General features: G+C 65.9%; 101 protein-coding genes, 1 other RNA gene, 1 pseudogene and 1 riboswitch (2 of these 104 only partly in view). Of the genes and pseudogenes, 42 read left to right on the plus strand and 61 right to left on the minus strand.

The features are described 5' to 3' along the window. From rsmH to rsmI, 4 genes are all read right to left on the minus strand, one after another. Positions 1 to 43: the 5' end (the start) of a 16S rRNA (cytosine(1402)-N(4))-methyltransferase RsmH gene (gene rsmH / locus APT59_RS17255; protein ID WP_059315976.1), read on the minus strand. 899 nt of this gene lie to the left of the window's left edge; 43 of the gene's 942 nt are visible here — the first part of the coding sequence; the start codon lies at positions 41 to 43; its stop codon lies off the left edge, out of view. A 2-nt stretch (positions 44 to 45) separates the two neighbouring features. Further along, on the minus strand, positions 46 to 501 hold the full coding sequence (mraZ, locus tag APT59_RS17260) for a division/cell wall cluster transcriptional repressor MraZ (protein ID WP_059315977.1): 456 nt from the start codon (positions 499 to 501) through the stop codon (positions 46 to 48). A 290-nt stretch (positions 502 to 791) separates the two neighbouring features. Further along, positions 792 to 1147, minus strand: an RNA gene (gene rnpB, locus APT59_RS17265) — RNase P RNA component class A. 62 nt (positions 1148 to 1209) lie between these two features. Further along, positions 1210 to 2055, minus strand: coding sequence for a 16S rRNA (cytidine(1402)-2'-O)-methyltransferase (gene rsmI / locus APT59_RS17270; protein ID WP_059315978.1), 846 nt, complete (start codon positions 2053 to 2055; stop codon positions 1210 to 1212). Between the two features lie 123 nt (positions 2056 to 2178). On the opposite strand from rsmI, the gene APT59_RS17275 reads away from it, so the two are divergent. From APT59_RS17275 to APT59_RS17290, 4 genes are read left to right on the plus strand one after another with little or no spacing between them, the layout of a single operon-like run. Next, complete coding sequence (locus tag APT59_RS17275) at positions 2179 to 3966, plus strand: penicillin-binding protein activator (RefSeq protein ID WP_059315979.1); 1788 nt, start codon at positions 2179 to 2181, stop codon at positions 3964 to 3966. Continuing rightward, positions 3963 to 4337, plus strand: a complete 375-nt coding sequence (locus APT59_RS17280; protein WP_059315980.1) for a YraN family protein — start codon at positions 3963 to 3965, stop codon at positions 4335 to 4337. The genes APT59_RS17275 and APT59_RS17280 overlap by 4 nt, the downstream gene beginning before the upstream one ends. A gap of 32 nt (positions 4338 to 4369) precedes the next feature. Next, the gene (locus tag APT59_RS17285) at positions 4370 to 4963 is read left to right on the plus strand and encodes a phosphoheptose isomerase (RefSeq protein WP_059315981.1); all 594 of its coding nucleotides are present in this window, start codon (positions 4370 to 4372) and stop codon (positions 4961 to 4963) included. Then, the gene (locus APT59_RS17290; RefSeq protein ID WP_059315982.1) at positions 4960 to 5532 is read left to right on the plus strand and encodes a BON domain-containing protein; all 573 of its coding nucleotides are present in this window, start codon (positions 4960 to 4962) and stop codon (positions 5530 to 5532) included. Before APT59_RS17285 ends, APT59_RS17290 begins: the two co-directional genes overlap by 4 nt. A 64-nt stretch (positions 5533 to 5596) precedes the next feature. On the opposite strand, the gene APT59_RS17295 is transcribed toward APT59_RS17290, so the two are convergent. After that, on the minus strand, positions 5597 to 5833 hold the full coding sequence (locus tag APT59_RS17295) for a DUF2171 domain-containing protein (protein ID WP_059315983.1): 237 nt from the start codon (positions 5831 to 5833) through the stop codon (positions 5597 to 5599). Between the two features lie 147 nt (positions 5834 to 5980). Between APT59_RS17295 and APT59_RS17300 the strand changes: the two genes are divergently transcribed. Continuing rightward, a complete protein-coding gene (locus tag APT59_RS17300; RefSeq protein ID WP_059315984.1) occupies positions 5981 to 6634 on the plus strand; it encodes a sulfite oxidase-like oxidoreductase in 654 nt (217 codons plus the stop codon). Positions 6635 to 6660: 26 nt separating this feature from the next. Here APT59_RS17300 and APT59_RS17305 read toward each other — a convergent pair whose 3' ends face one another. Both APT59_RS17305 and APT59_RS17310 read right to left on the minus strand, forming a co-directional pair. Beyond that, the gene (locus tag APT59_RS17305; protein WP_059315985.1) at positions 6661 to 7065 is read right to left on the minus strand and encodes a hypothetical protein; all 405 of its coding nucleotides are present in this window, start codon (positions 7063 to 7065) and stop codon (positions 6661 to 6663) included. Continuing rightward, positions 7062 to 8282, minus strand: coding sequence for an N-acetylmuramoyl-L-alanine amidase (locus tag APT59_RS17310; RefSeq protein WP_059315986.1), 1221 nt, complete (start codon positions 8280 to 8282; stop codon positions 7062 to 7064). Before APT59_RS17310 ends, APT59_RS17305 begins: the two co-directional genes overlap by 4 nt. A gap of 279 nt (positions 8283 to 8561) precedes the next feature. Here APT59_RS17310 and osmE point away from each other — a divergent pair, with 279 nt between their 5' ends. The 11 genes and pseudogenes from osmE to APT59_RS17360 all read left to right on the plus strand — a co-directional run bounded on the left by osmE (position 8562) and on the right by APT59_RS17360 (position 20236). Continuing rightward, a complete protein-coding gene (gene osmE / locus APT59_RS17315) occupies positions 8562 to 8900 on the plus strand; it encodes an osmotically-inducible lipoprotein OsmE (protein WP_059315987.1) in 339 nt (112 codons plus the stop codon). 194 nt (positions 8901 to 9094) lie between these two features. Continuing rightward, complete coding sequence (locus APT59_RS17320) at positions 9095 to 9616, plus strand: hypothetical protein (protein ID WP_059315988.1); 522 nt, start codon at positions 9095 to 9097, stop codon at positions 9614 to 9616. 228 nt (positions 9617 to 9844) lie between these two features. Beyond that, on the plus strand, positions 9845 to 11680 hold the full coding sequence (gene ilvD / locus APT59_RS17325) for a dihydroxy-acid dehydratase (RefSeq protein ID WP_059315989.1): 1836 nt from the start codon (positions 9845 to 9847) through the stop codon (positions 11678 to 11680). A gap of 453 nt (positions 11681 to 12133) precedes the next feature. After that, positions 12134 to 13327 (plus strand): maltoporin, encoded by a 1194-nt coding sequence (locus APT59_RS17330; RefSeq protein WP_231356057.1) that lies wholly within the window; start codon positions 12134 to 12136, stop codon positions 13325 to 13327. A 65-nt stretch (positions 13328 to 13392) separates the two neighbouring features. Next, the gene (locus APT59_RS17335; RefSeq protein ID WP_059315991.1) at positions 13393 to 14421 is read left to right on the plus strand and encodes a sugar ABC transporter substrate-binding protein; all 1029 of its coding nucleotides are present in this window, start codon (positions 13393 to 13395) and stop codon (positions 14419 to 14421) included. A gap of 103 nt (positions 14422 to 14524) precedes the next feature. After that, positions 14525 to 15607 (plus strand): ABC transporter permease, encoded by a 1083-nt coding sequence (locus APT59_RS17340; protein ID WP_059315992.1) that lies wholly within the window; start codon positions 14525 to 14527, stop codon positions 15605 to 15607. Continuing rightward, positions 15607 to 16374: an ATP-binding cassette domain-containing protein gene (locus APT59_RS17345; RefSeq protein ID WP_237140535.1), complete on the plus strand. Its 768-nt coding sequence runs from the start codon at positions 15607 to 15609 to the stop codon at positions 16372 to 16374. The genes APT59_RS17340 and APT59_RS17345 overlap by 1 nt, the downstream gene beginning before the upstream one ends. Positions 16375 to 16616: 242 nt before the next feature. Further along, positions 16617 to 17585, plus strand: a pseudogene (locus tag APT59_RS23000) (cache domain-containing protein); the annotation flags it as partial. A gap of 144 nt (positions 17586 to 17729) precedes the next feature. Next, a complete protein-coding gene (locus APT59_RS23005) occupies positions 17730 to 18443 on the plus strand; it encodes a methyl-accepting chemotaxis protein (protein ID WP_420480523.1) in 714 nt (237 codons plus the stop codon). 112 nt (positions 18444 to 18555) lie between these two features. Beyond that, positions 18556 to 19914, plus strand: a complete 1359-nt coding sequence (locus tag APT59_RS17355) for a nucleobase:cation symporter-2 family protein (RefSeq protein ID WP_059315995.1) — start codon at positions 18556 to 18558, stop codon at positions 19912 to 19914. A 121-nt stretch (positions 19915 to 20035) separates the two neighbouring features. Next, positions 20036 to 20236, plus strand: a complete 201-nt coding sequence (locus APT59_RS17360; RefSeq protein ID WP_059315996.1) for a hypothetical protein — start codon at positions 20036 to 20038, stop codon at positions 20234 to 20236. Here the strand turns inward: APT59_RS17360 and APT59_RS17365 are convergent. Then, a complete protein-coding gene (locus tag APT59_RS17365; protein ID WP_059315997.1) occupies positions 20233 to 20727 on the minus strand; it encodes a DUF523 domain-containing protein in 495 nt (164 codons plus the stop codon). The genes APT59_RS17360 and APT59_RS17365 overlap by 4 nt on opposite strands. Before the next feature lie 32 nt (positions 20728 to 20759). Beyond that, positions 20760 to 21392, minus strand: coding sequence for a 2OG-Fe(II) oxygenase (locus tag APT59_RS17370; protein WP_059315998.1), 633 nt, complete (start codon positions 21390 to 21392; stop codon positions 20760 to 20762). A 178-nt stretch (positions 21393 to 21570) separates the two neighbouring features. Between APT59_RS17370 and APT59_RS17375 the strand changes: the two genes are divergently transcribed. Next, positions 21571 to 22308, plus strand: a complete 738-nt coding sequence (locus tag APT59_RS17375) for a DUF2059 domain-containing protein (RefSeq protein ID WP_059315999.1) — start codon at positions 21571 to 21573, stop codon at positions 22306 to 22308. 6 nt (positions 22309 to 22314) lie between these two features. On the opposite strand, the gene APT59_RS17380 is transcribed toward APT59_RS17375, so the two are convergent. Further along, positions 22315 to 23253, minus strand: coding sequence for an alpha/beta hydrolase (locus tag APT59_RS17380; RefSeq protein ID WP_059316000.1), 939 nt, complete (start codon positions 23251 to 23253; stop codon positions 22315 to 22317). Positions 23254 to 23435: 182 nt separating this feature from the next. On the opposite strand from APT59_RS17380, the gene APT59_RS17385 reads away from it, so the two are divergent. From APT59_RS17385 to APT59_RS17400, 4 genes are read left to right on the plus strand one after another with little or no spacing between them, the layout of a single operon-like run. Then, positions 23436 to 23906 carry a MarR family transcriptional regulator gene (locus tag APT59_RS17385; RefSeq protein ID WP_059316001.1) on the plus strand — a complete coding sequence of 157 codons (471 nt, stop codon included), beginning with the start codon at positions 23436 to 23438 and terminating at the stop codon, positions 23904 to 23906. A 3-nt stretch (positions 23907 to 23909) separates the two neighbouring features. Continuing rightward, positions 23910 to 25364 carry an efflux transporter outer membrane subunit gene (locus APT59_RS17390; protein WP_059316002.1) on the plus strand — a complete coding sequence of 485 codons (1455 nt, stop codon included), beginning with the start codon at positions 23910 to 23912 and terminating at the stop codon, positions 25362 to 25364. 16 nt (positions 25365 to 25380) lie between these two features. Continuing rightward, positions 25381 to 26592, plus strand: coding sequence for an efflux RND transporter periplasmic adaptor subunit (locus APT59_RS17395; RefSeq protein WP_059316003.1), 1212 nt, complete (start codon positions 25381 to 25383; stop codon positions 26590 to 26592). Positions 26593 to 26643: 51 nt separating this feature from the next. Continuing rightward, positions 26644 to 28170, plus strand: a complete 1527-nt coding sequence (locus tag APT59_RS17400) for a DHA2 family efflux MFS transporter permease subunit (RefSeq protein WP_059316004.1) — start codon at positions 26644 to 26646, stop codon at positions 28168 to 28170. 97 nt (positions 28171 to 28267) lie between these two features. On the opposite strand, the gene APT59_RS17405 is transcribed toward APT59_RS17400, so the two are convergent. From APT59_RS17405 to APT59_RS17415, 3 genes are read right to left on the minus strand one after another with little or no spacing between them, the layout of a single operon-like run. Next, entirely contained in the window at positions 28268 to 28642 is a 375-nt protein-coding gene (locus tag APT59_RS17405) for a c-type cytochrome (protein ID WP_059316005.1), read from the minus strand. Further along, a complete protein-coding gene (mutM, locus tag APT59_RS17410; RefSeq protein WP_059316006.1) occupies positions 28639 to 29451 on the minus strand; it encodes a bifunctional DNA-formamidopyrimidine glycosylase/DNA-(apurinic or apyrimidinic site) lyase in 813 nt (270 codons plus the stop codon). Before mutM ends, APT59_RS17405 begins: the two co-directional genes overlap by 4 nt. A gap of 26 nt (positions 29452 to 29477) precedes the next feature. Next, positions 29478 to 30302, minus strand: a complete 825-nt coding sequence (locus APT59_RS17415; RefSeq protein WP_167348588.1) for an HDOD domain-containing protein — start codon at positions 30300 to 30302, stop codon at positions 29478 to 29480. 220 nt (positions 30303 to 30522) lie between these two features. Here APT59_RS17415 and APT59_RS17420 point away from each other — a divergent pair, with 220 nt between their 5' ends. After that, on the plus strand, positions 30523 to 31062 hold the full coding sequence (locus APT59_RS17420) for a type 1 glutamine amidotransferase domain-containing protein (RefSeq protein WP_059316008.1): 540 nt from the start codon (positions 30523 to 30525) through the stop codon (positions 31060 to 31062). Between the two features lie 302 nt (positions 31063 to 31364). Here APT59_RS17420 and APT59_RS17425 read toward each other — a convergent pair whose 3' ends face one another. The 8 genes from APT59_RS17425 to APT59_RS17460 all read right to left on the minus strand — a co-directional run bounded on the left by APT59_RS17425 (position 31365) and on the right by APT59_RS17460 (position 39841). Next, entirely contained in the window at positions 31365 to 31955 is a 591-nt protein-coding gene (locus APT59_RS17425; RefSeq protein ID WP_059316009.1) for an LON peptidase substrate-binding domain-containing protein, read from the minus strand. An 88-nt stretch (positions 31956 to 32043) separates the two neighbouring features. After that, the gene (locus APT59_RS17430) at positions 32044 to 32751 is read right to left on the minus strand and encodes a PqiC family protein (protein WP_059316010.1); all 708 of its coding nucleotides are present in this window, start codon (positions 32749 to 32751) and stop codon (positions 32044 to 32046) included. An 85-nt stretch (positions 32752 to 32836) separates the two neighbouring features. Then, positions 32837 to 35089 (minus strand): DNA topoisomerase IV subunit A, encoded by a 2253-nt coding sequence (parC, locus tag APT59_RS17435; RefSeq protein WP_059316011.1) that lies wholly within the window; start codon positions 35087 to 35089, stop codon positions 32837 to 32839. A 140-nt stretch (positions 35090 to 35229) separates the two neighbouring features. Further along, positions 35230 to 37128 (minus strand): DNA topoisomerase IV subunit B, encoded by a 1899-nt coding sequence (gene parE / locus APT59_RS17440; RefSeq protein ID WP_059316012.1) that lies wholly within the window; start codon positions 37126 to 37128, stop codon positions 35230 to 35232. Positions 37129 to 37135: 7 nt separating this feature from the next. Continuing rightward, on the minus strand, positions 37136 to 37747 hold the full coding sequence (locus tag APT59_RS17445) for a YqiA/YcfP family alpha/beta fold hydrolase (protein WP_217266000.1): 612 nt from the start codon (positions 37745 to 37747) through the stop codon (positions 37136 to 37138). A gap of 81 nt (positions 37748 to 37828) precedes the next feature. Further along, positions 37829 to 38635, minus strand: coding sequence for a 3',5'-cyclic-AMP phosphodiesterase (gene cpdA, locus APT59_RS17450; protein WP_059316014.1), 807 nt, complete (start codon positions 38633 to 38635; stop codon positions 37829 to 37831). A 139-nt stretch (positions 38636 to 38774) separates the two neighbouring features. Then, positions 38775 to 39230, minus strand: coding sequence for a DUF1249 domain-containing protein (locus APT59_RS17455; RefSeq protein ID WP_059316015.1), 456 nt, complete (start codon positions 39228 to 39230; stop codon positions 38775 to 38777). Continuing rightward, positions 39221 to 39841 (minus strand): NUDIX domain-containing protein, encoded by a 621-nt coding sequence (locus APT59_RS17460; RefSeq protein WP_059316016.1) that lies wholly within the window; start codon positions 39839 to 39841, stop codon positions 39221 to 39223. Before APT59_RS17460 ends, APT59_RS17455 begins: the two co-directional genes overlap by 10 nt. Positions 39842 to 40039: 198 nt before the next feature. Between APT59_RS17460 and APT59_RS17465 the strand changes: the two genes are divergently transcribed. Continuing rightward, positions 40040 to 40789, plus strand: coding sequence for an RsiV family protein (locus APT59_RS17465; RefSeq protein WP_059316017.1), 750 nt, complete (start codon positions 40040 to 40042; stop codon positions 40787 to 40789). Between the two features lie 299 nt (positions 40790 to 41088). On the opposite strand, the gene cytX is transcribed toward APT59_RS17465, so the two are convergent. After that, complete coding sequence (gene cytX / locus APT59_RS17470) at positions 41089 to 42351, minus strand: putative hydroxymethylpyrimidine transporter CytX (RefSeq protein ID WP_059316018.1); 1263 nt, start codon at positions 42349 to 42351, stop codon at positions 41089 to 41091. 446 nt (positions 42352 to 42797) lie between these two features. Then, positions 42798 to 44675, minus strand: a complete 1878-nt coding sequence (gene thiC, locus APT59_RS17475; protein WP_059316019.1) for a phosphomethylpyrimidine synthase ThiC — start codon at positions 44673 to 44675, stop codon at positions 42798 to 42800. Positions 44676 to 44777: 102 nt separating this feature from the next. Beyond that, a riboswitch (TPP riboswitch) is annotated at positions 44778 to 44904 on the minus strand. A 109-nt stretch (positions 44905 to 45013) separates the two neighbouring features. On the opposite strand from thiC, the gene APT59_RS17480 reads away from it, so the two are divergent. Then, positions 45014 to 46510, plus strand: coding sequence for a TolC family outer membrane protein (locus APT59_RS17480; protein WP_059316020.1), 1497 nt, complete (start codon positions 45014 to 45016; stop codon positions 46508 to 46510). Here the strand turns inward: APT59_RS17480 and waaA are convergent. Genes waaA through APT59_RS17495 form a run of 3 tightly spaced genes read right to left on the minus strand, consistent with a single transcriptional unit; the run spans position 46456 to position 50765 of the window. Next, positions 46456 to 47721, minus strand: a complete 1266-nt coding sequence (gene waaA / locus APT59_RS17485) for a lipid IV(A) 3-deoxy-D-manno-octulosonic acid transferase (RefSeq protein ID WP_059316021.1) — start codon at positions 47719 to 47721, stop codon at positions 46456 to 46458. The two genes, APT59_RS17480 and waaA, sit on opposite strands and share 55 nt — an antisense overlap. A 45-nt stretch (positions 47722 to 47766) precedes the next feature. After that, complete coding sequence (locus APT59_RS17490; RefSeq protein WP_059316022.1) at positions 47767 to 49551, minus strand: IlvD/Edd family dehydratase; 1785 nt, start codon at positions 49549 to 49551, stop codon at positions 47767 to 47769. Positions 49552 to 49583: 32 nt separating this feature from the next. Beyond that, on the minus strand, positions 49584 to 50765 hold the full coding sequence (locus tag APT59_RS17495; RefSeq protein ID WP_059316023.1) for a fumarylacetoacetate hydrolase family protein: 1182 nt from the start codon (positions 50763 to 50765) through the stop codon (positions 49584 to 49586). A gap of 108 nt (positions 50766 to 50873) precedes the next feature. Here APT59_RS17495 and APT59_RS17500 point away from each other — a divergent pair, with 108 nt between their 5' ends. Both APT59_RS17500 and APT59_RS17505 read left to right on the plus strand, forming a co-directional pair. Further along, complete coding sequence (locus APT59_RS17500) at positions 50874 to 51821, plus strand: LysR family transcriptional regulator (RefSeq protein WP_059316024.1); 948 nt, start codon at positions 50874 to 50876, stop codon at positions 51819 to 51821. A 166-nt stretch (positions 51822 to 51987) separates the two neighbouring features. Further along, positions 51988 to 53352, plus strand: a complete 1365-nt coding sequence (locus tag APT59_RS17505) for an MFS transporter (protein WP_059316025.1) — start codon at positions 51988 to 51990, stop codon at positions 53350 to 53352. Here the strand turns inward: APT59_RS17505 and APT59_RS17510 are convergent. Together APT59_RS17510 and APT59_RS17515 are read right to left on the minus strand one after the other, a co-directional pair. Next, the gene (locus APT59_RS17510; RefSeq protein ID WP_237140537.1) at positions 53349 to 54635 is read right to left on the minus strand and encodes an MFS transporter; all 1287 of its coding nucleotides are present in this window, start codon (positions 54633 to 54635) and stop codon (positions 53349 to 53351) included. The two genes, APT59_RS17505 and APT59_RS17510, sit on opposite strands and share 4 nt — an antisense overlap. 225 nt (positions 54636 to 54860) lie before the next feature. Next, positions 54861 to 55745 carry a LysR family transcriptional regulator gene (locus tag APT59_RS17515; RefSeq protein ID WP_059316026.1) on the minus strand — a complete coding sequence of 295 codons (885 nt, stop codon included), beginning with the start codon at positions 55743 to 55745 and terminating at the stop codon, positions 54861 to 54863. Between the two features lie 85 nt (positions 55746 to 55830). Here APT59_RS17515 and APT59_RS17520 point away from each other — a divergent pair, with 85 nt between their 5' ends. The 4 genes from APT59_RS17520 to APT59_RS17535 all read left to right on the plus strand — a co-directional run bounded on the left by APT59_RS17520 (position 55831) and on the right by APT59_RS17535 (position 59241). Beyond that, positions 55831 to 56163: a DMT family transporter gene (locus tag APT59_RS17520; protein WP_059316027.1), complete on the plus strand. Its 333-nt coding sequence runs from the start codon at positions 55831 to 55833 to the stop codon at positions 56161 to 56163. Positions 56164 to 56258: 95 nt separating this feature from the next. After that, positions 56259 to 57434 (plus strand): FAD-dependent oxidoreductase, encoded by a 1176-nt coding sequence (locus APT59_RS17525; protein ID WP_059316028.1) that lies wholly within the window; start codon positions 56259 to 56261, stop codon positions 57432 to 57434. Next, positions 57431 to 58246, plus strand: coding sequence for an aldo/keto reductase (locus tag APT59_RS17530; protein ID WP_059316029.1), 816 nt, complete (start codon positions 57431 to 57433; stop codon positions 58244 to 58246). The genes APT59_RS17525 and APT59_RS17530 overlap by 4 nt, the downstream gene beginning before the upstream one ends. A gap of 98 nt (positions 58247 to 58344) precedes the next feature. After that, on the plus strand, positions 58345 to 59241 hold the full coding sequence (locus APT59_RS17535; protein ID WP_059316030.1) for a hypothetical protein: 897 nt from the start codon (positions 58345 to 58347) through the stop codon (positions 59239 to 59241). A gap of 13 nt (positions 59242 to 59254) precedes the next feature. On the opposite strand, the gene APT59_RS17540 is transcribed toward APT59_RS17535, so the two are convergent. Next, positions 59255 to 59998 carry a TIGR00266 family protein gene (locus tag APT59_RS17540; protein ID WP_059316031.1) on the minus strand — a complete coding sequence of 248 codons (744 nt, stop codon included), beginning with the start codon at positions 59996 to 59998 and terminating at the stop codon, positions 59255 to 59257. A gap of 204 nt (positions 59999 to 60202) precedes the next feature. Between APT59_RS17540 and APT59_RS17545 the strand changes: the two genes are divergently transcribed. Beyond that, positions 60203 to 62560, plus strand: coding sequence for an FdhF/YdeP family oxidoreductase (locus APT59_RS17545; RefSeq protein ID WP_059316032.1), 2358 nt, complete (start codon positions 60203 to 60205; stop codon positions 62558 to 62560). A 303-nt stretch (positions 62561 to 62863) separates the two neighbouring features. Here APT59_RS17545 and APT59_RS17550 read toward each other — a convergent pair whose 3' ends face one another. The 7 genes from APT59_RS17550 to APT59_RS17580 form a co-directional block, all read right to left on the minus strand. Continuing rightward, the gene (locus APT59_RS17550) at positions 62864 to 63172 is read right to left on the minus strand and encodes a chaperone modulator CbpM (RefSeq protein ID WP_059316033.1); all 309 of its coding nucleotides are present in this window, start codon (positions 63170 to 63172) and stop codon (positions 62864 to 62866) included. Continuing rightward, a complete protein-coding gene (gene cbpA / locus APT59_RS17555; protein ID WP_059316034.1) occupies positions 63172 to 64116 on the minus strand; it encodes a curved DNA-binding protein in 945 nt (314 codons plus the stop codon). The genes APT59_RS17550 and cbpA overlap by 1 nt, the downstream gene beginning before the upstream one ends. A gap of 64 nt (positions 64117 to 64180) precedes the next feature. After that, positions 64181 to 65188, minus strand: coding sequence for a transporter (locus APT59_RS17560; RefSeq protein WP_059316035.1), 1008 nt, complete (start codon positions 65186 to 65188; stop codon positions 64181 to 64183). Positions 65189 to 65306: 118 nt separating this feature from the next. Further along, positions 65307 to 66809, minus strand: coding sequence for a lysine--tRNA ligase (gene lysS / locus APT59_RS17565; protein WP_059316036.1), 1503 nt, complete (start codon positions 66807 to 66809; stop codon positions 65307 to 65309). Positions 66810 to 66877: 68 nt separating this feature from the next. Next, positions 66878 to 67973 (minus strand): peptide chain release factor 2 gene (gene prfB / locus APT59_RS22475; RefSeq protein WP_156428971.1). Its coding sequence is split into 2 segments (ribosomal slippage): positions 66878 to 67900 and positions 67902 to 67973, totalling 1095 coding nucleotides; the frame shifts between segments, so codons are not numbered across the junction. Positions 67974 to 68072: 99 nt separating this feature from the next. Then, positions 68073 to 69695, minus strand: coding sequence for an MFS transporter (locus tag APT59_RS17575; RefSeq protein WP_059316037.1), 1623 nt, complete (start codon positions 69693 to 69695; stop codon positions 68073 to 68075). A gap of 109 nt (positions 69696 to 69804) precedes the next feature. Then, positions 69805 to 71478: a GMC family oxidoreductase gene (locus APT59_RS17580; protein WP_059316038.1), complete on the minus strand. Its 1674-nt coding sequence runs from the start codon at positions 71476 to 71478 to the stop codon at positions 69805 to 69807. A gap of 146 nt (positions 71479 to 71624) precedes the next feature. Here APT59_RS17580 and APT59_RS17585 point away from each other — a divergent pair, with 146 nt between their 5' ends. Then, positions 71625 to 72527, plus strand: a complete 903-nt coding sequence (locus APT59_RS17585; protein ID WP_059316039.1) for a LysR family transcriptional regulator — start codon at positions 71625 to 71627, stop codon at positions 72525 to 72527. A 3-nt stretch (positions 72528 to 72530) separates the two neighbouring features. Here APT59_RS17585 and APT59_RS17590 read toward each other — a convergent pair whose 3' ends face one another. Then, positions 72531 to 73232 (minus strand): tellurite resistance TerB family protein, encoded by a 702-nt coding sequence (locus APT59_RS17590; protein WP_059316040.1) that lies wholly within the window; start codon positions 73230 to 73232, stop codon positions 72531 to 72533. A 192-nt stretch (positions 73233 to 73424) separates the two neighbouring features. On the opposite strand from APT59_RS17590, the gene APT59_RS17595 reads away from it, so the two are divergent. Continuing rightward, complete coding sequence (locus APT59_RS17595; protein ID WP_059316041.1) at positions 73425 to 73895, plus strand: nuclear transport factor 2 family protein; 471 nt, start codon at positions 73425 to 73427, stop codon at positions 73893 to 73895. 37 nt (positions 73896 to 73932) lie between these two features. On the opposite strand, the gene APT59_RS17600 is transcribed toward APT59_RS17595, so the two are convergent. From APT59_RS17600 to ffh, 13 genes are all read right to left on the minus strand, one after another. After that, positions 73933 to 75036, minus strand: coding sequence for an NADH:flavin oxidoreductase/NADH oxidase (locus APT59_RS17600; RefSeq protein ID WP_059316042.1), 1104 nt, complete (start codon positions 75034 to 75036; stop codon positions 73933 to 73935). A 299-nt stretch (positions 75037 to 75335) separates the two neighbouring features. Next, positions 75336 to 77057, minus strand: a complete 1722-nt coding sequence (gene recJ, locus APT59_RS17605; RefSeq protein ID WP_059316043.1) for a single-stranded-DNA-specific exonuclease RecJ — start codon at positions 77055 to 77057, stop codon at positions 75336 to 75338. Next, on the minus strand, positions 77057 to 77596 hold the full coding sequence (locus APT59_RS17610) for a YaeQ family protein (RefSeq protein ID WP_059316044.1): 540 nt from the start codon (positions 77594 to 77596) through the stop codon (positions 77057 to 77059). Before APT59_RS17610 ends, recJ begins: the two co-directional genes overlap by 1 nt. 186 nt (positions 77597 to 77782) lie before the next feature. Then, the gene (gene thrC, locus APT59_RS17615; protein WP_059316045.1) at positions 77783 to 79192 is read right to left on the minus strand and encodes a threonine synthase; all 1410 of its coding nucleotides are present in this window, start codon (positions 79190 to 79192) and stop codon (positions 77783 to 77785) included. 46 nt (positions 79193 to 79238) lie between these two features. Beyond that, positions 79239 to 80543 carry a homoserine dehydrogenase gene (locus APT59_RS17620; protein WP_059316046.1) on the minus strand — a complete coding sequence of 435 codons (1305 nt, stop codon included), beginning with the start codon at positions 80541 to 80543 and terminating at the stop codon, positions 79239 to 79241. A gap of 107 nt (positions 80544 to 80650) precedes the next feature. Then, positions 80651 to 81376: a thioredoxin fold domain-containing protein gene (locus APT59_RS17625; protein ID WP_059316047.1), complete on the minus strand. Its 726-nt coding sequence runs from the start codon at positions 81374 to 81376 to the stop codon at positions 80651 to 80653. Between the two features lie 225 nt (positions 81377 to 81601). Continuing rightward, positions 81602 to 82492, minus strand: coding sequence for a site-specific tyrosine recombinase XerD (gene xerD, locus APT59_RS17630; RefSeq protein ID WP_017640793.1), 891 nt, complete (start codon positions 82490 to 82492; stop codon positions 81602 to 81604). Then, entirely contained in the window at positions 82489 to 82902 is a 414-nt protein-coding gene (locus APT59_RS17635; protein WP_059316048.1) for an acyl-CoA thioesterase, read from the minus strand. The genes xerD and APT59_RS17635 overlap by 4 nt, the downstream gene beginning before the upstream one ends. A gap of 65 nt (positions 82903 to 82967) precedes the next feature. Further along, positions 82968 to 83318, minus strand: a complete 351-nt coding sequence (gene rplS / locus APT59_RS17640) for a 50S ribosomal protein L19 (RefSeq protein WP_007160957.1) — start codon at positions 83316 to 83318, stop codon at positions 82968 to 82970. Positions 83319 to 83360: 42 nt separating this feature from the next. Further along, positions 83361 to 84098, minus strand: coding sequence for a tRNA (guanosine(37)-N1)-methyltransferase TrmD (gene trmD / locus APT59_RS17645; RefSeq protein WP_059316049.1), 738 nt, complete (start codon positions 84096 to 84098; stop codon positions 83361 to 83363). A gap of 3 nt (positions 84099 to 84101) precedes the next feature. Beyond that, positions 84102 to 84638 (minus strand): ribosome maturation factor RimM, encoded by a 537-nt coding sequence (gene rimM, locus APT59_RS17650; protein ID WP_059316050.1) that lies wholly within the window; start codon positions 84636 to 84638, stop codon positions 84102 to 84104. Positions 84639 to 84643: 5 nt separating this feature from the next. Further along, the gene (rpsP, locus tag APT59_RS17655) at positions 84644 to 84892 is read right to left on the minus strand and encodes a 30S ribosomal protein S16 (RefSeq protein WP_059316051.1); all 249 of its coding nucleotides are present in this window, start codon (positions 84890 to 84892) and stop codon (positions 84644 to 84646) included. Between the two features lie 249 nt (positions 84893 to 85141). Further along, positions 85142 to 86521, minus strand: a complete 1380-nt coding sequence (gene ffh / locus APT59_RS17660) for a signal recognition particle protein (RefSeq protein ID WP_059316052.1) — start codon at positions 86519 to 86521, stop codon at positions 85142 to 85144. A 419-nt stretch (positions 86522 to 86940) separates the two neighbouring features. On the opposite strand from ffh, the gene APT59_RS17665 reads away from it, so the two are divergent. Together APT59_RS17665 and APT59_RS17670 are read left to right on the plus strand one after the other, a co-directional pair. Further along, on the plus strand, positions 86941 to 87741 hold the full coding sequence (locus APT59_RS17665; protein ID WP_059316053.1) for a cytochrome C assembly family protein: 801 nt from the start codon (positions 86941 to 86943) through the stop codon (positions 87739 to 87741). Positions 87742 to 87929: 188 nt separating this feature from the next. Continuing rightward, positions 87930 to 89234, plus strand: a complete 1305-nt coding sequence (locus APT59_RS17670) for an MFS transporter (RefSeq protein WP_059316054.1) — start codon at positions 87930 to 87932, stop codon at positions 89232 to 89234. A gap of 58 nt (positions 89235 to 89292) precedes the next feature. On the opposite strand, the gene purT is transcribed toward APT59_RS17670, so the two are convergent. The 3 genes from purT to APT59_RS17685 form a co-directional block, all read right to left on the minus strand. After that, positions 89293 to 90474: a formate-dependent phosphoribosylglycinamide formyltransferase gene (gene purT / locus APT59_RS17675; RefSeq protein WP_059316055.1), complete on the minus strand. Its 1182-nt coding sequence runs from the start codon at positions 90472 to 90474 to the stop codon at positions 89293 to 89295. Between the two features lie 21 nt (positions 90475 to 90495). Further along, positions 90496 to 90693 carry a DUF1289 domain-containing protein gene (locus APT59_RS17680; protein ID WP_059316056.1) on the minus strand — a complete coding sequence of 66 codons (198 nt, stop codon included), beginning with the start codon at positions 90691 to 90693 and terminating at the stop codon, positions 90496 to 90498. A 77-nt stretch (positions 90694 to 90770) separates the two neighbouring features. Continuing rightward, the gene (locus APT59_RS17685) at positions 90771 to 91358 is read right to left on the minus strand and encodes a CoA pyrophosphatase (RefSeq protein ID WP_059316057.1); all 588 of its coding nucleotides are present in this window, start codon (positions 91356 to 91358) and stop codon (positions 90771 to 90773) included. 127 nt (positions 91359 to 91485) lie between these two features. Between APT59_RS17685 and APT59_RS17690 the strand changes: the two genes are divergently transcribed. Then, positions 91486 to 92040 (plus strand): NUDIX hydrolase, encoded by a 555-nt coding sequence (locus APT59_RS17690; protein ID WP_059316058.1) that lies wholly within the window; start codon positions 91486 to 91488, stop codon positions 92038 to 92040. Positions 92041 to 92063: 23 nt separating this feature from the next. Next, positions 92064 to 92600 carry a L,D-transpeptidase family protein gene (locus APT59_RS17695; RefSeq protein WP_059316059.1) on the plus strand — a complete coding sequence of 179 codons (537 nt, stop codon included), beginning with the start codon at positions 92064 to 92066 and terminating at the stop codon, positions 92598 to 92600. A 239-nt stretch (positions 92601 to 92839) separates the two neighbouring features. Here the strand turns inward: APT59_RS17695 and APT59_RS17700 are convergent, their stop codons facing one another. The 4 genes from APT59_RS17700 to APT59_RS17715 are packed head-to-tail and all read right to left on the minus strand — an operon-like array spanning position 92840 to position 96290. Continuing rightward, positions 92840 to 93994, minus strand: coding sequence for an ABC transporter ATP-binding protein (locus APT59_RS17700; RefSeq protein WP_059316060.1), 1155 nt, complete (start codon positions 93992 to 93994; stop codon positions 92840 to 92842). A 10-nt stretch (positions 93995 to 94004) separates the two neighbouring features. Next, positions 94005 to 94664, minus strand: coding sequence for an ABC transporter permease (locus APT59_RS17705; protein ID WP_059316061.1), 660 nt, complete (start codon positions 94662 to 94664; stop codon positions 94005 to 94007). Between the two features lie 3 nt (positions 94665 to 94667). Further along, complete coding sequence (locus APT59_RS17710; protein WP_059316062.1) at positions 94668 to 95570, minus strand: glycine betaine ABC transporter substrate-binding protein; 903 nt, start codon at positions 95568 to 95570, stop codon at positions 94668 to 94670. Between the two features lie 9 nt (positions 95571 to 95579). Next, positions 95580 to 96290, minus strand: a complete 711-nt coding sequence (locus APT59_RS17715) for an ABC transporter permease (protein WP_059316063.1) — start codon at positions 96288 to 96290, stop codon at positions 95580 to 95582. A 719-nt stretch (positions 96291 to 97009) separates the two neighbouring features. On the opposite strand from APT59_RS17715, the gene APT59_RS22485 reads away from it, so the two are divergent. From APT59_RS22485 to APT59_RS17730, 4 genes are all read left to right on the plus strand, one after another. Beyond that, the gene (locus APT59_RS22485) at positions 97010 to 97201 is read left to right on the plus strand and encodes a hypothetical protein (protein ID WP_156428972.1); all 192 of its coding nucleotides are present in this window, start codon (positions 97010 to 97012) and stop codon (positions 97199 to 97201) included. Positions 97202 to 97515: 314 nt separating this feature from the next. Continuing rightward, on the plus strand, positions 97516 to 98565 hold the full coding sequence (locus APT59_RS17720) for a glycoside hydrolase family 5 protein (protein ID WP_059316064.1): 1050 nt from the start codon (positions 97516 to 97518) through the stop codon (positions 98563 to 98565). A gap of 297 nt (positions 98566 to 98862) precedes the next feature. Continuing rightward, positions 98863 to 100038, plus strand: a complete 1176-nt coding sequence (locus APT59_RS17725; RefSeq protein ID WP_059316065.1) for an acyltransferase family protein — start codon at positions 98863 to 98865, stop codon at positions 100036 to 100038. Between the two features lie 96 nt (positions 100039 to 100134). Further along, positions 100135 to 101718 (plus strand): peptide chain release factor 3, encoded by a 1584-nt coding sequence (locus tag APT59_RS17730; protein WP_059316066.1) that lies wholly within the window; start codon positions 100135 to 100137, stop codon positions 101716 to 101718. A gap of 80 nt (positions 101719 to 101798) precedes the next feature. On the opposite strand, the gene rmuC is transcribed toward APT59_RS17730, so the two are convergent. The 4 genes from rmuC to recC all read right to left on the minus strand — a co-directional run bounded on the left by rmuC (position 101799) and on the right by recC (position 112602). Then, positions 101799 to 103364 (minus strand): DNA recombination protein RmuC, encoded by a 1566-nt coding sequence (gene rmuC / locus APT59_RS17735; RefSeq protein ID WP_059316067.1) that lies wholly within the window; start codon positions 103362 to 103364, stop codon positions 101799 to 101801. A 73-nt stretch (positions 103365 to 103437) separates the two neighbouring features. Beyond that, entirely contained in the window at positions 103438 to 105519 is a 2082-nt protein-coding gene (gene recD, locus APT59_RS17740; RefSeq protein WP_059316068.1) for an exodeoxyribonuclease V subunit alpha, read from the minus strand. Next, positions 105512 to 109174 (minus strand): exodeoxyribonuclease V subunit beta, encoded by a 3663-nt coding sequence (gene recB / locus APT59_RS17745; protein ID WP_059316069.1) that lies wholly within the window; start codon positions 109172 to 109174, stop codon positions 105512 to 105514. Before recB ends, recD begins: the two co-directional genes overlap by 8 nt. Then, the gene (recC, locus tag APT59_RS17750; protein WP_059316070.1) at positions 109171 to 112602 is read right to left on the minus strand and encodes an exodeoxyribonuclease V subunit gamma; all 3432 of its coding nucleotides are present in this window, start codon (positions 112600 to 112602) and stop codon (positions 109171 to 109173) included. The genes recB and recC overlap by 4 nt, the downstream gene beginning before the upstream one ends. 182 nt (positions 112603 to 112784) lie before the next feature. Between recC and APT59_RS17755 the strand changes: the two genes are divergently transcribed. Further along, positions 112785 to 113151: the 5' portion of a hypothetical protein gene (locus APT59_RS17755; RefSeq protein WP_059316071.1), read on the plus strand. Its footprint extends 131 nt past the window's final position; only the first 367 of its 498 coding nucleotides appear in the window; it begins with the start codon at positions 112785 to 112787; its stop codon lies beyond the right edge, outside the window.

Consider the following 113151-nt stretch of genomic DNA (forward strand, 5'->3'; position numbering starts at 1 on the left):
CCTCGTCCAGGAGAACGGAGACGTGGTGGAAGACTGGGTTCATGGTCACAGGATCAAATCGCGCATTTCATCCGGCATACCGCCGGGTTCCTTAATTGCCTGCAGATCCGCGTCGCACACGGCACTCCAGGCATCCTCATCCCATAACTGGAACTTGTTCAGCTGCCCAACCAGCATCACGCGCCGGTCGAGCTTGGCGTATTCACGCAGGCGCGGCGGTACCAGGAAGCGGCCACTGCCGTCGAGTTCCAGATCCACCGCATTGCCGATCAGCAAGCGCTGTAGGCGACGAGTCTCCTCCCGTAGCGAGGGCAACTGCCGCAGCTTGCTTTCGATGATTTCCCATTCAGGTAGCGGATAGACGCAAAGGCAGGGGTCGACAGCATCGATCGTCACGATGAGCTGGCCGGCACAACGCTCCAGCAGCTCGTCACGATACCGACTCGGCATCGCGGCGCGCCCCTTGGCGTCGAGACTGATGGCGTTCGCTCCCCGGAACAATTTCGCGTCCTCTAATAGGCTGTCCTTGCCATTAAATCCCACTTCGCCCCACTTCGTACCACCGGCCGCCACTATATTGAGGAGGGCCACTTTCAGTCAAGGTAAGCGAGGGGGTTCCCAGGCCGTGTGGGACGCGGATTTCAAGCAAATTGCACCTGGTCACGACCAAGACGGACGACATTGATTTCCGACAAACGGAAATGAAGTCAATTGATTGGCTCAATTGATTAAAGTGATTTGTGAAGAAGGGGGTCACAGACCCGGGCGCGGCGGCCCGAGAGGGAGGGGGGTGCGAGAGCCGACCTGTAAGCCGGGTTCTGTCGAGGACAGTCATTCCTCTGGGACAACCATCGCTGATTGCCTCTAGCGACCTACCCGAATCCAGCGCGGGCCACGCCTATGGATTCCTATTTGGTCTTGCTCCAGGTGGGGTTTACCTAGCCACGAACTGTTGCCAGCCGTGCGGTGCGCTCTTACCGCACCTTTTCACCCTTACCGGCGCTTGCGCGCTTAGGCGGTTATTTTCTGTGGCACTTTCCGTAGGCTCACGCCTCCCAGGCGTTACCTGGCACCTCGCCCTATGGAGCCCGGACTTTCCTCCCTCGCAACCCTTGCGGGTCACGACAGCGACTGCCCGGTCGGCTCTCGCGGCGCAAGGGTATAGAGACTGGTGCCGGATAACAAGGAAAGATGCCCACAAAATCCCGCTTACTCGGCCTTGCGTTCCAGCGCCAGCTGATAGAGCAGGTTCTTGCGCGCACCGGTGATTTGCGCTGCCAGGGCGGCAGCGCGCTTGACCGGTAGCTCGGCCAACAACAGATCCAGGATGCGCAGGGTCTCGGCATCGACTTCGGCGTCTTCCGGCGCCGTCCAGCCAGCCACCAGCAGCACGCACTCGCCACGCTGTTGATCCAGATCCGCGCGGATCCAGGCCTGCAGCTCCCCGGCGGGCAGGCCGCGCAAGGTCTCGAACGTCTTGGTCAGCTCGCGTCCGAGCACGACGTGGCGATCAGGTCCGAAGATGGTCACCAGGTCGGCCACGCAATCGTCGAGGCGATGGGGCGCCTCGTAGAAGATGAGCGTTCGCGGGTCCTCGCGCAACGCCGCCAGCCGCCCCTGACGACCCACCGCCTTGGCTGGCAGGAAGCCTTCGAAGCTGAAGCGATCCGAGGGCAGACCGGCCGCCGAGAGCGCGGCGATCAGGGCGCAGGCCCCGGGAATCGGCGAGACCCTGATCCCCTGGGCGCGCGCCGCCCGCACCAGGTGAAAGCCCGGGTCGGAGATCAGCGGCGTGCCCGCATCGGAAATCAGGGCGACGTCCTCCCCCGCCAGCAGCCGGGTGATGAAGCGCCCCCCCGCATCCCTTTCATTGTGATCGTGGCAGGCCGCAAGAGGCGTCTCGATGCCGAAATGGCGCAGCAGGCGCGCCGAATGACGGGTGTCTTCGGCGGCGATCAGGGCCACATCGCGCAGGACCTTGAGGGCGCGGGCGGTGATGTCGTCCAGGTTGCCAATGGGCGTGGCAACCACATAAAGAGTACCCGGCGAAATCATGATGAAACCTGACAGACTGGAAATAGCCCAACAGTGTACGCCGCTCTCGCCCTCGGCGTTCGCAGCGCCTGGGTGCTGTGAGACAATCGCCCCCTTTCCAGACAATTGCTCAGGAACCACCGCATGAAGTTCCGCCTGCGTCCGCTGCTCTGCGCCACCGCCTTCGCCCTGCTCGCCGCCTGTAGCAGCACGCCCACCACGAGCAGTCTCGGGGCGCTGCCTGAGCCCAGCCAGGCCAGCATCGAGCAACTGCTGAACCAGGCTGGCGCCAGCCAGTCCGAGCAGGCGAACCTGCTGCGCCTGACAGCGGCCGACAAAGCCTATGCCCAGCAGAACACCCGCGAAGCGCGCCAGATTCTGGGCTCCATCAATCTGGAAGGGCTCAAGCCGGCGCAGCAAATGTTCGCCCAGACCCTGCTGGCCCAACTCGACCTGCTCGACAAGCAGCCGGCCCAGGCCCTCAAGCGCTTCGACCATCCGAGCTTCGCGCAACTGGGCGAGCTGCCGGCGCAGCAGCAGATCCGCAGCGGCCTGACCAAGGCCGATGCCCAGGCCGCCAATGGCCAGCCGCTCGCCGCCGCCCAGGAACGCATTTTCATTGGCCCGCTGCTCGAAGGCGACGCGGCCCATGACAACCGCGAGCAGATCTGGCAACTGGTGACCAGTCTGCCGGATGCGCAACTGCGCCAGAGCGTCAAGGATGCCGACCTCAATGGCTGGTTGGCCCTGGCTGCCATTACCCGTGGCAACCTGGCGCTGGATCAGCAGCTCGCCGCCATCGAAGAATGGCAGAAACAGCATCCGAGCCATCCCGCCGCGCGACAGCTGCCTGACGACTTGGAGCGCCTGAAAACCCTAGCGCGCGAGCCGCTCAATCGGGTCGCCCTGCTGCTGCCCCTGCAGGGCCAACTCGCAGGTGTCTCTCGTGCGCTGCAGGACGGCTTCATGGCCGCCCGCTACGAAGCCTTGGCCGCCGGCCAGGCCGCGCCAACCGTGACCGTCTATGACAGCACCCAGATGGGCTCGCTGGACGCCTTCTACCGCCAGGCCCAGGCTGCCGGTATCCAGCTGGTGGTCGGTCCGCTGGAAAAGAATCTGGTCAAGCAGCTGAGCGACCGGCCGCAACTGCCGCTCAACACCCTGGCACTGAATTATGGTGACAGCCAGGGCGCCCAGCCGCCGCAACTCTTCCAGTTCGGCCTGGCCGCCGAGGACGAGGCTCGCGAAGCCGCGCGCCGTGCCTGGGCCGACGGCAAGCGCAGTGCCGGCGCCATGGTGCCCCAGGGCGAATGGGGTGCCCGCGTGCTAGCCGCCTTCCAGAACGAGTGGCAGCAACTCGGGGGTCGCCTGGTCGCCGCCGAACGTATCGGCCAGCCCGTGGAAATCGCCAATCGCATCACCAGCCTCCTGCAGATGCGCCAGGGCATGGATTTCATCTTCCTCGCCTCGACGCCGGCCCAGGCTCGCCAGATCAAGCCGATCCTGGTCTATCAGAACGCCCGCGATCTGCCGGTGTATGCCACCTCCAATCTCAACAGCGGGGTCAACGAGCCAGGCGCCAACCAGGACCTGAATGGCATCCTGTTCTGCGAAACCCCCTGGCTGCTCGATCCGAGCAATCCGCTACGCGCCAAGATCACTGCCCAGTGGCCCCAGGCCGGCAGCAGCATTGGTCGGCTCTATGCGATGGGCGCCGACGCCTACCTGCTGGCCCTGCATCTGCAGCAGCTCAAGGCGCTGCCCAACTCCGAATTGCCCGGCCTGTCCGGCAGCCTGAGCGTGGCGGCTGATCAGCGCGTGGTGCGCCACCTGCCCTGGGCGGAATTCCGCAACGGCGTGGCCCAGCCGCTGCCGGCCAACAATGCGCCGCTGCCGGCCACCAGCGTGCCGCCATCGCTCAGCACGCCGTGAAGCAGGCCCCGCACCTTCAGCGCGGTCAGCAAGGCGAAGACCGCGCCCTGCAGTTCCTGCAGACGCGCGGGCTGCGCCTGATCGCCCGCAACTGGCGCTGGCGCGGTGGTGAGCTCGATCTGGTCATGCTTGACGGCGATACAGTAGTATTCGTCGAGGTACGCGCCCGTCGGCACACCGCCTGGGGCGGCGCCGCGGAAAGCATAGATGCCCGCAAGCGGCAGCGACTGGTCAACAGCGCTGCCCTCTTTCTGCAATCCGAAGCGCGCTGGGCCAAGCGGCCCTGCCGTTTCGACGTGATCGCGATCGGCCCCGGGGCCGACGCATCCCCTCAGGCACTCGAATGGATCACTCAAGCCTTCGAGGCCTGAGGCCCTCCACTGCACAGGTCAAAGATAACGCGATGGACACCCACGCCCGCATCCAGAAACTCTTCCGGGACAGCATCGAAACCAAGCGTCAGGCCATGGAAGTCCTGATTCCTCATATCGATCTGGCCAGCCAAGTCATGGTTGCGGCCCTGCTCAACGAAGGCAAGATCCTCACCTGTGGCAACGGCGGATCCGCCGGCGATGCCCAGCATTTCTCCTCGGAACTGCTGAATCGCTTCGAGCGCGAGCGCCCCAGCCTGCCGGCCCTGGCCCTGACCACCGACAGCTCGACACTGACGTCCATCGCCAACGACTACAGCTACAACGAGGTGTTCTCCAAGCAGATCCGCGCTCTGGGTCAGCCTGGCGACATCCTCCTGGCCATCTCCACCAGCGGCAACTCGGCCAACGTGATCCAAGCGATCCAGGCCGCCCACGACCGCGAGATGACCGTGGTCGCCCTCACCGGCCGCGACGGCGGTGGCATGGCCTCCCTGCTGCTGCCCGAGGACGTCGAGATCCGCGTGCCCGCCAAGGTCACCGCCCGCATCCAGGAAGTGCACCTGCTGGTGATCCACTGCCTGTGCGACCAGATCGATCAGCAACTGTTTGGAAGCGAAGAATGAAAAAAGCTCCTCTGCTCGCCATCCTGGCGCTGTCCTTTGCCGTGGTCGGCTGCAGCAACGTGGTCACTGCCAGCCGCGACAAGCCCATCGACGACAACCGCGGCACCCGCACCCTGGGCAGCACAGTGGATGACGCCCTGATCGAGACCAAGGCCGCGGTCAACATCTCCAAGGCCAACTCCGACCTGGCCAGTTCGCACATCGTGGTGGTGAGCTACAACGGCGTGGTGCTGATCGCTGGCCAGACGCCGCGGGCCGACCTCAAGGCCCAGGCCGAACAGGCCGTACGCAGCGTGCAGCGGGTCAAGACGGTCCATAACGAGCTTCAGGTGACGGGCAACTCCTCGCTGCTGGCACGCAGCAACGACTCCTGGTTGACCACCCGCATCAAGGCCCAGATGTTCGCCGACGAGGACATCCCAGGCTCGCGCATCAAGGTGGTCACGGAAAACGGCATCGTCTATCTGCTGGGCCTGGTGACCCAGCAGGAAGCCAATCACGCCGTACAGCTGATCCAGAGCGTTTCGGGTGTCCAGCGCATCGTGAAGCTGTTCGAGTACATCAACTGATCGTATTCGCCGCCCAACAAAAAGCCCCGCATTGGCGGGGCTTTTTGTTGGGCGGTGGCTGGCGTCAGGCGGCCTGCCACTCACGCTCGGCTTCGTCGCGGGTCTTGCTCAGGCGTACCTGGCTGCCTTCCACGGACTGGACCCAGCTCAACGGAATGTAGTGATGCTTGCCATCGGCATCCTGATCGCGCTTGGTCAGCTTGATGCGATCGGCGCCTTCCATATGATCGACGGTGCCCACGTGCTGGCCGTCCGAACCGACAACTTCCGCATGCTCTTTGATCTGGGTTGCATCTACCATGGTGGTTCTCCGGCAGGTTAATAAAAAGGAGGCCGCTCTTTCAGCGCCTGCAGGATAGGAGGCATGAAGCGCCGTCTGGGTTCGCCCTCTGCCGACGAAAGGCCATCATCATGGTCACAGCCCCATGACCATCGAGAGGATTCGCCAATGAGCGATGAGCCAAGCAAGCTGACCCGCTCCAAGGAGCGCTGGGCACAGGAGGGGCGCTTCCTGACCGGGCAGAGCGCACGCCCGGAAAGCGAACGCCTGCCCCCCGGCCAGCATCGCGTCAGCAACTGGCCGGTTCTGGATCTGGGTGTACGGCCGGAGGTCAGCCACGAACGCTGGCAACTGGCGGTCACCGGGGCGGTCCGCAGGACGCTGCGCTGGAACTGGGATACCTTCGCGGCCCGAGCGACCACCCAGGCGGTCAGCGACATGCATTGCGTCACCACCTGGTCGCGCTACGACAATCGCTGGATCGGCCTACCGGTCAGCGAGCTGCTGGAAGAAGTGCAGCCACGGGAAGACGCCACCCATGTGCTGTTGCACAGCTACGACGGCTACATCACCAATCTGCCCCTGGCCGACTTCGCCGCGCCCGGCGCCATGCTGGTACACAGCTGGGAGGGCCAGCCCCTGACGGCCGAGCACGGCGGCCCGGTGCGGGCATTGATCCCGCACCTCTATCTGTGGAAAAGCGCCAAATGGCTCAGACGCATCGATTTCCGCGTGGGCGATACGCCTGGCTTCTGGGAAATGCGCGGCTACCATGACCGTGGCGACCCCTGGCAGGAGCAGCGCTACTCAGACGACAGCTGATGGCACCAGAGCCTTTGACCAGGTTCCTAGGGTGCCGCCGGGGCCAGTTGCAGCTCTACGGGTTCGCCGGGATTGAGGCTGCGGATCCGGAACTCGTCACGCTTGAGACTGAGGATTTCCGTGGGATAGGTGATGCCTTCCTCGATGAGGTTCAGGCCCTTCTCGGTCCGCGTCCAGCGCCCCAGGGAGGGCTGGCTGCTCGGTGAGGCCATCACCAGGGTGCCATCGCTGAGGAAGACGTACAGCATGCCGGGTTCGATGCTGTTGCTGGTCTTGATCTGCCAGACCTTGTTGACGAAGCTTTCCTGGGTGCTGCCTGTCTTGTCGCCACCGCCCTGGACATAGCCGATCAAGCCGGCCACCACGCACAGCGCTCCTATCACCAGCACCACTGCGCGCCAGTAACGACGCACCTTGTCTTGCAAACTCATGTCACTCCTTGGGTGTTCTTGAGACTGGCCAGGTAGGTGCCCAGCGGTGGGCGCTCCTGGAAGTAGCCATGCAGACCAGCAAAGATCGAATCGGCCAGCTGCTTCTGGTGACGGCTGTCGAGCAGCCGCCGGCAGTCGCGGTCATTGGAAATGAAGCCCGTCTCGACCAGGATCGAGGGGATGTCCGGTGATTTGAGCACGGCGAAGCCAGCCTGCTCCACCCGTTTCTGGTGCAGATTGGTGATGCTCGACAATTGCCCCAGCACCTTCTGGCCCAGGTCCAGACTCGACGAGATGGTGGCATTCATCGACATGTCCAGCAGCACCCCCGCGAGCATGGGGTCACGGCCCTTGAGGATCTCGTTGGCACCGATCAGGTCGACGTTGTTCTCGCTATCGGCCAGGAAGCGCGCCGTGGTCGAGGTCGCGCCACGCTCGGACAGGGCATAGACCGAGGCGCCATAGGCGGTACGCCGCGGTGCGGCATCGGCATGCACCGATACGAACATGTCGGCGTTGTAGCTGCGCGCCACCTCGACACGCTTGCGCAGCGGCACGAAGAAGTCGTCGTTGCGCACCAGCTTGGCCTTGAAGCCCTTCTGCAGATTGATCCGGCGCGCCAGATTCTGCGCCACGATCAGGGCGATGTCCTTTTCCCGATCACCGCGCGCACTCAGGGCGCCGGGGTCCTTGCCACCGTGCCCGGCATCGACCACGACCATGATGTCGCGCCCCGAGGCCAGGCCCCTGCCCCGCTTGACCTCCAGCGGCGGCTCGGCATCGACCGGCTTGCGCGCTGCCACGACCGGTGCCCCGGCACGCTTGAGATCGAGCACCAGGCGATTGGCCGCGCCCTCGCCGGGGCCGAGGACGAAGCTTTCTATCTCCACCGGATGGGCCAGCTCCAGCACCACCCGAGTGTCCTGGGGGCCATATTGAGCACTTCGGACGGCCCGCACGGGCGAACCTTTCAGCGCCAGGTGATTGAGTACCGCAGGCGCCTGGGTGTCGGCGAGATCGAGAATGATGCGATCCGGCGCGACCAGGGTGAAGGTCTTGTAATGCACCGGCCCGGTAAGATCGAAGACCAGGCGGAGCTTGTCGGCGTCCTGCCAGGCCCGGGCACCCTTGAGTTGCTGACGGGCGGCAAATGTCGGCAACCCGACAGGCAAGGTCATGCCAGCCAGGATCAGATTGAGCAGACGACGGCGATTCATGGAGTCCTCGCGAGAAACGAGAAACGGCTGGGAAGTTACAACATAACGCTAAAGATCGCCTGCCACCTGACGCCTGTCAACTGCCGTTTAGACAAAATATTCCTTAGAAAACCGTGGCATAGCGTTCGTTTGCAGAATCAGCTTTAGATACAGTCACTTGCCGTCGCCAAAGGGGCTGGCGTCAGAAAGGCAAAGCGCAAGAAGTGCGACGGAGAGCGAATTTATCGGCGCCGTCATCGTCGAAGTGTCAGGCACTTCCGCCTTTGAAGGGATCACACCATGAACAAGAAGATTGCAGTCGCGGCCGCCCTGCTGGCCGGCACCGTCCTGGCGGGCTGCTCCTCGGTAAAGAACACGGCCGACTACACCGTGGGTCGCGTGGAATTTCGCGAGCAGCCCCTGGTGAAACAGATTGAAAAGGGTATGCCCAAGGCTGACGTCCTGCGTATCGGTGGCACCCCGTCGAGCACCTACACCCGCAAGTATCGTCCGGGTACCTGCAACAACTATGTCCTCAACAAGGACGGCAAGGAGCAGGTCTATTCGATCGGCTTCGACAGCATGAACCGTGTTGACAGCAAGGACTTCGAGACCTGCGAAAGCGCCGACCGCGCCTGAGTGAGGGAGCTGACCGGCCAATCCGGCCGGGTGTCCTGAAGGGCGCTGGCGGCGTCTGATGGACAGGATGGGCGAGTGGCAGCACCATTGGCCCTCGCCATCCCCGACCGTTAGCGCCGACGTCATGCACTGCGGATCGACGCATGCTCGGCCAGCGCCGCCAGGCTCTACCCATCGTTCCAAGGAATTCAGGCATGTCCAGACGTCACCTCATACTCACAGCTGCGGTGCTTTCCCTGACTGGCTGCGGTGGCTATGACTACAGCTGCGATGCGGCCAAGACCGCCGAACTGGTTCGTCAGCAATACGCCCAGACCATCAACGAAATCTACGCGGACGACATCACCGCCGGGCAGCCCGCGCTGGAAGCTGGTCAGGTCTCGCTGGTCGACATCAAGACCCAGGAAGAGCCATCGGACAGTGGCGACGCAGGCTTCTATACCTGCAACGCGACCGTAGAAGCCACCTGGCCCAAGGCCGCCCTGGAGCGCCTGGCACCTGCTGCAGCCCAGTTGGCCAGCGTCGGTGCCATCCTCGAAAACGGTCATCTGCGCCACGCGCTTAGCTATGAGTCTTCCCTGGAAGGCAGCGAGAAGCAGCGCGTCGACATCACCCTGCCCGAGGCCGTGGAGTTGAGCCTGAAGACCCTGGCGGGCCAGGAGCCCATGGACGAATACCTGGAAGACGCCCCCGACGGCGAACAGGAAGCGCCCTGAGCCACCGGCGCCCGCGCTGCTGTGCAGCCCTGGCGCCCGCGTGTATGATCGACTTTCCCCTCGCCAGCATCCTCCGGCGGGTTCGTGAGCCCTGGTGCCCCTGTGGTGATCCCGCACGGCGTCGCCGCCCTCCGGCCCGGCATTCGTCACTCCGCGTTTGCACCGTGCCCCGCCTGCGCTCACGATGATCAGAACCGTGACCTAAAAGCCGCCTCGGAGAGACGCTTCATGCCTGACTATCGTTCGAAAACCTCTACCCAGGGCCGCAACATGGCTGGCGCCCGGGCGCTCTGGCGCGCCACCGGGATGAAGGATGAAGACTTCAAGAAGCCGATCATCGCCATCGCCAACTCCTTTACCCAGTTCGTACCCGGCCACGTGCACCTCAAGGACCTCGGCCAGCTGGTCGCTCGCGAGATCGAAAGGGCCGGCGGCGTGGCCAAGGAATTCAACACCATCGCCGTGGACGACGGCATCGCCATGGGCCACGACGGCATGCTCTATTCGCTGCCGAGCCGCGAGATAATCGCCGACGCCGTGGAATACATGGTCAACGCCCATTGCGCCGATGCGCTGGTATGCATCTCCAACTGCGACAAGATCACCCCCGGCATGCTGATGGCCGCCTTGCGCCTGAACATCCCGGTGGTGTTCGTCTCTGGCGGCCCCATGGAAGCCGGCAAGACCAAGCTGGCCAGCCACGGCCTGGACCTGGTGGATGCCATGGTCATCGCCGCCGACAGCTCGGCCAGCGACGAGAAGGTCGCCGAATACGAACGTAGCGCCTGCCCCACCTGTGGCAGCTGCTCGGGCATGTTCACTGCCAACTCCATGAACTGCCTGACCGAGGCCCTGGGCCTGGCCCTGCCGGGCAACGGCTCGACTCTGGCCACCCACGCCGATCGCAAGGAGCTGTTCCTCCAGGCTGGCCGCACCATCGTCGAGCTATGCCGCCGCTACTATCAGGAGAACGACGAGTCCGCCCTGCCGCGCAACATCGCCTCCTATGCGGCCTTCGAGAATGCCATGACCCTGGATATCGCCATGGGCGGCTCGACCAACACCATCCTGCACCTGCTGGCCGCTGCCCAGGAAGCCGAGGTGGACTTCGACCTGCGCAACATCGATGCCCTGTCGCGCAAGGTGCCGCAGCTGTGCAAGGTGGCGCCGAACATCCAGAAGTACCACATGGAAGACGTGCACCGTGCCGGTGGCATCTTCAGCATCCTGGGTGAACTGGCCCGTGGCGGCCTGCTCCACACCGACCTGCCCACGGTACACAGTCGCACGCTGGGCGAAGCCATCGAGAAGTGGGACATCACCCTGACCCAGGACGAGGCGGTGAAGACCTTTTTCCTTGCCGGTCCGGCGGGTATCCCGACCCAGGAAGCCTTCAGCCAGGCCACCCGCTGGGAAAGCCTGGACGATGACCGCGCCGAAGGCTGCATCCGCAGCGTCGAGCATGCCTACTCCCAGGAAGGCGGTCTGGCCGTGCTCTACGGCAACATCGCCCTGGATGGCTGTGTTGTGAAGACCGCCGGCGTGGACGAATCCATTCATGTGTTCGAAGGTAACGCCAAGGTGTTCGAGAGCCAGGACGCGGCGGTACGCGGCATCCTGGCCGACGAGGTCAAGGCCGGCGACATCGTCATCATCCGCTACGAGGGCCCCAAGGGCGGTCCGGGCATGCAGGAGATGCTCTACCCCACCAGCTACCTGAAGTCCAAGGGGCTGGGCAAGCAGTGCGCCCTGCTCACCGATGGCCGCTTCTCCGGTGGCACCTCGGGCCTGTCCATCGGCCATGCCTCGCCGGAAGCGGCTGCGGGCGGCGCCATCGGCCTGGTGCGCGACGGCGACAAGGTACTCATCGACATCCCCCAGCGCAGCATCAACCTGCTGGTGAGTGACGAAGAGCTCTCTCATCGCCGCATCGAGCAGGACAAGCAGGGCTGGAAACCGGTCCACCCCCGTACCCGCCGCGTCACCACGGCGCTCAAGGCCTATGCGCTGCTGGCCACCAGCGCCGACAAGGGCGGCGTGCGCGACAAGGCACTGCTGGGCTGACCGCTGTACCCGGGCGACGGCGCCTGCCGTCGCCCTTCCCTACTGATCCGCTCCTGTCTCTTCCTCTCCAGCCCCCGCCCTAGCTCCGCCTTCTCGCTGCACCTCCTGACCTTGCCGCAGCCACCTGCCACGACGCCCATTCCAGAGGGATTCACCGTTGCTTGGCTTGCTAATTTTGTAGAAGCGCAACCTGTGATTCAGCTCACACCTCGCGATTCGCGAGCCGCTAGGCCGTTGAGTGATCAAAGGCTACCCTCCGTCTGCCGCTGAATTGATTCAGCGATAAGTTTGTAGTCAGGTTGAGCCCCAATGGTCACACCTATGCTGATCTTCCGCTGGAGCACGGCGGGTCAGGTGTAGGCCAGGCACGCGTCACACAACAACAATAAACAGGGAACATAAATGAATAAGAAAAAGGCTATGCCCTTGGCCAGGGTTTCGGTCGCCTCCTTGATGAGCACCCTCCTGCTGATTCCTTCGGCACACGCCCTGGAAACCATCGGGTACTTCCGTACCGGGCTCGGCGATTCCTCCGGTTCCGACTCCATGCGCTGCTTCAAGCTGCAGGGCGCGCAGTCCAAGTACCGTCTGGGCAACGAGTGCGAACAGTACGGCGAACTGGCACTCAAGCAGGACGTCCTGACCCTCAACGACGGCTCGGCAGTCGGCGTATACGGCATGGGCAGCTTCTTTAACCGCTACGACCGCACCCCGACCTTCAACGGGGACAATGGCGAGATCCGTGCCGTCCAGGCCTATGCCTACTGGAACAACATCGCCGCGCTGAACGGCGGTAATCTCTGGGCCGGCCGCCGTTACTACAAGCGGAACGACATCCACATCTCCGACTTCTTCTACTGGAACCAGAGCGCCACCGGCGGCGGTATCGAGGACGTCAACATCGGCGGTCTCAAGTACAGCCTGGCCTTCTCGCGCAAGGACAACCAGAACCAGAAGGACTTCCAGAACCGCCTCGACTTCAACGTCGCCGGCTTCAACACCAATCCGAATGGCTCGCTGGAAATCGGCGTCAGCTATCTGGACAAGCCCACCAATCAGCCCAATGCCAACAGCGGTGTAGCGGTCACGCTGCAACACAAGCAGGCCAACTTCATGGGTTGGGGTGGTGTGAACACCTTTGCCGTGCAGCGCGGCCAGGGCCCGGGCACCGCCCTGGGCAGCACCGGCGATCCGACCCTGAGCAGCGCCGACGTCTCCTATCGCGTCGTCGACTTCTTCGACTGGCAGATCAGCCGCTACTGGGGTGGCCAGATCGCCGCGGTCTACCAGAAGGACGAACGTCCCAACGGCAATGACCTGCGCTGGACCTCGCTGGGTGGCCGCCTGGTGTACGGCATCACCGACCAGTTCAAGTTCTCCACCGAGCTGGGCCATGATCAGGTGCAGGCTCCCGGCGGCACCCGCAAGCTGACCAAGCTGACCCTGGCGCCCACCTGGTCGCCCAAGGGCCCGGAATTCAAGACCCGTCCGGAGTTCCGCCTGTTCTATACCTATGCGGCCTGGAACCGGGCAGCGCAGCAGGCAGCCGATGATTTCGACGCCGGCTCCGCGCTGTCGAGCACCGGTACCTTCGGCAACGACCTGCACGGCTCCAACATCGGCTTCCAGATCGAGCAGTGGTGGTAGCCATCCTCCGCCGCGACCGGCGTGCTGCCGGTCGCGTTCTCGTCCGCGAACCTGAGCGCACAACAATGAAAAGAACCGTCTCCCTTTCCGCCTTCACCGGCTGCCTGCTGGCCGCCGCCCTGGCCAGCGCCACCGCCCAGGCGGCCCCCGTGTCCGCCTGCCTCATCACCAAGACCGATACCAACCCCTTCTTCGTGAAGATGAAGGAAGGTGCCAGCGCCAAGGCCAAGGAGCTGGGCATGACGCTCAAGGCCTATGCCGGCAAGATCGATGGCGACAGCGAAAGCCAGGTGGCGGCCATCGAGACCTGCATCGCCGATGGCGCCAAGGGCATTCTCATCACCGCCTCGGACACCAAGGGTATCGTCCCCAATCTGCAAAAGGCCCGCGAGGCCGGTCTGCTGGTGATCGCCCTGGATACCCCCCTGGACCCGGTGAGCGCCGCCGACATGACCTTCGCCACCGACAACCTGCTGGCCGGCAAGCTGATCGGCCAGTGGGCTCGGGAGACCCTGGGCGACAAGGCCAAGGACGCCCGGGTGGCCTTTCTCGACCTGAACGCCTCCCAGCCCTCGGTGGACGTCCTGCGCGACCAGGGCTTCATGCTCGGCTTCGGCATAGATCCCAAGGATCAGAACCGCATCGGCGACGAGACCGACTCGCGCATCGTCGGCCACGACGTGACCAACGGCAACGAGGAAGGTGGGCGTGCAGCGATGGAAAATCTGCTGCAGAAGGATTCGACCATCAACGTGGTGCACACCATCAACGAACCGGCTGCGGCCGGTGCCTACGAGGCGCTCAAGGCCGTGGGTCGCGAGAAGGACGTGTTGATCGTCTCCATCGACGGCGGCTGCCCGGGCGTGCACAACGTGGCGGACGGCGTCATCGGCGCCACCTCTCAGCAATACCCGCTGCAGATGGCCGCGCTGGGCATCGAGGCGATCAAGACCTTTGCCGACACGGGCAAGAAGCCTACCGCCACCGAAGGCAAGAGCTTTGTCGACACCGGCGTGAAGCTGGTGACGGACAAGCCGGTACCCGGCATCCAGTCCATCGACAGCAAGACCGCCCTGCAGAAATGCTGGGGCTGATGCCAGTCGTCTAGCCTGAGCAGACCGGTCGCCCCGCCTGAGCGTTTTCGCCTCGGCGCGGGCGACCGACTCTCGGCTGCTTTCCCGCTATCAGGAGATTGCCATGAGCGATCCGACCTCGCCCTCCTCGTCCGGCCAGCCCTTCGAACAGGTGCTCAAGCACAGCGCCACGGAAGTCGCCTCCTTCGCCCGTGACGAGCGCAGCCCACTCGTCAAATTCCGTCACTTCCTGCATTCACGTCCTTCGGCGGTCTCGCTGCTGGTGCTGCTGTTGTCGCTGGGCATCTTCGGCGCCCTGCTGGGTGGCAAATTCTTTTCCGCCTTCGCCCTCACCCTGATCCTGCAACAGGTCGCCATCACCGGTATCGTGGGCGCGGCCCAGACCCTGGTGGTGATCACCGCCGGCATCGACCTTTCGGTAGGCGCCATCATGGTGCTGTCCTCGGTGGTCATGGGCCAGTTCACCTTTCGCTACGGCCTGCCGGTGGAGTTGTCGATCCTCTGCGGCCTGGTGGTGGGCACCCTGTGCGGCATGGCCAACGGCTGGCTGATCGCCCGCATCAAGCTGCCACCCTTCATCGTAACCCTGGGCATGTGGCAGATCGTGCTCGCGGCCAACTTCCTCTATTCGCGCAACGAGACCATCCGCGCCCAGGAAATCGGTGCGACGGCGCCCTTGCTGCAGGTGTTCGGTGACAACTTCCGCCTGGGCGGTGCCGTCTTCACCTATGGCGTGATCGCCCTGGTGGTGCTGGTCGCCCTGCTCTGGTACGTGCTCAATCACACCGCCTGGGGCCGGCATCTCTATGCGGTAGGCGACGATCCCGAGGCCGCGGCGCTGGCCGGAGTCAACGTCAGGCGCATGCTGATCACCGTGTACGGGCTGTCCGGACTCATCTGCGCCTTCGCCGGCTGGGTCCTGATCGGCCGCATCGGCTCGGTCTCGCCCACCGCCGGCCAGTTCGCCAACATCGAGTCCATCACCGCCGTGGTGATCGGCGGCATCTCGCTGTTCGGCGGGCGCGGCTCGATCCTCGGCATGCTGTTCGGCGCTCTCATCGTCGGCGTCTTCGCCCTGGGCCTGCGCCTGCTGGGTACCGACGTGCAATGGACCTATCTGCTGATCGGCACGCTCATCATCGCGGCCGTGGCTATCGACCAATGGATCAGAAAGGCGGCCAGCTGATGACTACCGAACCCCTGCTGATGGCGCGCGGCCTGGTTAAGCGCTATGGCCGCGTCACCGCCCTCGACCATGCCGACTTCGACCTGCTGCCCGGCGAGATCCTGGCGGTGATCGGCGACAACGGCGCCGGCAAGTCCTCGCTGATCAAGGCCATCTCCGGTGCCCTGCGCCCGGACGAGGGCGAGATCCGCTTCGAGGGCCAGCTAGTGCAGTTCGCCTCGCCCATCGCCGCGCGGCGTGCCGGCATCGAGACGGTCTACCAGAACCTGGCGCTGTCGCCGGCGCTGTCCATCGCCGACAACCTCTTTCTTGGACGTGAACTGCGCAAGCCGGGGCTGCTGGGCACCCTCTGCCGGACCCTGGACCGCAAGGAAATGGAGCGCATCGCCCGGGAAAAACTCTCCGAGCTAGGGTTGATGACCATCCAGAACATCAACCAGGCGGTGGAAACCCTTTCCGGTGGCCAGCGCCAGGGCGTGGCCGTGGCCCGGGCGGCGGCCTTCGGCTCCAAGGTCATCATCCTCGACGAGCCCACGGCCGCGCTGGGGGTGAAGGAGTCGCGCAAGGTGCTGGAGCTGATCCTCGATGTGCGGGCCCGCGGCATCGCCATCGTGCTGATCTCGCACAACATGCCCCATGTGTTCGAGATCGCCGACCGCATCCACATCCATCGACTGGGTCGCCGGCTGACGGTGATCGACCCGCGCGAGCACTCCATGGCCGATGCGGTGGCACTCATGACCGGTGCCCAGACGGTGGCCGCCTAGTCGACTTCGACTGACCAGGCACCCTCCCGGGTCTTCCAGCCGGCAGTCGCCCTGGAAGACCCGGAAGGGGCCGCCTACCCAGACGCGGATCGTCGCTTCTGCGACGAAAATCTGACCGAACGCTCAAGTTATCGCGTACCAGCACCGATAAAGCCTGAATAATTATTTCGGAGCTATACGCCGTGCCTGCCTTGTCGTTGAAACAGAAACTCTCGTTGTCTGCCACCGCGGCCGTGCTGGTGGTGGGTGTAGGTCTGACGACCATCAATTTCTTCAACACCCGTGCGGCCCTCGAAGCCTCCACGGTCGAACAGCTGAAGACCGTCAGCTTCGTCTTCAACGGCGGTGTCCGTCAGTGGTTCGACGGCAAGGCCGCCGCGTTGCGCGCCCTGGCGGCGGACACCCAGGAGACGAACCTTCCGGCCGGTCTCAATCAGGTCAAGCGCTCCGGCGGTTTCGACAACGTCTTCTACGCCCGCGGCGATGGCAGCCAGGTCAATGCCAACGGCGCCCAGTTACCGCCGGACAACAACGACCCGCGCAAATGGCTGTGGTACCAGCAGGCGATGCAGAATCCCGGCAAGGTGTTCTTCTCCATACCCACGGTGGCGGCGGCGACCAAGCAGAACGTGCTGTCCCTGGGCTGGGCGTTGCAATCCGGTGGCAACACCAGCGCCATCCTGGGTGCCGACGTCAGCATCAGCGACATCCTCGATCAGCTCAAGCGGGTGCAGCTGCCGGGTGCCGGCAGCGCCGTACTGGTCAACGGCCAGAACATTGTGCTGGGGCATGAAGACACCGCCCTGCTGGCCAAGCCGCTCACCGAGCTCTATCCCCAGCTCACCGCGGACACCCTCCAGCGGCTGGCCCAGGCGCCCGGTGAGCGCTATATCGAGACCAACGCCGGCCAGCGGCTCTATGCCGCGCCCATGAATCGCGACGGCGAGACCCTGGTGATGATCGTCGATAGCGGCGTGCTACTGGCACCGCTACAGCGGCAACTCTGGATCAGCATCGCCATCCTGGCCGTGGTGCTGGGTGGCTCGCTGGTGCTCATCAACCTGCTGTGCAGCTATCTGCTGCGGCCGCTGGGCGTGGTCTCGAACGGTCTGCAGGTAATCGCCGATGGCCAGGGCGACCTGACCCGGCGCATCGCCGTACAGAGTAACGATGAAGTCGGCGGCCTTGCCGGCCACTTCAACCAGTTCGTGGCCAGTCTGCACGGCTTGATCGGCGGCGTGCGCCAGCATGCCCAGAGCGTGGACGCCGAATCGCAAAAGGTCCTGCAGCGCAGCGCCGCGGCCACTCAGGAACTGGGGCGTCTGCAGCAGGAGATCACCCTGGTCGCCACCGCCGTGACCGAGATGTCTTCCGCGACCCAGGAGATCGCCCGCAACGCCGAGCAGACCGCCGAGGCCATCCGGCAGTCCTCCGACAGCACCACCCAGGGCCTGACCCTGGTGCAGACCAGCAAGCAGTCCATCAACAGCCTGGCCCAGGAAGTGGATGACGCCACCCGGGTGATCGGCGAGCTGGATCATCACTCGCAGGCCATCGCCAAGGTCCTCGACAGCATCCAGAGCATCGCCGAGCAGACCAACCTGCTGGCACTGAACGCGGCCATCGAAGCCGCCCGGGCCGGCGAGCATGGCCGTGGCTTCGCGGTGGTCGCCGACGAGGTGCGGACGTTGTCGCAGCGCACCCAGGCGTCGACGCGGGAGATCAACGAGACCATCGGCACGCTCCAGCAGATGACCCGCCAGGCGGTGCAGCGCATGGACAGCAGCATGGCCATCGCCGAACGCAGCGTCGCCGACGTGGAACGCGCCTCCAGCGCCCTGGAAGAGATCGCCCAGAGTGCCGGCATCATCGCCGAGATGTCTCTGCAGATCGCCACGGCGGCCGAGGAACAGACCTCGGTCACCGAGGAGATCACCCGCAACGTGATCACCATCAAGGGGCTTGGCGATACCCTGGCCAGTGGCGCCGAGGATTCGGAACGGCAATCGCGCTCTCTGCAGCATCATGCCGCCGACCTTAACCGCGACGTGGCGCGCTTCATCCTGTAAGGCACCCGGGACACCTGCGGGCGACCAGCCAACAGGTGTCCCCTAGCCGAAGATCCTGCGCTCCGGGGCGGGCATCCGGTAAGATCGGCGCTTTTTCCGCGACGACCCGCCCATGTCCCAGTCTCCTCGCTCCGAACTGCTCTATGGTCCCCAGGACCGACCTCGTCCGCTGCCCGCCTTGCTGGCCGCCATCCAGCACTTGCTGGCGATCATCGTGCCCATCGTCACCCCGGGACTGCTGATCTGTCAGGCCCTGGGCGTCTCGCCGCGCGACACCAACCTGATCGTTTCCATGTCGCTGGTGATCTCCGGCATCGCCACCTTCGTCCAGTGTCGGCGCTTCGGGCCATTCGGCGCCGGCCTGCTGATCGTCCAGGGCACCAGCTTCAACTTCGTCGGCCCACTGATCGCCGGTGGCGCCCTGATGGTCAAGAACGGTACCCCGGTGGAAGCCGTGATGGCGGCCATCTTCGGCGTGGTCATGGCGGGCTCCTTCGTCGAGATGGGCGTGTCGCGGGTGCTGCCCTTCGTCAAGCGCCTCATCACCCCGCTGGTGACCGGCATCGTGGTGCTGATGATCGGCCTGACCCTGATCAAGGTCGGCCTGATCAGCATGGGCGGCGGCTTCGCGGCCCTGGGCAACGGCACCTTCGCCAATGGCGAGAACCTGCTGCTGTCGGGCACCGTGCTGGCCACCATCGTGGTGCTCAATCGCATCCCGCTGCGCGGCCTGCGCAGCAGCGCCATCGTCGTCGCCCTGTTGCTGGGCTATGCCCTGGCGGCCTGGCTGGGACGCCTGAATTTCACCGGCATGCATGACGCCGCCTGGGTGCAGATTCCCCTGCCACTGCACTTCGGCCTGGGCTTTTCCTGGTCGCTGTTCGTGCCGCTGCTGGTGATCTACCTGGTGACCTCGCTGGAGGCCATCGGCGACATCACCGCCACCAGCAAGGTCTCGCGCGAACCGGTGGAAGGCCCGCTGTGGATGAGCCGGATCAAGGGCGGGGTGCTGGTCAACGGCGCCAACTCGCTGCTGGCCGGACTCTTCAACACCTTTCCCAGCTCGGTGTTCGCCCAGAACAACGGGGTGATCCAGCTGACCGGTATCGCCAGTCGCCATGTCGGGCTGTGGATCGCCGCCATCCTGGTGCTGCTGGGCCTGTTCCCGGCGGTGGCCGGGGTGATCCAGGCGGTGCCCGAGCCAGTGCTCGGGGGCGCGGCCATGGTGATGTTCGGCGCGGTCGCCGCCTCGGGGATCAACATTCTTGCCGGCGTCGAACTGGACCGCCGCGCGCTGCTGATCATCGCCGTATCCCTGGCGCTGGGCCTGGGCATATCCCAGGTGCCGGAATTCCTCGCCCATATGCCCGCCGGCCTGCGTGCGGTGCTGGAATCCGGCGTCGCCACCGGTGGCCTGTGCGCCCTGCTGATGAACTGGTTCCTGCCAGAAACGCCCAAGGCCGCCGACTAGATGGCCTTTTTCATCCGGGGGCTGAAGTTCCACGCAGGGGTGCCGATAGCCTGGGCAAGTCACCTGTGGACTCGCCGCGATCGTCGTTTCGACCGTGGGCGACCCACCCAGCAGAGCGCCCATGATCAGCCCGGATGTTCCTGTCGTTAAGGTACCGCTGCGCGAATATGCCGCCTTGGCGCGTGCCATGGGCGCCACCGTCTTTGCCCAGAACCTCGAGAAGCAGCCGGGCGAACTGGTCGGCTGGCGCTTTCCCAAGGGCTGCTTCGTGCAGAAGGCGCACTTCCAGATACTGCTGGGCCGCCAGCCGGAGACCCTCTAGCGAGGGTCTTCCTGGGCGGCCAGAAAACGCTGGGCCGCCGCCAGCTCGGTCTCGTTGAATACGGCGACACCCGCGCGTTTCAAGGCAGCTGCCGTGACGCCCTCACCTGCCACCCGGGTGCCGCTGAAGGTGCCATCGTAATTTTCCAGATTGCCGCAGGAAGGGCTGCGCGCCTTGAGCACGGCCAGGCGGATGCCATGACGCGCGACCAGTTCGAGCGCGGCCTCGGCGCCGGCAACGAACGCCGCGGTCACCTCCTCTCCCGTGTCGGTCACGACCGGCAGCCGGCCATCCAGCACGGCGCCACCCTGGCCGCCGGGGATCTCGGCGGGCGGACGCGGGGTGGGCAGCCCACCCGCCACTTCCGGACAGAGCGGCACGATGCGTCCCTCCTCCTGCCAGACGCCAAGCAGATCGAAGGGACCATGGGCGCCACCGTCGTAGCGCACCCGATGCCCCAGCAGGCAACGACTCACCAGTATCTTTTCCATGCGTCCCTCCTGGTCAGATGCCAGTCCACTGTCTAAGCCTGCAGCGGATTCTCGCCGCGGCGGCGGAACCAGCCAGTGAGCGACAGCCGTTCGCGAGTGGCCGGCAGGACCTCGTGGGGCAACTGGCCGGAAAGAAAGCAGACCAGACTGCCGCCCAGGGGCAGGACGTCCTGCTGACGCTCCTGGTCGAGATAGAGGCGTAGCTCACCGCCCTGCTCCGGCAGCCAGGCATCGTTGAGATAGAGCACCAGGGAGACCATGCGCCGGTCATCGTCGCGGAAGCGATCCAGATGCCGGGCATAGAAGGCGCCAGGCGGATAGAGGGCGAAGTGGCTCTCGTAGTCTTCCAGGCCCAGGAACAGGGTGCGATTGAAGGCTTCGCGCAAGGTGTCCATCAGGTGCAGATAGCGCTGCACGCCCGGATGGGCATCGTCCGGCTCCAGCCAGGCGATGTGATCGCCACGGACCCCTTCGCGGATCAGCGGGCTGTCGCCGCGACCGATGCCGGCGCGCTCCAGCTCGCCGCGGGCATGGCGCAACCGGCACTCGGCCGCCAGCTCGGCGGTGAGATCCAGGGGCAGGAAGATGCTCTGCCGCGACCAGCCATGCTCGGCGAGATCGTCGACGATACGTTGCAGCAGGGGATGCTCGGGGTGCAGAGCCATCACGAAAACCAGGCTAACCGGGCCACGCCGGCGGGATGCCGAGTGTAAGAGAAGTCGGCCGCGCCTGCGCGCCTCCCTCGACCAGGCGACGAATGCCCGGGGTGAGCGCCTCGACAGCCAGCCTGGGGTTGCCGACAATGGCGGACTTTTCGGCTCCGCGCCGCTGCCCGAGGTGTCCATGCGCGTTCTGTTCGCTTCCCTGCTTTTCGCCATCAGCCTGCCCGCCCTGGCCGACGATACGGTCAGTCTCTATCAGGCCGCGGGTTGGCCCGAGCAGCGCGGACACTTCCGCGATGCCCTGCAGGCCGCCCAGCAGCGCTATCAGAACAGTCTGCCGCCGGCGCTCTACCAGAGCCTGGTGGACAACAGCAACAAGCGCTATACCGCCGCGGCCATCGACCAGCGTGCCCTGGCCGCGCTACGTCAAAGCCTGCCTGCCGACGGCCCCGCGCTGCAGTTCTTCCAGTCGCCGGTAGGGCGCAAGGTGGTCGCCGCGGAAATCGCCGCCACGCGCAGCGATCAGCTGGCGAAGAATGCCAACGGCGTGCCCCAGGTGCAGGCCAGTCCTGCCCGTCGCGCCCACGCCAAGCGTCTGGCCAGCGCCCTGCCCGTGCGTGAAGCCGGCGCCGAGGTCAGCGTGGCCCTGGCCGGCCTGGCCGCCGACAGCCTGAGCTCGATGCTGCCTGGGCTGATGGGGCAGCAGCAGTCCGGCGGCATGATCGAGCAGCAGCGGCAGCGATTCATCCAGCAGATGAATGCCGGTGATTTGGAAAACACCCTGCTCTATGTCTACCGCCCCCTGAACGACAACGAACTCGGCCAGTTCGCCGACTTTGCCAGCTCGCCCAACGGCAGCGCCTACTACCGGGCCGCCGTGGCCGCGCTGCGCGCTGGCCTGGGTAGCGGCGGTCAGTAAGGCTGTTCAGGCGAGACGCTCGTCCAGCCAGCGGAAGTAGCGCTGGCGCAGGCTTGGCGTCTCGTTGACCAGATGATGCCGCGCCTCTGGCAGGCGCAGCACCTCGGGCCGGGCGAACTTGGCCTCCAGCACCCCCAGGTTGTGCCGCCAGTCGACGGTGAAGTCCTGCTCGCCCTGGATCACCAGGGGGCTACGGGTGCTGGCCGGCGCGCCTTCCAGTTGTGGAATCCAGCGCGCCAGGGCGCCTACCCACTGAGCCGGCAGTTCCCGCGGTTGCAAGGTGTCCTGCTGCAAGAAGTCAAGGAAGGCTGGATCGCCGGAATTCACCGAGAAGCGTCGTGGCAGGGCACGCACGAAGGGCTTTACCAGCCGATAGGTCCACAGCCCCTGGCGCCAGGCATGGGGCCTGATCAGTGGTGCCAGCAGCACCGTCTCGCCCAGCTCGGGCGCGGGATCGCCCCTCAGCAGATAGTCCAGCAGGATGGCGCCACCGGTGCTCTGGCCCAGCAGGTGCCAGGGTTGCGGCAACGCTAGACGCCGCGCCTCGGCGATCAGCGCGGCCAGGGCGACCTGGTATTCGGCGAAGTCGTTGATGCTGGCGCGGGCGCCGCTCGACAATCCATGCCCGGGCAAGTCGCAGGCCAGCACCGCCAGCTGCCGTGACAGGGCCCAGTCCACCACATGGCCATAGAGACCCATGTGATCGTAGTAGCCGTGCAGCATCAGCAGGCTGCCGCGTGGCTCAGGCGGCCACCAACCCTGGACCGCGAGCTGGTAGCTGCCCGCTGGCAGGGCGCCCAGCGCCACAGTGACTCCGGGGTGTACCAGGCTATCCGCCAGGCGGTAATGGGCGCGATAGCCCTGGTGGTCGGCATCCGCTGGCAGGTCGCGGCGCAGGGGCACCAAGGCCTGGCGCAGGCGGTCTAGATCGAAGTCAGGCGTCATGGGTCGGTTCAAACTGAAGTTGCCCCCATGATCGGCGTCCGGGCCGCTACAGGACAAGGGTCCGCCAAAGGACTTTTCCAATTGTTTCAAAATGCGCAACGCTCCCCTGCGCAAAGGTGTCTGAATATTTCACTGCCTAGGCAGTATTCTGGATGCGCTTGATTGCCTGGGCAGATACTGCAATGTCACATTTCGACCGAAGCAACTTTCCACTGCGCAACTCCGTAGGCCATTTGATCCACCTCGCGAACCAGTACAAGGATCGCGTGCTGGACAGCCACCTCGCGCCCTACGACATCACCGCTGCCCAGTTCAAGGTGCTGCTGCTGCTGGCCCGCGACCAGACCGACACCCCGGCCGAACTCAGCCGTTGCCTGTCGCTCGACAGCGGCGCCATGACCCGCATGCTCGATCGCCTGGAAGCCAAGGGCCTGCTGCGCCGCGTGCGTAGCCTGAGCGATCGTCGCCAGGTGCGGCTGGAGCTGACCGAACAGGGCCAAGCCCTGAGCAGTGAACTCATGCAGATCGGCGTGGATGCTCTCAATGACCTCACCCACTGCCTGGACCGCCAGGAGCTGGATGACCTCGAACGCCTGCTACGCCGACTGCTCGGCCCCTCCGGCCTGTTGCCGGCGCCCTCTGGAGACCTCTGATCCATGACCTTTCGCCTGCCATTGACCGCCCTCTGCGCCGCCCTGCTGCTGGCCGGCTGCGTGTCGTCCGAAGGGCTGAACACCCAGGGGCACGCCGTGGATCCGGCCACCCTCAAGGGCGACGCCACCTTTGCCGGCGATCGCCTCTCCCCTGTCCAGTGGCCGAGCGCCGACTGGTGGACGCGGCTGGGCGATCCGCAGCTCGACAACCTGATCCGCGAGGCCCTGCGTGACAGCCCCTCGCTGCAGGAAGCCGATGCGCGCAGCCGCCAGGCCGATGCCGCGGTGCTCGCCGCCGATGCCAATCGCTATCCACAGATCGACGCCAATGCGGGCGTGACCCGCTCGCGTCTGGCGCGGCCAGACGATCCGGTCGGCCAGGGTGACCGTTACAGCACCTTGCGCCAACTCAATGTGAGCGGCAGCTATAGCTTCGACCTCTGGGGTGGCCAGCGCGCCGCCTGGGAGGCCGCACTCGGCCGCGCCCGCGCCGGTGAAGTGGATCGCCAGGCCGCACGCCTGACACTGGCCGCCGATGTCAGCCGCGCCTACAACCAGCTGGGTCTGGCCTATGCCAATATGGACGTGGCCCAGCAGGACCTGGAGCGTACCCGTGGCATGCTCGACCTGGCCCAGCGCCGGGTGGACGCCGGCCTCGACAGCGACTACCAGCTGCAGCAGACCCAGAGCCTGGAAGCCAGCGCGGCGGCCTCCCATACCGCGGCTGAACAGCAGGTGCGCACGGCCCAGATCCGTCTCGCCGTGCTGTTGGGCAAGGGGCCAGACCGTGGCGCCGAGATTCCACGGCCCAAGCTGATCGCCCCCGCCGCGGTGAACCTGCCTGCCCAGTTGCCGGTCGAGCTGGCCGGGCGTCGTCCGGACCTGATCGCCGCCCGCTGGCGGGTGGAGGCCGCGAGCAAGGACATCGTCGCCAGCAAGACCAACTTCTATCCCAACCTGGACCTGACGGTGGCCGCCGGCAGCAAGGCCATCCTCGGCGACGCCTTGCTCGGCGGTCCGGCGCGCTTTTTCAACGTCGGCCCGGCGCTGTCGCTGCCGATCTTCGATGCCGGTCGTCGCCGCGCCGATCTCGCCAGCCGCGATGCCGACTATGACTTGGCCGTGGCCCAGTACAACCGGACCCTGGTGCAGGCACTGGGCGACATCGCCGACGCCATCACTCGCCAGCGCTCGCTGGACCAGCAGATCGTCGAGCAGCAACGGGCACGGGACATCGCCAAGAGCTCCTTCGACATCGCCATGCAGCGCTATGGCGCCGGCATCGGCAACTACATCGATGCCCTGACCGTGGAGCAGCAACTGCTGCAGACCGAACGTCAGCTGGCCAGCCTCCAGGCCGACCGCGTCGACAGCGGCGTGCTGCTGATGCAGGCCCTGGGTGGCGGCTTCCAACCGTCCAAACTGCCGCCGGCGCCCGCCGCCGCGGCCACACACTGATACCGAGAGCCCGACCATGGCCGATTCCGCCGCAACCCCCAACGACAATGCCCAGGAGCAGAAGCCGCAGCGCTCCGGCAAACGCAAATTCCTCCTGCTGCTCCTGCTGCTGGTGGTGATCCTGGCCGGCGTGGGTGTCTACTGCTACCACCTGTTCTATGGCCGCTTCCATGCCGATACCGACGATGCCTACGTCAACGGCAACCTGGTGCAGATCACGCCCCAGGTCGTTGGCACCGTGACCCGCATCGCCGTGGATGATGGCGACTACGTCCGCCAGGGCCAGCCGCTGGTGGAATTCGATCCCAGCGACACCGCCGTCGCCCAGCAGAGCGCCGAGGCCAACCTGGCCAAGACCGTGCGCCAGGTGCGCGGCCTGTACAGCAACGTCGACAGCTACAAGGCCCAGGTGGCCGCCCGGCGCGTCGAGGTCGAACGGGCCCGCGCCGACTACGCCCGCCGCCAGCAACTGGCCAAGGGCGGCGCCATCTCCAAGGAAGAACTGGCCCACGCCCGCGACACCCTGGTGTCGGCGCAGAGCTCCCTGACCTCCGCCCAGCAGCAACTGGACACCAACCAGGCACTGGTGGACGACACCGAGATCGCCTCGCACCCGGACGTCAAGGCCGCCGCCGCCCAGCTGCGCCAGGCCTACCTCAACCATGCCCGCAGCACCCTGGTGGCGCCGGTCAGCGGCTATGTCGCCAAGCGCTCGGTACAGGTCGGCAGCCGCGTGCAACCCGGCGCGGCCTTGATGGCCGTGGTGCCGCTGGACCAGATCTGGATCGATGCCAACTTCAAGGAAACCCAGCTCGCCGAGATGCGCATCGGCCAGCCGGTGGAGATCCACTCCGACCTCTATGGCGACGACGTGCGCTATCGCGGCGTGGTGGAAAGCCTGGGCGTGGGCACCGGCAGCGCCTTCTCGCTCCTGCCGGCGCAGAACGCCACCGGTAACTGGATCAAGATCGTCCAGCGACTGCCAGTGCGTATCCGCCTGGAAGGCGACAACCTGGACAAGCATCCGCTGCGCATCGGCCTGTCGACCGTCGTCGATGTCGACCTGCACGACCAGGACGGCGCCCGCCTGCCCACCACCACACCAAAGCAGCCGCGCTACAGCACCGACGTCTACGATCACCAGTTGGCCGATGCCGACCAGCTAATCCAACAGATCGTCCACAACAACGGTCCGGCGGCACGCGCCGCGGGCGTCGCCAAGCGCTGAGGCCCTGGAGGCTCGGTCATGAGCCTCCCCGCCCCCTTCTGGTAATCCGTCATGAGCGATAACGCCTTTCGCCCGGCGAGCCTGGTCCTCGCCACGGTGGGCCTTTCCCTGGCCACCTTCATGCAGGTGCTCGACACCACCATCGCCAACGTCGCCCTGACCACCATCTCCGGCAACCTCGGGGTAAGTTCGGAACAGGGCACCTGGGTCATCACCGCCTTCGCCGTGAGCAACGCCATCGCCCTGCCGCTGACTGGCTGGATGGCGCGCCGCTTCGGCGAGGTCAAGCTGTTCATGGCCGCCGTGGTGCTCTTCGTCATCACCTCCTTTCTCTGCGGCATCGCCACCTCGATGCCCGAGCTGGTGATCTTCCGCGCCATGCAGGGTTTCGTCGCCGGCCCGCTCTACCCCATGGCCCAGACCCTGCTGCTGGCGATCTTTCCGGCGGCCAAGCGGGGCATGGCCCTGGCGCTCCTGGCCATGGTGACGGTGGTGGCGCCCATCATCGGGCCCATCGCCGGCGGCTGGATCACCGACAACTACAGCTGGCCGTGGATCTTCTTCATCAACATCCCCATCGGCATCTTCGCCACCCTGGTGGTCTGGAGCCAGCTGGGCAAGAAACCGGAAAAACTGGTGCACCAGCCCATCGACTACGTCGGGCTGATCCTCCTGGTGCTGGGCGTGGGTGTGTTGCAGGTGGTGCTGGACAAGGGCAACGACCTGGACTGGTTCGAATCCAACCTGATCTGCCTCGGTGCGGCCTTTTCCGCCGTGGCGCTGACCGCCCTGGTGATCTGGGAGCTGACCGACAAGCATCCCATCGTCAACCTGCGGCTGTTCCGCTATCGCAACTTCAGCTTCGGCACCCTGGCGCTGGTGCTGGGCTATTCGGGCTTCTTCGGCATCAACCTGCTGCTGCCCCAGTGGTTGCAGACCCAGCTCGGCTACACCCCGGTGTGGGCGGGCCTGGCGGCAGCGCCCATCGGCATCCTGCCGGTGATCCTCTCACCGCTGGTGGGCAAGTTCGCGCACAAGACCGACCTGCGGCTGCTGGCCGGGGGCTCCTTCCTGGTGATCGGGGCGTCGTGCTTCATGCGCGCCACCTTCAACAACGAGGTGGACTATCGCCACATCGCCGAGGTACAGACCTTCATGGGCCTGGGCGTGGCGCTGTTCTTCATGCCCACCACCAGCATCCTGCTGTCCAGCCTCAAGCCGTCGGAGCTGGCGGACGGCGGCGGCCTGGCGACCTTTCTGCGGGTCCTGGGCGGCAGCTTCGCCTCCTCCCTGACCACCTGGCTCTGGCAGCGCCGCGCCATCCATCACCATGCCCAGCTGACCGAGGACGTCACCGCCTACAGCCCGGCCACCCAGCATTACCTGGACGCCCTCGGCGGTCCGTCGCAGCAGGCCTATGCCCAGCTGGACAAGGTGGTGGAGAGCCAGGCCTACATGCTCTCCACGGTGGACTACTTCACCCTGCTTGGCTGGATCTTCATGGGCCTGTTCCTGATCATCTGGCTGGCCAAGCCGCCGTTCGCGGCCAAGCCGGGCGCCGGTGGCGGCGATCACTGAGCAGCGGCCCTGGCTCTCGCGAGCCAGGGCCCCATGAGCCCTGAACGGTTTCGACGCAGTTTGCCCACCACCCAGCCGGTCGCCAGCCCGCTGACGATCAGGGTGCGCTGTGTTGGGTCTGCAGATAGTCGGCGATATCGCGCAGATCCTCGGCATCGCCGATGCCCCAGAACCTCATCTTGGTGCCCGGCACCTTCTGCTCGGGATCACGCAAGAAGGCCGCCAGGGCCTCGCGATCCCAGGCGAAGCCGGCCTGGCGCATGGCCTCGGAGTAGTGGTAGCCCGGGAGGCTACCGGCCTGGCGACCGAAGAGGTCGTTGAGCTGGGGACCGAAACCGGATTGAGCGCTCGGCCCTACCGAATGGCAGTTATGGCAGCGCCGCAGGAAGAGATTGCGGCCGTTATCGGCGTCGGCCCAGGCCAGTTCACTACCGAGCAATGCCAGCACGACCAGCCCAGCCAGGCCCTTCATCGCTGGCATTTCCGGCAATAGACGCTGGCGCGCTGGCCCAGGCGGATCTCCTGCAGGCCCGTCCCACAGACCTTGCAGAATTCGCCCTTGCGCCCGTAGACGAACAGCTCCTGCTTGAAATAGCCCGGCGCCCCGTCGCCCCCGATGAAGTCGCGCAGGGTGGTGCCGCCGCTCTCGATGGAACGCGCCAGCACCTTCTTGATCTCCTCGGCCAGGCGATCGTAGCGCGCTCGGGAAACGCTGCCGGCCGCCCGGCGGGGGTCGATGCCGGCGGCGAACAGCGCCTCGGCGGCGTAGATGTTGCCTACCCCCACCACCACGGCGTTGTCCATGATGAAGGGCTTGACCGCCATGCTGCGCCCACGTGACAGCTCGAACAGCCGACCGCCGTCGAAGGCCTCGGTCAGGGGCTCGGGCCCCAGTTTGCTGAGCAGCACATGGGCATGGGGATCCTGGGTCCAGAGCAGCGCACCGAAACGGCGCGGATCGGTGTAGCGCAACGACAGCCCGGACTCCAACTCGATGTCGACATGCTCGTGCTTGGCCGGTGGCTGATCCGCCGGCACCAGGCGCAGGCTGCCGGACATGCCCAGGTGGCCGATCAGGGTGCCGCTCTCGGCGCGAATCAGCAGATACTTGGCACGCCGCTCCACGGCCTCGATGCGCTGACCGGAGAGGCGCACGTCCAGGTCTTCGGGGACGGGCCAGCGTAGCCGACCATCGCGGACAATGACCCGGCGCACGCGTTGACCGACGACATGGGGCTCGATGCCCCGGCGAGTGGTTTCGACTTCAGGTAATTCGGGCATGGAGGTCCAGGACGATTGCAGGTGCCTTAGTAATTGATCCGGCCACTGCCCATTTCAAGGATCGTCTCCTTGAGCGACTCGAAGTCGTACTCGGACAGGCCGACGTGATCCAGCACCCGCGGCGCGATGGCCTGCCACTCGTGATCCTCGTCCTGGCCGCCCAGGGCGCGATAGCAGCGGCAGATGTGCTCGGCCATCTTCAGCAGCGCCAGCAGATTCTTGATCTGGATGTCGGTGGTCGAGTCCTCGTCGAAGACGGACTGGGCATTGTGATGGTTGGCGATGGCCTGGCCCACGTGCTCCGGCAGGCGCCAGGACCGCGAGATGAAATACCCCACCACGGCGTGGTTGGTGTTGAACATGCGGTTCTCCACGTCCACCACTCGTACCTGCTCGTTAACGCTGGCATAGGCCTCCTCCAGTACCGCCATGTAGCTGGGGAAACGCTTGAGCATCAACGGGATGCCGCAGTTGTGGAACAGACCCAGGGCATAGGCTTCGTCGGGGGTCGGATAGCCGGTCTTCTTGGCCAGGCTCAGGCAGGTCTCGGCTACATCCTGGGCGGTATCCCAGAAGCGGTTGAGAATGACGATGGTCTCGTCGGTGAGCTCCCCCTTGATCGACTGGGCGTTGATCAGGTTGATGACCGACTGGCTGCCCAGCAGATTGACCGCCCGCTGGATCGAGGTGATGCGATTGCTCAGGCCGAAGTACGGCGAGTTCACCAACTTGAGCAAGGCGCCCGACAGCCCCGGGTCCTGGCCGATCAGACGGGAAATGACCTTGAGATCCGGGCTGGGCATGAGCTGTTCGAGCTGCAAATCCACCATGATCTGTGGCTGCGGAGGAATGCTGATGCCTTGCAGAGCCTGACGGATCTGCTCCTCGGTCAGCTGAGGGGACGCTTGGGACATGGAGGCTACTCTGCGATGGATGTCGCAAATTTACTCTGCGCCGTCCGCCGATGCCATCGGGCGCGACGAAGGAACTTCAGGGGGGTAAAGCGAGACGGATTTAGGAGCGCTGGCAAAAGGCTAGCCCGACCGAATTCCAATCGAGGTATCCGCAACCATGGCTACATCCCTGAACGGCAAGAAAATCGCCATCCTGGTCACCGACGGCTTCGAGCAGGCCGAGCTCACCGGCCCAAAAGAGGCCTTGGAACAGGTAGGTGCCCAGACCCACATCATCTCCGCCGAGAGCGGCCAGGTGCAGGGCTGGGACGGCACCGAGCCGGCCGACAGCTTTCCGGTGGACCTTACCTTCGCTGAGGCCAATGCCGGTGACTATGACGCCGTGCTGTTGCCCGGGGGCGTGGTCAACGCCGACACCATCCGCATCGACACCCAGGCTCAGCAGCTGACCAAGCAGATCGCCGATGCCGGCAAGCCGGTGGCCGTCATCTGCCATGGCGCCTGGCTGCTGATCTCCGCCGGCCTGGTGCAGGGCAAGACCATGACCAGCTGGCCCTCGCTGACCGACGACCTCAAGAACGCTGGCGCCACCTGGCAGGACCAGGAGGTCATCGTCGACGGTCAACTGGTGAGCAGCCGCAAGCCAGACGACATTCCAGCCTTCAATCGCGAGTTCATCAAGCTGCTCGCAGGCTGATACCCGGGGAATGGCACTTTGATCTCATAAGACGGAACTATGGCAAAGTGCCAGAGTCTTATCGAGTGCCCCCAAAGCACTTTTAGCCCGCCCTGCCCGGCGGGCTTTCTTTTGCCCGCCGTTTGGCCTGGAAGCCTGGGTACGGCCGTGCGAGCCAGGTTTAGACCGCCCTACAAAACGCTAAAGAAACGAAGGGGACTCGCGCCCGCATTTACATCAGGTAACTGAGCAGTGTTCTGGGGCGGCCCAGGCTATTGAGCCGGGGCGTTTTCAACAGCGCAGCGGATCATGGACAGGCTTTCTCAGGCCTGGAAATCGTCCTGCAGATCCACCAGATGGCGTTCGATAGCGGCCAGGCGCTGGCCCTGATCGCTCATGCCCAGCCAATCCAGCTTGAGATGGGCCTCGAACGGCAACAGGTAGGCCAGCTGGCAGCCCAGCGCCTGACGGTCGGCGACCTGGCCGCCCATGTCCAGACTGGCCACCAGGGGATGCTGGGCCAAGGCCGCCAGCAGCGCCATCAGATCGGCGTCGGCATCGCGCAGCGGCTGGGGATCGGTTTCAGCCAGCCATTCCACCTCGCCCACCACCAGGTGATCGGCCTGTTCTTCCTGGCTCAACAGGCGAAAGCGCCGACCGCCTTCGATGCGAATGCCCAGGAGACCATTGCTCTGTTGCTGCCAGTCACGGATCAGCGCCTCGCAGCCAAAGGCACCCAGCCGATTCGGCGCGGCACCGGTCTCGCGGCCTTCGAGGATGGTTACCACGCCAAAGCTGCTGCCCTGCTTGAGGCAGCGGCCGAGCATGTCCAGATAGCGGGCTTCGAACAGTTGCAGATCGAGACGGCAACCGGGAAACAGGGTGGTGTTCAGCGGAAACAGGGGCAGCGTCATGAAACCTCCGAGGCCTGATGGTCCTGCTGGATAGAGCGTCGAGCGCCGTCGGCTGCTCCCGCGCGGCGACGCGCGGGGCCTTGCCGGCTCAGAAGCGGTAGACCTCGGCGCCGGTGCGAATCGGCACCACGGCTGGCAACGTTGGCCGGGCCTGGGCCTCTTCCACGAGTTTCTTCGGTTCCTTGCGTGCGACCTCGCTGTCGCGCCGACCACGCTGGGCGACCTTGGTGAGATCCGTGGCGAGACGCGCGGCCAGTTGCTGCAGCAACTCGCCTTGCGCCCGCACCTGGGCGGCACGATCACCGCCCTGACGCCCTTGCAGGTGTACCACCTCGGTGTCCAGCAGGCGCCCCTGGCCGTCACGTAGTTGCCAGCTGGCGTCCAGGGCAGCGGGAGCCTGGTCCCCGGCGTCGAGGCGGGTCACCACCAGCTCCACCCGGTATTGCGGATCGAAGCCCTCGGGCTGCTCGCCCACTACGACCCGACCGCTGTTCAGGCGGCTGGCGAGCTGGCGTTGCAGCAACTGGCGTACGTTGGCGTCAAGCGGACCGGCCCAGTGATCGCGAGTGGCCTTGAGGCTGCCGTCAGGCTGGCGCTCCAGCAGCACGTCACGCTGCAGGTAGTCGGCCAGTTGCAGGTTTTCGATCCACACCGCAAGGCCACGCGCGCTGTTCGCGGGCGTACGCGCGTTACCGCCGTCGAGTTGATAGTAGTGGCTGGGGCCAAGGCTGGCACAGCCGCCGAGGCCGGCCAGCAGGCTAACGAGCGCCAGCCTGGCGAGACACATCCGTTTCATCGAGGCTCTCTCTCGACGGGCGCCATGGCCCGGCGAGTCCTGGTCGAAAAAATCCGGCCTATGCTAGCGGCTGACCGCAGGCGGCTCAAGTTTCCACCTGCAGCGAGTCCACCCGCTGGAAGCCACGCGGCAGCTTGTTGCCTCGCCGCCCGCGCTCGGCACGGTAATGTTCCAGGTCGCTGCCCTTGAGGGTATAGGGCCGCTTGCCCGCCTGCAGGGTGAGGGACGCGCCGGCCGGGACCACGGCCAGATCGACTACGTATTCCTCACGCTTGGCCACCCGCTCGCCAGGGATGGAAATCAGCTTGTTGCCCTTGCCCTTGGCCAGCTGTGGCAGCTCGGTGATAGCGAATACCAGCAGGCGCCCCTCGTTGGTGACCACCGCGATGGAGGTGTCCTCCAGGGAGGCCACCGGCTTCGGAGACAGCACCTTGGCACCGTTGGGCAGGCTGATCAGCGCCTTGCCGGCCTTGTTCTTGGCCTGCAGGTCCTCGCCCTTGACCACGAAGCCGTAGCCGGCATCCGAGGCCAGTACATAGAGGCTGCTGTCGTCCGGCAGGAGCAGACACTCGAAGCTGGCCCCTGGCGGCGGCGTCAGGCGTCCGGTCAGGGGTTCGCCCTGACCCCGCGCCGACGGCAGGGAGTGAGCCGCGACCGAATAGCTGCGCCCGGTGGAGTCGATGAAGACGGCGAACTGATTGGAGCGGCCCAGGGCTGCCGCCTTGAAGCCGTCGCCGGCCTTGTAGGACAGCCCGGTCGGATCGACGTCATGGCCCTTGGCCTGGCGCACCCAGCCCTTCTCGGACAGCACCACGGTCACCGGCTCGGTGGGCATGAGTTCGGTTTCGGACAGGGCCTTGGCCTCGGCACGCACGACGATGGGCGAGCGACGAGCGTCGCCGTAGGTCTCGGCGTCCTTGATCAATTCGTCGCGGACCAGATTGCGCAGCTTCTTGTCGCTGCCCAGCAGGGTCTGCAGGCGCTTCTGCTCCTTGAGCAGCTCGGCCTGTTCGCCACGGATCTTCATCTCTTCCAGCCGCGCCAGCTGGCGCAGGCGGGTTTCGAGGATGTAGTCGGCCTGGTCCTCGGAGAGCTCGAAACGGGCCATCAATGCCTGCCTGGGATGCTCTTCGGTACGGATGATGTGGATCACCTCGTCCAGGTTGAGAAAGGCGATCAGCAGGCCGTCCAGCAGGTGCAGGCGGCGGTTGACCTTGTCCAGGCGGAACTGCAGGCGGCGACGCACCGTGCCGATGCGATAGATCAGCCACTCCTGGAGGATCTGCCGGAGGTCCTTGACCTGGGGCTTGCCGTCCAGGCCGATGACGTTGAGGTTGACCCGGTAGCTGGATTCAAGATCGGTGGTGGCGAACAGGTGCTGCATCAGTTCGTCGGCATCGATGCGGTTGGAGCGCGGCACGATGACGATGCGGGTCGGGTTCTCGTGGTCCGACTCGTCACGCAGGTCGGCCACCATGGGCAGCTTCTTGGCCTGCATCTGGGCGGCGATCTGCTCCAGCACCTTGGAACCGGAGACCTGGTGCGGCAGTGCGGTGATGACCACGTCGCCGTCTTCACGGCGGTAGACGGCACGCATGCGCACCGAGCCGCGCCCGGTCTCGTAGATTTTGCGCAGGTCGGCGGGTGGCGTGATGATCTCGGCTTCGGTGGGGAAGTCCGGACCCGGCACATGCTCGAGGAGTTCGGGAATCCCGGCGATGGGATCGTCCAGCAGGCGCACGCAGGCAGCCGCCACCTCACGCAGGTTGTGCGGCGGGATATCGGTGGCCATGCCCACGGCGATGCCGGTGGTGCCGTTGAGCAGCAGGTTGGGCAGGCGTGCCGGCAGCACCGCCGGTTCGTTCAGGGTGCCATCGAAGTTGGGCACCCAGTCCACGGTGCCCTGCCCCAGTTCATTGAGCAGCACCTCGGAATAGCGCGACAGCCGCGCCTCGGTATAGCGCATGGCGGCAAAGGACTTGGGATCGTCCGGCGCGCCCCAGTTGCCCTGGCCGTCCACCAGCGGATAGCGATAGGAGAACGGCTGGGCCATCAGCACCATGGCTTCGTAGCAGGCCGAGTCGCCATGGGGGTGGTACTTACCGAGCACGTCACCCACGGTACGGGCGGATTTCTTGTGCTTGGCGTCGGCATCCAGGCCCAGTTCGCTCATGGCATAGATGATGCGGCGCTGGACCGGCTTGAGACCGTCGCCGATGTGCGGCAGGGCGCGGTCCATGATGACGTACATGGAGTAGTTCAGGTACGCCTGCTCGGTGAAGTCGGCCAACGAACGGCGTTCGACGCCATCCAGGCTCAGGTCGAGGGGTGCACTCATGGGAGTCCTTTGGTGTTACGTCTTTGATCGGGGGGCCCGGTCCATCGCGGTCATGGACCGCTCCTACAGGCGCTCGATACACCTGTAGGAGCGGTCGCTGCGGCGAACCGCCATGACCGCGATAGGCGCAGCCAACATATTTAGAGCAGCACTTCGGCGCGATCGCCCTTGGATTCCAGCCAGCTCTTGCGGTCGCCGGACCTCTTCTTGGCCAGCAGCATGTCCATCATCTCGAGGGTGCCGGGCACGTCCTCGAGGGTCAGCTGCACCAGGCGGCGGGTGTTGGGATCCATGGTGGTCTCGCGCAGCTGCAGCGGATTCATCTCGCCGAGGCCCTTGAAGCGGGTGACCTGGGGCTTGCCGCGCTTCTTCTCCGCCGCCAGGCGATCGAGGACGCCGTCACGCTCGGCCTCGTCGAGGGCGTAATGGACCTCCTTGCCCAGGTCGATGCGGTACAGCGGCGGCATGGCTACATAGACATGGCCGGCGTCCACCAACGGGCGGAAGTGCTGCACGAACAGGGCGCACAGCAGGGTAGCGATGTGCAGGCCGTCGGAGTCGGCATCGGCGAGGATGCAGATCTTGCCGTATCTCAGTCCGCTCAGGTCGGCACTGCCGGGGTCGATGCCGATGGCCACGGCGATGTCGTGCACCTCCTGACTGCCCAGCACTTCGCTGCCGTCCACTTCCCAGGTGTTCAGGATCTTGCCGCGCAGCGGCATGATGGCCTGGAATTCCTTGCTGCGCGCCTGCTTGGCGCTGCCGCCGGCGGAGTCGCCCTCCACCAGGAACAGCTCGGATCTCATCGGATCCTGGCCGGCGCAGTCGGCCAGCTTGCCGGGCAGCGCCGGCCCTTGCGTGATCTTCTTGCGCTCGACCTTCTTGCCCGCCTTGAGGCGGCGGCCGGCGTTGTTGATGGCCAGCTCGGCGATCTGCTGACCCAGCTCGGGATGGGCATTGAGCCAGAGGCTGAACGCGTCCTTGACCACCCCGGCGACAAAGGCCGCCGCCTCGCGGGAGGACAGCCGCTCCTTGGTCTGGCCGGAGAATTGCGGCTCCTGCATCTTCATCGAGAGGACGAAGGCGATGCGCTCCCAGACATCTTCCGGAGCCAGTTTGAGGCCGCGCGGCAGCAGGTTGCGGAATTCGCAGAATTCCCGGATGGCATCCAGCAAACCCTGGCGCAGGCCATTCACATGGGTGCCGCCCTGGGCGGTGGGAATCAGGTTGACGTAGCTTTCCTGCACCGACTCGCCACCCTCGGGCAGCCAGAACAGTGCCCAGTCCACCGCTTCCCGAGCCGAAGCCAGGCTGCCGTGGAAAGGCACCTCCGGTAGCCGCAGGGCGTCGCCCACGGTATCCACCAGGTAGGATCTCAGGCCGTCCTCATAATGCCACTCGGTGCGTTCGCCACTGGCTTCGTCGTGGAAGCTTACGGCCAGGCCCGGGCAGAGTACTGCCTTGGCCTTGAGCACGTGCTTCAGGCGGCTGACGGAAAACTTGGGGGCATCGAAGTACTTGGGGTCCGGCCAGAAGTGCACGCTGGTACCGGTGTTTCTCTTGCCAACGCTACCGACCACGGCCAGTTCGCTGGCCTTGAAGCCGTCGGCGAAGGCCATGGCGTATTCGTTGCCCTCACGCTTGACGCGTACCTCGACACGGGTCGACAGGGCGTTCACCACGGAAATGCCTACACCGTGCAGGCCGCCGGAGAACTGGTAGTTCTTGTTGGAGAACTTGCCGCCGGCGTGCAGCTTGGTGAGGATCAGCTCGACACCGGAAACGCCCTCTTCCGGGTGAATGTCCACCGGCATGCCGCGACCGTCGTCGATCACTTCGAGGGAGTTGTCGGCGTGCAGGATCACCTGCACCTGGCGCGCGTGACCAGCCAGGGCCTCGTCCACGCTGTTGTCGATGACTTCCTGGGCCAGGTGGTTGGGCCGGGAGGTGTCGGTGTACATGCCAGGGCGCTTGCGCACCGGATCGAGTCCGGAGAGGACTTCGATGGCGTCGGCGTTATAGGCGTTCTGCGTGGCCATGGGGTCTCTATTCGAAGGTGTTGAAATCCAGCTCGCGCCAGAGCGCCGGGTCGAAGCCGGCCAGCTCGAGCAGCAGCGGCAGCTGGCGGTGGAAGCCCTGGAAGCCGTGGTCGCCACCCTGTTCGATGCGCAGGGTGCAGGCGCCGTAGTAGCGTTCGGCATCCCGGTAGTCGAGGGTCTCGTCACCGGTTTGCAGCCAGACGTGAAAGCGCCCGGGATCTGCCGGCGCTGCGACTTCCTGCGCGCTCAGGGCTTCGACGTGGGCCTCGGTGAGGGTCCAGGTCTCGCCGGTATGGTGATTGCGTTGGGGGCCGAGATAATGCTCCATGAAGCGCCAGGGCCGGACTGCCGGGTTGATCAGCACGGCCTTGAGCCCATGGCGCTCGGCCAGGACGGTGGCATAGTAGCCGCCCAGGGAGCTGCCGACCAGCAAGGGGGCGTCCAGCTCCGCCAGTTCGCGCTCCAACAGCGCGAAGGCAGCACCGGCATCGTTGGGCAGCGCCGGGGCGCGCAGGTGGTCCGCCAGGCCAAGGTGGGTCATGCAGGCAGTCAGCTGCCGGGCCTTCAAGGACGCGGGCGAGCTGTTGAAACCATGGATATAGAGGATCGACGGCATCAGGCCGCTCCTACTGGATAAAAATACAGGCAAAGAGTACCCGGTTTCGACCTCCGCGACCAAGGCAGCCGACCGGCGTCAGACCTAGTAGCCTGCCGCGCTGTGATCCACGGTGAAGGCATGCTGTTGCAGACGCGAGACACCGGTCTCCAGCTCGCCGTCGGGCAGCAGGCGCAACCAGCGATAGCCAGGGGCCTGGTCGCCCGCCTTGAACTCCTGGCTGCCCGGTTCGAATTGCAGGCCGGTGGACGGCGAGGCCAGCAGCCGCACGCCATTGCGCAGCTGATCGAATTCCTGGTGGATATGCCCCCAGAGCACCACCTTGACCTGTGGGTGACGATCCAGCACGGCAAACAGCTCGTCCGGCCGGTTCAGGCCCAGAGGTTCCATCCAGCCACAGCCTACCGGCACCGGGTGATGGTGCAGGCAGATCAGCGCCGGACGCTCGGGCGCCGCGCTCAAAGCCTCGTCCAGGGTAGCCAGCTGTGCCTGCTCCAGCTCGCCGAAGACGCAGCCGCGCACGGTGCTGTCGAGCAGGATGAGGCGCCAGGCACCAAGATCGGTGACGGTGTCCAGAAAATCGCGGTCGCCACAGGCCTTGGCCATGGGCGCGTTTTCGTCGTGATTGCCGGCCAGCCAGCGCATCGGCGCAGCGAGGGGTTCGGTCAGTTCGCAGAACCGCTGATAGGAGGCTACCGAGCCGTCCTGGGAGAGGTCACCGCTGGCCAGCAACAGATCGATGCGTGGCTGCTCCTGTACCACCTGAGCGACCACCTGTTGCAGGCTGGCTGCCGTGTCGATACCCAGCAACCGTCCATTGGCACGGGCAAACAGATGACTATCGGTCAGCTGGACAACGAGAGGAGCGTTGACACTATCCGGCAAACTCACCAAAGCCTCCTAGGCATAAGGGGACAACGAGCGCAGGCAGGGTGCAGAAAAGTTCCCGAGAACTTGCGTGCATGCTTCACATTTTCGCAGCTTGAACGGCGCGAGGGAAGCCGCAGCTGTCAGCGTTGCGCTCTGGTGCTCATCGCTGCAGGATCGGTTCAGCTTCATGGCCACAGGCCAGGCAGTGACTCAGCCATTCGCCGAGAAACAGATTGAGCTGGTTCTTTTCGTCAGGCTGATGCATCGCCTGGTTGGGATAGGGATAGCGCCCGAGCAGGTGCCGGGAGGCCCCCGCCGACACCACTTCCGCCATCCGCGCATCGTGATAGACCCGCACCTCCAGTTCAGGAACCGGCAGCCAGGGCAGCCCCAGCTCCTGGCGGACCCGCAGTGCCGTCGTGTAGGGACAGGCCTCGGTGACCTCCAGCGCGAGCACCCCCAGCGGGCGCTCGCCTTGTGACAGCATGACGCGACGCGAAACCATGGCTTCGCGCATCTTGGGCAGAAGCCGCATCAGCCGCACGTAGTTGGCCTCGCACGTGGCCTGCAGGCCCGGCAGGTCAACTCGATAGCGATCTCGCAGTTTCAGCCCCATAACCCCCGTACCTCGGCGCGATTGAGCGCCAACCATTGCAGGGCGATGATTGCCGCTGCGTTATTGATTCGACCGTCGCGAACCCCGGCCAGTGCCTCGTCCAGCGACCAGACATGGACGCGAATGTCCTCGCCCTCCTCCTCCAGACCATGGACGCCACCGGCGTCCGCGGTGCTGCAGCGACCTAGGTAGAGATAGACCTGTTCGTCACTGCCGCCGGGCGAGGGGAAGTAGGTGGAGATGGGCCAGAGCGATTGCAAGGTCAGCCCGGCTTCTTCCTCGGCTTCCCGATGAGCGACCGCCTCGACGGCCTCGCCCTGCTTGTCCACCAAGCCCGCCACCGGCTCAAGCAGCCAGGGATGAGCGGTCTTTTCCATGACGCCGACGCGAAACTGCTCGATCAGCACCACCTCGTCGCGCACCGCATCGTAGGGCAGCACGCAGACGGCATCCGGACGCACGAAGACCTCGCGCTCCAGTTCAGGGCCGAGGTCACCGGAGAACTGCCGGTGGCGCAGCCGGAAACGGGCCATGCGGTAGAAGCCCTGGAAGCAGATCTCGCGACTCAGGATCTCGACGGCAGGCACCTGGGATTCGTTGGCTTCGTTCATGGGCGCTCCAGCGCTGGTAAAAGGTCATCAGATCATCCTAGCGTGCCGCCTGCGCTCGTGCAGCCCCTGAGGAGACAAGTCGCGAAACGGGCAACAAGCCAGGAAACCTCTGCCCGGGCCTGGCAAACTTATGGGTCCAGACGGGTTCGAAAGCCGTCGCACTCCGCTTCAACGAAGGTTTCAACGACAAGGAATCCCATGCGTATCCGCCCGCTCCTCCTGCTCGCCGGCCTGCTGCTCGGTGGTTGCCAAAGCGTCTTCGGCCCCAACCTGGACAAACCGCTCACGCCCCGCCACCAGGCCTGGGAGCATCGCCCCGCCGGTTGCCAGGGCGAAGAATGCCCGCTGATCAACATCGACTACGTGGAATTCGGCGAACCGGCGCTGGACGCCCTGGTGCAGCGTCACCTGCTGGGCCTGGCACGGGCCGAGCCGGGGGCACCCATTCCCACTTCGCTCGCGAATTATGAGCGGGACTTCCTCAGCCAGGCCCAGCCACGCTGGAGCAGCTATCTGCAGGCCAAGGTGCGCGAACAGCATGACGGCCTGGTGATCATCGAGTTCTCCAGCTATCTGGCCAATGGCGGCGCCCATGGCCTGGCCGGGCGCGACTTCGTCACCTGGGATCGCCACCTCGATCGGCAGATCAGCCTGGGCGACATGCTGGTTCCCGGGCAGGAAGGCGAATTCTGGCGGCTGGCGCAGCTGTCACGCGAGGCCTGGATGGTCAGCAACGGCGTCGGCGATGCCGAGTTCCGCCAGCAATGGCCCTTCCTCAAGACCAACAACGTGGCCCTGGACTTCGGCGCCCTGACGCTCAAGTACGACATCGGCAGCATCGCGCCCTACGCCATGGGCCATCCGGAGCTGAAGATCCCCTATCCCAAGCTCAACGGCATCCTCAAGGGTGAGTATTTCCCGGGGCGGGGCAAGGCACGGCAGCCGTAAGTTTGGCGCGTGGAAAACGCTATACGGTTTTCCACCCTACTCGGTTTAAGGCTTGCCTGTAGGAGCGGCCCATGGCCGCGCCTTGACGAACGGGTGACCTGCGCCCAGGTTGATCGCGACCATGGTGGTCCGCCGATACGGAGCTCAGGGTGGATGACGGCACAGCTTCATCCACGCGCGCCGATCAACCTGGCCCCCACCCCAACCCTCCCCCGCATGCGGGGGAGGGAGTGATTCGGCATTCGGGATAAGCTTCCAGCGGAGGTTGGGCTGAGTGCAGCGAAGCCCAACCGCTCGGTTTACGTCCGCTTCAACCCCAACAGCGCCTGTGCGGTACCGGCCAACACGATGGCTGGCAGGGTCGCGCCCCAGGCCGGGAGCAGCGTTGGCAGCAGGTGGTAGACGGCCACGCCGAGGGCCCAGGCGACCAGGGACTCCAGGCGCAGTGCCCGCACCCGCTGCGGAGCCTTGCGGCGGCGCAGCAGGAAATGGTCCACCAGCACCACGCCGAACAGCGGCGCGAACACCGAGCCGATCAGCAGCAGGAAGTGCTCGTACTGCGCCAGGGGGACCAGCAGCGCCAGCAGGGTGCAGAGGATGCCGATGGCCAGGGTCAGCTGCCAGATCTTGACCTGGGCCAGGAACCCCGTCGCCACCGCTGCCGAATGATAGGCGGCAAAGGCGTTTTCCGACTCATCCAGCAGGATCAGCAGCAGTGGCAGCCCCAGGCCGGCCACGGCCAGGGCGCGCAGCAAGGCGTCGGCTTCACCACCGCTGGCGAAGGCCAGGGTGTAGGCGAAGCCCAGGCCCATCAGCCAGAGGTTGCCGCAGAAATAGCCCAGCATGACGCCCCGCCCGGCGCTGCGTCCGGTGCGGGCGAAACGGGTGTAGTCGGCGATCACCGGCAGCCAGGACAGCGGCATGGCCACCACCAGATCGAAGCCGAGGGCCTGGGTCAGGGAGCCATCGCCCGGGCGCTGCCAGAGCGCGGCCAGGTCGGCGCGCAGGAACAGGTCCAAGGTCAGCCATCCGCAGGCGCCCAGCAGCAGCCAGATACCCCAGCGGCTGAGGAAACGCCGCACGAAGGTCAGCGGACCGGCCACTGCCAGCGCCGTGGCCAGGGCGCCGAAGACCAGGGTCCAGAGCACCGGCGAGGCCCAGTCCTGCAGACCCCAGCTGCCCAGCAGCACGCTGGCCGCCTCGCGCATCACCACCAGTTCGAAGGCGCCCCAGCCGATCAGCTGGGTGATGTTGAGCACCGCCGGCAGCAGGGCACCGCGCTGGCCGAGGCTCTGGCCCAAGGCGGTCATGCCGGCCAGGCCGGTATCGCTGCCCACCAGGCCGGCGGCCGCCAGCAGCAGCACCCCGACCCCGGTGCCCAGCACCAGCACCAGCAGGCCGTCGGCCAGGCCGAGACCGGGTGCCAGCAGCGCGCCGGCCTGGGCCACCATGAGGCCGATGCCGAGGGAGAACCAGAGGGTGAAGAGGTCGCGCCCGCCAAGGATGCGACGGTCCGCCGGGACGGGGACGGTGGGGGTGTAGAGGCCGGGGGCCTGGGCCATGATAGGTCTCGTGAGCAAGGGGTTGAGGACGCCCAACGTCGTTGGGTGACGCTGGGCATTGTTGGGCTTCGCTGCGCTCAGCACCAACCTACGGAAACGGCGTGCTGGCCTGCAGACACAGGTTGGGCTGAGACGGCGTTATCGTCGAAGCCCAACGTTGCAGGGTGACCTGGACAACGTTGGGCTTCGCTACGCTCAGCGCCAACCTACGGTGGTTTGTTTGGAACCGTAGGTTGGGCTGAGACGGCTCTATCGTCGAAGCCCAACGTTGCAGGGTGACCTGGGCATCGTTGGGCTTCGCTACGCTCAGCGCCAACCTACGCAACCAGGGTGCTGGCCTGACAGACGTAGGTTGGGTTGAGACGGCTCTATCGTCGAAGCCCAACGGTACGAGGTCGACCTGGACAACGTTGGGCTTCGCTACGCTCAGCGCCAACCTACGGTTGTCAGACCTGCTTGTAGATCACCCCTCCTTCGTCCTTGAAGCGCGCCGCCTGTTCCTGGAAGCCGGCCTCGATGGCCTTCTGCTCGTCGGTCAGGCCGTTCTCCTTGGCGTAGTCGCGGACCTCCTGGGTGATCTTCATGGAGCAGAACTTGGGGCCGCACATGGAGCAGAAGTGCGCCACCTTGGCCGAGTCCTTGGGCAGGGTCTCGTCGTGGAAGGCACGCGCCGTGTCCGGGTCCAGGCCCAGGTTGAATTGGTCTTCCCAGCGAAATTCGAAGCGCGCCTTGCTTAGTGCGTTGTCGCGGATCTGGGCGCCGGGATGCCCCTTGGCCAGGTCCGCGGCATGGGCGGCGATCTTGTAGGTGATGATGCCGGTCTTGACGTCGTCCTTGTTGGGCAGGCCCAGGTGCTCCTTGGGCGTCACGTAGCAGAGCATGGCGCAGCCGAACCAGCCGATCATGGCGGCGCCGATGCCGCTGGTGATGTGGTCGTAGCCAGGGGCGATGTCGGTGGTCAGGGGGCCGAGGGTGTAGAACGGCGCCTCGTCGCAGCACTCCAGCTGCTTGTCCATGTTCTCCTTGATCAGCTGCATGGGCACGTGGCCCGGGCCTTCGATCATGGTCTGGACGTCGTGCTTCCAGGCGATCTTGGTCAGCTCGCCGAGGGTTTCCAGCTCGCCGAACTGGGCGGCGTCGTTGGCATCGGCGATGGAGCCCGGACGCAGGCCGTCACCCAGGGAGAAGCTCACGTCGTAGGCCTGCATGATCTCGCAGATGTCTTCGAAGTGGGTGTAGAGGAAGTTTTCCTTGTGATGCGCCAGGCACCACTTGGCCATGATGGAGCCGCCGCGGGAGACGATGCCGGTGACGCGCTTGGCGGTCAGGGGCACGTAGTGCAGGCGCACCCCGGCATGGATGGTGAAGTAGTCCACGCCCTGCTCCGCCTGCTCGATGAGGGTGTCGCGGAACAGCTCCCAGGTCAGTTCTTCGGCGACGCCATCGACCTTTTCCAGAGCCTGGTAGATGGGCACGGTACCGATGGGGACCGGCGAGTTGCGGATGATCCACTCGCGGGTCTCGTGGATGTGCTTGCCGGTGGACAGGTCCATCACGGTGTCGGCGCCCCAGCGGATGCCCCAGGTCAGCTTCTCGACCTCTTCCTCGATGGAAGAGCCCAGGGCGCTGTTGCCGATATTGCCGTTGATCTTCACCAGGAAGTTGCGGCCGATGATCATCGGCTCCAGCTCCAGGTGGTTGATGTTGGCCGGGATGATGGCGCGGCCGCGGGCCACCTCGTCGCGGACGAACTCCGGCGTGATCTCCTGGGGAATGCTGGCACCGAAGCTCTGGCCGCGGTGCTGGTTGCCGAGCAGGCCAGCGGCGCGGGCCTCCTGCAGCTTCATGTTCTCGCGGATGGCGATGTATTCCATCTCCGGCGTGACGATGCCCTGGCGGGCATAGTGCATCTGGGAGACGTTGCGCCCGGCCTTGGCTCGACGCGGCTGGCGCGCCAGGTCGAATCTCAGGGCGGTGAGACTCGGATCGGCGAGCCGCGCCTGGCCGAATTCGGAGGAGAGGCCGGCCAGCAGTTCGGTGTCACCGCGCTCTTCGATCCAGCGTGAACGCACGTCCGGCAGGCCCTTGCGCAGGTCGATGCGGGCGGCCGGGTCGGTGTAGGGACCGGAGGTGTCATAGACGAACACCGGGGCGTTCTTTTCACCGCCGAACGCGGTAGGGGTATCGGCGAGGGAGATTTCCCGCACCGGCACGCGAATGTCGGGACGCGAGCCAGTCAGATAGACCTTGCGCGAATTGGGCAACGGCTGGGTGGACTGGCGGTCGACGCGGGTAAAGTCGGTGACGTTGTTCTGCTTGTTCATCGAGGCTCTCCTGGTGGGCGCGTTGCCGAGGGAAGAACCTGGACGAAGGGGTGGGCACGCAGGAAGACGCAAGCCCGGACGGATGGCGACCACGGAGACGAATGCGGACGCCCTCTTGTTCCCTACGCAGGTTGACGCACCGCCATGCGGCGCGCCTAGCCTGATCAGGTTCAACGGGATCCGGGACTACCCGATCTCAGCGCCTCGTAGCGCACCCCGACAAGAACGCGGCCAGTGTAAACCCAGACTGGCAGAAACTTCGACCGCTATTTCCTCTCCTATGGCGGATTCGGACGAAGTCACTACACTGGCCCGGTCCCTCAAGGAAGGCTCCAAGAATGCGAAGATTCCTGCTGCTCGCGGCGCTCTGCACCACGGCCGGTCTGGCCCACGCCCAGGTGGCCGGCAATGGCCTGCTCGACGTCTACCGTGAGGCGCTGGACAACAACGCCGACCTCGCCGCCGAACGCGCCGGTCTCGGCGCCCAGCGCGAAGCGGTGCCCCAGGCACGGGCCGGCTTGCTGCCGCAACTCGGCCTTGGCGCCCAGTTCAACGACACCCACACCAGCCTGGAGCTGAAGGACAATCCCGCGTTGGGCGTCCAGGGTGGCCGCTACAGCAGCGATCGCAGCAGCCAGCTGATCCAGGCTACCCTCAGCCAGCCCCTGTTCCGTGCCGACCGCTGGTTCCAGCTCAAGGCCGCCCAGGCCGCCACCGAGCAGGCCGAGCTGCAGTTTTCCGCCGCCCAGCAGCAACTCATCCTGCAGACCGCCGAGGGCTATTTCAGCGCCCTGCGCGCCCAGGACGCCCTGGCCACCGCCCGTGCCGAGGAAAAGGCCTTGTACCGCCAGCTGGACCAGTCCCGCGAGCGCTACAAGGTCGGCCTGACCGACGACACCGACGTGCTCCAGGCCCAGGCCAGCTTCGACAATGCCCAGGCCAACCGCTCGCAGAGCGAGCAGCAGGTGGCGGACGCCTTCCAGGCCCTGACCCGTCTGACCGATCGTGACTACGGCAGCATCGCCGGCATTCGCCACGACCTGCCGATCCTGCCGCCGCAGCCCAACGATGCTCGCCAGTGGGTGGACACCGCCATGCGCCAGAATCTGCAGCTGCTGGCCGCCGGCCAGGGCGTGAACGCGGCGCAGGAAACCCTGCGCCAGCGTCGCGCCGGGCACCTGCCGACGGTGGATGCGGTGGCGCGCTACAGCCACAGCGACAACGATGCGGTGAATCTGCCCAACGCCGAGCAGCTGGCGCTGTTCGGCAGCCCGGTCAACAGCCGCAGCATCGGTATCCAGGTGGAGCTACCGCTGTACAGCGGCGGCGCCACCAGCTCCCAGGCGCGTCAGGCCTACCAGCAGCTGGACCGGAGCGAACAGCAGCAGGAAAGCCTGCGCCGCCAGGTGGTGCAGAACACCCGCAATGCCCATCGGGCGATCAACACCGACATCGAGCAGGTGCGGGCTCGACGGCTGTCCATCGCCTCCAGCCAGCGCGCCCTGAGAGCCACCGAGATCGCCTACCAGGTGGGCAGCCGCACCATCGTCGACGTGCTCGACGCCCAGCGGCTGCTGTACAACGCCGTGCGCCAGTACAACGATGCCCGCTACAACTACATCCTGGATACCCTGAGACTCAAGCAGGCGGCCGGCACCCTGGCGCCCAACGACCTGCTGGCGCTGTCGGGCTATCTCGACCCCCACTACGACCCGGACCGCGACTTCCTGCCGCCGGACCTGGCCAAGACCCGCGCCGACGTCCTGCCGGCGCGCTCGGCTCAGGGCGTGAGCAATTTATCCAGTCCGGAGAGCAGGCGCTCCAGCGCACCCTGATTGGCGGCCAACACCGCCAGACCCGCCTGCCGGCGCCGCTCGGCTTCCGCCGGTTCGGCCCACAGTCGGGCCACGGCGGCGGCGATGGCCGAGGCTTCCGCTACTGTTTCCAGGGCGCCGGCGTCGCGCAACTGGGCGACGATGTCGAGGAAGTTGAATACGTGCGGACCGCTGAGCACCGGCACGCCGAGAGCGGCCGGCTCGAGCGGGTTGTGCCCGCCGCGCTCGATCAGGCTGCCACCGACGAAGGCGACGTCGGCCAGGGCGTAGAGAAACAGCAACTCGCCCATGGTGTCGCCCAGCAGGACCTGGGTCTGCGGTTGCACCGCCTCCCCCGTCGAGCGCTGGATCACGCTGAAATCTTCGCGGCGCACCTCGGCCAGTACCTCGGGAAAGCGCTCGGGATGACGCGGCACCAGGATCAGCAGGGCATCGGGGCATGCGGCCAGCAGTTGGTGATGGGCCTGGAGCAGGATCTCGTCTTCACCGGCATGGGTGCTGGCGGCGATCCACACCGGGCGATGGCCCCAATCCTGGCGCAGGTCAGCCGCGCGGGCCGGCAGCTCGGGATCGATGCGCAGGTCGAACTTGATGGAACCGGTCACCGCGACCCGCTCGGCACGGGCACCGAGGGCCCGGAAGCGCTCGGCTTCCACCGGCGTCTGCACCGCGAGCCAGGCCAGTTCCGCCAGCATCGGCGCGGTCACCCCGCCCAGTTTTCCGTAGCCACGGGCGGAACGCTCGGACAGCCGGCCATTGGCCAGGGCGATGGGAACGTCGCGGCGCGCCGCCTGGTGGATGAGGTTGGGCCAGAGCTCGGTTTCCATCACCACCCCCAGACTCGGTCGCAGCCGGTCGAGGAAACGCCCGGCCAGGCAGGGCAGGTCGTAGGACAGATAGCAGTGATAGACCTCGTCACCGAACAGGGCGCGAATGCGCTCCGAGCCGGTGGGCGTCATGCAGGTCACGGTGATCGGCAGTTCGGGATGGCGTTGGCGCAGGGCGCGGATCACCGGCGCGGCGGCGATGCTCTCCCCCACCGACACCGCATGCACCCAGATGCCGCCGGGAGGTACCGCCGGTAGTCCCAGTGCCAGGCGCTCGCCGATACGTTGCCGATAGGCGGGAGCCCTGCGTCCGCGCCAGAGCAGGCGCAGCAGGATGAAGGGCAAGGCCAGGGTAAAGATCAGGCTATAGAGGGTACGGTTCATGGCGGCAGAGCTTAATGAAGCAAGGCCGCCAGTGCGAGCCCGATCCTAATGCGAATGCCGTGGCGTCCCGCCTTCGCGGGCGATCACCTTGAGGTGCAGGGTGGCCGGTTCCAGGCAGCCGCCGGTGGAGAGCTGGCCCACCAGTTGCCGATAGAGCTCCTGCCAGGGGGTTTGAGCCGGCGGCAGGTTGGGCGTCCATTCGGCGCGGCGGCGCTCCAGCTCGGCATCGTCGAGCAGCACATCGACGCTGCGGGCGTTGAGGTCCACACGCAGCCGGTCGTTGGTCTTGAGCAGGGCCAGGCCACCACCCACCGCCGCCTCCGGCGACATGTTGAGGATCGAGGGACTGGCCGAGGTACCGCTCTGACGACCGTCGCCCAGGCACGGCAGGGAGTCGATGCCCTTCTTGATCAGCGCCGCCGGGGGCGCCATGTTGACCACCTCGGCGCTGCCCGGATAGCCCACCGGACCGGCGCCGCGGATCACCAGGATACAGCGCTCGTCGATGTCCAGGGCCGGGTCGTCGATGCGCGCGTGATAGTCCTCGGGGCCTTCGAAGACGATGGCCCGCGCTTCGAAGCTGTTTTCCTTGCCCGGTTCAGCCAGGTAGGTCTGGCGAAAGGCCTCGCCCACCACCGACATCTTCATGATGGCGCTATCGAAGAAGTTGCCGCTGAGCACGATGAAGCCGGCGCGGTGCTTGAGCGGCGCCTCATAAGGCTGGATCACGGCCGGATCCGAACTGGCGGCCCCCTCGGCGATGGCACCGATGGTCTTGCCGGAAACGGTCAGGCAGTCGCCGTGCAGGCGACCGGCCTTGAGCAGTTCATGGAGCACCGCCGGCACGCCGCCGGCGCGGTGGAAGCCCTCACCCAGGTACTTGCCGGCCGGCATGCAGTTGGCCAGCAGCGGGATGTCCTCGCCCAGGCGCTGCCAGTCGTCCAGCGACAGTTCCACGCCCATGTGGCGGGCGATGGCGATCAGGTGCGGCGGGCAGTTGCTGGAAGCACCCAGGGCCGAAGCCACCACGATGGCGTTGTCGAAGGCCTCGCGGGTCATGATCTGCGAGGGGCGGACGTCGTCCAGCACCAGCTGGCAGATGCGCTTGCCGGTGGCATAGGCCATCTGGCCGCGTTCGCGATAAGGCGCGGGGATGCTGGCGCAACCCGGCAGCGACATGCCCAGGGTCTCGGCCAGGGCATTCATCGACAGGGCCGTGCCCATGGTGTTGCAGTGACCCACCGAGGGTGAGGCGGCGGTGGTCAGGGCCATGAAGCCCTCGTAGTCGATCTCGCCGGTTGCCAGCAGGTTGCGCGCGTGCCAGAGCACGGTACCCGAACCGATCAGCTCGCCTTTGAAATGGCCGTCCAGCATGGGGCCGCCGGACAGCACGATGGCCGGCAGGTCGGTGGTGGCCGCAGCCATCAGGCAGGCCGGGGTGGTCTTGTCGCAACCGGTGGTGAGCACCACGCCATCCAGGGGAAAGCCGTGCAGGATCTCCACCAGGCCGAGGTAGGCCAGGTTGCGATCCAGGGCCGCGGTGGGGCGCCGACTCTGTTCGGCGATGGGGTGCACCGGGAACTCCATGGGGATGCCGCCCGCGTCGCGGATACCGGCCTTGACCCGCTGGGCCAGTTCCAGGTGATGACGATTGCAGGGCGTGAGGTCGCTGCCGGTCTGGGCGATGCCGATGATGGGGCGGCCGGACTGGAGTTCGTCACGGGTCAGGCCGTAGTTCATGTAGCGCTCGACATAGAGCGCGGTCATGTCGGCGTGGGCAGGGTCATCGAACCATTGCTGGCTGCGCAGCGGGCGTTTGGCGGAAGTCATGATGGTCTCTAGTTGTTATTAGGAAAGAGCGGTTAGCGGCCCAGCAGGCCGCGGGCGGCCAGGTTGTGCATCAGGGCACCGAGGCCGAAGCGCCAGGCCGGGGCCTGGTCGCTGGTGGTCACCCTATTGTGCAGGGTTCCCAGCAGCGGGCTGGCGATGCTCACCACGTCACCCACCTTGTGGGTGAAGCCGCCGCCCGGGGCGTCACGGTCCTGGGTCGGGGCGAACAGGGTGCCGAGAAACAGCACGAAACCGTCGGGATACTGGTGGTTGGCATTGAGGGTCTGGGCGGCGAGATCGGTGGGATCACGACTGATCTGCGCCATGGAGCTGCTGCCATTGAGGTGAAAGCCGTCTTCGCCCTGGACTTCCAGGGTCACCACGCACTGGCGGACCTGGTCGAGATCGAAGGTCTCGTCGAACAGGCGGATGAAGGGCCCCAGGGCGCAGGAGGCGTTGTTGTCCTTGGCCTTGCTCAGCAGCAGGGCGCTGCGGCCCTCGATGTCGCGCAGGTTGACGTCATTGCCCAGGGTGGCGCCATGCAGGCGGCCGCGGCTGTCCGCCACCAGCACCACCTCGGGCTCGGGATTGTTCCACTGGGACACGGGGTGAATGCCGATGAGGCTGCCGCTGCCGACCGCGGCCAGCACTGGCGCCTTGGTGAAGATCTCGGCATCCGGCCCGATGCCCACCTCCAGGTACTGCGACCACATGCCCTTCTCGATCAGCAGGGCCTTGAGCGCCTGGGCGCGTGGACTGCCTGGCTCCAGGCCCTGCAGATCCGCGCCGATCACCGCCTGCACCTGCTCGCGGATGGCCACGGCGCGCCCGGCATCGCCGCCGGCCTGCTCCTCGATCACCCGTTCCAGCATGCTGGCGGCAAAGGTCACTCCGGCGGCCTTGATCACCTGCAGGTCGGCCGGCGGCAGCAGGTGCAGACGTGCGGGGTCGGCCTGCTCGCCACTGTTGGCCAGCAGGTCATCAAGGCTGCCGAGGTAGCGCCCGGGGGTATCGCGCAGGGCCTGCAGCGGCGCCTCTTCCTCGAACAGGGCGCTCAGCGTAGCGAAGCGTGCCGAGATATCGAAGACGCCGTCTTCGCGCAGCACCACGGGCGAGGGACCGGCCAGCGGACCGGGCACCCAGGCACGGCCCACCAGGGTGCCGGCCAGGCCATCGGCGGGAAGGGTATTGGCAGGCGAAAGACGAAGGGGCATGGGCAGGACTCCAGGGTTGATGGGTCCACGCTAGGCAGCCAGACTGATAAACTCAAATGGGCTTATCTCATCATTCGATAACCAATGCTTATCGTCCAGGAGGCGTCCTTGTCCGAGCCGTCGTTCAGCCAGATCTGCCACTGGCTCAAGTTTCGCCACCTGCTGCTGATCGACACCCTGGGCCGCACCCGCAACATGCACCTGGCCGCGCAGCAGATGAACCTCAGCCAGCCGGCCATCAGCAAGATGCTCAAGGAGATCGAGCACCTGCTCGGCTTCGCCCTGTTCGAGCGCCAACCGCGCAGCATGCCGCCCACCGCCCTGGGCGAACACGTGCTGCGTTACGCCCGGGTGGCACTCAACGATGCCCGCGACTTCGCCGAGCAGATCGACAGCCTGAGACGCGGCGGTCACGGCCAGCTCAAGGTCGGTGGCATCTTCGCTGCCACGGCGGTGGCCCTGCCGCAGGCCATCGTCGCGATCAAGCAGCGCTGGCCGCTGCTGGCCATCGAGGTGGTGGAGCAGACCAGCGATCACCTGATGGAGATGCTCGACGACAAACTGCTGCACCTGGCGGTGGCACGCTTCACCGACGAAGCCCAGGCCCAGCGTTTCGACTTCCAGCCCCTGGCGCCGGAGCCCTTCCGTTTCGTGGTCAACGCCGATCATCCGCTGGTGGGCAGCGGCCCCGTGGGCCTCGACCAGGTGCTGGCCTGGCCCTGGATCCTCTATCCCAAGGGCACGCCGATTCGCGGGCGCATGGAGCGGGCCTTCGCCGCCGCCGGCCTGCCGGTGCCGAGCAACACCATCGATACCATCTCCATGCAGACCTTTCTCCAGGTGCTGCGCGCCGGCCCCATGATCGGCATGCTGCCCGAGGCCATGGTCGAGCCCTATCTCGCCAGCGGCGCGCTCAGTGCCCTGGAGCTGCCCCTGCACCTGCCGGCGCAGGACTACGGCATCCTTACCCGCAAGGGCGAACCCCTCGGCGAGGCGGCCCGGGAATTCGCCGCCATCCTGCTGAGCCACGCCGGTCGCGAGGAGTCCGCAGCCTAGACAGCTCGATAACGCGCCGTTATCGAATGATCCGCAAATGCCATTGGGAAAGAATCGCTTGCGCTCCTAGAGTGGCCTGGCGTTTCAGACGGCCAGTTCCACTTCACCGGCCGCCTTCGACCTCTTCATAACAACAACGGGCCCCAAGGCCCCGAAGGTCATTCCCATGTTCGAAACCACCGCTCCCCAGGGCGCCGCTGGCGACGCCTTCGAAGAACGCACCTACCGCAAGGTGGTGCTGCGTATCCTGCCGATCCTGCTGCTGTGCTACATCGCCGCCTACCTGGACCGGGTCAACGTCGGCTTCGCCAAGCTGGACATGCTCGACGACCTGGGCTTCAGCAACACCGTCTACGCGCTCGGCGCCAGCATGTTCTTCTGGGGCTATTTCCTCTTCGAGGTCCCCAGCAACCTGCTGCTGCACCGCTACGGCGCGCGCTTCTGGATCGCCCGCATCATGCTGACCTGGGCCATCGTGTCCATGGCGGTGGCCTTCACCCAGCCGCTGGCGCACGCGCTGGGCATGCAGTCGAGCACGCTGTTCTATACCCTGCGCTTCCTGCTCGGCATCTGCGAGGCAGGCTTCTTTCCCGGCGTGGTGCTCTATCTCAACTACTGGTTCCCGACCCAGCGCCAGAGTCGGGTGATGTCCGGTTTCCTGGTTGCCCTGCCCTTCAGCCTGAGCTTTGGCGGCGTGCTTTCCGGCTGGCTGATGAGCAGCTTGCACGACTGGCACGGTCTGGCCGGCTGGCAGTGGATGCTGCTGGTGGAAGGGGTGCCCTCGATCATCATGGCGGTGGTGGTGTTCTGCTGCCTGAGCGACAACATCGACAAGGCGCCCTGGCTGGACGCCCGGGAAAAGGCCCTGCTCAAGCGCAACCTGGACCAGCACAACGCCGGCAAGGCGTCGCGGCTGAGCGAGGTGTTCTTCAACCCGCGGGTCTGGCTGCTGGTGTTCATCCTGCTGACCTTCAACACCGGCTTCTATGGCCTCGCCTTCTGGATGCCCTCGATCATCAAGAACGCCGGGGTCAGCGGCAGCCTGCAGATCGGCCTGCTCACCGCCATCCCCTACAGCGTCGCCCTGGTGGTCATGCTGCTCAACGCCCGTCATTCGGCGCGCACTGGTGAGCAGCGCATGCATGCGGCGGTACCGGCCTTCGTCGGCGCCCTGGGGCTGGTGCTGAGCGCCTGGTTCATCCACAACATCGTGCTGTCGATCTTCTTCCTCACCGTGGCCGCCTCGGGGCTGCTGGCGCTGATGCCGATCTTCTGGTCGCTGCCCGGCACCCTGCTCTCCGGCGTCGCCGCGGCGGCGGGCATCGGTATGATCAACGCCATCGGCAACCTCTCCGGCTTCACCGGGTCCATGATCACCGCGACCATGGAAACCCTCACCGGCGACATCAACAACGGCACCTATGTGCTCGGCGCCTGCCTGTTCGTCAGCGGCCTGCTGATCCTGGCGATCCCGGCGTCGATGCTACACCGGGCGCCGACCGCCGTGCCGCTCGACCTCAAGACCGCCTAGCCGGCCTCGGGCACGGCCGAGCGCCCGGCTCCCGCGGCGCTTGGCCGTCCTATCCCCAGCGCCATCACCGCCGCGACGATGCCGGTTAGCCCAGCCAATACCAGGGCCTCCTGGTAGGAACCGAAGTGCTCGCGCAGGGCGCCGGCGAGGAAGGCCGCGCAGGCGGCGCCGAGCATGTGGCCGCAGAACACCCAGCCGAACACCACCGGCGCGCTCTTTTCGCCAAAGCTCTGGTTGGTCAGCTTGACCGTGGGCGGCACGGTGGCGATCCAGTCCAGGCCGTAGAAGATGCCGAACAGCAGCAGTTGTTCGGGAGCGAAGCCGGAGAACGGCAGGTAGATGAGCGAGAGCCCGCGCAGGCTGTAGTAGACGAACAGCAGGCGACGCGGATCGTATCTGTCGGTCAGCCAGCCGGAGGCGGTGGTGCCCACCAGATCGAAGATGCCCATCAGCGCGAGGATCCCGGCGGCCTGCACCTGGGACAGGCCGTGGTCGTGGCCCATGGCGATGAAGTGGGTGCCGATCAGGCCATTGGTGGTGAAGCCGCAGACGAAGAAGGTCAGGAACAGCAGCCAGAAATCGCGCCGGCGGCTGGCAATGGCCAGGGTGCCGAGGGTCACGCGAAACAGGTTGCCCGGTGCGGTGGCGGCCGGCGCCTGATAGTCCGCCGGGGCACCATGGGGCCGCAGGCCGACGTCCGCCGGCCGCTCGGGCAGCAGCCAGGCCACCAGCGGGATCAGCGCCGCGCTGGCCACGGCCACGGTCAGCACCACTGTCTGCCAGCCCTCGTGACTGGCGAGATGGGCCAGCAGCGGCAGGAACACCAGGTTGCCGGTGGCGGTGCTGGCGGCGAGCAGGCCCATCATCAAGCCCCGGCGGGCGACGAACCAGCGATTGACGATGGCGGCGCCCAGCACCATGGCCACGCAACCGGTACCCAGGCCGCTGAGCACGCCCCAGGTGGCGACCAGGTGCCAGGGCTCGCGCATCAGGGTGCTCAGGGCGGTAGCCAGGCTGATCAGGGTCAGGCCGCCGAGCAGGGTGCGACGGATGCCCAGGGTCTGCATCAGGGCGGCGGCGAAGGGCCCGACCAGGCCATAGAGAAAGATGCCGATGGCGGCGGAAAGCGAGACCGTCTCACGACTCCAGCCAAAGGTCTCCTGCAACGGCAGCAGCAGTACGCCAGGCGTGGACCTCACCCCGGCCGAAACCAGCAGGGCGAGAAAGATCAGCGCCAGGACGATGAAGACGTAGCGTTGGCCGAGGGCGGGGGTTGTGGTCATGGCGATCATCCCGGATCGAGGAGGAATGACCCGAGTATCGCAGCGCTCGCGCCTTGGCGCTGGTCAAGCTGCCCCACGGATTCGGCCAGAATATGGCTGTCATGGGAAGAGGCCGTGGGCGAGCGCTGAGGCTCCGTCATGTTGGGCTTCGCTTTCGCTCAGCGCCAACCTACGGGCGCTCCGCGTAGGTTGGGTTGAGCGAAAGCGAAGCCCAACACATCGATTTCAACCGATCGCCCGCAACTCCTCGGCCAGGCGCTGGGCCAACCAGCGCGCCGCCGGCCCCGGCGCGGCATTGCGGCGCCAGGCCAGCTCCACCACCAAGGCCGGCGGCACCCAGTCGCAATCCAGCTCGGCCAGCAGGCCCTGGTAGGAGGGATAGCGCGCCACGTGCCGCGGCAGCCACCCCCAGCCCAGGCCGCGCATCAGCAATTCGGCGAGTAGATAGAAGCTGTCGGCGCGCCAGACCTGGGGCGCGATCTGCTCGCCACCGGGATAGGGATGCTCCAGCGGCGCGATGAGCAGCTGACGGTGGCGGGCCAGTTCGCGCCGCCCTACCCCGCGCTGGCTGGCCAGGGGATGCTGGGCGCCGCAGGCGGTGACCTGGGCGACATCACCCAGGGCCTGGCGCTCCAGGGCCTGGGGCATGTGCTCATGGCGAAACAGCAGGCCGAGGTCGGCCTGGTCGGTCAGCAGCTTGCGCGCCACATCGCCCTGGGCGCCGCTGGTGAGCTGGACTTCCAGGTGCGGGAAGGCCGCGGCCAGGGCGTCCAGCGCATCGAGCACCGGCTGGTAGGGCATGGCTTCGTCCAGCGCCAGGCGCAACAATGGCTCCTGACCGGCGCAGAGGGCCTGGGCACGGCTGTCCAGCCGCTGGCATTGACGCAGGACCTCCCTCGCCTCCTCCAGCAAGGCCAGACCGGCCGCGGTGATGACCGGCGTACGACCATTGCTGCGCTCGAACAGCGCGACGCCCAGATCGCTCTCCAGCAGAGCGATGGCGGTGCTCACCGCCGACTGCGCCCGTCCCAGACGGCGCGCCATGGCGGAGAAGCTCGCGCCCTCGGCAACGCCGACGAATATCTCCAATTGCTCCAGATTCCATTGCACGACCCATCTCCTCGACGGATAGGTATCAACTTTTACCTATCGCAGATTAAGCGAAGAATGGGCGCATTCGACAGGAGGAATCATCATGAGCGGATACATCTACCTGGCCATCGCCATCGCCGCCGAAGTCGTCGCCACCACCTCCATGAAGGCCATCAGTGGCTTCAGCAAGCCACTGCCACTGTTTCTGGTCATCACTGGCTACGGCCTGGCCTTCTGGATGCTGACCCTGGTGGTGCGCAGCATCCCCGTGGGCGTCGCCTACGCCATCTGGGCCGGGCTGGGCATCGTGCTGGTCAGCATCGCCGCGGCGGTGCTCTACGATCAGAAGCTGGACCTGCCGGCCATGCTGGGCATGGGGCTGATCGTCGCCGGGGTGGTGGTGATCCAGCTGTTTTCGGGCAGCACCGGGCATTGAGACCAGCGGCGTCACGGAGCGTGTAAAATCACGAATCGTGGTTTTTATTCAATAAAATCCACGATTCGTGGTTTCCCAAGATAAGTAGGCCGTTCATGTCCCAACCCTGGTCCACCGATATCCTCATCGTCGGCGGCGGCGTCGCCGGCCTCTGGCTCAACGCCCGTCTCAGACGCGCCGGCTACGCCACCGTGCTGGTGGAGACCTGCGCCCTGGGCGGCGGCCAGAGCGGCAAGTCCCAGGGCATCATCCACGGCGGCACCAAATATGCCCTGACCGGCATGCTCACCGGTGCCTCCGAGGCCATCGCCGACATGCCGCGGCGCTGGCGCGAGAGCCTGGCCGGCAGCGGCGAGCTGGATCTTTCCGGCGTACGCCTGCTCTCCGAAGCCCATTACCTCTGGTCGCCCGGCAGCCTGGCCGGCAACCTCACCAGCTTCTTCGCCAGCAAGGCGGTGCGCGGCCGGGTGGATGCGGTCAAGGGCGACGAACTGCCCCCGGCCCTGCGCGACCGCGCCTTCAAGGGCAAGGTCTATCGCCTGGCCGAGCTGGTGCTGGATGTGCCCAGCCTGGTCGCGCGCCTGGCCGAACTGGCCGGCGACAGCCTGCTGGCCGGGCATGACCTCCAGCCCTTGCGCGAAGAGGGCGAACTGACCGGTCTGGTGGTGGACGGCCAGGCCATCCGTGCCCGCCGTATCGTGCTCACCGCCGGCGCCGGCATGGCCGACCTGCTCCAGGCGCTCCACCTCGAACAGCCGGCCATGCAGCGCCGCCCGCTGCACATGGTGGTGGTCAAGGGGCCCATGCTCAAACCCCTCTATGCCCACTGCCTGGGCGGCGGTCCCAAGCCGCGCCTGACCATCACCAGCCACCCCACCGCCGACGGCCAATGGCTGTGGTACCTGGGCGGCGACCTGGCCGAGGCCGAGGGCGTGGCCCGTGAGCCAGCGGCGCAGATCGCCACGGCGCGGGAAGAACTGCAGCGCCTGCTGCCCTGGATCGATTTCGCGGGCGCCCAGTGGGCGACCCTCAGGGTGGACCGTGCCGAGCCGGCGCAATCCGGGCTGGTGCGGCCGGACAACGCCTTCCTCGCCGAGGAAGGCCGCCTGCTGGTGGGCTGGCCGACCAAGCTGGCGCTGTCGCCGGACCTGGCCGACCGGGTCCTGGCCCATCTCGACCGTGACGGTATCCGGCCGGGACAGCATCCCACCCTGCCCGCCCACCCGCAGCCACCAGTGGCCGCGCCCTTCTGGGAGGAATTGCTGCCATGAGCCTGCGCGATCTGCACGGCCTGCACCGCGCCCTGGGTAGCACCGGTCTCCAGATTTCCCCTCTAGGCCTGGGTACGGTCAAGTTCGGCCGCGACCAGGGCGTGAAGTACCCCAATGGCTTCACCATCCCCGACGACCGCACCGCCGCCGACTTGCTGAGCCTGGCCCGCGAGCTGGGCATCAACCTGCTGGACACCGCTCCCGCCTATGGTCGCAGCGAAGAACGCCTGGGCCCGCTGCTGCGCGGCCAGCGCCAGCACTGGGTGATCGCCAGCAAGGTGGGTGAGGAGTTCGAAGGCGGGCTGTCCAGCTTCGACTTCAGTCCGGCGCACACCCGTCGTTCGGTGGAACGCAGCCTGAAGCGCCTGGAAACCGATTGGCTGGACCTGGTACTGGTGCACTCCGACGGCAACGATCTGAGCATTCTCCAAGACAGTGGCTGCTACGAGACCCTGGCCGAGCTCAAGCGCAAAGGCCTGATCCGCGCCTTCGGCTTTTCCGGCAAGACCGTCGCCGGCGGCCTCAAGGCGTTGGAGACCGGCGATTGCGCCATGGTCACCTTCAACCTCAACGAAGACGCCGAGATCCCGGTGATCCAGGCCGCCGCCGCCCAGGGCAAGGGCATCCTGATCAAGAAGGCCCTGGCCAGCGGCCATGCGGTGCTGGGCGCCGGCCAGGATCCGGTGCGGGCGAGCTTCGCCCGGGTCTTTGGCGAGCCGGGGGTGACCAGTGCGATAGTCGGCACTATCGATCCCCTGCACCTGTCACATAATGTCCGTACCCTGGCCGACGTGATCACCGCTCGGCCCTGATCCAGAGCCTTTCGCTGAACCCTTGCTTCCGTTCGCTGGACGCGCCATCCGGTCGCCCCGGATGGCGCGTCCGCGGCACACAACAACAGGAGTCGGCCATGCCCCAGCTCATCGCCCGCCACAACCCCAAGGCGTTCAAGACCCTATCGCTCGCGGTGGAGGCCAATCACGACGGCCTCAGCTACCAGGCCCTCGGCCAGCCGCTGAATTTCAGCGAGATGCTGGAGCGGCGCCAACCGATCGAAATCGCCGACGCCCAGCAGTTCAGTGCCAAGCTCGCCAATCTGGGCGTCTCGGTCCGCCTCACCCTCAACTGGCAGGGCCAGGATCACTGGCTGCTGGTGCGCCAGCGCCGGCCCGATCGCGGCGACGTGGTGCTCAAGCTGATCTCCGGCTATATCCCGACCCACGAACTGGCCCTGCCGCTGCTCACCGCCGTGCAGGAGGTGGCCGAGGAATGCCTGATCGAGACGCCGCGCGGCTGGCTGGCCGGACGCTTCGCCGACACCTGGCTGCCGACGCCCTATGCCCCCGCCCTGCCCTATCGCGAGGACGTGGCCTTCCGCCTGACCCCGCGCTCGGGGGCGGCACGGCCGGTGCGCTGCGGCAGCCTGGCGCTACTGGAGCGTCCGCGCGCCTATGTGCACACCCCCACCGCCTCGCTCCAGCTGGTCTATGACCTGCTGCTGGAGTTGCCCAAGGAGTGCAAGGCGCCAAGCCTGTTCCACGTCGACGAGAAGATCGAGAACGGCCAGTTGCTCGCACGTCTCGCCCGCCAGCGCCCGGATCTCTATCTGGTCGCCCTGGACGACGGCAAGCCCACCGGTGAGCTCTATACCCTGTCCGCCGGCCAGCGCCTGCCCGTGTCGACCCGCGGCCTCTGGCTGTCGGAAAGCTTCGCCCGCCAGGACGGCTGGCTGGTCCATGACAGCCGGGTGCGCTGGCGCGACTGGTTGGAGCGCATGGCGCCGCAGAGCGCCCTGCAGCGGGCCTAGGACACGAGAGGAATCAGTCGCCCCCCGCGCGGCGTTCACCGGTGACGCCGCCGGCCGCGGCCTGGACCCGGCCGGCTAGCCGCGAAAAGGGCAGCGTCTGGATCCACACGGTGCCATGGCCGCTCAGGGTCGTCAGCACCAGACCCTCACCGCCGAACAGCATGCTGCGCAGCCCCCCGGCCAGCTTGATGTTGTAGTCGATGCCACTGGTGAAACCCACCAGGCAGCCGGTATCCAGGCGCAGCGTTTCGCCCCTTAGCTCCTTGCGGATCACCGTGCCCCCGGCATGCACGAAGGCCATGCCATCGCCTTCCAGCCGCTGCAGGATGAAGCCCTCGCCACCGAAGAAACCGGCGCCCAGGCGGCGGGTGAAGGCCACGCCGATGCGGGTACCCCTGGCGGCGCAGAGAAAGGAATCGCGCTGGCAGAACAGGGTGCCGCCCAGAGCCGCCAGATCCAGCGGGATCACCTGGCCCGGATAGGGCGCGGCAAAGGCGACGTGGCGCTTCTCCCGGCCCTCATTGGTGAAATGGGTCATGAACAGCGACTCCCCGCCAAGCATCCGCTTGCCGGCGCCCCAGAGCTTGCCGAGCAGCCCGGCGGAGCCATCGCCCATACGCGCGGTGAAGTCGATGTCGGCCTCCATGTAGGTCATGGCACCGGCCTCGGCGATCACCGTCTCGCCGGGATCGAGACCGATCTCCACGGCCTGCAGGGATTCGCCGAGGATGCGATGGTCGAGGATATGGCTGGCCATTATGGGCTTTCTCGGTAGCTGCGGAAGCGTCCAGCCTAGCAGTCACCGGCCGCCTTGGCGCGCCTCTTCAGGTCACTGAACGGCGCTTCGCTGTCGGCTCGCACTCGTCGGCCCGGCAGCCAGACGGTGGAACGCCAGCCCGCTTCCAGGGTTCACCTCTAGGTACCCGCCGGCTTCCTGTCCGGCTCAGTTCCAGAGGTGAACATGACCAAGCAATCCGCCCATTCCCCCGCTCAACCCCTGCACGGCACCCAGGAGCACGGCAGCGCCGGGGGCTGGGGTGCGCTCAATGCCGTGACCCAGCACCTGAGCCGCCAGAAGGTGTTGATGCGCGGCAACAAGGCATTGCTGACCATGAACAAGCCGGGTGGCTTCGACTGCCCGAGCTGCGCCTGGCCTGATCCGAAGACCCCGCATACCTTCGAATATTGCGAGAACGGCGCCAAGGCAGTGGCCTGGGAGGCCACCCGCAAACGCACCACCCCGGAATTCTTCGCGGCCCATACCCTGACCGAACTGCGTACCTGGACCGACCATGACCTGGAAGACCAGGGCCGCCTTACCCACCCCATGCGCTACGACGCCGCCAGCGACACCTACCGCCCGGTGAGCTGGGCGGACGCCTTCGCCGAGATCGGTGCCGAACTGCGCGCCCTGGACGATCCCTGGAAGCTGGAGCTTTACACCTCGGGCCGTTCCTCCAACGAGGCCGCCTTTCTCTACCAGCTGTTCGGCCGGCTCTACGGGATGAACAACTTTCCCGACTGTTCCAACATGTGCCACGAGACCACCACCACCGCCATGCCGGAGAGCATCGGCGTCGGCAAGGGCACCCTGGACCTGGAGGATTTCGCCCAGGCCGACGCCATCTTCATCATCGGCCAGAATCCCGGCACCAACAGCCCGCGAATGATGAGCGAGCTGCACGATGCCGTGCACCGCGGCGTGCCCATCCTCACCTTCAATCCATTGCGGGAAAAGGCCCTGGTGCGCTTCGCCTCGCCACAGGCCGTGCGCGACATGGCCTTGCCGGGTGGGGGCGTGGCCATCAGCTCCCAGTACCACCAGGTGCGTATCGGCGGGGATATGGCGGCCATGCAGGGGCTGTGCAAGGTCGTCATCGAGGCTGACGACGAGGCGCGCCGCAGTGGTGCTCCCCGCATCCTCGACGTGGCGTTCATCGAACAGCATTGCGTCGGCCTGGAAGCCTTCGCCGAACACTGCCGAGGGCTGAGCTGGGAGCGCCTGGAGCGCTATTCCGGTCTGACCCGGGCGGCCATGACGGAAGCGGCCAAGGTCTACATGAAGGCCGACCGGGTGATCGCCTGTTGGGGCATGGGCGTGACCCAGCACCGCCGCGGTGGCGATGTCCTGCAGCAGATCATCAATCTGTTGCTGCTGCGTGGCAACGTCGGCAAGCCTGGCGCCGGACCCTGCCCGATTCGGGGTCATTCCAACGTCCAGGGCGACCGCACCGTGGGCATCTATCAGAAACCCAAGGAGCCCTTCCTGGCCCGCCTCGACCAGGCCTTCGCCTTCCGCGCACCGCGCGAGGGCGGCCATGACGTGGTGGAATGCTGCGAGGCCCTGCTGCGCGACGAGCCCCAGGCCTTCATCGGCCTGGGCGGCAACTTCTTCCGCGCCATTCCCGACATCGAGCGGGTAGCACCCCATGTCGCCAACCTGCGCCTGACGGTACAGATCGCCACCAAACTCAACTGGAGCCACACCCTGCACGGCCGCAGCACCTTCCTGTTGCCCTGCCTGGGCCGCACCGAACGCGATGTGCAGGCCAGCGGCGTGCAGACCATTACCGTGGAGGACTCCATGTCCATGGTGCATGGCTCCACCGGCAGCCTGGAGCCGGCCTCGCCGGAGCTGCTGTCGGAGATCGCCATCGTCGCCGGCATCGCCAAGGCGACCCTGGGCGAACGCCATCCCCATATCGACTGGGACGCCCTGGCCGGCGACTACGCGCTCATCCGCGACAAGATCGAGGCGGTGCTGCCCGAACAGTTCGCCGACTACAACGCCCGCATCGAACAGCCCGGAGGTTTCCGCCTGCCCAATGGTGCCCGTGAGCGACAGTGGGATACACCCAACGGCAAGGCCAACTTCCTCTTTCCCGGCGACGTGCTGGACGAGGACGACAGCCCGCCGGATGCCGAGCACCTGCAGCTGATGACGATCCGCAGTCACGACCAGTTCAACACCACCATCTACTCCAATCGCGACCGCTACCGCGACATCGACGAACGCATGGTGGCCATGCTCAGCCCCGAGGACATGCGCCGCCATGAGGTGCAGGAGGGTGATTTCATCGACTTCATCGGCGCCGCCCTGGACGGCATCTCACGCCGCGCCGGCCCCTTCAAGGTCATCGCCTACGACGTACCGGCCGGTTGCTGCGCGGCCTACTACCCCGAAACCAACAGCCTGGCGCCCCTGGCCAACCACGACACCCGCAGCCATACCCCGGCGTCGAAGTCTCTGCCGGTGCGGATCGAGCGGCTCAGTCAGGAACAGGCGATGCAGCGAAGGGGCTTGATCGCGGCGGGATAGTTTCTTTAGGTGTTGGTGCGACAAGGACATCGCGGCCATGGGCCGCTCCTACGTAGGCCGATGCTCCTGTAGGAGCGGTCGCTACGGCGTCCCGGCATGGCCGTGATTGGATAGAAACCATACGTTGGAAACCGCTATCCGGCTCCCTTACCCCAACCCTCTCCCAGAGGGAGAGGAGGCGCTTTGGTGCAGACAGGAGTTCCGTAGGTTGGGTTGAGCGCAGCGAAGCCCAACAACCAGACGCGGCCCCCACCCTTTGGGCTTCGCTGATGGAGCCGTCTCAACCCAACCTACGCGGGCCGGTCAGACGTCTCGCAGTTCTCCGGCGAAGCGCTCCAGCCGTCTACGCAGGCGCTGGTTCTCGCGGCGCAGCTCTTCCACCTCATCCAAAAGGTGCAGGGCCAGGGCGGTCGCGGACCAGTCCAGGTCCAGCTCGTGGCGCAGGCGTACAGCGCGACGGGCGCGGTGCAGGGCACCGGTGTCGAAGTGCCACTCGGCCGGGCGCTTGCCGCGCTGGGGCGCCAGGATGCCGTGCTCGACGATGTCCACCACCACGGGCTCGCTCACCTCGCAGAGCACGCAGAATTCCTGCAGGACGATCAGACTGCTCATCAGACTTTCCTCCAGTCTTGGCGGGGATCGAAGGCCGCCCGCTCGGCCAGTTGTCGCCACAGCGCCTGGGTTTCTTCATCGCCCTTCGGTGGCATCACGATCTTGAGCAGGGCATGGAGATCGCCCTGCCCTGCCTTGCCAGCCAGGCCCTTGCCTCGTACCCGCAGGCGGGCGCCGCTCTGGCTGCCAGGCGGAATGCTCAGCATGATCTGGCCATCCAGGGTAGGCACCTGCACCTTGGCGCCTAAGGCGGCTTCCCAGGGGGCAAGGGGTACGCTGACCACCAGGTCCTGACCGTCGACGTCGAACAGCGGATGAGGCACCAGCCGGATGACCAGGTACAGATCGCCTGCCTCCGCGCCACCGATGCCCGGCTCGCCCTGCCCTTTCAGGCGGATACGCTCGCCGTCGGTGCTGCCGGCGGGAATCTTGACGTTGAGGGTCTTGGTGGTCTCGCCGACGCGCCGGCCCAGCTCGTCGCGCTGCGGCAACGAAAAGCTCAGCGGCTTGGTACTGCCGGCCTGGCTCTCCTCGAGAAACAGTGGCAGTTCCAGCTCGATGTCGCGGCCACGGCGAGCGAAGCCACCCTGCTGCGAGCGTCCGGCAGCGCCGAACAGCGACTCGAAGAAATCGGAATAGTCCTGGCCAAAGCCGGCGTGGGGATCGCTGTAGTCGGCGCCCGACCCCGGCTGCCAGTCTGGCGGCACCTGGAAGCGCTCGCCTTGCTGCTGATAGCGGCGGACCTGATCGTATTCGGCGCGCTTGTGTGGATCGCGCAGGACGTCATAGGCCTCGGCCACCTCCTTGAAGCGAGCCTCGGCATCGGCCTCCTTGCTCACGTCCGGGTGGTACTTGCGCGCCAGCTTGCGATAGGTGGTCTTGAGGGTCTTGTCGTCGACGTCGGGGGCGACGCCGAGCACCTCGTAGTAGTCCTTGAAGTCCATCGCGGTCTCCAGTGGGGGTTCCCCTAGAGACCGCGCGGCGCCTGCAACGGTTGCATGACGCCGGTCAGTCGCCGCGCTTGCGAAAGGCCAGGCTGCCGGCCAGCACCGTGAAGGTCGCCACCAGCGCCACCAGGATCCAGAAGCCGTGGGGCGAATCGGCAAGCGGGATGCCGCCGACGTTCATTCCGAAGAAGCCGGCGATGATGTTGATCGGCAGGGCCAGCACCGTGACCAGGGTCAGGGTGAACAGGGTGCGGTTGGTCTGCTCGGCGGAGGCGGCGGCGATCTCCTCCTGCAACAGCTTGAGACGTTCCACCAGGGCGGCGAGGTCGTCCAGCACCCGGTCGAATTCCTCGGTGGCCTCGCGCAGGGTCTGGATGTCGTCGCGGCGCAGCCAGGCGGGCGGCCGGTTGAGCAACCGCAGCAGCGAGCCCGGTTCCAGGGCCAGCAGGCGCTGCAGACGTACCAGGGCGCGTCTCAGGCTGCCAAGTTCGGCGCGACTGGCGGACAGCCGCTGGGACAGCAGCCGATCCTCGATGGCGTCCACCTTGACCGTGGTGTCGCGAATGATGCCGGTCAGCACATCGGCCTGGTCGCGCAGCAGATGAACCAGCAGTTCCAGGGTCGAGCCGAAGCCCTCACCACGGCGCACCGCATGGCGCAGGCGATCCACCGAGCGCAGTGGCTGGGCCCGGGCGGTCACCAGCAGTCCCGGACGGGCGCAGGCCCAGAGGGTGGCGACGTCCACCGAGACCTGACCGTAGGCCAGGGTCACATCGTTCACCACCCCCAGCAGGGTGTCGTCGGCCGGCTCCAGGCGGGTCGAGTGGGAACCGGCGTGCAGGGATTCGAAGAACTCCTCCGGCAGCCCCAGGTGCTCGCGCATCCAGCGCTCGGCGGCGGCGTGGGCCAGGTTGAAGTGCAGCCAGCGAAAGCCACCCTCTTCCGCGTCCCAGGGATCTTCCGGCGCCATGGTCAGCGCCCGCCCCGGCTGACCGGAGGTGAAATGGTAGGCGTAGAGCAGCCCCAGCCGTTCGGCGGCCGGATGCAGGGGGATCAGGGTGTTGGTCATGGCTACCTGCGGAGGGAACGCGACATCAGGGCTCTGTTAGCAGGTCCGGATGAACCTTTGATGACAGAGCCCCGAGTCAGCAGGTGCCAGCGGCGCCCCCGGAAAGGAGGCGCGGCGCTTATTGCGGACGCATGTGCGGGAAGAGGATGACGTCGCGGATCGACGGCGAGTTGGTCAGCAGCATCACCAGGCGGTCGATGCCGATGCCCTCGCCAGCGGTGGGCGGCATGCCGTATTCCAGGGCGTTGATGAAGTCGGCGTCATAGTGCATGGCCTCGTCGTCACCGGCGTCCTTTTCCTGGACCTGCAGCATGAAGCGCTCGGCCTGGTCTTCGGCGTCGTTGAGCTCGGAGTAGGCGTTGGCGATCTCGCGGCCGCCGATGAACAGCTCGAAGCGATCGGTGACGCTGGGATTATCGTCGTTGCGGCGCGCCAGCGGCGAGACCTCGAAGGGGTACTCGGTGATGAAGTGCGGCTGCTCCAGCTTGCTCTCCACTAGCTCCTCGAAAATCATCACCTGCAGCTTGCCCAGGCCTTCGTGGCCGAGGACCTTGGCGCCGGCCTTCTTGGCGATGGCGCGGGCCTTCTCGACGTCCTGCAGGTCTTCCGCGGTGATGTCCGGGTTGTACTTGAGGATGGAGTCGTACACCGACAGGCGCACGAAGGGCTCGCCGAAGTGGAACACCTTGTCGCCATAGGGCACGTCGGTGGTGCCGAGCACGGCCATGGCCAGTTCGCGGAACAGTTCCTCGGTGAGGTCCATGTTGTCGCGGTAATCCGCATAGGCCTGGTAGAACTCGAGCATGGTGAACTCGGGATTGTGCCGGGTCGAGACGCCTTCGTTACGGAAGTTGCGGTTGATCTCGAAGACCTTCTCGAAGCCACCGACCACCAGCCGCTTGAGGTACAGCTCCGGCGCGATACGCAGGAACATGGCCATGTCCAGGGCGTTGTGGTGGGTCTCGAAGGGCTTGGCCGCCGCGCCGCCGGGAATGGTCTGCAGCATGGGCGTTTCCACTTCGAGGAAACCCCGCTCCATGAGGAAGCGGCGGATGTGGGCGATGACCTGGGAGCGCACGCGGAAGGTCTGGCGGACCTCCTCGTTGACGATCAGGTCGACATAGCGCTGGCGATAGCGCAGCTCGGTGTCGGTCAGGCCGTGGTGCTTGTCGGGCAGCGGGCGCAGCGACTTGGTCAGCAGGCGCACGTCGCTCATGTTGACGTAGAGATCGCCCTTGCCGGAGCGGGCCAGGGTACCTTCGGTGGCGATGATGTCGCCCAGGTCCCAGGTCTTGACCGCTTCCAGGGTCTCGGCCGGCAGGGTCTTGCGGTCGACATAGACCTGGATGCGCCCGCTGGTGTCCTGCAGCACCATGAAGGCACCGCGGTTGAGCATGATGCGGCCGGCTACCTTGACCTTGATGCCTGCGGCTTCCAGCTCTTCCTTGGTCTTGTCGGCGTACTGCTGCTGCAGGTCACCGGCCAGGCTGTCGCGACGGAAGTCGTTGGGGAAGGGAATGGCCTGCTGGTCGCGCAGCGTGGAAAGCTTTTCCTTGCGCTGGGCGATCAGCTTGTTGTCTTCCTGTTCCTGGGCTTGGGGGTCTAGGGGTTGTTCGCTCATGTCTGCTGTTTACCTGGGAAGTGCTTGCCGTAGGAGCGGCCATGGCCGCTCCTACAGGAAATGATGGATTAAACGCCCTGCTTGAGGCTGGCTTCGAGGTATTCGTCCAGATCGCCGTCGAGCACCTTGTCGCAATCGCTGCGTTCCACGCCGGTGCGCAGATCCTTGATCCGCGAGGCGTCGAGCACATAGGAACGGATCTGGTGGCCCCAGCCGATATCGGACTTGGAGTCTTCCAGGGCCTGGGACGCGGCATTGCGCTTCTGCATTTCCAGCTCGTACAACTTGGCCCGCAGCATCTTCATGGCGGTGTCCCTGTTGGCATGCTGGGAGCGCTCGTTCTGGCACGCCACCACGGTATTGGTGGGCACGTGGGTGATCCGCACCGCGGAGTCGGTGGTGTTCACGTGCTGGCCACCCGCGCCAGAGGAGCGGTAGGTGTCGACGCGCAGATCGGACGGGTTGATCTCGATGTCGATGTTGTCGTCGATCTCGGGAGAGACGAACACCGCGGTAAAGGAGGTGTGGCGACGGTTGCCCGAGTCGAAGGGACTCTTGCGCACCAGGCGGTGCACGCCGATCTCGGTGCGCAGCCAACCGAAGGCGTACTCGCCCTTGATGTGCACGGTAGCGCCCTTGATGCCGGCGACTTCACCTTCGGACAGCTCGACGATCTCGGCGCTGAAGCCGTGCTGGTCGGCCCAGCGCAAGTACATGCGCAGGAGCATGTTGGCCCAGTCCTGGGCCTCGGTGCCGCCGGAGCCGGCCTGGATGTCCAGGTAGCAGTTGTTGGGGTCCATCTCGCCGCTGAACATGCGGCGGAATTCCAGCTTCTCGAGGATGCCACGCAGGCGCTCCACCTCGGCCGCCACGTCATCGACCGCGCTCTGGTCTTCCTCTTCGGCCGCCATTTCCAGCAGGTCGCTGGCATCGGCCAGGCCGCCGGTCAGCTCGTCCAGGGTGCCGACCACCTGCGCCAGCTGGGCGCGCTCGCGGCCGAGATTCTGGGCGTACTCGGGGTTGTTCCAGACGTTGGGGTCTTCGAGCTCACGCTCCACTTCGACCAGACGATCCTGCTTCAGATCGTAGTCAAAGATACCCCCGAATGGTCTGGGTGCGGCTGGTGAGGTCCTTGATGCTGGTGACGATCGGGTTGATTTCCATGGGGGAAACACTCGCGAGAAAAGCTGTGGAAAAGCTCGCGAGTATACCCCAATCGGCGGCGAAACTCAGCGGGCGGCGGGGTACGCCGCCCGCTGCGTCTCAATCGGCGTCGAGGTCGCGGTGGCGGGTTTCCGGCAGGCACAGCAGGCCCACTATCAGGCTGACGCCGGTGATCAGCACCGGGTACCAGAGGCCGTAGAAGATGTCGCCGGTATAGACCACCAGGGCAAAGGACACCGTCGGCAGGAAGCCGCCGAACCAGCCGTTGCCGATGTGGTACGGCAGCGACATCGAGGTGTAGCGGATGCGGGTGGGAAACAGCTCCACCATCAACGCCGCCAGCGGTCCATAGCAGAGGGTGGCGATGAGGATCAGGGCGAAGATCACCGCCACCACCATGGGCTTGTTGACCTGCGCCGAGTCGGCCTTGGCCGGATACCCGGCGGCCTGTACTGCGGCGCGCAGGGCCGGCTCGTCGTAGCCGACGATGACCTTGTCACCGACGTTGACCTGCACCGCGTCCCCTGGTGCCGCGGCCACGCTGCTGTAGGGCAGGCCACTCTTGGCCAGCAGTGTCTTGACCCGGTCGCAGGGACTGTCGAAGCGCGCCTTGCCCACCGGGTCGAACTGGAAGGTGCAGGTGGCCGGATCGGCGGTGACCACGATGGGGGCCTGCTGGCTGGCCTGGTAGATCTGCGGGTTGGCGTAGTGGGTCAGGGCCTTGAACAGCGGGAAGTAGAGCACCGTGGCCAGCAGCAGGCCGAGCATGAGGATCGGCTTGCGCCCGACCTTGTCCGACAGCCAGCCGGCGATGACGAAGAAAGGCGCGCCGAGGATGACGCTGACGATCAGCAGGTTGTTGGCCAGCACCGGGTCCAGTTTGAGGGTCTGGGTGAGAAAGAACATCACATAGAACTGCGACAGGTAGAAGGTCACCGCCTGGCCGCCATTGATGCTGAACAGGGCGATCAGCACCACCTTGAGGTTGCTCCAGTTGGTGAAGGAATCGCGGATCGGCGCCTTGCTCTGCTTGCCCTCGGCCTTCATGCGCAGAAAGGCCGGCGACTCGTGCATCGACAGGCGGATCCAGGTGGAGATCGCCAGCAGGAAGATCGACAGCAGGAACGGCAGGCGCCAGCCCCAGACCTCGAACTGGTCACCGGTCAGGTAGCGGCAGACCAGGATCACCACCAGCGACAGCAACAGGCCCAGGGTCGCGGTCGATTGCAGCCAGCTGGTGTGGGCGCCGCGCTTGCCGGGCGGCGCGTGCTCGGCAATGTAGGTGGCGGCCCCGCCGTATTCGCCACCCAGGGCCAGGCCCTGCAGGAGGCGCAGCAACACCAGGATGATGGGCGCGGCCACGCCGATACTGGCATAGGTGGGCAGCAGGCCGACACCGAAGGTGGCGATGCCCATGAGGATGATGGTGGCGAGGAAGGTGTACTTGCGCCCGACCATGTCGCCCAGGCGCCCGAACACCAGGGCGCCGAAGGGCCTCACCACGAAACCGGCGGCAAAGGCCAGCAGGGCGAAGATGAAGGCGGTGGTGTCGTTGACGCCGGCGAAGAACTGCTTGCTGATCACCGCTGCCAGGGCGCCATAGAGAAAGAAGTCGTACCACTCGAAGACGGTCCCCAGGGACGAGGCGAAGATCACCTTGCGTTCTTCGCGGCGACTGCTGGCCGCGCTGGGTTGTACCCGGGGTTGGGCATAGTCGGACATCGCACGTTCTCCTGACCCGGGATCGCCGGGCTGATTGTTGTTATGGGCGACAGCTACTACGGTGGAAACGGCGGGAGGCCCCGCCGTCGGTGAAACCAGCTAATAGAAACTAGGCAGCCGAGAACCGCTCGGGTCGGGCCAGCGCCGCGGGCAGCTCGGTCACGCCCTGCTCGCGGGCCTCGGCCAGCATGAAATTGGCCGCCTGCTCGGCGATCATCAGCGTCGGCGAACAGCTGTTGCCCGAGACCAGGGTCGGCATGATGGAGGCGTCGGCCACTCGAAGGCCCGGAATGCCATGCACCCGCAGGCGGGCATCCACCACGGCATCGGTGCCCTGGCCCATGCGACAGGTGCCGGAAGGATGGAAGATGGTGGTGCCGATGGCCCGCGCGGCCTGCTGCAACTCCGCCTCCGTCTGATAGGACGGGCCCGGCAGATACTCCTCGGGTCGATAGGCCGCCAGTGCCGGCGCGGCGGCGATGCGCCGGGTCAGGCGGATGGCGTCGGCGGCCACCTTGAGATCCTCCGGCGCGCTGAGGTAGCGCGGCTGGATCAGCGGCGCGGCCTGGAGGTCGGCGCTGCGGATGGCCACCTGGCCACGACTGGCCGGTCGCAGGTTGCACACCGAGGCGGTAAAGGCGGGAAAGCCGTGCAGCGGCTCGCCGAAGCGCTCCAGCGACAGCGGCTGCACGTGATACTGCAGATTGGCCGAAGGCTGCTCCGGATCGGAACGGGCGAAGGCGCCCAGTTGGCTTGGCGCCATGGCCAGGGGACCACTGCGGCTCCAGAGATACTCCAGGCCCATGCCCAGCTTGCCCCAGAGACTGCCGGCCAGGGCATTGAGGGTCGGCACGCCATGCACCCGATAGATCAGGCGCAGTTGCAGGTGATCCTGCAGATTGCCGCCGACCCCTTCCAGTCGATGCTGGACACCGATGCCCAGCCCTTCGAGCAGGCCGCGCGGGCCGATACCGGAACGCTGCAGCAGGGTCGGCGAGCCGATGGCGCCGGCGCAGAGCACGATCTCCCGGCGCGCCACCAGGCGCTGGGGCTCGGCCTGGCCCGGCAGGCGCGCCAGCACCGCCCGCGCCCTGCCCTCCTCCAGCAGTACCCGCTCCACCTGGACACCCGTCAGCACCTGCAGATTGGCGCGCTGGCGGATCGGCTTGAGAAAGGCCTTGGCCGCATTCCAGCGCACCCCATTGCGCTGATTGACCTGGAAATAGCCGCAGCCTTCGTTGTCGCCGGTGTTGAAGTCCTCTACCGGCTCGATGCCAGTCTGGTCGGCGGCACTGCGAAAGGCGTCGAGCAGCGTCCAGTGCAGGCGCTGGCGCTCCACCCGCCACTCGCCCCCCGCGCCATGAAAGGTCGAGGCGCCATCGCAGTGATCTTCCATGCGCTTGAACAGCGGCAGCACGTCTTGCCAGCCCCACCCCGGATTACCGGCGGCGGCCCAGCCGTCATAGTCACGGGCTTGGCCACGCATGTAGATCATGCCGTTGATGGAGGAGCAGCCGCCCAGCACCCGACCGCGCGGATAATTGAGCGCCCGGCCGCCCAGGCCCGCTTCCACCTCGGTCTTGAAGCACCAGTCGGTGCGCGGATTGCCGATGCAGAACAGGTAGCCGACCGGGATGTGGATCCAGGGATGGTTGTCGCGCCCGCCCGCTTCCAGCAGCAGTACGCGATGGGCCGGATCGGCGGACAGTCGATTGGCCAACAGGCAGCCGGCCGGACCGGCACCGACGATGATGAAGTCATATTCCGCAGCAGGACCGGGCATGACGTTCCCTCGCTTTTTTGTTGTTGTGGTCCCTATCCTAGTGTCGTCATCCGCGAACAACAGTCGCAGAAAACGGGCAACGGCTGTGCATTTCTGAACAGCGCCCAGCAAGCGGCCGGTCAGACAGGCACCGACGAGGAAAAAGGATGTTCGATTGGAACGATCTGCGGGTTTTTCTGGAGGTCCAGCGCCATGGCCGCCTGCTCACCGCCGCTCGCAGCCTGGGCGTCAGTCATGCCACCGTCGCCCGTCACCTGGAGGCGCTGGAACGCGCCCTGGGCAGCCAGTTGCTGGTGCAGCAGGCCAGCGGCTATCAGCTCACCCCCGCCGGCCAGGCCCTGCTGGCGCATGCCCAGGCGATGGAAGAAGCCGCGCTGCTGGCCCAGGAGGCCGTGACCCAGAGGCTCAATCCGCTGGGCCAGGTACGGGTCGGGGTGACCGAAGGCCTGGGCACCGGCTTTCTCGCCCAGCGCCTGGGAGCGCTGCTGCGCGATTATCCGGGTCTGGAAGTGGAGCTGGTCTCGGTGCCGCGCTTCGTCAGCGTCACCAACCGCGAAGCGGACATCGCCATCACCCTGGAAAGGCCCACCGCCGAAGGCCTGATCGGCCGGCGACTGACGCCCTATCGCCTGAGATTCTATGCCAGTCGCGCCTACCTGGATCGAGCACCGGCGCTGGATGCCGAAGCCGACCTCGGCGAACAGGCCTTCATCGGTTACGTCGACGACCTGCTGTACACTCGTGAACTGCAATTCATCCAGGGACTCTGCCCCGAACCGCGCATCGTCTTTCGCAGCACCAGCGTCATCGCCCAGCGCGAGGCCGCTTGTGCCGGCATCGGCATCGCGGTGTTGCCCTGCTACCTGGTGGGTCAGAAGACCCCCTTGGAAGGCGTGCTCCCGGAGCGGTCCTTCACCCGCGAGTACTGGATCTCGACCCACCGGGAGTTGCACCGCTCAGCGCGCCTGCGCGTGGTCTGGGATTTCCTGTTGCACCTCTGCGCGGCGGAGCGGAGCGTCCTGCTGGGCGATGAACGCCCGCTCCCCTAGCCGTCAGACCGCCGCGGCCTCACGTTCCAGTTCGGTCCGCAGGCCTGGTTCCAGGCGCAGCTGACGCGCCAGTTCGTCCAGGTAAGCCTTTTCCATGTACTGCTGATCGTCGATCAGCATCAGGCTGGCCAGGTACATCTCGGCGGCCATCTCCGGTGTTTCGGCTGCCGCGGCGACCTTGGCCGGATCCAGCGGTTGTTCCAGTTCCCGCTGCAACCAGCTGCGCAGCTCGGGATCGTCATCCACCTTAGCCATCTCGGCCTCGATGGCCTGGCGCTCCTGGTCATCGACATGACCATCGGCCTTGGCTGCCGCGATCAGTGCGATGAGTACCGCCCGGCCATGGGCCTCGGCTTCGTGCTCTGGCACCCGATCCACGGTGCGAGGCTCGGCGGTCTGCGTACCCTGCGCCTGATTGGCTTGCCAGGACTGATAGGCCTTGTAGGCAGCCATGCCAAGTGCCGCCAGCCCGCCGTAGCCAATGGCCTTGCCGCCCAGGCCACGGCCGCGCTTGCTGCCCAGCAGGGCCGTCAGGGCGCCGGCGGCCAACCCGCTGCTACCCAAGCCCGAGAGCAGGCCGCCCAAGGGGTCCTTGCCCGACGACGGCGTACCGGCACCCGGCCGCGTGGTCGACTGGCCGGTCTTCTTGGCCAGGGCCTGCTGGCCGGCCCTGAGCAACTGATCGAGCAAACCGCGGGTATTCATGGACAACCTCCACAAGAGACAGGGTTCAGGCTGTTGTGACCGCTCCCCTCGCCCTCCGGCTCCCGGCACCTGCTTACCGGATGTTGCAATCTCGAGGCCCGCATCGACCTGGTCGATACAAAATATTTCTGACTGACAGTTGCACTGGGCGCTACTCTTGCATCTTCCCCTTGCAGTTGCCGGAGACACCCCATGCGTTCGCGTCTGGCTGTGCTGTTCGCGCTTTCGCTCGCCCTCACCGCCGGCCAGGTTCAGGCCGCCGCCGAGGACGCCCGCCTCATCGCCAATCGCTATCTCGATGCCTGGAACGATCACGACGCCGAGGCCGCCAGCGCGCTGCTCGATCCCAAGGTGCAGTATTTCGACAGTGGTGCTGCCACCACCGAGACCAGCCGCACCCAGGCCCGTGACCGCATCGTCAAGGTCACACTCAAGGCCGTGCCCGATCTGGAGGTGAAGATGGTGCACAAGCCGGTGATCGGTCCGCGCAGCATCGCCTTCGAATGGGAACTGACCGGCAACCGCGTTACCGCCACTGGCAAGCAGCCGGTGAAGATTCGCGGCGCCAGCATCATGAAGATCCGCGACGGCCGCATCTGGTACCTGGGCGACTACTACGACAGCGACGCGCTGGAAGCCCTGCTGCGACCGGTCAAGCCCTGAGGCAGGCAGCCATCCGAATGGGTGGCCGCCTTTCGGTCTACTCCGCGCCGAACGGCTTGCGCAGTGGCGTATCCCGGTGCGCGGCACGCACGTACTGCGGCGGCCAGGAAACCTTTTCGCGCAGGGACTCGGCAGCGTTGAGCGGCCAGTAGGGATCGCGCAGCAGTTCGCGTGCCAACAGCACCAGATCGGCCTGCCCGGTACGCAGCACGTGCTCGGCCTGGGCCGCATCGGTGATCATGCCCACCGCGCCACTGGGGATGTCGGCTTCCTTGCGTACCCGCTCGGCGAACTGGGTCTGGTAGCCGGGCCCGGTAGGAATGTCCGCCTGGGCGGCGGTGCCACCGGAGGAGACGTCGATCAGGTCGACGCCTAGCGTCTTCAGCCGGCGTGCCAGCTCCACCGTCTCGTCGACATCCCAACCGTCTTCTACCCAGTCAGTGGCGGAAACCCGCACGAACAACGGCAACTCTTCCGGCCAGACCGCGCGTACATCGGCGGTGACTTCCAGCAACAGGCGAATGCGATTCTCGAAATTGCCGCCGTAATCGTCCTCGCGGCGATTGGAGAGCGGCGAGAGGAACTGGTGCAGCAGATAGCCGTGGGCGGCATGGACCTCGGCGACCTTGAAGCCGGCCGCCAGGGCGCGCTCGGCGGTCTCCACGAAGGCCCGGCGGACGCTGGCGATATCATCGCGATCCATGGCCGTGGGCCGGGTGTGCTGCGGATCGAAGGCGATGGCCGAAGGCGCCACCGGCACCCAGCCGCCCTCGGCGATGGGCACGCTGCCGTGCTTGCCGAGCCAGGGCTGCCAGGTACTGGCCTTGCGCCCGGCGTGGGCCAGCTGGATGCCGGCGACGCTGCCCTGGCCTTCGATGAACTGGGTGATGCGCCGCAGGGGCTCGATCTGCTCATCCTTCCACAGGCCCAGGTCCTGGGGCGTGATGCGCCCGTCGGCGGTGACCGCGGTGGCTTCGAAGATCACCAGACCGGCGCCACCGGTGGCGCGGCTGCCGAGGTGGACCAGATGCCAGTCGTTGGCGAAGCCGTCTTCGCTGGAGTACTGGCACATCGGGGAGACCACCACGCGATTGGGCAGGGTCAGCTGACGCAGGGTCAGGGGCTGGAACAGGAGACTCATGGCGGACCTCGTCTAGTCGGGATTCACGGCATTGGAGTACGCCCGACCAGAATAGATCGCCGATCCGACAGGGCTCGTCTGAAAAGTCGCCGAGCTAAGGTCAGGCAAGGCGCAACGACCAACGGGAGTAACGGCCAACGGCTGGCCCGGAGGGTGAGCGCCAGCGAATCAAATCAGCGAGGAAGCGGATCGGACTCGCGCTCGAGTTTACGAGTGGTAGATGAGCATTCCGATCGGACTGGCGAACCAGCTGATTTTTAACGCAGCATCACCGAGCGCAGGCACCTTTCAAACGAGACCTAACGCGGCGCCAGGTGCACCACCAGCAGTTGCACGCTCTCGTTGCCGCGAAACTCGTTCACGTCCAGCCGATAGGCCAGCTCGGCCCAGCGGATGTTGGGATCGGGCCAAGTGTCGCGGTCGATGTTGAAGGCGATGCCGTCCAGCTCCGGGCCACCCTGCTCGCTGCGCAGGGTCAGCTTGAGATGGCGCTCCTTGAGCAGACGCTGGGAGAGGATCTCGAAGGTGCCGTGGAACAGCGGCTCGGGAAACTGCTGGCCCCAGGGACCGGCCTGACGCAGGGCCTGGGCCAGGTTGAGCTGGAACTCGGCAGGAGCGAGGCAGCCGTCGGTCTGCAGTCGCCCGCTGAGGTCGTCGGCTTGCAGGTGGCGCCGCACCTCGGCGTCGAAGGCGGCGGCAAAGGTCTCGTAGTGCGCCTGGGGCAGGCTGAGGCCGGCGGCCATGGCGTGACCACCGAACTTGGTGATCAGTCCCGGATGGCGGGTCGCCACAGCGTCCAGGGCATCGCGGATGTGCAACCCGGCCACCGAACGCGCCGAACCCTTGAGCATGCCGGTGCCGCTGCCGTCATCGGCAAAGGCCAGCGCGGGGCGGTGATACTTTTCCTTGAGGCGCGAGGCGAGGATACCGATCACGCCCTGGTGCCATTCTGGATCGAACAGGCAGAGACCGAAGGGCAGATTGTCTTCCGGCAATTCCTTGAGCTGCTTGAGCGCTTCGCGCTGCATGCCCTGCTCGATGCTCTTGCGGTCCTTGTTGAAGTCGTCCAGTTGCTGGGCGTATTCCTGCGCCAGCTGCGGGTCTTCGCAGAGCAGCAACTCGATGCCGATGGACATGTCGTCCAGGCGACCGGCCGCATTGAGGCGCGGCCCGAGGATGAAACCGAGATCGCTGGAGGCCACCTTGCCCGGTTGGCGCCCGGCCACTTCCAGCAGTGCCTTGAGCCCCGGCCGTGCCCGGCCGGCGCGGATCCGCATCAGCCCCTGGTGCACCAGGATGCGGTTGTTGGCATCCAGCGGCACCACGTCGGCGACGCTACCCAGGGCCACCAGATCCAGCAACTCGGCCAGATTGGGCTCGGCCAGGCCCTGACGGGCGAACCAGCCGCTCTCGCGCAGGCGGCTGCGCAGGGCCAGCATCACATAGAAGATCACCCCGACCCCGGCGATGCACTTGCTGGGAAAGGCGCAGGCCGGCTGGTTGGGATTGACGATGGCGTCAGCGGCGGGCAATTCGGCGCCCGGCAGGTGGTGGTCGGTGATGACCACCTGCAGCCCGGCCGCCTTGGCCACGGCCACCCCATCCAGGCTGGAGATGCCGTTGTCGACGGTGAGCAGCACCTCGGGTTCGCGCTGCAGGGCCACGGCGACGATCTCGGGCGTCAGGCCATAGCCGTATTCGAAACGATTGGGTACCAGGTAGTCGACCCAGGCGGCGCCCAGCCGGCGCAGGGCCAGCACGCCCACGGCGCTGGCGGTGGCGCCATCGGCGTCGAAATCGCCGACGATGAGGATGCGGCGGCGCTCTTCCAGGGCGCGGGCCAGCAGCTCCACCGCCGCCTCGATGCCCTTGAGCTGGTGATAGGGCACCAGCCGCGCCAGGCCCTTGTCCAGTTCTTCCGGCTGGGTCACGCCGCGCGCGGCATAGAGCCGGGTGAGCAGCGGCGGCAGGTCGCCCAGGTCGGGCAACACCGCCGGCAGCGGGCGAGGCTCCAGGCGCATCAACGCTCGCCCAGCAGCCATTCCAGCTGCAGTTCGTGCTGGCCACGGTCGTCGGTGACGAACAGGGTGCCTTCGCTGATCATCACCTGCCAAGCGATGCTACGCGGCAGATCGCGGGCCAGCTCGGCCAGGGGCTCGGCGGGTACGGCGGCGATGTGCAGGTTCTTCAGCGTCCTGACCGCATCCACCACCTTGGTCTGCCAGACACGCAGGTTGCCATAGGCCAGCAGGCTGGTACGTTCGGTGCGACGGCTGCACCAGGTCAGGCGCTCGGCATCGGGCTGCCCGACCTCGATCCAGTGCAGTACCCGACCATCGAGACTCTTCTCCCACAGCGCCGGCTCGTCGACATCGGACAGGCCGCGCCCAAAGGCCAGCTGCTCGTTGTACCAGAGCGCAAAGGCCAACAACCGTACCACCAGCCGCTCCTCGGTCTCGGAGGGATGCCGCGCCACGGTCAGGCGCAGATTCTCGTAGACCCCACGATCCAGATCGGTGAGGTTGAGTTCGACTTTGTAGGGCGTGGCTTGCAGAGCCATGGGCGGGTCACCGGCAGGGAAAGCCGGGCATTGTACCGGAAAAGGCCGCGGGACTTGGGACCGTGGATCCGTAGGTTGGGCTGAGCGCAGCGAAGCCCAACAAAGACGATTCGCGTCCGACTTTGTTGGGCTTCGACGATGGGGCCGTCTCTGCCCAACCTACGGTCATAGGTTGGGCAAACTACCCTACAGCGGCTGACCACGCTTGCCGTGGCGGGCGACGAAGGCCTGGACGGCGGCGAGGTCGTTGGGCAGCACGGTGCAGCGCTCTTCGCGTTGCAGCAGGTCGGCCAGGTGGGTCGGCAGGCTCAGCGTTGCGCCGATGCCGGCCTTTTCCACCGCTTCGGGGAATTTCACCGGGTGGGCGGTACCCAGCACCACCATGGGGGTGGCCAGGCTGCGGCGGCATTCGCGAGCGGCGCGCACGCCAATGGCGGTGTGCGGATCCAGCACTTCGCCAGTAGCCGCATAGACCTCGGCGATGGTGGCGCAGGTCTCTTCGTCGCTGACAGCCAGGGAGTCGAACAGCTTGCGTGCCTCGGTCCAGCGATCATCCGCCACCGACAGGGTGCCGCTGCTACGGAAATTCGCCATCAGCTCGGCCAGGGCCAGGCCGTCCCGACCGTGCAGGTCGAACAGCAGACGCTCGAAGTTGGACGACACCATGATGTCCATGGACGGCGACAGCGAGGCCTCCAGCTGCTGCTTGTCGTAGCGGTTGCCCGACATGAAGCGGTGCAGGATGTCGTTGCGGTTGGTCGCCACGACCAGCTGGCTCACCGGCAAGCCCATGTTGCGCGCCAGGTAGCCGGCGAAGATGTCGCCGAAGTTGCCGGTGGGCACGGAGAAGGCGATGGAGCGCGCCGGGCCGCCCAGCTGCAGGGCCGCATGGAAGTAGTAGACGATCTGGGCCATGATCCGCGCCCAGTTGATCGAGTTGACCGCCACCAGCGGCGCGCCCTTGAGGAAGCCCTGGTCGGCGAAGCTGGCCTTGACCATCTCCTGGCAGTCGTCGAAGTTGCCTTCGATGGCGATGTTGTGGATGTTGTCGCCCAGCAGCGTGGTCATCTGCCGGCGCTGCACTTCCGACACCCGCTGGTGCGGATGCAGGATGAAGATGTCCACGTTTTCGCAGCGCTTGCAGCCCTCGATGGCCGCCGAGCCGGTGTCACCGGAGGTAGCGCCCATGATCACCACGCGCTCGCCGCGCTTGGCCAGTACATGGTCGAGCAACCGGCCGAGCAGCTGCAGGGCGAAGTCCTTGAAGGCCAGGGTCGGGCCATGGAACAGCTCCAGCACCCACTCGTTGGCGTCCAGCTGGCGCAGCGGCGCGATGGCGCTGTGGGCGAAACCGGCGTAGGTCTCTTCCAGGATGGCCTTGAATTCGGCATCGGCGATGGAGCCGGCGACGAAGGGCTTCATCACCCGGAAGGCCAGCTCGTGATAGGGCAGACCGGCCCAGGAGGCGATCTCCTCCAGGGAAAACCGCGGCAGGTTCTCCGGTACGTAGAGACCACCATCACTGGCGAGACCCGCCAGCAGCACTTCTTCGAAATTCAGCGCGGGCGCCTGGCCGCGGGTACTGATGTAACGCATGACTCGACCTCGGGAAAGACGGCGGCGCCGGGCGCCGCCAGGCTGCTCAGTTCAGGTGCTCGACACGGATGCGGACCACGTCGCCGACGACGTCGTCCAGGGCTTCCAGGGCGGCGATGGCCTCGACCATGTGACGCTCGATCACGCGATGGGTGATGAGGATCATGGGCACCAGGCCGTCATGCTCCTCGGCTTCCTTCTGCATGATGGACTCTATGTTGATGCCGCGTGCCGACAGGATGCTCGCCACCTGGGCCAGCACGCCTGGGTGATCCTTGGCCTGGATGCGCAGATAGTAGGCGCTCTCGCAGGACTCGATCGGCAACACCGGATGGTCGGACAGCGCATCGGGCTGGAAGGCCAGGTGCGGCACGCGGTTTTCCGGGTCGGACGTCATGGCGCGGACCACGTCCACCAGGTCGGCCACCACCGCCGAGGCGGTAGGCTCCTGGCCGGCTCCGGCGCCGTAGAACAGCGTCGAGCCGACGGCGTCGCCATTGACCATCACCGCGTTCATCACGCCGTTGACGTTGGCGATCAGCCGATCGGCCGGGATCAGCGTCGGGTGTACCCGCAGCTCGATGCCCTGGTCGGTGCTGCGCGCCACGCCCAGGTGCTTGATGCGATAGCCCAGCGCCTCGGCGTAGCCGACATCGGCGGTGGTCAGCCGGGTGATACCCTCGGTGTAGGCCTTGTCGAATTGCAGCGGGATGCCAAAGGCGATGGACGCCAGGATGGTCAGCTTGTGGGCGGCGTCTATGCCTTCCACATCGAAGGTCGGATCGGCTTCGGCATAACCCAGCGCCTGGGCCTCGGCCAGGACGTCGGGGAAGGTGCGACCCTTCTCGCGCATCTCGGAGAGGATGAAGTTGCCAGTGCCGTTGATGATGCCGGCCACCCAGTTGATGCGGTTGGCCGCCAGGCCTTCGCGCAGCGCCTTGATCACCGGGATGCCACCGGCCACCGAGGCCTCGAAGGCGACGATCACGCCCTGCTCGCGCGCCTTGGCGAAGATCTCGTTGCCGTGGACCGCGATCAGCGCCTTGTTGGCGGTGACCACGTGCTTGCCATTGGCGATGGCGCGCAGCACCAGCTCGCGCGCCAGGGTGTAGCCGCCGATCAGCTCCACCACCACGTCGATCTCGGGATTGTCGACCACGGCCAGGACATCGGCGGTGATTGGCGTGCTGCCGGTATCGCAGTGAGGATTCGGCCGGCGCTGGGCGATCTGCGCCACCTCGATACCCCGTCCGGCACGCCGGGCGATTTCCTCGGCGTTGCGCTTGAGTACGTTGAAGGTCCCGCTGCCCACGGTACCCAGACCACAGATGCCTACTTTGACCGGCTTCACACCCTTATCCCCATGTCGTGTGGCGCCGCTCCGCAGCGCCGTTGAAATCTCTGTCGCCGCGCAAGGCCCTGTACGAAAGTGCCCGCGCTTGATGCGTCGTGCAGAACCTAGCGGGCGCTGATTGCCGCTTCCGCCAGCTGGTCTGCCGGCTGGTACCCCGGAATCATCTGGCCATCGGCCAGAATAATCGCCGGGGTGCCCTGAATGCCCATGTTCTGACCCAGCGCGAATTGCTGAGCGACCGGATTCTGGCAGCTTTCGGACTTGACCTCATGCCCGGTGAACATCTGGTTCAGCGCAGTAGGCTTGTCCTTGGCGCACCATACCGCTTCCAGCTGCTTGGAGCCCGGCGAGCCCATGCCCTGCCGCGGGAAGGCCAGGTAACGCACCTCGATGCCGCGCTTGTTCAGCTCGGGCACCTCGGCATGCAGCTTCTGGCAATAGGGGCAGGTGGTGTCGGTGAAGACGGTGATGTGCGCCTTGGTCTCGCCCTGGGCGGGATAGATGATCATCTGATTGCGATCGAGGCCGTTGATCTGCCGCGCCACGGCGACGTTCTCGGCCTTCTCGGTCAGGTTGGAGGCCTTGCCGTCCTTGACCTGGTAGAGATAGCCCTGCATGACGAACTGGCCGTCACCACTGGCATAGAGCACCCGACCGCCCTTGAGCTGGACCTGGTAGAGGCCTTCCAGCGGGCTCTTGGCGATGGACTCGATGGCGAGATTGGGTTGCAGCGCGGTCAGGCTCTGGCGAATGGCCTGCTCAGGTTCGGCCTGAGCCAGTTGCACGCCGAGCCCCAGGCAAGCGGCGAGCAACAGTTGGGAAATACGCATGGTTGACTCCTGTTGAGACGCCGGCAAGCCTACCACAGACCTGCCGGCTACGGCGGTCCCGCCCCAGGGCGGGGCTTCAGAAGTATCTACGCAATTTTGGCGGCGCTTTTGATCCCTGAGCGGCGTTGCCGCTTCTTGCCATAGCCCTGCTATGACTCGTCCCGGCGCCTGGCTCAGAAACCAAAATCACTCGCCAATTCTTGCGCGAACTTCTGAAACACCGCTCTAGCCGCGCGGATGGTGCTGGGCGTGCAGTTGCTGCAGCCGCACCCGGGCGACATGGGTATAGATCTGGGTGGTGGACAGACTGGTATGGCCGAGCAGCATCTGCACCGTGCGCAGGTCGGCGCCGTGGTTGAGCAGGTGGGTGGCGAAGGCGTGCCTGAGGGTATGCGGCGACAGCGAGGTGCGGATGCCGGCCACCTGGGCATGCAGCTTGATGCGGTGCCAGAAGGTCTGCCGGGTCATGGGCGTACCTCTCTGGCTGGGGAAGAGGATGTCACCGGGCTGGCCACCCAGCAGTAGTGGTCGCGCGGTCTTGAGATAGTCCTCCAACCAGGCGATGGCCTCTTCGCCCAGGGGAATCAGCCGTTCCTTGCTGCCCTTGCCGAACACCCGCAGTGAGCCCTCGCGCAGGTTGATCTCGTCCAGGGTCAGGCTGATCAGCTCGGTCACCCGCAGTCCGGTGGCATAGAGCACCTCGAGCATGGTGCGATCACGCAGGCCCAGGGTGTCCTCGGTATCCGGCGCGGCCAGCAGGGCTTCCACGTCCGCCTCGGACAGGCTCTTGGGCAGCGGCGCGCCCAGCTGCGGCATGCTCACCAGCAGCGTCGGATCCTCGGCAACCCGCCCTTCGCGCACGGCATACTTGTAGAAGCTGCGCAGGCCGGAGAGGAAACGTGCAGTGGAGCGCGCCTGGTAGCCCTCGCTCAGCCGCCAGCCGAGGTGATCGAGCACGGCGTCACGCCCCAGATTCTCCAGGGTCAGCCCCCTGCCCTCCAGCCAGCGGGCGAAGGCCAGCAGATCGGTGCGGTAGGCACTGCGGGTATGGGGCGACAGCCCCTTCTCCAGCCACAGGGCGTCGAGGAACTCCTCGATCAGCCGCTCGGCGCTCACGCGGCGAATCCGGGCAGCACCGGCGTCGGCTTGCCCTCGTCGTCGACCGCGACAAAGCTGAAAGCACCGTTGATGGCGCGCTCGCGCCCTTCCGCCAACATGCCCTCGACGAAGACCTCGACCTGCACCTTGATGCTGGTATTACCGACCTTCACCACCCGCCCGATCAGTTCGACGATGGAGCCGGCGGGAATCGGATGATTGAAGTCGATGCGATCGGTGGAGACCGTCACCAGCGGCTTGCGGCAGAAGCGCGTCGCGGTGATGAAGGACACCTCATCCATCCAGGCCAGGGCAGTGCCGCCGAACAGGGTGTGGTGATGATTGGTGGTGGGCGGGAAAACCGCCTTGGCCACCCGGGTTTCCGACAGCGCGGTGCGCCGCTGGATTTCCGCTTCGCGGGTCGTCATGTCTTACCTCGAACCTCAGAAACGAAAAAAGCAGCCGAAGCTGCTTTTTTCTGGTCACGCCGCGATCAGGAAAGCTTTTCCTTGATGCGGGCAGCCTTGCCGGACAGTTCGCGCAGGTAGTACAGCTTGGCCTTGCGCACGTCACCGCGACGCTTGACGCTCAGGCTGTCGACCAGCGGGCTGTAGGTCTGGAAGGTACGCTCGACGCCAACGCCGTTGGAGATCTTGCGCACGGTGAAGGCGCTGTTCAGGCCGCGGTTACGCTTGCCGATCACCACGCCTTCGAAGGCCTGCAGACGCTGACGGTCGCCTTCCTTCACCTTAACCTGGACGATCACGGTGTCGCCGGGGGCGAACGCCGGGATTTCCTTGTTCATCTGCTCAGCTTCGATCTGGGCAATGATTTTGTTGGTCATGTCACTCTGCTCCTAAGACAGGCCGCGGCCCGCCATCGATACCTAACTATCGTTCCGCTGACGAAGGTATTCCGCCAACAGGTTCTGCTCTTCTCCAGAAAGCGAGCGGCCATCCAGAAGATCGGCGCGTCGCTCCGCAGTGCGTCCCAGGGACTGCTGCAGGCGCCAGCGCCGGATATGCTCGTGGTTACCACTGAGCAACACGTCGGGTACGCGACGGCCCTCGTACACCTCGGGTCGGGTGTAGTGCGGGCAATCGAGCAGGCCGTCGGTAAACGAGTCCTGCTCGGCGGAATCCACATGCCCCAAGGCTCCGGGCAGCAGTCGCGTAACCCCATCGATCAGTACCATGGCCGGCAATTCACCGCCGGACAGCACATAGTCGCCAATCGACCATTCTTCATCCACGTGCGTCTCGATGAAACGCTCGTCGATGCCTTCGTAACGCCCGGCGATGAGGATCAGATGCTCCTCCTGCGCCAGTTCCCGTACCGCCGCCTGGTCGAGCTTGCGACCCTGGGGGGACAGGTAGATCACCTTCGCCGCCGAATCACCCTTGGCATCGGCCAGGGCGCGCTCCAGCGGCTGGATCTTCATGACCATCCCGGGACCGCCGCCAAAGGGCCGGTCGTCCACGGTCTGGTGGCGATCCTCGGTATAGCTGCGCGGGTTGTAGCAGGTCAGTTCCAGGAGCCCCTGCTTCATCGCGCGACCGCTCACGCCATAGGCGCTCACGGCCTCGAACATCTCGGGAAAGAGGCTGATGACATCGATACGCATGGATTAGAAATCCGCGTCCCAGTCGACCTGCATCTCGCCCTTGGCCAGATCCACCGCCAGCACGTACTGGTCAGGCAGATAGGGCAGTAGACGCTCACGATCGTCGAGGCTGCCAGCACTGGGCTTGACCACCATGACGTCGTTGGCCCCGGTCTCCAGCAGATGATCCACCACACCCAGCCACTGGCCTTCGCGATTGATCACCTTGAGACCTTCCAACTGATGCCAGTAATAGTCGCCGGCGCCCAGCTGGGGCAATTCACTACGCGGCACGCAGATCTCGAAACCGGCCATGAGACGGGCCTCTTCGCGATCATCCAGGCCCTGCAGACGTACCGTCAGAACCTTGCCGTGCAGCCGACCGCCGAGCACCTTGACCTGCCGGATCTCGCCTTCGCGCCGCAGCGTCCAGGTCCGATAGTCCAGCAGATTGTCGAGCGGATCGGTAAAGGAGTAGATCTTGAGCTCACCGCGTACGCCGAAGACCGAAACTATCTTGCCCAGGACCACCAGGTCGGGGGCGGGGGTCGGCGTACTCATGGTCTTCAGGCGGTAGCCTGAGCGCTCTTGAGCAGCTGAGCAACGCGCTCGGACGGCTGGGCGCCCTGCGACAGCCAGTAGCTGGCACGCTCTTGATCCACCGACAGACGGATTTCGGCGCCGCTGGCGATCGGGTTGAAGAAACCGATGCGCTCAACGAAGCGACCATCACGCGCATTGCGGCTGTTGGTCACGGTCAGGTGGTAGAAGGGGCGCTTCTTGGAGCCGCCACGGGCTAGACGGATGGTTACCATTGAACTTCGTTCCTGTAGTCGGTGCTTGAAACAGTGGGCACGCTGGGCCACATGGCCCGAAAGGCCGCATATTCTAAGGGCTGCCACCCTTTTTGCCAATGGCTTTTGACGGCACTTCCGGCATCGGGGCGGACTGAAGGCTCGGACAACGGCGCCGAGCCACTCGCGAAGGCGCATCAATACTGGTGCCACTGCCCTTCGCAGAGTTCTTTCCAGGGCCGACCGTCTGGCGACGGGCGGCACCGGGGATCACATCTTGGGCATGCCACCGCCGGGCAACATGCTGCCCATGCCGCGCATCATCTTGGCCATGCCGCCCTTGGCGGTGACCTTTTTCATCATCTTCTGCATCTGCTTGTGCTGCTTGATGAGACGACCGACGTCCTGCACCTGGGTACCCGAACCCAGCGCGATGCGTTTCTTGCGCGAGCCGCTGATCATCTCCGGATCACGGCGCTCGGCCGGGGTCATGGAGTCGATGATGGCTTCCATCTGTTTGAAGTGCTTTTCCGCCGCGCCCTGGGCATTGCCCATCTGCTGGATGTTCATGCCACCCATCATGGTCGGCAGCTTGTCCATCAGCGAACCCAGGCCGCCCATGTTTTTCATCTGGCGCAGCTGGTCGCGGAAATCCTCGAGATCGAAGCCCTTGCCCTTCTTGAGCTTCTTGGCCAGCTTGTCGGCCTTTTCCCGATCCAGGGTCTGCTCGGCCTGCTCGATCAGCGAGAGGACGTCACCCATGCCAAGGATGCGCGAGGCGACACGGTCAGGGTGGAAAGGATCGAGGGCTTCGCTCTTCTCGCCCATGCCGATGAACTTGATCGGCTTGCCGGTGATGTGGCGAACCGACAGGGCGGCACCACCACGGGCGTCACCGTCGACCTTGGTCAGGATCACGCCGGTGAGCGGCAGGGCGTCGTTGAAGGCCTTGGCGGTGTTGGCGGCGTCCTGGCCGGTCATGGCATCGACCACGAACAGGGTCTCGGCCGGCTTGGTGGCGGCGTGGACCTGCTGGATCTCCGCCATCATCTCGCTATCGATGTGCAGACGACCGGCGGTATCGACGATGACCACGTCGATGAACTTCAGCTTGGCTTCGCGGATGGCGGCCTGGGCAATATCCACCGGCTTCTGGCTGATGTCGGAGGGGAAGAAGGTGACCCCTACCTCCCCGGCCAGGGTTTCCAGCTGCTTGATCGCGGCCGGACGATAGACGTCGGCGGAAACGACCATGACGGTCTTCTTCTTGCGCTCCTTGAGGAAGCGCGCCAGCTTGCCCGCGGTGGTGGTCTTGCCCGCCCCCTGCAGACCAGCCATGAGGATGACTGCCGGTGGCGCCACGTTGAGCGCCAGGTCTTCGTTGGCCGCGCCCATGATGGCTTCCAGCTCAGCACGAACGATCTTCACGAAGGCCTGGCCCGGGGTCAGGCTCTTGGATACCTCGGTACCGACCGCCCGCTCCTTGACCCGGTTGACGAACTCCTTGACCACCGGCAAGGCGACGTCCGCCTCGAGCAGCGCCATGCGCACCTCGCGCAGGGTGTCCTTGATGTTGTCTTCGGTGAGCTTGGCCTTGCCGGTAATGTGGCGCAGGCTTTGGGACAGGCGGTCTGTGAGATTCTCGAACATGCGGACATCCAGGGCAGAAACGGCGGCTGACCGACAAGTATAACGAAAGAGCGCCGCACCAGGGATAGCCGCTGGGGCCTGTACCGCGTGAATCCGTCAGCAGTGCCCGCGTCGGAGAGAAGCCGAGGAAAGGAAGACAGGCACCGGCGCCAAGGCCGGTACCCGAGGGATGGGGTCAGAAAATCAGCGAGAAGATGCCGATGACCACCACCAGGCCGATCAGGAAAATGATGCCCATGGTACCGCCGAGAAATTTAAGCATGGTCGCGACCTCTTCAAGATATGTACCTCATGGGACCATCCATTGGCGGCCAGGGTTCGGCCGGGTTGCCCGGCAGGCGCCAGGGCGTGCCTCAGACTTTCTGTGCCGCCCTGTCTGTGCCACACTCGCCTGCTTTCCGCCCTGCTGAAACCGGACCATGCACGCCCTGCTGCCCACCCTTTTGGCCGCCGCCCTCTATCTGCTCGCGACCCTCTACCAGGGCAGTTGCCTGCTGCGCAAGCAGCCGTCGAGCAAGCCCCTGGTCCTGGGCGCCGGCATCCTGGCCCTGCTGCCTCACGCCCTGGCTGTCTACCTGCAGCTGATCCTCGAACCGACCCTGAGCCTGGACTTCTTCGACGCCTCCAGCCTCATTTCGGCGACTGCCATCGCGCTGATGCTGATCGGCTGCCTACGCATGCCGCTGCAACCGCTGCTGGTGCTGATCTATCCCCTGGGTGCGGTGACCGCGCTGCTGGCCGAGTTCGTGCCGCCCGGCACGGTCACGCCGCTGGACGTATCGCCCAAGATCGTCGTGCACGTACTGCTGTCGATCATCGCCTATGGTCTCTTCACCCTGGCGGTGCTGCAGTCCTGCCTGGTGCTGTTGCAGAACCATCAACTCAAGAACAAGCACCCCTCGGGACTGATCCGCAGTTTTCCGCCGCTACAGACCATGGAAAGCCTGCTGTTCGGCTTTCTCTGGGCTGGCTGGGTGGTGCTGTCACTGGCGCTGATCTCCGGCTGGTTCTTTGTCGAGGATATGTTCGCCCAGCACCTGATCCACAAGACGGTGCTCTCCTGCATCGCCTGGGTGGTGTTCGGCATCCTGCTGTGGGGCCGCCATCGCCTGGGCTGGCGCGGCCATACGGCGATCCGCTGGACGCTGCTGGGCTTCATCCTGCTGATGCTGGCCTACTTCGGTAGCAAGCTGGTGCGGGAATTCATCCTGCATCGTTGACAGTCGTCATTCCGCTACCTGCATAATCAGGCGACCGAACCACGTTCGGCGCGACCCGGCCAACAGCCAGGTCGCGCCCGGCACGTCATAACAGGTCGTCACGCCCGTCCCCACCCTCGGACAGCCGCTGCCCCATCGGGCCGCTCCGGCAGACGCCTCCTACAAGAACGACTGCCCGGTAACCCTGCATGTCCACGACCGCTGCCGCCTTCGACGCGCCCACCTCCGTGCCGCGCAACTCCCCCACCCGCGTGGCCACCGCCAGCTTCATCGGCACCGCCATCGAGTTCTACGATTTCTATGTCTATGCCACGGCCGCGGCTCTGGTGATCGGCCCGGTATTCTTTCCCCAGGGCGCGGGCATGGCCCAGACCCTCAGCGCCTTCATCACCTTTGGCATCGCCTTCCTGGCGCGCCCCCTGGGTTCGCTGCTGTTCGGCCACTTCGGCGACCGCATCGGCCGCAAGTCCACCCTGGTGGCCTCGCTGCTGCTGATGGGCATTTCCACCACCCTGATCGGCCTCCTGCCCGGCTACGCCAGCATCGGCGTCTGGGCGCCCATCCTGCTGTGTCTGCTGAGATTCGGCCAGGGCCTGGGACTGGGTGGCGAATGGGGCGGGGCGGCGCTGCTGGCCACCGAGAACGCCCCGCCCGGCAAGCGCGCCTGGTTCGGCATGTTCCCCCAGCTCGGCCCCTCCATCGGCTTCCTCATGGCCAACGGCCTGTTCCTGGCCCTGGCGCTGCTGCTGGACGACGAGCAGTTCCGCGCCTGGGGCTGGCGCATTCCCTTCCTGCTCAGCGCGCTGCTGGTGGTGGTCGGCCTCTATGTGCGGCTGTCGCTGCACGAGACGCCGGTGTTCGCCGAGGCCATGGCCCGCCGCGAGAAACTGCGCCTGCCCATGGTCGAGACCTTCGGCAAGCATGGCAAGGCGGTGTTGCTGGGCGCCCTGAGCATGGTGGTGTGTTACGCCCTCTTCTACATCTCCACGGTGTTCTCGCTGAGCTACGGGGTGAAGAATCTCGGCTACAGCCGGCAGGAATTCCTCGGCCTGCTGTGCATCGCGGTGCTGTTCATGGCCCTGGCCACGCCGCTGTCGGCCTGGCTGGCCGATCGCTTCGGGCGCAAGCCGGTGCTGGCGGTGAGCGCCATCGCCGCGCTGCTGTCCGGCTTTGCCATGGAGCCGCTGCTGACCCACGGCTCCAGCCAGGCGGTGGGCCTGTTCCTGGCGCTGGAGCTGTTCCTGATGGGCATGACCTTCGGCCCCATGGGCGCCCTGCTGCCGGAAATCTTCCCGACCCGGGTGCGCTATACCGGCGCCTCGGCCGCCTATAACCTGGGCGGCATCCTTGGCGCGTCGCTAGCGCCCTACGCCGCGCAGCAACTGGTGGAAGCGGGCGGCCTGAGCTGGGTGGGCGGCTACGTCTCGGCGGCGGCGGCCATCAGCCTGCTGGCGGTGCTCTGCATGCGCGAGACGCGCGACCAGTCGCTGTAGATTGTCTAGCCAATAAAAAAGGCCCCGCGGGGCCCTTTTTCGTAACGCGCAGTCGGCGTTACAGCTCGACCTTTACCGCCTGGGAAGCACGCACGGCCTTGGCCCGCGCAGCCTCGATGCTTTCGTCCCGAGCCAGCGCCACCCCCATGCGACGCTGGCCCTTGACCTCGGGCTTGCCGAACAGCCGCAGCGCGGTATCGGGTTCGGCCAGGGCCGCGCCCAGATTGGCGAAGGCGGTCTGGCGCGACTCGCCATCCACCAGGATCACCGCCGAGGCCGAAGGGCCGAACTGGCGGATGGTGGGGATCGGCAGGCCGAGAATGGCGCGGGCATGCAGGGCGAATTCGGACAGGTCCTGGGAGATCAGGGTCACCAGGCCGGTGTCGTGGGGCCGCGGCGAGACCTCGCTGAACCAGACCTGGTCGCCCTTGACGAACAGCTCCACGCCGAACAGGCCGCGACCACCCAGGGCCTCGGTGACGGCGCGGGCGACCCGCTCGGATTCGGCCAGGGCCTTGTCGCTCATGGCCTGGGGCTGCCAGGACTCGTGGTAGTCGCCCTTGACCTGGCGATGGCCCACCGGCGCGCAGAAGGCAGTACCGCCGACATGACGCACGGTCAGCAGGGTGATCTCGTAGTCGAAGTCGACGAAGCCCTCGACGATCACCCGGCCCTTGCCCGCCCGTCCGCCTTCCTGGGCGTATTGCCAGGCGGCCTGCAGCTCATCGGCGCTGCGCAGCAGGCTCTGGCCCTTGCCGGAGGAGCTCATGATCGGCTTGACCACGCAGGGATAGCCCAGCGCCTCGGCGGCGGCGGCGTAGTCTTCGTAGGTATCGGCGAAATGATAGGGCGAGGTGGGCAGGCCCAGCTCCTCGGCGGCCAGGCGACGGATGCCTTCGCGATTCATGGTCAGCTGGGCCGCGCGGGCGGTGGGCACCACGGTATAGCCCTCGCCTTCCAGCTCCACCAGGGTGGCGGTGGCGATGGCCTCGATCTCCGGCACGATGAAGTGCGGCTGCTCGCGCTCGATCACCGCACGCAGGGCGGCGCCGTCGAGCATGTCGATGACGTGGCTGCGGTGGGCGACCTGCATGGCCGGGGCATCGGCATAGCGGTCCACGGCGATGACTTCGACGCCCAGGCGCTGCAGTTCGATGACGACTTCCTTGCCCAGTTCGCCGGAGCCGCAGAGCAGCACGCGGGTGGCGCTGGGGGACAGGGGGGTACCGATACGGGGCATGACAGATCTCTCCGACTGATATCAGGTCAGGAAGGCAGCACCGCCCGCCCGCGCACGCTCGTCGCAGCGCAGCAGCACCTCGCGGCGCTCGGCATCGCTCATGGACATCCAGCGGGTGATCTCGGCGGCGCTGCGTTGGCAGCCGATGCAGATGTCCTGTTCGTCCAAGGCACAGACATGGACGCAGGGCGAACGCACGGGTGAATCGGCGGTGTTCATGCGGCTTCCCTCGAATGGCCGCGCATTGTGCCCGTTAATACCCGACTTGGCATGTGCCTTTACCTTGTCGATGCCGCTCAATCCCGCTTGGGCGGTGCCTTGAGCTTGATCCCGGCGTCGTACAGCAGGTTGACCAGCTCGACGATGATCACCGCCGTCAGCCCCCAGATGCGGTGCTCGCCATACTGATAGCTGGGCACCTGCCAGCGCAGGCCAGCGTGGTCGACCCTGAGGGTGTAGTCCGGCGGCACCTCGCAAAAGAACTGCAGGGGCACGGTGAAGATCGCGGCGATCTCGGCTTCGCTGGGAATGTATTCGAGCTGATCGGGAATCAGGGCGACGATGGGCGTCACCGCCAGCCCATAGCGTGACACCAGCGGGCTCAGCGGGGCGATCACCTCTACCAGACCGGGCGGCAGGCCGACCTCTTCCTGGGCCTCGCGCAGCGCGGTGGCGACCAGGTCGGCGTCCTCGGGATCGCGGCGACCACCGGGCAGGGCCACCTCTCCGCCATGGGTGGACAGGTTGCTGGCCCTCAGGGTGAGCAGCAACTCGGGATGCTCGCCGCGGATGATGGGCACCAGCACCGCCGCTTCCCGATAGTTCTCGGTGCCGCTCAGGGTGCGCGGCTGATAGTGACGCAGGCGCTGGAGCAACTCATCCACGCCGGAATTCTCCCTTGGTCATCGTATCCTCCGGATCATGGCACGCCCGCCGGGCAATCCCAAGCCCAGCCATCGCTTGCGGCTCCCGGGATCACCCCGGCACACTGCAGCAAAACGAGGATAAGCCATGAAGCATTGCAACCACTGCGGCGGACTGCTGGAAGAGCGCATTCCTGCGGGCGACAACCGGATGCGCCTGGTCTGCAGCCAGTGCGGCGCGGTGCATTACCAGAATCCGCGGGTGGTGGCCGGCTGCCTGGCGACCTGGGAAGGCCGGGTGCTGCTCTGCCAGCGCGCCATTGAGCCGCGACGCGGCTACTGGACGCTGCCGGCGGGTTTCATGGAGAACGGCGAGACCACGCTTGAGGCCGCGGCCCGCGAAACCTTCGAGGAAGCCGGCGCCCAGGTGCGAGGCCTGGAGCTCTATACGCTCTTCGATCTGCCGCACATCGATCAGATCTACATGCTGTTCCGCGCCGAACTGGTCGACGGACGCTTCGGCGTCGGCGAGGAGAGCCTGGACGTACGCCTTCTGGACGAAGCCGACATCCCCTGGTCGTCTCTGGCTTTTCCGACCATCAAGCGAACACTAGAATGCTTTTTCGCTGACCGCCGTCAGGGCGACTTTCCGCTGCGCCATGAGGGCATGGCACCCATGGTGGTCGAGCGCAAGCCTGCCTGAGCCTTTCCGAGGATCTTCCCGACATGCGTCCGTTGCACCTGTTGTTGGCGCTCTGCTATGTGCTGTGCGGTTCGTTGCTTCCCCCGTTGGCTCAAGCCAGCACCAGCGTCACGGTGATCCGCCAGCCGGCCGCGCCGTTGATCGACAAGGTGCTGGTGATCAAGTCGCGCAATCAGTTGCAGCTGCTCAGCGGCAATACCGTGATGAAGTCCTATCGCGTCTCGCTGGGCAAGAATCCCCGCGGCCCCAAGCTGCGCGAGGGCGACCAGCGCACGCCGGAAGGCTTCTACTGGATCGACTGGCGCAAGACCAGCGACAAGTTCAACCTGGCCATGCACATCTCCTATCCCAACCGGGAGGATCTGGCCCGCGCACGCCAGGCTGGCGTGCCCCCCGGCAGCATGATCATGCTGCATGGCACGCCCATCGACGAGGAATACCCCGAGTGGTATTTCAACTCGCTGAACTGGACCAATGGCTGCGTCGCGCTGACCAACCATGACATGCGCGAGGTCTGGGGGCTGGTCAAGGATGGCACCATGATCGAGATCCGCCCCTGAGAGCCGATCCAAAGGCTGCTACGCGTCGGCCAAACCGCGTTGAAGAGGCCCTGGGTCGCCAGCCCGACCTGGGCGGCCCCGTCGCAATGCTCATCTACCCTTCGTAAACTCGCGCGCGAGCCCGGTCGAGCGCGAGTCCGATCCGCTTCCGCAGGTGTCTTCGCGGGGCCGCCCAGGCCTTGTTTGGCTCTAGCTCGCGAGCCTTTGAACAGACTCCGCGCCGATAGGCTTCCCCTGCCCTACCCTGCCACCTGCTCCGCGGGCGAGACGATGCTGGTCTTGCCCCGCGAACGGCCGCTGCTCAGGTAGTCCGCGATGGATTCCTGGGTGACTTCGCCGAGGAAGTCGTTGTCGGCGCTGAGTACCGGCAGCCAGGAAGTGTTGAACTGGTACATGCGTGACAGCAGGATGCGCAGGTGCTCGTCGAAGGCCGCGGTCGCCTTGAACGGGGTGACGAAGGGCGCGACCGGACCGCTCTGACCGCGCAGGTCACGGCGCCGCACATAGCCCAGCCCCTTGTTGGCCGCATCGGTCACCACCAGGTAGCGGCGGTCGTGCTCTTCCATCAACTCCACGGCGTCGCCGATCAGGGTCTCGGCCTGGATGGCGGGTGCATTGTCGGCGGCGTCTTCGGCGCGGATCAGCAGCAGACGCTTGAGGGTGCTGTCCTGACCGACGAAGTTGCTGACGAAGTCATCCTTGGGATGCGCCAGCAGGGTGTCCGGATGATCGAACTGCACCAGGCGCCCGCCGCGGAAAACGGCGATCTTGTCGCCCAGGCGGATGGCCTCGTCGATATCGTGGCTGACCATGATCACCGTCTTGTTCAGCGCCCGCTGCATCTGGAAGAACTCGTTCTGGATGGCGTCGCGGTTGATCGGATCCACCGCGCCGAAGGGTTCGTCCATCAACAACAGCGGCGCCTCGGCTGCCAGGGCGCGGATCACGCCGATGCGCTGCTGCTGGCCGCCGGACAGCTCGCGTGGATAGCGCGAGAGGTACTGCTTGGGTTCGAGCTGCACCATGCTCATCAGCTCGGTGGCGCGCTCGCGGCACTTCTTCTTGTCCCAGCCCAGCAGCTTGGGCACCACGGTGATGTTTTCCTCGATGGTCATGTTGGGAAACAGGCCGATCTGCTGGATCACGTAGCCGATATGCCGCCGCAGGGTCACCTCGTCGATGCCGGTGGTGTCCTCGCCATTGATCAGCACCCGCCCCGAGGTGGGCTCGATGAGGCGGTTGATCATCTTCAGGGTGGTGGTCTTGCCGCAGCCGGAGGGGCCCAGGAAGACGCAGATCTGGCCTTCTTCGACGGTGAGGCTCACGGCATCCACCGCGGTCACGTCCTTGCCATGCTGCTTGAAGGTCTTGGTCAGGCGGTCGAGTTCGATCATCTGGGATTCCTTAATGAGCGCTGCGCAGGCCGCGCGGAGTGAGGCGACGTTGCAGCCACTGCAGGACGAGGTCGGCGACGATGGCCAGCAGACTGACCAGCACGGCACCGACGATGAGCGTGGCCATGTCGCTGCGGCTGATGGAGGTAAGGATGAGCACCCCCAGGCCACCGGCGCCGATGGTGGCGGCGATGGTCATGACGCCGATGTTCATGACCACGGCGGTGCGCACTCCGGCGAGGATCACCGGCAGGGCAATGGGCAGTTCGACCATGCGCAGGCGCTGCCAGAAGGTCATGCCGATGCCGGCACCCGCCTCGCGAATGCCCGGCTCGACGCTGGTCAGCGCCAGGTAGGTATTCCTCAGGATCGGCAGCAGCGAGTAGAGAAAGACCGCGGTGATGGCGGGCAGCGGACCAAGTCCCTGGCCGAACTTGGAATAGAACGGCAGCAAGAGGCCGAACAGGGCGATGGACGGCACCGTCATGACCACCGTGGCCAGCGCCTGCAGGGGACCGGCCAGCCAGGGATAGCGGGTCATGAGGATGCCCAGGGGTACCCCCACCAGGATCGCCAGGGTCACGGCGATGCCTACCAGGGTGATGTGCTGGCGGGTCAGCTCGAGTACCTGCAGCCAGTCGATATGATTGAAGGAGGTGACGAAATCCATGGGTCATTGCCCTCCGCTTAGGGGGTGCTGGGCGAGGAAATCGCGGGCCACCTGGGCTGGCGTCTGTCGCTCGATGTCCACCTTGGCGTTGAGCTGGCGCATGGTGGCCTGGTCCAGGCTTTCGGCCAGGGGCTTGAGCAATGCGGCGAGATCGGGATGCTTAGCCAGGTACCGAACGTTGACCACCGGCGCTGCGGTGTAGTCGGGGAAATAGCCCTTGTCATCCTCCAGCACCTTGAGCTTGAAGGCATCCAGGCGGCCGTCGGTGGTGTAGACGAGGCCCGTGAATACCTGGCCATTGCGCAGGGCGGTGTAGACCAGCCCTGGATCCATCTGACGGATGTCGTCGCGGGTGTACTTCAGCCCATAGGCCTTCACCAGCCCGGCGAGGCCGTCGGAGCGATTGGCGAATTCGATGTCCAGGGCCGTCAGGTGCTGCTTGCCGGCTTCGGCTTCGAGCAGCCGGGCCAGGTCACTGATACTGTTCAGCTCGGGATGCTGCTGGGCGACCTTTTCCGGCAACGCCAGCGCATAGGTGTTGTTGAAGCGGGTGGGAGCGAGCCAGGCCAGGCCGACCTTGGCGTCCAGCTGCTTGACTCGCTGGTAGGAGGCGTCCTTGTCCAGGCGTTCGGTGACGTGGTTGTAGGCGACCAGCGAGGTACCGGTGTATTCCCAGGTGAGGTCGAGCTGGGCGTTCTTCACACCGTTCCAGGCGATGGTGCTGCCCAGACCACCGACGATCTCCGGCTGATAGCCGTGCTGGGCCAGATACTGGCCGGTGAGTTCGCCAAGGATGGCCTGCTCGGTAAAGACCTTGGCACCGATGCGGATCGGGTCGGCCTGGGCAGTACTAGCCAGGATGAGACCGAACCAGGCCGCGCCGAGGGCGATAAGCAACTTTTTCATCTCGTCTCCTTAGCGGGCCAGGCCGCGTTCCAGCCAAAGGCGGCTGGCGAGCAGCACCAGACCGTCGAGCAGCAGCGCCAGCAGCGCGGTGGCAGCGGCACCCAGCAGCAGCTGGGGCTGGTTCTCCAGGGCAATGGCGGGAAAGATCAGGCTGCCCAGGCTGTTGGCGCCGATCAGGAATACCAGTGGCGTGGTACCGACGTTGATCGCCAGGGCAACCCGCACCCCGCCGATGATGATGGGTACCGCATTGGGCAGCTCCACCTTGGTCAGCACCTGGGTAGGCGTCATGCCGATGCCGGTGGCGGCCTCCTTGAGCGAGCCCGGTACGTTCTTCAGGCCCTCGTAGGTGTTACGCACGATGGGCAGCAGCGAGGCGAGAAACAGTGCCAGGATCGCGGGACCGTCACCGATGCCGACGATGCCCAGGGCGATGGCCAGCACCGCCAGCGGCGGCACGGTATTGCCGATGTTGAACACCTGCATGAAGCGTTCGGCACTACGGGCGAAGCGGGGCCGACTGAGCATTACCCCGGCCGGTATGCCCACCAGCAGGGCAAGAACCATGGAGACGGCCACCAGGTAGAGGTGAGCCTGGAGATAGAACAGCAGATCCGCGCGATAGGTACCGAGGGTGTCCCTACCGATCCAGTGCACCAGCAGTGCCAGGATCACCACTCCCACGGCCGTGCCGAGCAGGAGGGTCTTGAACTTCGCCATGTCAGGCTCCTTCAACGAGCGGACAGGCCGCATGCCTTCCGAGTGCGGACCTCGCGACAGGAGCGAGGCGCAGGACGGCTGTCCGGGTTCAGGGTCGAGACACAGCAGGGCATGGCGGGTATGCCGGCTGGACCAACGGGGCACTGCGGATCTCGGATCTGCCTAGCCCTTGGGTGTCGCTCCCTGGGGAATGACATGGCGCCTTGCCTCGACCGAAGAGATTGACGCCCATCGCAGTCGATAGTTCGCCAGCTCCTTTTCAGGCTAACCCAATAGACTCACTCAATGTCAACCCGTGGGCGATAACCGCTTCGCTTGAGCTCCAAAAACGCCTGGATAAAGGGCTTCGCGTGATCCCGGCAACAGGAGCCCGATCTAGAGCGGCTGGCTAGTTTGTGACAATAAATTTAATGCTCTGACTGTTAGCCAGCTGGCAAGACACGCAAGACATCCATCACAACTTCCCGGGCAACCCGCTTCGGTTTCGTGGAAGAGCACACAGGCAAGGTGACGTATGGTCATCCCTGAAACATCTTTCTGTGAGCCAGTGCGGCGCCGAGCGTTTGACAGCCCTTTATCATTCTGACGAGTGGCTGACGCTTTGAGGGAACATTCAGCCCAACCAAGGTCCATAGGTGGCCCAGTGATAGCACCAAGTGTCGTTTCTGGTACCGCTATAAAAACAGACTATTCATCGAGCTAACTTCAAAGGGAACGTTATGAATGACATGACGGCTTGTGCATCGTTGGACTCCGCTACTCTGTCTTCTGCCCCCGTCCTGCTGCTGCAACCCAAAGTGGAAAATTGGGTGGTGGTGTATGCGCACGGTGGCCTGATCGCCGACTTCGATGACGAGGCTTCAGCCCGCCGCGAAGCCGAGCAGTGGGCTGGAATCTGCCTGCGTCGCTAAAGACCGCTATCGGATGACCTGCCTGCGCCGTCAACGGACGGAAAAGCAGTCACAGGCAGCTCATCACTCGCCACAGCGCTCTCTCCCCCTCTTCAGTAGTAGCTTGCCCGCTAGGCGACCCACCGCCGGGGTCCATGCTGCCCAGGCTTTACCCAGCTCGCATTTCCAACGCTTTCGTCCGGCCGTAACGTTGTCTGGCGCACCTTCTGAGCGTTGCGCTGCAACTTCCCTGCGACTCTTCAGGCCTCATGGCGGATCGGGCATTCGCTGCCCGTCATTCCTACCGTCTGCCGTCACTGTCCGGGACCTTGCCGATGACGTTACGCCTGAAACTCACCTGCACCGCCTTGTTTGCCCTTCTCTCCTGCCTGGTGACCGCGCCGGCCGTCCAGGCCGAGCCTCGTGATTTCCCCACCGACCTGGTCGGACTGAATTTTTCCGGAGCCGGCTTCGCTCCCCACGTATTGCCTGGCAAACCCGGGACCAACTACTTCTTCCCCGACGCCGGTCATTACCGGCGCTGGTCGGCCAAGGGCATCCGGGTGATCCGCTTCCCGGTCATCTGGGAACGTCTCCAGCCTCGCCTGGGGCAACCGCTGGATCCTGTCTATGCCAAGCTGATCGACCAGACCCTGGATCACGCCAAGCGCTATCGCATGAGCGTGATCCTGGATCTGCACAACTACATGAGATACCGCGGCCAGGTCATCGGCAGTGCGGCCGTGCCCTACCCGGCCTATGCCGATGTCCTGCGACGAATTGCCCAGCGCTGGCACGCCCATCCCGCCCTCGCTGCCTACGACATCATGAACGAGCCCCACGATGCCGTTGAGCAGTGGCCGATCGCCGCGCAGCACGGCATCGATGCAGTACGCGATGTGGATCGCGCGCGGCCGATCCTGATCGAGGGCAATGGTTGGTCCAGCAGCTATCTCTGGCCGCGCTACAACGCCAAGCTGCTCGGGCTCAAGGATCCGGCGGACAACCTGATCTATTCGGCGCACGTCTATTTCGACAATGACGGCGGTGGCAAATACCTCAGGAAGGACATGACCGACTTCGATCCGGACGTCGGCATCCGCCGGGTCGAGCCGTTCATCACCTGGCTCAAACAGCATGGCAAGCGCGGCCATATCGGCGAATTCGGCGTCCCAGACAACGACCCGCGCTGGCTGGCAGCAATGGACCGGCTGCTGGCCCGTCTGCGCAAGGAATGCATTCCGGCCATGTACTGGGCAGCCGGCCCCAACTGGGGCGATTACCCCCTGGCGATCGAGCCGGTCAAAGGCAAACCCCGCCCGCAATGGGCAGTACTGCAGAAGTACGTGAAACCTGCCGACTGCGCCGATGTAGGTCCTCGCTAAGGCAGGGTGCCCTTGGCCAAGCCAGACGGCACCTGCTGCCACTCATCAGCGACTTGCCTGAAAATAGGTGACTCAAGTCACAAAAGTCATGGCCATGGACGGCCTGCACAGAACTTGCTGGCTCTCTGCGATCAAATTGTTACAGCAAGTAATAGTTCGACTATTAAGACGCTTGCACGATCAAGAGCTAGGATGCCATGTCACCGTTAACTTCTCCGCTCCCTCCTCTTTCCCTTTCCCCTTAGCGGCAGCGCTGTCTCCGTTCGCCTCTTCCGGCTCTACCGTCAGGGAATTCCCATGGAAAGATTCGTCGCTTTGGATAGCTTTCGCGGTCTATTGGCCGTCGCCGTTGTCCTCTTCCACACCTATGTCGCTCAGGCTGCCTCGGAAAATCCGCTGATAGCCAACGCCTACCTGTTCGTCGAATTCTTCTTCGTGCTCAGTGGCTTCGTGCTGATGCACACCTACGAGACCCGCCTGCGCACCCTGGACGACTATCGCGACTTCACCATCAGTCGCTCGGCGCGCATCCTGCCGCTGCATCTGGCCATGCTCGGCCTCTATGTCCTGCTGGAAACCGGGCGACTGCTGGCGGAAAAGCTGGGCATCAGCTTCAACGATCCGGCCTTCAGCGGGGCCACCGGGCCCGAGCAATTCCTGCCCAACCTGCTGCTGCTGCAATCCTGGCTGGGGGAAGCCATCACCGGCTCCTTCAACTACCCCTCCTGGAGCATCAGCATCGAGTACTACCTCTATCTGCTGTTCGGCCTGCTGGTCCTCAAAGGCCAGGGGCACCAGCGCCAGTGGTTTCTGGTGATCGCGTTACTGGCCTTCGTGCAGCTGCTGTTTCCCATCCTGCCACTGAAGACCGAGATCTTTCGCGGCCTGTCGTGCTTTTTCGCCGGCACCTGCACCTATCGCCTCTATGCCTGGATGAAGACGCACAACCAGGGGCAATTCGGCGGCACCCTGCTGGAGGTAGCCTGCCTGATCGCCGCCGCGGCGGTGATGACCTCCGACCTGCCGGTGGCCAAGAAGGGGGTGCTGGCCAGCCTGGTGTTCTGCCTGACCATCCTTACCTTCGCCTTCGAGCGTGGCCTGGTCTCCAGTGTGCTGCATCAGCGTTTCTTCGTGCGCCTGGGCGTGCTGTCCTACTCCATCTACCTCTGCCACGCCGCCGTGATCTTCGTGTTCAAGAGTGCCTTCATCGTGCTGGGCAAGTTGCTGCACCAGGATCTCACGGTGGTGGCGGCCTCCCATGACGTGCCGGTGCCCTTCATGATCCGCTACATCGCCACTGGCAGCCCCGTGCTGGACAATCTGGTGGTGCTGCTGGAGCTGGGCGTGGTCTTCGCGCTGGCCTGCTTCACCCACAGATACATCGAGATCCCGGGAATCGCACTGGGCAAGCGGCTGGTACGCAAGAGACGCAACACCTCGTTCTGCGACGGCAAGATCCAGCCGCAGCCCTAATGGGCAACGCAGGCAGCCCCCGCCGACACCGAGCCGGCGGGGGCTGCCTTCTGCTATACTCCGCCCCCACTTTTTCGTTCCCGCCCAGGTTCATCCATGACCACCCAGGCCGCCGAAGTCGCCAAGCGCCGTACCTTCGCCATCATCTCCCACCCCGACGCGGGCAAGACCACCATCACCGAGAAGTTGCTGCTGATGGGCCAGGCCATCGCCGTCGCGGGCACGGTGAAGTCGCGTAAATCCGACCGCCATGCGACCTCCGACTGGATGGAGATGGAAAAGCAGCGCGGCATCTCCATCACCACCTCGGTGATGCAGTTCCCCTACCGCGAGCACATGATCAACCTGCTCGACACTCCCGGCCACGAAGACTTCTCCGAAGATACCTACCGCACCCTGACCGCGGTGGACTCGGCGCTGATGGTGCTCGATGGCGGTAAAGGCGTAGAGCCCCGGACCATCGCGCTGATGGACGTCTGCCGCCTGCGCGACACTCCCATCGTCAGCTTCATCAACAAGCTCGACCGCGATATCCGCGATCCCATCGAGCTGCTCGACGAGATCGAGGCGGTGCTCAAGATCAAGGCCGCACCCATCACCTGGCCGATCGGCAGCTATCGCGATTTCAAGGGCGTCTATCACCTCTCGGACGACCGCATCTACGTCTACACCCCCGGCCATGGCCACGAGCGCATCGCTACCAAGACCATCGACAAGCTGGATTCCGACGAAGCCCGCGCCCACCTGGGCGATCTCTACGACCGCTTCGTCGAGGAACTGGAGCTGGTGCAGGGCGCCTGCCACGAATTCGACGGCGAGGCCTTTCAGCGCGGCGAGATGACCCCGGTGTTCTTTGGTACCGCCCTGGGCAACTTCGGCGTCGACCAGGTGCTCGACGCCGTGGTCGACTGGGCACCACGCCCGCTGTCGCGCGCCGCCCACGAGCGCGTGGTAGAACCGGTGGAAGAGAAATTCTCCGGCTTCGTGTTCAAGATCCAGGCGAACATGGATCCCAAGCACCGTGACCGTATCGCTTTCATGCGCATCTGCTCGGGCAAGTACGAGAAGGGCATGAAGCTGCGCCATGTGCGCATCAAGAAGGACCTGAAGATCGCCGACGCCCTGACCTTCTTCTCCAGCGAGCGCGAGCACCTGGAAGAAGCCTTCGCCGGCGACATCATCGGTCTGCACAACCACGGCACCATCCAGATCGGCGACACCTTCACCGAAGGCGAGCTGCTGGGCTTCACCGGCATCCCGCACTTCGCCCCGGAACTGTTCCGCCGGGTGCGCCTCAAGGACCCGCTGAAATCCAAGCAGCTGCGCCAGGGTCTGCAGGAGCTGGCCGAGGAAGGCGCCACCCAGGTGTTCTTCCCCGAGCGCAACAACGACATCGTGCTGGGCGCGGTGGGCGTGCTGCAGTTCGACGTGGTCGCCAGCCGCCTGAAGGAAGAGTACAAGGTGGAGTGCGCCTATGAGGCCATCAACGTCTGGTCGGCGCGCTGGATCGAGTGCGACGACAAGAAGAAGCTCGAAGACTTCAAGACCAAGGCCTACGAGAACCTGGCCGTTGACGGCGGCGGGCACCTCACCTATCTGGCGCCGACCCGCGTCAACCTGGCGCTGATGGAAGAGCGCTGGCCGGAGATCAGATTCCGCGCCACCCGCGAGCACCACTAAGGGCTACCTCCCTGGCCGGCGCTCCTCCTGCCGGCCAGCGGCCCATACCCTTCCTCGCCGGGCGCTCTGCCCCACCGCCGTCAGCTACGGTCTTCCAGCTCCACTACATTGAGTTCCAACTCCGCCCGCTCGGTCCACTGGCCGTCCAGTTCGGTGCGTACCGCCACGCCCAACTCCTTGAAGTCGGCCACCTGCTTGACCAGGTTGCCCGGACCGCCCACCAACTGACCGCAGGCCTTGCGATAGGCTTCGCCGGCCTTGTCCAGACTCTTGCCGATGCCGTCCATGCTGCCGAGAAAGGTGCGCAGCTTGTCGTAGACCTTGGCCGCGCGCTCGGCCAGTTCGGCGGTGTGGCGGTTCTGGTCCTCGAAGCGCCAGAGCTGGCGGACGATGTTGAGGCTGGTCAGCAGGGTGGTCGGCGTCGCCACTAGCACGTTCTGCTCGATGGCGCGCTGGAACAGGCTCTCATCGGCCTTGAGCGCCTCGACGAAGGCCGATTCGATGGGAATGAAGAGAAAGACCATCTCCGGCGAATTCAACCCCGGCAGGCTGAAGTATTCACGATCGGCCAGCTCACGGATGCGGTCGCCCACCGCGCGCACGTGCTCGCCAAGGGCCAGGCGGCGCTCACCCTCGTCCTCGCTGTTGACGTAGCGGGTATAGGCGTTGAGCGACACCTTGGCGTCCACCACCAGATGCTTCTTCTGCGGCAGATGGACCAGGACGTCCGGGCGGCGGCGACCGGTCTCGGTGGTGAAGCTGCGTTCGCGGACGAAATCGCGACCCTCGCGCAGGCCCGAGCGCTCCAGCACGTTTTCCAGGATGAGTTCACCCCAGTTGCCCTGGGCCTTCTTCTGACCGCGCAGGGCGGTGGCCAGGTCATGGGCCTCCTGGGTGATCTGGCGGTTGAGCTCCTTGAGGTCGAGCAGTTGCTGGCCGAGCGCGGCCTGCTGCTGCACATCCTTGTGGTGGATGTCCTCGACCTTGGCACGAAAGCCCTCGATCTGCTCACGGAACGGTCGCAACAGGGCGTCCAGCGACTGCTGACTGTGCTGGGCGAAGGCCTGGCCCTTGGCGTCGAAGATGCGCCCGGCCAATTGCTCGAATTCCAGCTTGAGCTGCTCGCGACTTTCGCGCAGCAGCTGGTGCTGTGCCTGGAAATGCTCTTCTTTCTGCTCCAGCGTGGTCTTCAGGGTGGCATGTTCTTCGGCCAGGCGTGCATGGCGCTCCTGCACCTCGGCGTACAGTTCCTGCTCGCGGTGCTGGCGCTCGCGTAATTCGGCGAGCTGCTCCTGGCTCCCCTGCAGCTGGGCGCGGGTGGCCTCGGCCAGGGCGTGTTGTTCGGCGGTCTGCAGCTGGGCCTGGCGGGTCTGCTGGCGCAACTCGGCCTCCAGTTGCCGATTGGCCTCCAGCTGACGCTGCAGGGTAGCGTTGCGTTCGCGCTCGGCGCCCAGCTCCACCACCTGGCGCCCGTTGGCCAGTTCGGCGCGCTGCAGGTCGTCGCGCAGCATGTCGTAGCGCTCGGCGGCGCTGTCGATCTGCTGCTGCAGATAGCGCTGGCGCCCGGTCAGCCAGACGGCCGAACCCGCCCAACCGGCGAGCAGCAAAAGGGGAAGCACAAGGGAAACGAAAGGCAGGGAAGTCATGGCGCTCTCATTGCAGACGGCTCCCCTCACCTTAGGCAGGCACAGGAGGAGCGTCCAGCGTTTATCTGTACATTTACACAGTATTTCGCAAATCCAGGTCCAGGCCACTGACGCGGCGGACCCGGCGTGCCACCGCCTCGGCGAAGATGCCGCCGCGGGCCTCGATTAGGGTGAAATCATCGCGCGCCCGGGTGATGCCGGTATAGACCAGCTCCTTGGTCAGCACCGGGCTGAGCTGCTCAGGCAGCAGCAGCGCGGTATGGGCGAATTCCGAGCCCTGGGACTTGTGGACGGTCATAGCGAACACCGTCTCCACTGCCGATAGCCGGCTGGGCAAGACAAATCTCAGGCCGCCGCTGCCATCGCCCCGGGGAAAGGCGACCCTCAGCACCTTGCGCCCGGGATGGGTGGCATCGGGCAGACAGAGGGTGATGCCGATGTCGCCGTTCATCAACCCCAGGCTGTAGTCGTTGCGTGTCACCAGCACCGGGCGGCCTTCGTACCAGCCGTGCTCACTCGAGAGCAGGCCGGCAGCCAGCAAGGCACTGGCGATGCGCAGGTTGAGACCTTCGACGCCCCAGGGGCCCTTGCGCACGGCGCAGAGCAATTGGAAATCATCGAAGGCGGCCAATACCTGGCCGGCCCAGTGCGTCCAGGCCGGATCCTCCAGCACGCTGTCGAGGTGGGGCCGCGTCTCATGCAGGACCTCGAGATAATGACGATAGCCACGAGCGCGCCCACGACCTTCCAGCACCAGACGCTCCAGGGCGCGATCCTCCGGTCCCTTGAGCAGCACCCGGTGCAGGTCGGCGTAGCCACCGTCGATTAGTACCTGCTGGGCCCCCAGGCCGTCCTGGGCATTGACCCGCCGTGCCAGTTGGCCGATGCCGCTGCCCGCGCCGAAGCGTCGCGAGCGCCTGAGCATCACCACCTGTTGGGCCAGGGCGTCACCTTGGTCGTCACCGACCGTCAGCGCCGTATGGGCGAGCGACTGACCGCTCACCCCTTCCAGCCAGGCACGGGTGGCGGGGCTGTAGCGCCCCGCCTCGGCGTCGCGACAGAGATCGCCCAGCACCGCCCCCGCCTCCACCGAAGCCAACTGGTCCTTGTCGCCGAGCAGCACCAGGCGCGCCCGGGGCGGTAAGGCCGCCAGCAGGCTGGCCATCATTTCCAGATCGATCATCGAGGCCTCGTCCACCACCAGGACGTCCAGCGGCAGCGGGTGCCCGCGGTGGTGGCGGAAGTGCCGGGTATTGGGTCGACTGCCCAGCAACCGGTGCACCGTGGTCACCCCCGTGGGGATGTGCCGGCGCAGCTCGTCGTCCACCGGCAGACGACTGACCTGGCCGCCGATGGATTCGGTGAGGCGCGCGGCGGCCTTGCCAGTGGGCGCGGCCAGGCGGATACGCAGAGGGCGACCGGCCGCCACCGCCGGCGCCTGGAGCAGCGCCAGCAACCGCACCACGGTGGTGGTCTTGCCGGTACCGGGGCCGCCGGTCACGATGCTGAAGGCGCCACGTACCGCCAGGGCGCAGGCCAGCTTCTGCCAGTCGGGCTCACCACCCGCATCGGGATCCGGCGGAAACAGCTGGTCGAGGCGCTCGGTGAGATCCGCGGGCAGCGGCTCCGGGGTCGCCAGGCGCTGGCGCAGGCTGGCCGCCACCTCGCGCTCGTAATTCCAGTAGCGGCGCAGATAGAGGCGATCGCCCCCCAGTACCAGTGGCCGCTCCGGCGCGCTGCCGTCGCCATCGACCAGCACGCTGGCCAGCAGCGCCTGGCGCCAGGCCTCCAGGCTCTGACCCTGGAGCAGTTGCGAGGGCAGCAGCGAGCTGCGTGTCTCGTCCCCCTCGGGCGGCAGCGACAGGGCGGCATCGGGATTGCGCAGGGTGGCAGCCAGATCCAGGCAGACATGCCCATGGCCGAGCTGATGGCTGGCCAGCGCCGCGGCCAGGAGCACCGCCGCCTCGCCGTCCGCTTCGAGCTCACCAAGAAAGGTGGTGAAGGCACGATCGACCTGGCGCAGCCAACCGCGCTGCACCCAGAGCTCCAGCAGGCGGAAGAGGTCGTCGCGCTGACGTAGCGGCGCCAGCTCGCCTTCCGGCACCAGGGAGGCCAAACGCAACAGGCGTTGGGTAGCCGTGCTGAAATCAGACATTGGGGTTCTCCGCACCGCTGAACAGCAGATCCAGGGTTTCGATCAGAGCCGCGGAGGGACGCTCGACGAAGACGCCGTGCCCAGCCGGATCGCACCCGCGCAGGAAGAGGTAGAGGGCACCGCCGAAGTGACGCTCGTAGCTGTAGTCGGGCAGCCGCGCCTTGAGCAGCCGATGCACCGCCAGGCTGTAGAGCACGTACTGCAAGTCGTAGCGCTTGGCCAGGACGGCGGCCTCCATGGCCGCGCGGGTATAGGCACCGGCCTCGGCGCCCAGCCAGTTGGACTTGTAGTCCACCACGAAATAGCGCCCCTCGTGTTCGAAGACCAGGTCGATGAAGCCCTTGAACAGGCCGTTGAGCTGGCCCGGTTCGAGCACCGGACGGGCCTGGCCGCCCTGGGTACCGCGGCGAACCAGGTCATCCAGGCGCTCCAGGTCGACACCGTGGGTGGCGAACCAGAATTCCATCTCCACCTGGTAGCGGGCCAACTCGCCCAGGCGCTGGGTGCCGCCCGGCAAGGGGAGCGGCAGGGCCAGCAGCTGACGCAGCCAGCTCTGCAGGATGGGAATCCAGTGATTCCAGCCGCGCCGCTGGCAGCGCCGGGCGATCAGGTCGTCCAGCCGCTCGGGCGCCGCCTGGATGGCGGCGAAGCCTTCTTCGCCGACCCACTCCAGCAGGCTGTGCAAGAAGGTGCCCGGGCCGGGACCACGAGGAAAGCGATGCAGATCCTCGCCGCCGGCCGGCTGACGGGCTTCGTCCGGGGCGAGCCGATCATCGTCGAACAGCTTTTGGGCCGCGGGGGTATCCAGGTCCAGCTCCAGGTTGAGCTGGCCCTCCTCCCGCGCCTCACCCAGGCGCGTGCCGATACGCAAGGCGCTGTAAGAGGCGATCCACCAGTCCTCGCGGGCCGCGCGACGGGCCGTCAGCGCCTTGAGGGTCACGGGCGCCTCGCGCGCCTCCGGCAGCCGCACGGGACTGGCCTCGGGCAGCGGCAGGATGAGGGTGTCGGGTTGCGCACCGATCAGCGTCGTCAGGGCAGCGCCCAAGGACGCCGAACTCGCCAGAGGCTCGCCACCGGTAGCCAGATAACCCAGGGCGCTACGGGCGAAGCCGGATTCCTTGCTGCGGCCGCGCTTGAGATCGGCCACCCCGACCCAGCAGGCATGCCGGGCACGGGTCAGGGCGACATAGAGCAGCCGCAGGTCCTCGGCCAGGCGCTCGTCATCGGCGCGGGCCAGTTCCTCGGCGGAGGGTTTGAAGGTACGGCGCAACTGGCCCTGGTCGTCGTGATAGCGCAGCGGCAGGGTAGCGCCCTCCTCGGCGCGATAGGCGCAGGCGAAGGGCAGGAACACCAGGGGATACTCCAGCCCCTTGGACTTGTGCACCGTCACCACCTTGACCAGCTCGGCGTCGCTCTCCAGGCGCAGGATCTGCTCGTCGGCAGCGCCCTGGGCGGCCAGCTGCTCGGCCAGGTGGCGGATCAGCGCCTGTTCACCGTCCAGTTCGCCAGCGGCGCGCTGCAGCAGTTCGGCAAGGTGCAGCAGGTTGGTCAGTACCCGTTCGCCATCGGCACGGGCCATCAGCCGCTGCGGCAGCCGGAAGTCCTGCAGCAGGCGGCGCAGCATGGGCAGTACGCCCTGGCCACGCCAGAGCTGGCGATATCCGCGGAATTGCAGCACCCGCGACTCCCAGGCCTGCTCGTCGTGGTTGAGGGCGTCCAGTTCGGCCAGCGGCAGGTCCAGGGTCAGGCTGCCCAGGGCCGCGCGCAGGCGACGATCCACATCGGGCTCGGCACAGGCCTTGAGCCAGTCCAGCAGGCAGCGGGCTTCCTGGGCGGTGAACACCGAATCCTTGTCCGACAGATAGACGCTGCGCACCCCACGGCGCACCAGCGCCTGGCGTACCGCCTGGGCCTCGCTGCCGGCGCGCACCAGGATGGCGATGTCGGCCGGCCGCAGGGGCACCAGCTCGGCGTCTTCACGGCGAAAGCCGGCCTTGCCCTCGGCCGCCAGGCTCAGCAACCGCACGATCTCGCTGGCGGTGCTCTCGGCCAGGGTGGCGCGATAGGCGGTACCGGCCAGCGGCTCGTCGCCCGCCAGTTGCCAGAAGGTCAGGGCTGCGCCCGGTACGCCATCGATCTCCAGGGCTTCGCGCCGGCCCTGGGCACGGACCGGCTCGAAGGGCACCGGATTGTCCTCGCCCTGGCGGAACAGAAAAGCCGCCCGGGGCGTCGTGGCCTCGCCATGCTGGAATACCTGGTTGACCGCTGCGACCATGGCGGCGGTGGAGCGGAAGTTGGTGTCCAGCGAATGCAGGTGGCCGGCGTTGGCGCGGCGGGCCTGCAGATAGGTATGGATATCGGCGCCGCGGAAGGCATAGATGGCCTGCTTGGGATCGCCGATCAGGAAGAGCCCGGTGTCCTCCCCTGCGCCGTAGACACTGCTGAAGATGCGGTACTGCACCGGATCGGTGTCCTGGAATTCGTCGATCAGCGCCACCGGGAACTGCTTGCGGATCAGCGCCGCCAGCCGCGCGCCGGCGCCATCGGCCTGCAGTGCCCGGTCCAGGCGGGTAAGTATGTCGTCGAAACCCAGCTCGGCGCGGCGCAGCTTCTCGCGCTCGAATTTCTGCTGCACCCAGGCCGCCGCGTGCTCCAGCAGCGGCACCTCGGGGCTGGGCAGCTCGGCCAGTTGCATGGGCAGGCGCGCCATGGCCGCCAGGGCCGGATGATCCGGCGGGCTGGCCTTGGTCCAGGCCTCGGCGAAGCCCTCCTCGGTCAGCCGGATGAAGCCGGTGCCGATATCGAGGTCCTCGCTGGCGGGGTTGTCCGCCCAGGCGACCAGCTTGTCGCACCAGGGACCGAAGAATCGCTTCTGCAGCTTGCGCCCATCGACCACCTTGGCGTCGCAACCGGCCTGGCAGAGATCGCGCAGTTCTTCTGCCCACCGGGCCCAAGGCGCCTTGAGCCTGGCCAACCGCACCTGGCGTTCGGCCAGGGCGGTGGTCAGCAGCGTGGCAGGCTCGCCCTGGGGGGCGCCCAAGGCCTCGCTCAACAGGGGTCGCAGCCGCACGGCCAGGGCGCGGGGTTCACCCCAATGCTCGATCACCCAGTCCAGCGCTTCCCCTTCGAGGGGATAGCAGAAGCGCCGCCAGTAGTCGCGCACCACCTGGGCCAGCAATTCGCTCTGGTCTTGCTCCAGGTTCTGCACGAAGAGACTGCCGCTGTCGAAGGCGTGCTCGCGCAGCATGCGCTGGCACCAGCTGTGGATGGTGGAGACGGCCGCCTCGTCCATCCACTGGGCGGCGATGTCCAGGCGCCGGGCGCAATCCGCCCAGGCCTCGGCGGGAAAGTCCTCGCGCAACTCGGCGAGCAAGGGATCGGGCGCCGCGATCTCTTCGCGAAAGAAGCGCGCCGCCTCGGCCAGGCGATGGCGAATACGATCGCGCAACTCCTGAGTGGCGGCCTCGGTAAAGGTCACCACCAGGATCTGCGGCGGCAACAGGTCGCGGCCAAAGGCCGTCTCGGAGGTGCCGTGGCCGAGCACTAGGCGGACATAGAGCGCAGAAATGGTGAAGGTTTTGCCGGTGCCGGCACTGGCTTCGATGAGCTGATTGCCCTGCAGCGGAAAGCGCAGGGCGAGTGGACGCTGACTCATGCCTGCCCCTCCCCGCTCACGACCTGCCAGCCGGCCGTATGGATGGGCGCATAGAGGGTCTGGCACCACCCATCGAATTCCTCGTCGGCGAGCAGCGCGGCGAAGTCCGCATATTGTCGGCGCAATGCCGGATGGGTCGCCGCCTCGCCCTGATAGGCCTGCTCGGCCGCGGCCATGGCCTTGTCCGGCTCATTGGCCAGCCAGGCGAAGGCGGTACGGGGCGCGACAGGCAATGGACGACGCTGGCCCAGCGCCCAGGCATCGAGCAACTCGTTCAGCTGACGTCGAGCCAGATCGACGTCCAGCGGCGCCAGCAGCAGGGTCAGATCGGTCGCCACCACCGCCGTGGTCAATTGCAGGCCACCCGCCGCGGCGACCAAGTGTTGCACCCAGGGTCGCAGCAGCCGGTGCCATTTGCGGGTACGGGTGCTGCCCAGGCCATTGGCCTGAGCGGTCAGCGCCAGTAGTCCCGCGGGCCCTCGGCGCAGGCGTTCGAGGTTGGCCACCAATTGCAGCTCGCGATGTTCGATATCCAGGGTCACGGCCTCTTCCAGGGACTCGGGCCAACGCATTATCAAGGCCTCAACCTGGGCGACCACGGCGGGCAGCGGCTCGCGCAACGCCTGTCCGGCTCGTTCGCCAAAGCCGGCCAGTGGCAGGCGACCACTGCCGCGCAAGCGCTCCGCGGCGGCCATGAGCGCCTGGTCGGCCTCAGCCGGCGCAGCCAGTGCCGCCTCCAGCAGCCCTTCTCCCAACTGGTAGCGGGTCAGGGCGTCCAGGCCAAAGGGCTCCTCGTCTTCCGCCGGCGCATCGGGCGCCTCGAAATGCACCTTGAGTCGATTGGCGAAGAACAGGTCCACCGGCCCCCGCAGAAAGCGCGCCAGGTCGTCGAGGCCCAGGGGCTCTTCAGGTATCAGCGGCGGCAGCAGGGCGTCCTCATCGCGCGTGGTGCGGTCATGCACGCCCAGCCATTCGGCGGCAAAGCTGAAATACCCACGCTCGCCGCGAAAATAGCGGGCACTGAAGGGTTGCAGGGGATGCTCCTGGGTCAGGGCCGCCAGCAGACGCTCAGGCTCCTCCTCATGACCGGCCAGCCGCCAACCGGCCTGGAGATGGTCACGCAACTGGGCGACCAGCACCGACGGCGGGCGCTCGCTGTTGTCGCGAATGCTGCGCCCCACCCAGCTGACATAGAACTGATCGCGTGCCGAGAGCAGCGCCTCCAGCAGCAGATAGCGATCATCCTCGCGCCGCGAGCGGTCACCGGGGCGATAGTCCTGGGCCATAAGATCGAAATCCAGCGGCGACTGGATGCGCGGATAGGCACCATCGTGCATGCCCAGCAGGCAGACCACCCGGAAGGGAATGGCGCGCATGGGCATCAGGGTGCAGAAATTGACCGCCCCGGCGAGAAAGCGCTGGGCCAGCCCTCCGGAATCCAGTCCGGCCAGCCAGGCCTCGCGGACCACGGTGAGCGGCAGCTCTTCGTCCAGGACGACGTCCTCGCAGAGCTCCAGCCAACGCTCGCGCAGATTTTCCAGCTGTTCCAGCAGGTATTCGTCATGCTCATCCTGGGCGCTGAAGAACAGCGCCAGCAGCGCCTGCAATCGCGCCCCCCACTCTGCCGGGCGGGCGGGCTGCGCCAGCGCTGCCTGGGCCGCATCCAGCGCATCGAGCAGATCCACCAGCGGCCCGACCAGCGCGGCGTCCAGGCCACCCACCTCGTCGAAGGGTTCGATATCGCCCAGGGCCGCGCCACTACCCACGGCATAGCCCAGCAGCATGCGCCTCAGGCCAAAGCGCCAGGTGTTCTGCGTCAGGCCTTCAGGCAGGTCGAGACGACTGCGTTGCTCGGCATCCAGCCCCCAGCGCACGCCGGCGCCCTCCAGCCAGAGATGCAGGGTCGGCAGATCGCCCTCACGCAGGCCGAAGCGAGCACGCACCGCCGGCACGTCCAGCAGGTCGAGGATCTCGCTCAGGGCGAAGCGGCTGTCGGGCAATTGCAGCAGATGCTCCAGAGCGATCAGCAACGGCTGGAAGCCACGCTGGTGCTGGTCGGCCAGGCTGAAGGGGATGAAGCGCGGATCCTGGCGGTCGAGCTGACCGAACACCGCACGGATGTGCGGCGCATAGGCATCGATGTCCGGCACCATGACGATGACGTCGCGCGGCCTCAGGCTGCCATCGCTATTGAAGCGCGCCAAGAGCTGATCGTGGAGGATCTCCACCTCACGCTGCGGACTATGAGCCACATGGAAACGCATGGACCTGTCCCGCGCCGGATCCACTGCCGGCCAGCGTTCGCGGGTCTCGGTCAGCGGACGCAGCTCGAGAATATCGTCCTGCAACTGGCCGAGCAGATGCTGGGGTTCGGTCTCGGCGAAGAGATCGATACGGCCGCCGTTGAGGTCTTCGAACAGCCGACGATAGCCGTCAGGCTCGTCGAATTCGTCCAGCAGGTGGATGTAGTCGCGGCCCTGCTTGCCCCAGCTCGCCAGCAGCGGCTGACCGTGCTGATGCAGCGCCTCGGCATCCAGGGTCTGGGGCATGCCCGGCTTGCGCTGCTGGCGCCGATAGTTCTGCCGCAGCAGATCCTGGTCAGCGACGATGTCGGACCAGTGATGGCGACAGGGATTGTGCACGCAGAGCAGCACCTGGCTGAAGCGCGCCAGCGCGGCCAGGGCTTCGAGGGTCTGCGCCGGGATCGCCGACAGGCCAAAGATCACCACCCGCCGCGGCAGACCAGCCGGCGCTTCGGTAGCCGCCTGCATTACCTCCAGAAAGCGCCGGTGCACTCCGGCCCGACTGCGGGCCAGGCCGCCGTCGCCCACATCGGCCAACAGCGCCCGCCACAGCTGCGCCTGCCAGCGACAGCTCTCGGGCAGGGGGCGCCGGCCGTCGCGCAGGCTGGCCAGCAGATCGCGGTCCGCTGCCCAGTCGTTGAGCCAGTCGGCGCGGTAGACCTGGTAGCCGTCATAGAGATCGGCCAGACGCTCGGCCAGTTGGTAGCGCTTGCGCAGATCGCCGTCATCGTCGAGAAAACGCCGCAGTGCGGCGAAGTCGGGCTGCATGAGCAGGGTCGGCAAGAGCCGCATCAGGCGCCAGGTCAGGGGCGCGCGATCCAGCGGCGAGGATGGCGGTACCTGGTCACGGCCCAGTACCTGGCGATAGGTGCGCCAGAGAAAGGCCGCCGGCAGTTGCACTTCCAGCGCCGCAGCCACCCCGCAGCCGCCCTCGTCGTCCCCACGCGGATCTTCGGCCAACGCCAGCTTGAGCCACTGGGCGATGCCATTGCTCTGCACCAATACCTGTTCGTTTTCCAACGGCGCCAGGGGATAGCGCCGCATCCAGCCGACCGCCAGGCCGCGCAGCTCTTCGAGCCGATTGCCGTGTACCACCATGAATCCGGGAGTGAGCGCCTCGGACATCCTACGCCTCGCTGTTCGCTGTCTGCGGCCAGGGTAAGGATCACCCGCGCCGGATACCAGTCCGCAATGTGCCTACCGACGCATGACGCAGCGCACAGCCGCTCCTGTCTCCCCGCCTGAAACGAGGTTCCAGCCGGTAGACTCAGCCTCTATCGGCCGCCGGCCATCGACAGGATGTTTTCATGCGTTTCCTCGTTGCCCTTCCCCTGCTCCTGGGCGCTGCCCTCGCCCATGCCGATAACGGCGAACCCGTCGACTGCTCCAGCCTGCAGGCCCAGCTGCCCCTACCCCTGCTCCAGCAGACCTCCGGCCTGCCCCTGGCCTATGCCCGCCAGATCGCCGGCGGCTGCGCCTTCACCGACCGCGACACCGGCCAACCCGCCAACTACCTGCTGGGCCTGTCGGCGGGCTACGAAAATGGTGGCAGGGCGCTGCCCAAATTGCGCCGGCAGGTGCAATCGCTCAGTGAGCAACTGGAGTGCAAGGCCATCGACGGTCTCGGCGAAGGTGCGAGTGCCTGCAGCAAACCGCTGCTGGGCACCCAGGTGT

Source organism: Pseudomonas oryzihabitans (genome assembly GCF_001518815.1).
Taxonomy (GTDB): domain Bacteria; phylum Pseudomonadota; class Gammaproteobacteria; order Pseudomonadales; family Pseudomonadaceae; genus Chryseomonas; species Chryseomonas oryzihabitans_E.

Excerpts from the sequence above, each read along its gene's own strand:
- APT59_RS17370 (WP_059315998.1), bottom strand. The coding sequence starts at position 21,392 with ATGGCTCTGCACCCCGAGCATCCCCTGCTGCAACGTATCGTCGACGAT.
- APT59_RS17295 (WP_059315983.1), bottom strand. The coding sequence starts at position 5,833 with ATGGTAGATGCAACCCAGATCAAAGAGCATGCGGAAGTTGTCGGTTCG.
- cbpA (WP_059316034.1), bottom strand. The coding sequence starts at position 64,116 with ATGGACTTCAAGGACTACTACGAGGTGCTCGGCGTCGCCCCCGACGTC.
- waaA (WP_059316021.1), bottom strand. The coding sequence starts at position 47,721 with ATGAACCGTACCCTCTATAGCCTGATCTTTACCCTGGCCTTGCCCTTC.
- APT59_RS17480 (WP_059316020.1), top strand. The coding sequence starts at position 45,014 with ATGCGAAGATTCCTGCTGCTCGCGGCGCTCTGCACCACGGCCGGTCTG.
- APT59_RS17595 (WP_059316041.1), top strand. The coding sequence starts at position 73,425 with ATGCGTTCGCGTCTGGCTGTGCTGTTCGCGCTTTCGCTCGCCCTCACC.
- APT59_RS17670 (WP_059316054.1), top strand. The coding sequence starts at position 87,930 with ATGTCCACGACCGCTGCCGCCTTCGACGCGCCCACCTCCGTGCCGCGC.
- thrC (WP_059316045.1), bottom strand. The coding sequence starts at position 79,192 with ATGCGTTACATCAGTACCCGCGGCCAGGCGCCCGCGCTGAATTTCGAA.
- APT59_RS17730 (WP_059316066.1), top strand. The coding sequence starts at position 100,135 with ATGACCACCCAGGCCGCCGAAGTCGCCAAGCGCCGTACCTTCGCCATC.
- APT59_RS17465 (WP_059316017.1), top strand. The coding sequence starts at position 40,040 with ATGCGTATCCGCCCGCTCCTCCTGCTCGCCGGCCTGCTGCTCGGTGGT.
- APT59_RS17490 (WP_059316022.1), bottom strand. The coding sequence starts at position 49,551 with ATGACTTCCGCCAAACGCCCGCTGCGCAGCCAGCAATGGTTCGATGAC.
- APT59_RS17430 (WP_059316010.1), bottom strand. The coding sequence starts at position 32,751 with ATGAAACGGATGTGTCTCGCCAGGCTGGCGCTCGTTAGCCTGCTGGCC.
- APT59_RS17460 (WP_059316016.1), bottom strand. The coding sequence starts at position 39,841 with ATGAACGAAGCCAACGAATCCCAGGTGCCTGCCGTCGAGATCCTGAGT.
- APT59_RS17635 (WP_059316048.1), bottom strand. The coding sequence starts at position 82,902 with ATGACGACCCGCGAAGCGGAAATCCAGCGGCGCACCGCGCTGTCGGAA.
- APT59_RS17400 (WP_059316004.1), top strand. The coding sequence starts at position 26,644 with ATGAGCGATAACGCCTTTCGCCCGGCGAGCCTGGTCCTCGCCACGGTG.
- APT59_RS17625 (WP_059316047.1), bottom strand. The coding sequence starts at position 81,376 with ATGCGTATTTCCCAACTGTTGCTCGCCGCTTGCCTGGGGCTCGGCGTG.
- APT59_RS17380 (WP_059316000.1), bottom strand. The coding sequence starts at position 23,253 with ATGACGCCTGACTTCGATCTAGACCGCCTGCGCCAGGCCTTGGTGCCC.
- APT59_RS17495 (WP_059316023.1), bottom strand. The coding sequence starts at position 50,765 with ATGCCCCTTCGTCTTTCGCCTGCCAATACCCTTCCCGCCGATGGCCTG.
- APT59_RS17715 (WP_059316063.1), bottom strand. The coding sequence starts at position 96,290 with ATGGCGAAGTTCAAGACCCTCCTGCTCGGCACGGCCGTGGGAGTGGTG.
- APT59_RS17525 (WP_059316028.1), top strand. The coding sequence starts at position 56,259 with ATGTCCCAACCCTGGTCCACCGATATCCTCATCGTCGGCGGCGGCGTC.
- ffh (WP_059316052.1), bottom strand. The coding sequence starts at position 86,521 with ATGTTCGAGAATCTCACAGACCGCCTGTCCCAAAGCCTGCGCCACATT.
- APT59_RS17725 (WP_059316065.1), top strand. The coding sequence starts at position 98,863 with ATGGAAAGATTCGTCGCTTTGGATAGCTTTCGCGGTCTATTGGCCGTC.
- APT59_RS17610 (WP_059316044.1), bottom strand. The coding sequence starts at position 77,596 with ATGGCTCTGCAAGCCACGCCCTACAAAGTCGAACTCAACCTCACCGAT.
- APT59_RS17545 (WP_059316032.1), top strand. The coding sequence starts at position 60,203 with ATGACCAAGCAATCCGCCCATTCCCCCGCTCAACCCCTGCACGGCACC.
- APT59_RS17425 (WP_059316009.1), bottom strand. The coding sequence starts at position 31,955 with ATGACGCTGCCCCTGTTTCCGCTGAACACCACCCTGTTTCCCGGTTGC.
- rimM (WP_059316050.1), bottom strand. The coding sequence starts at position 84,638 with ATGAGTACGCCGACCCCCGCCCCCGACCTGGTGGTCCTGGGCAAGATA.
- APT59_RS17665 (WP_059316053.1), top strand. The coding sequence starts at position 86,941 with ATGCACGCCCTGCTGCCCACCCTTTTGGCCGCCGCCCTCTATCTGCTC.
- APT59_RS17405 (WP_059316005.1), bottom strand. The coding sequence starts at position 28,642 with ATGAAGGGCCTGGCTGGGCTGGTCGTGCTGGCATTGCTCGGTAGTGAA.
- ilvD (WP_059315989.1), top strand. The coding sequence starts at position 9,845 with ATGCCTGACTATCGTTCGAAAACCTCTACCCAGGGCCGCAACATGGCT.
- parC (WP_059316011.1), bottom strand. The coding sequence starts at position 35,089 with ATGAGTGCACCCCTCGACCTGAGCCTGGATGGCGTCGAACGCCGTTCG.
- APT59_RS17540 (WP_059316031.1), bottom strand. The coding sequence starts at position 59,998 with ATGGCCAGCCATATCCTCGACCATCGCATCCTCGGCGAATCCCTGCAG.
- recB (WP_059316069.1), bottom strand. The coding sequence starts at position 109,174 with ATGAGTCAGCGTCCACTCGCCCTGCGCTTTCCGCTGCAGGGCAATCAG.
- APT59_RS17360 (WP_059315996.1), top strand. The coding sequence starts at position 20,036 with ATGATCAGCCCGGATGTTCCTGTCGTTAAGGTACCGCTGCGCGAATAT.
- APT59_RS17535 (WP_059316030.1), top strand. The coding sequence starts at position 58,345 with ATGCCCCAGCTCATCGCCCGCCACAACCCCAAGGCGTTCAAGACCCTA.
- APT59_RS17530 (WP_059316029.1), top strand. The coding sequence starts at position 57,431 with ATGAGCCTGCGCGATCTGCACGGCCTGCACCGCGCCCTGGGTAGCACC.
- APT59_RS17720 (WP_059316064.1), top strand. The coding sequence starts at position 97,516 with ATGACGTTACGCCTGAAACTCACCTGCACCGCCTTGTTTGCCCTTCTC.
- lysS (WP_059316036.1), bottom strand. The coding sequence starts at position 66,809 with ATGAGCGAACAACCCCTAGACCCCCAAGCCCAGGAACAGGAAGACAAC.
- APT59_RS17585 (WP_059316039.1), top strand. The coding sequence starts at position 71,625 with ATGTTCGATTGGAACGATCTGCGGGTTTTTCTGGAGGTCCAGCGCCAT.
- APT59_RS17520 (WP_059316027.1), top strand. The coding sequence starts at position 55,831 with ATGAGCGGATACATCTACCTGGCCATCGCCATCGCCGCCGAAGTCGTC.
- mutM (WP_059316006.1), bottom strand. The coding sequence starts at position 29,451 with ATGCCCGAATTACCTGAAGTCGAAACCACTCGCCGGGGCATCGAGCCC.
- recC (WP_059316070.1), bottom strand. The coding sequence starts at position 112,602 with ATGTCCGAGGCGCTCACTCCCGGATTCATGGTGGTACACGGCAATCGG.
- rplS (WP_007160957.1), bottom strand. The coding sequence starts at position 83,318 with ATGACCAACAAAATCATTGCCCAGATCGAAGCTGAGCAGATGAACAAG.
- purT (WP_059316055.1), bottom strand. The coding sequence starts at position 90,474 with ATGCCCCGTATCGGTACCCCCCTGTCCCCCAGCGCCACCCGCGTGCTG.
- recD (WP_059316068.1), bottom strand. The coding sequence starts at position 105,519 with ATGTCTGATTTCAGCACGGCTACCCAACGCCTGTTGCGTTTGGCCTCC.
- APT59_RS17420 (WP_059316008.1), top strand. The coding sequence starts at position 30,523 with ATGGCTACATCCCTGAACGGCAAGAAAATCGCCATCCTGGTCACCGAC.
- APT59_RS17510 (WP_237140537.1), bottom strand. The coding sequence starts at position 54,635 with ATGACCACAACCCCCGCCCTCGGCCAACGCTACGTCTTCATCGTCCTG.
- APT59_RS17285 (WP_059315981.1), top strand. The coding sequence starts at position 4,370 with ATGGACACCCACGCCCGCATCCAGAAACTCTTCCGGGACAGCATCGAA.
- thiC (WP_059316019.1), bottom strand. The coding sequence starts at position 44,675 with ATGAACAAGCAGAACAACGTCACCGACTTTACCCGCGTCGACCGCCAG.
- recJ (WP_059316043.1), bottom strand. The coding sequence starts at position 77,057 with ATGCGCCTGGAGCCTCGCCCGCTGCCGGCGGTGTTGCCCGACCTGGGC.
- APT59_RS17455 (WP_059316015.1), bottom strand. The coding sequence starts at position 39,230 with ATGGGGCTGAAACTGCGAGATCGCTATCGAGTTGACCTGCCGGGCCTG.
- APT59_RS17390 (WP_059316002.1), top strand. The coding sequence starts at position 23,910 with ATGACCTTTCGCCTGCCATTGACCGCCCTCTGCGCCGCCCTGCTGCTG.
- APT59_RS17505 (WP_059316025.1), top strand. The coding sequence starts at position 51,988 with ATGTTCGAAACCACCGCTCCCCAGGGCGCCGCTGGCGACGCCTTCGAA.
- cytX (WP_059316018.1), bottom strand. The coding sequence starts at position 42,351 with ATGGCCCAGGCCCCCGGCCTCTACACCCCCACCGTCCCCGTCCCGGCG.
- APT59_RS17340 (WP_059315992.1), top strand. The coding sequence starts at position 14,525 with ATGAGCGATCCGACCTCGCCCTCCTCGTCCGGCCAGCCCTTCGAACAG.
- trmD (WP_059316049.1), bottom strand. The coding sequence starts at position 84,098 with ATGCGTATCGATGTCATCAGCCTCTTTCCCGAGATGTTCGAGGCCGTG.
- APT59_RS17710 (WP_059316062.1), bottom strand. The coding sequence starts at position 95,570 with ATGAAAAAGTTGCTTATCGCCCTCGGCGCGGCCTGGTTCGGTCTCATC.
- APT59_RS17385 (WP_059316001.1), top strand. The coding sequence starts at position 23,436 with ATGTCACATTTCGACCGAAGCAACTTTCCACTGCGCAACTCCGTAGGC.
- APT59_RS17700 (WP_059316060.1), bottom strand. The coding sequence starts at position 93,994 with ATGATCGAACTCGACCGCCTGACCAAGACCTTCAAGCAGCATGGCAAG.
- APT59_RS17300 (WP_059315984.1), top strand. The coding sequence starts at position 5,981 with ATGAGCGATGAGCCAAGCAAGCTGACCCGCTCCAAGGAGCGCTGGGCA.
- APT59_RS17320 (WP_059315988.1), top strand. The coding sequence starts at position 9,095 with ATGTCCAGACGTCACCTCATACTCACAGCTGCGGTGCTTTCCCTGACT.
- APT59_RS17680 (WP_059316056.1), bottom strand. The coding sequence starts at position 90,693 with ATGAACACCGCCGATTCACCCGTGCGTTCGCCCTGCGTCCATGTCTGT.
- APT59_RS17335 (WP_059315991.1), top strand. The coding sequence starts at position 13,393 with ATGAAAAGAACCGTCTCCCTTTCCGCCTTCACCGGCTGCCTGCTGGCC.
- APT59_RS17345 (WP_237140535.1), top strand. The coding sequence starts at position 15,607 with ATGACTACCGAACCCCTGCTGATGGCGCGCGGCCTGGTTAAGCGCTAT.
- APT59_RS17695 (WP_059316059.1), top strand. The coding sequence starts at position 92,064 with ATGCGTCCGTTGCACCTGTTGTTGGCGCTCTGCTATGTGCTGTGCGGT.
- APT59_RS17690 (WP_059316058.1), top strand. The coding sequence starts at position 91,486 with ATGAAGCATTGCAACCACTGCGGCGGACTGCTGGAAGAGCGCATTCCT.
- rmuC (WP_059316067.1), bottom strand. The coding sequence starts at position 103,364 with ATGACTTCCCTGCCTTTCGTTTCCCTTGTGCTTCCCCTTTTGCTGCTC.
- APT59_RS17395 (WP_059316003.1), top strand. The coding sequence starts at position 25,381 with ATGGCCGATTCCGCCGCAACCCCCAACGACAATGCCCAGGAGCAGAAG.
- parE (WP_059316012.1), bottom strand. The coding sequence starts at position 37,128 with ATGGCCACGCAGAACGCCTATAACGCCGACGCCATCGAAGTCCTCTCC.
- APT59_RS17590 (WP_059316040.1), bottom strand. The coding sequence starts at position 73,232 with ATGAATACCCGCGGTTTGCTCGATCAGTTGCTCAGGGCCGGCCAGCAG.
- rsmI (WP_059315978.1), bottom strand. The coding sequence starts at position 2,055 with ATGATTTCGCCGGGTACTCTTTATGTGGTTGCCACGCCCATTGGCAAC.
- APT59_RS17290 (WP_059315982.1), top strand. The coding sequence starts at position 4,960 with ATGAAAAAAGCTCCTCTGCTCGCCATCCTGGCGCTGTCCTTTGCCGTG.
- APT59_RS17365 (WP_059315997.1), bottom strand. The coding sequence starts at position 20,727 with ATGGAAAAGATACTGGTGAGTCGTTGCCTGCTGGGGCATCGGGTGCGC.
- APT59_RS17705 (WP_059316061.1), bottom strand. The coding sequence starts at position 94,664 with ATGGATTTCGTCACCTCCTTCAATCATATCGACTGGCTGCAGGTACTC.
- osmE (WP_059315987.1), top strand. The coding sequence starts at position 8,562 with ATGAACAAGAAGATTGCAGTCGCGGCCGCCCTGCTGGCCGGCACCGTC.
- APT59_RS17575 (WP_059316037.1), bottom strand. The coding sequence starts at position 69,695 with ATGTCCGACTATGCCCAACCCCGGGTACAACCCAGCGCGGCCAGCAGT.
- APT59_RS17550 (WP_059316033.1), bottom strand. The coding sequence starts at position 63,172 with ATGAGCAGTCTGATCGTCCTGCAGGAATTCTGCGTGCTCTGCGAGGTG.
- APT59_RS22485 (WP_156428972.1), top strand. The coding sequence starts at position 97,010 with ATGAATGACATGACGGCTTGTGCATCGTTGGACTCCGCTACTCTGTCT.
- APT59_RS17355 (WP_059315995.1), top strand. The coding sequence starts at position 18,556 with ATGTCCCAGTCTCCTCGCTCCGAACTGCTCTATGGTCCCCAGGACCGA.
- APT59_RS17305 (WP_059315985.1), bottom strand. The coding sequence starts at position 7,065 with ATGAGTTTGCAAGACAAGGTGCGTCGTTACTGGCGCGCAGTGGTGCTG.
- APT59_RS17580 (WP_059316038.1), bottom strand. The coding sequence starts at position 71,478 with ATGCCCGGTCCTGCTGCGGAATATGACTTCATCATCGTCGGTGCCGGT.
- APT59_RS17330 (WP_231356057.1), top strand. The coding sequence starts at position 12,134 with ATGAGCACCCTCCTGCTGATTCCTTCGGCACACGCCCTGGAAACCATC.
- APT59_RS17560 (WP_059316035.1), bottom strand. The coding sequence starts at position 65,188 with ATGACCAACACCCTGATCCCCCTGCATCCGGCCGCCGAACGGCTGGGG.
- APT59_RS17275 (WP_059315979.1), top strand. The coding sequence starts at position 2,179 with ATGAAGTTCCGCCTGCGTCCGCTGCTCTGCGCCACCGCCTTCGCCCTG.
- APT59_RS17375 (WP_059315999.1), top strand. The coding sequence starts at position 21,571 with ATGCGCGTTCTGTTCGCTTCCCTGCTTTTCGCCATCAGCCTGCCCGCC.
- APT59_RS17310 (WP_059315986.1), bottom strand. The coding sequence starts at position 8,282 with ATGAATCGCCGTCGTCTGCTCAATCTGATCCTGGCTGGCATGACCTTG.
- rpsP (WP_059316051.1), bottom strand. The coding sequence starts at position 84,892 with ATGGTAACCATCCGTCTAGCCCGTGGCGGCTCCAAGAAGCGCCCCTTC.
- APT59_RS17600 (WP_059316042.1), bottom strand. The coding sequence starts at position 75,036 with ATGAGTCTCCTGTTCCAGCCCCTGACCCTGCGTCAGCTGACCCTGCCC.